Genomic DNA, 115,343 nt, shown 5'->3' with positions numbered 1-115,343 from the left:
TGTCTGCAACGCGCTCGCCGCCGCGCTTTCGGCAATAGGCCGCACGTTCGCCCGGGCAATAGGCAAGAACGCCTGAAACACGCGACGCTGATCGTATTCGACCCAGACCAGACTGCCGTATCTTGCAGAGGGACGCTCATGGACCGACACGTTATAGCGTTCGCTCATCGGCATCTGCGTCCATGCCTGAGCAAAAAAGTTATAGAAGTCTTCGCCTACCAGCGTCACCGCGTCGTTGGTAACGATCCCGCCAAACGTATCCACGAGTGGAGATCTGGCATCCGGCTTGGCGGGCAATGTGTTGCTGCCCGTGATCGTCGACTGGCGGCTGACCGTCGCACTGTCGGTGAGTGCAGGCGACGCCGCTTGCGGCCGGACCCTCGTAAGCGGACTCGGCGTCGGCGGGTTCGGCAGCGTGACGAGCGCACGTGCTTCATTACCCGAAGCGGAGCCATGAGCGCTCGACGGCGAATCGGCGTCCTGCGCGCCTTGAGCATATGCCGCGTTATCGACCATGTTGCCGAGTAGCGCGGCCGTGGTCACGAACGTCATCGACGCGACCCAGAACTGCGACATGCGCCACGCGCCCTTCGTCGAGATCCTGTTTGCATCGCCGTCGTGTCGCATACGAGCCTCTCGTCGTCATTCCTGCAAACTTCGTTTGGCCGAAGCGATGCAGTGGTATGGAACGCATTCTGGCGGATGGCGATGGCGGATGTCGATGGGTCAAATGAACACCTCTCGCTGCCATGAAACTTCCGCGACTCGTGTCGCGGGGAACACGTTACGGTGTTACGAGAACGCACGTGAGCGGGCGTTTGAGACGCTCGTTCGGTTGAGTCGATCGTCCTTAAAAGCCGCTGCGCAAACGTTAGCGACCGAAAGCGGGACGTTCGTGGCTGAAACAGTTTTGGTCCACCTGGTTCAAATTCGTGCGGATTTCAACTAGCGGTGATCGGCTTGTTGGAAACCTCTTGTCCAACACGGCTTCGCAGGATTTGGCATACAAATTGCCTCTGCCTGGTCGATGCAAAAGTGCCAACGTGATGGCTCCAATGCCGGCCTAAAAAAACACCGAAGGGGATGAAATGCTGGAATGTATCGTGGCATCGGAGATGAACGTGGCGGTTTCGATCAACGCGCAGGAAGCGATGTCGGACGCTCGGACGGTCAAGGCCGTCGCGCTCGAAAGCAGCGATGCCGCAGCGCTGGTCGATTATCTGTTCAACGAAGAGACCACGGTCGTCGCCGTCGATGCCGATCTGAACGTCATGTGCAAGATGTCGAACGCGTTGGCCCTACTTGGAGACCAGGGTGGTCTCGCTATCCGCAATGGACAGCTCATGCATCCGAACGCGAAGGCCTACGAAGGACTCAAATCTAGCGTAGCGAAGACGCTGGCTTGCGGTCAGTGCAGCACGATCGTCGTGACTGGAGCTTGGGGACATGCGTGGCATATGGTGATCACGCGCGCGGACGATCTTGTGCTTTCCTCACGGCCGCGAGCGGTATTGCGCATTGAGCGCCGTCATATTTTTCGCCGGCCGGAGGTAGCGACACTCCAAAGTGTGTTGGGCTTATCGCAGGCTGAAGCGCGGATGCTGTGCGAGTTGATCTGCGGTCACAGCGTCAATGAATGCGCAGCGATTCTTGACGTGTCGATTGCGACCGTACGCAAGCACCTTGCCGCAACGCTCAAGAAAACGTCCTGCTCGCGTCAGTCGGAATTGATGCGGCTAGCGAGCATCGTGACGTAACGTGCAACTTGGTGAACGTGACCATCGGTTGAATGGGAACGGGCCTCAACGCTTACCGAACAAGAAAAGAAAGAGCCCAAAGGCCCTTTCTGACTCGCTTTACTTCGGGTGACTTGCAATGAAACTCTTGACTGCGGTGAAGGCAGGCTTTTGCGTCTTGCCATCGCTCGTCATAAGACCGTATGCGCCTTCGCTGTCGTCGTACATTTCGAAAGCCTGAATCGACTGGATGTTGTACTTTGCCGCGTTGTTGTAAAACTGCTGCATCATCAAGCTGCCGGTGAAGTACGACGCGATTGCCGAGTACGTACCGTAGGTCGGACGCACACCGTACTCGTTGATCCAGACCGGTTTGCCAAACGAGTTCAGCACGCCGAGGATGTCATGGCAACCTGTGTTGCCGCAAGCGTGGGTCATGTCGCCCTGGTCCGAGTACCAGTGCCATGCCGTGATGTCCCAGCTGACAGTCGGGTGACCATGCGTGCCGTCCGGCTGCGAGCCGTCCGCAAGCATCTGAAAGAACGCGGTGTGCTTCCACGTGCCGTCGACGATGATCTTCGCCGAGCTATTGACCGACTTCACGCCCGCGATCATGCCGCGAATCAACCCGCGTGCGACCGTGAACGGCTGATTGCTGTAATGGTTCCAGACGTTGCCGTCGTAGTTACCAGAGAGCGTGTTTGCTTCGAGCTCATTGCCGACTTCGTAATACGTGTAGTTGTACGTCTGCGCCGTCTGCTGGCCCATCGTGTAGCCCGCGTTATAGGCGGCCTGCTCGCTGTTGTAGTTCAGGCCCAGCAGCATCACCGGATAAACCTGTACGCCGCCTGCCGCAAACTGCTTTGCGACCGTGGCGAGAACCTTCGCCGATGCCTGGCTGTACACGTCGTTACGGTAAATCTTCACACCGAGATTTTGGAGTTGCGAAAGCTGCGTTGCGTACGACGTGGTGTCATACGCGCCGCCGTTCGTGATGTGGCCGTTTGCGCCGTAGAAGATGGAACTGGTGGTTGCGGCCTTTTCGGTCGATTGCGGCGTGGCGGCGGACTTGTCGACTGCGGCATCGACTGCGCTTTCGCCGCCGCCACCGCAAGCTGCAAGCAACGTGGAAGCGACCAGAGCAGTGGCAAGCGCTGCGGCTTTAGTTTTCGACAGAACTTTCAGGAAATGGGAAGACTGATTTTCATTCATGTTAGTTTGCATAACTAATTGCCGGGCTAGCGCCCGCACATGTTTAAAAGGTTGCCGGCACTTCCGCCGACAGCTAGCACACAGTTCGCTAGTTGCGAGGTTCGCCGTAGCACCACGTCGACTTCGCGACGAGTCACGGCTTTCCGCGGCTTGCTTTGTACTCAGCACGTAAGCAAACGATTGCTTTCGATACTGCAGGAACTGCCGATCGAAGCTACCGAACGTAAGACACAAGAAACCGCGTAAGATGTAGCAACTATTACCGTATTCGGCTGTACGATTTTCCTGTTTAAAGCAAGATGTGCCGAATCGGTGAGAACGGAAGCAAGGTTATCGTCTTATGAGATGACTGTAAATGTAAAATTAAGAAAAAAATGCGTTAATTTTTCCTGGCAGTGAAACAAATACCGATTGATATGAAGTTTCCACTTCGAAAGGATGGTGGCGGTTTCAGGGGTGCAAAAGGTGGACGCAGTTGGTCTTAAAGGCGTTGTGCGACATTGCGCGATCGTTGGATCGACGCGTAGCCCGTTAGAACTGTCGAGAGCGCAAAGGGGTTAGGCGCTAGCGTTGAGTCGCGAGACGTTGCCATGTGTGATGGAATCGACGCGACAGGCCGACGAGTTTCGCTAGCGCAGCTGCTTAGAGGATCGCTAAAGACAGCGACCCTTATCGCACTTCTTAGGGGAAGAAATTCGGCCGGGCCATTTGCGATAGCCGGTAATCTCAGGCTCTCAACCGTCCGCAACGGCTAGAGCGTTACTCTAGAAGCAAAGCGCAATGTCCGCTGTCATCCCGATGCTCGAAAGCTGGGTAACAAAGTTAACTAAGCGATACTTCTTAGCGGCCTCTCGATACCATCGCGAAGCGTCGTGATGGCAAACGGCAAAGTGGAATCGCATGCGCTATGCATGCTGAATGGATGACCCGCATTAAAGGGCCGTTCGAGGCTCGACATGCAGGGAGCGCAATCCTCGGGAAACCGGTGAACATCGCTGCAAACGTGCTATCTCGTCATGCAAACGCGATGCCGGAGTCCTCTCCCGGCCGGGTGCGCCTGAATCGTTGGGGCGCCGCCTTCCTGCGACCCGATCACGAGTCGGTGAGGATGCGAGAACTCCGCCACGCTCATCAAAGCCCGAATTCACTGCCACCGCAGATACGGCTCACCAAAGCCTGCGGCCATGACCGGACCCCACGAGGTGCCGCTATCGAACAACATGCCAACGATTGGCGACAAAGGGCGTGATGAACAAAGCGTCGACCGTGATTTCATGCTGTCGTCACTCGCAAGGAGCTTAACGCCGACGCGGATTCGATCGTGTCGAGTCACAGAGCCGGCGCGACGGTTTAGCACGCTGATTTGGATTCCCAACTTTTTAATTCGCGCTTCATTGGCAGGGCTGCTTTGTGCGCTCGCTTCGGGAAATACTGAGAGGATGAGTTCCAACATAGTGCACGCCGGATCAGGATTCAACCGAAGTCGCCGTCGAGGCTCGACGCAATCAGCCTGATTCATCGCCGCCAATATCCAATAAGCCGCCTCGCGGTTTAAACTTGCGCTCGCCGCTTCGCGACGTAGGATCGCGAACCGAACATCAGCTTCTTCCACGGTGCACAAAGATGAGCCGAATGCAAAGCGTTGTCGACGTACATGTCCTGTTCAAGAACGATAATAACGAATATCTCTTCATTCAGCGCGCAAATACTGGCCATAGAGACGGTCAGTATTCGCTGGTCGCCGGTCATCTCGAACCTGGGGAATCCATCGAGGAATGCGCGATCCGCGAGTCGAAGGAAGAAGCCGGCGTGAGCATCGCGCCAGGTTCTTTCGACTTCAAGTTGGTGATGCGACGCGATTCGGAACAGAACCGAATAAGCTTCTTTTTGACATGTCGTTCTTGGGAGGGCGTCCTTGCGAACATGGAGCCGCACAAGTGTTCTGCGTTTGTTTGGGCGCCGCTGGACCATCCGCCTGAGCCGACCGTCGACTACATAGCCCATGCGCTTGAAAATATTCGCAACGGCGTGATACTGGCTGATTTCAAGCCTTAATTCAGCGTGCTAAAGTCGGCGGTGTCTCAGCCGGATTCACGAGGCGCCAAGTCAACGTGGCCGACAACAGCATGAACAATGCAGCCACGACGAACAGCGCTTGATACCCTTTGGCGAAACTAATCGCACCGAGTGCATGCAACGCGGCATCGCTCCAGCCTGGCAAGGTTGCGCTCTGAAGATGCCCTGCAGTGATATCCACTACGAGATGAAGGCGCTGCTGCGAATCGACGGAAGGCATCGAATTCGTAATGACATTTTGGACACGCGCAAACATCACCGCGCCGAGCATCGCGATTCCAATGACGAGTCCGGTAAAACGCGTCGTGCCCGACACACCCGACGCCATGCCGGATCGCTCCTTCGGGATCACGGTCATCGAAACCTTGGTCGTCTCGCCGTTGAGCATGCCCGCGCCGATGCCCGTCACGACCATGCCTACGACAAGAGGCGCATAAGCAAGCATGGTCACGACCGCCGCGAAACAGACGAGCCCGATGCACACCGTAAGCAACCCGAGCGTAAGCAACGCGCGCCCTGTCAGGCGATGCGCGAGATGACGCGACACGAGACGCGGCACGATAAAGAGTGGCCCGACCATCGGCAGCATCATGAGACCCGCGCTCGCCGATGTCGCGCCGAGACCGCTTTGAAGAAAGATCGGCACGAACGTCAGCATCGTGAGCATGCCGATGGAAAACGCAAACTGCGCGAGCGTCGCACCGAGAAACGTTCGATTGCGGAAGTACGATAGATCGAGCATCGGCCGCGTCTGACGTCGCTCGACAATGACGAACAACACGAACAGCACGCCAGCGCCCACGAATTCAGCGATGATCCAGCGATCATGCCAGCCGCGCCGATTGCCTTCGATAAGCGCAAGCGTCGTTAGAAAGAGCGCCGTTCCGAAGCATGCGACGCCTGGCAGGTCGAGTCGCATCGAGTGTGGATCGCGCGACGATTCGATCACGCGCAAGATCAACGCAAGCAATACGACGCCTATCGGCACGTTGACATAGAACGCCCATTGCCAGCCGAACGCCTGCGTGATGAGTCCACCGACCACCGGACCGCTCGCGATCCCGATGCCCACTACGGTGCCCCAAAACGCGAACGCTCGCGCCCGTGCTTCGCCGTGGAATGCGTGCGACAAGGTGGCGAGTGCGGCGCTCAATTGCATGGCCGCACCGGCGCCTTGCAACGCGCGCGCGGCTATCAACATCGGCAAGTTCCATGCGGACCCGCATAAAAGCGATGCGAAGGTGAACAACATCAGCCCTGTAACGAGCAAGCGCTTGCGTCCGAAGCGGTCGGCGAGCGCGCCTGCTGGCATCAACAGCGACGCGAAGCTCAACATGTACGCCGTGATCACCCACTCGATGCCCGCGAAATCCGCATGCAGCGAGCGCGCAATGGAGGGCAGCGACACCGACACGATGTTCGCATCGAGCTGCAGCATGAAGGACGGCGCCGAGGTGCAGATGAGCACGAGCCACTCATGCCGCTTCGTCGCGGCGGCCGGTCTGCTTGCGAGTGAGCGATCCATGCGGCGCGCTCCTCAAACCGCGTATTGCGCTATGCCGTTGCCGAACGACCAGTTCTCTTTCTTCACTTCGACCAGGTTGATGAAGACGTTCTCAGGCCGTATGCCCGGCGCTGTCGAGAGTCCCTCGGCAATTGCGCGGTAGAGCGCTTTCTTTTGATCGGTGCTACGTCCTTCGTTCCACGTGATTTGGATGATGACGAGGTCGTCGTCGCGCGCAATGCCAAAATACGTCGGATCGAACATGAAGTTGGCGTCTTCATGCTCGTTGATGACCTGGAAGCGGTCGTTCTGTGGCACACCGACACTGAGCATCGCTTCATAAACGACGAGGCCGATCTGCTGGCAATAGTCGGCATCCTTTCCCTTCTTCAAGTCGATACGAACAAACGGCATGATGGAGCTCCATTTGATGAGGACCGGTGCGGCAAATTATCAGCATATGCTTGCAATCTGTCAATTGCCTGCATATGCTGATAATGGAATAATGACTCTGCAGGAAACTTCGCAGAGGAATGAGTGATGGCAACGAAAATGGCGGCAAAGAATGTGAATCGCGGGCGACCCGGTTGCAGTTGCACCGCACTGCGCAAGGCCACGCGACGTATTTCACAACTCTATGACGCGGCAATATCGCCAAGCGGCCTGAAAATCACGCAGCGCGCGGTGCTCGCTCAGATCGGGCGATCGGAGCCGACCAACGTCGGCAAGCTCGCTGCAGCGCTGGTAATGGATTCGGGCGCGCTCGCGCATACGCTCAAGCCGCTTGAGCGTGACGGCTTCATCTCACTCGCGGTGAACCCTGACGACAGGCGGCATAAATCGATTGGTCTCACGCCCGAAGGACGCGAGAAGCTCGCTGAATCCGACGTTCTGTGGCGTAAGGCGCAAGCTATCTTCGATTCATCATTGGGCCGCGCCGAAGCCGAAGCACTGCGCGGCGTGCTGGACAAGCTCTTATCGGATGAATTTGCGGAGCGCTTCGAAAAGGACATGCAACGCTAGCGGATAAACGCTAACCAGGGAGACGCCCTATGCCGACTTACCTCGTATCTGTCACGGACGGACTGCTTTCCGATGACGCGAAAGCAAACATCGCGCGCGAAATCACCCGAGCGCATAGTCAAGCCACGGGTGCGCAAACTTTCTTCGCGCAGGTCATGTTCAGCGCGATTCCACGAGGGGCTCATTTCATGGGCGGTAAGCGGATCGATACGAATCATATCTTCGTGCATGGACACATTCGCGCAGGAAGAACGCCTGAGCAAAAGGCCAGGTTGCTTGCCGATATCGTGGAATCCCTTCATCGAATCTCGAAGTTGGAAAAGCGTTTTTTATGGGTTTATCTCTCCGAGTTGCCGCCTGCGAACATGATCGAATATGGACAAGTCTTGCCTCAACCTGGAACTGAACAACAGTGGCTTGACGGGCTCCTTGAGGCAGATCGCGCCTATTTGCTGGGGCTTGCGGGCACACCGGACTGATCGTCGACTCACGCTCTTCGATTATGTTGGCGGGTCATACGAAATTATTGTTTACGGCTTGCCTCAAGAATCACTTACGCTCGTCGATACGGACGGGGATGCTATCTAAAACTTCGATCGACCTAAACGTATGACGATAGCATTCCCCACCGCCATTACCAACGTCGAGCAGCGCGCTTAAGAATCGCTAAAAAGCAATCGAGGTCCTTAAGAAAGCGCCCCAAGGCATTCCCGCTTATTCCAAATCAATCTGCAATACGCTTAAAACTGACGTAGTAATCTTCAGTGTAATAGCAGTCGTTAGTCTGTTTGCGCTGTCCACCGCACACGATGCGTCGTTGCCCGCGATCCGTCGCGCCCGGCGTGCGCACGGTATAGGCGCGGTAGTAGCCACGCGGATGTTGCGGCAGCATTGCGGCGCTATTGCGGAACATGACACCGTCCTCGGCGAAGGGGAACGGACCACCGGCCTTGATCAGACGCAGTGTCTCAGTCGCCTCGCCTGGCAATTGCGCTTTGGTGATAGCGGTGACGGCGGCTGGCGCGCTGTGTTCCTGCGTGGCCGATGCGGCTTGCGTACCGCTCGCGACCTGTCCTGGTTGGACTGGCGCCTGACTCGCTGATGCGCCCGCATCTGGAGTCGCGCTTCGCGATCCGTCTTTGTTGCATGCGCAGAGGATTGCGCTCAAGGTAAAAATGCAGCAGAAAGCCAGAGTTCGCTTCACGAAGTTGTTGTCCCCGGATTGACCAGCATTCGATTACTGCAAGCGGTTCAAGAATAGCGCTAGTAGCAGCCTGAGGCAATGTTCGCGCGTTGTCGACGAAACCGCACCAACGATGCTTTAAGAACTCAACCAGGAAGCGCAAACGAAAACGGCCTAAAGGCGCAGGTATCGCGCCTTTAAGCCGCACTTTGAATACTCCGTCACCTCGTTCGATCGTTTCAACCCTGAACCACTGCCGAACGAAGCGAATTCGACACCCTAAAGCTTAGGGCTTCGGTGCCGACGACGGGATCGGGGCAGCCTTCGTCGTGTTCTTGTGATGCTTGCGGTGATGCTTTTTAGTCTTGGTTCCACTTGCGGGCTGCGCGGCGTCGGCCGTCGTGGCAGCCAGAGCTGCAGGGGCTACGGCAGGCGCCGAAGCCTGTGCGAATACACCAACGGAAAACAGAGCGGCGATCGATGCGGCAACGAGTTGCTTTTTCATGGCGGTCAGGCCCTTCGTGGTTGTTTAACAGTGTCGCGGCTTAAGTACCGCGAGTACTTGCTTAACGCCTCGCCACGCTATGTGTTGACACGCATCGAAAAAAAATTTCCGGTCCTTGTTGGAAGACATCCCTGACAAGCCAGCTACTTAATCTCCTTCAATGTTGTAAGGTCTACCACGCCATTCTGACTGGTAAACGCAGGGCCATGCCCTGCGCTACTTCCTTGCGACACCCCGCTAATGCGATGGTCCGCGCTGTCATAAGTCTTTAACGTGCCGTTGTCTTCGATTAAAAGTCGCTTCGCATCCGCAAAGAAGGCGTAGCGCAGACCGTTCTGTGCACCACTCGTTTGCGGCTCGCCGAGATTGTCCGGCCACCAATGTTCCATCGGCTTCATGGGCTCCATCGGTTGCATCGGCGTCATGGGTTTCATGGGCTTCATCGGTTCCATCGTGTTCCTCGTGAGTTGAGCGCTGGCTTGAAGGTCATACGACGTTCACTGTCAGCAACACGCGTACCGCCTTTCATTCTGATTCACGACGCGGGCGCTTTAGCCCCCGAGGAACTGCACCGCGTTGTTGCAGAGCCAATCCTCGCGAACCTGATCCGCCATCCCAAGCGCATCGAACTCGTGCAAAGCCTTGTCGACCGGCATCATCGGAAACGCGGACCCGAAGATCATGCGCTTCTTAAGCACTGTCTTGCCGTATTGCAAAAGCGGCTCGTAACCCGAGTGCGCGGTGGCAAGCAGCTTCGGCCGCACAGCCACGGTGCCTATCCATACATTCGGATGCCGCCACGCCACCGCAAGCAGTTCATGCACCCACGGCCATCCCGGCGGCGAAGCGCATACCCGCAACGCGGGCAACGTCATCATCACGCGATCGAGCGCGGCAGGATGGCCATGCATCATCGAGGTATGCGTCGAGAAGTTCGTGCCGCAATGAATATTCACCGGCACGTTTAATTCGACACATTTGCGATAAAGCGGAAACAGCAAGGGATCGTCGATAGCCAACTTATGCTCGAAGCCCTGCACATTCAACCCACGCAGACCGAGTTCGCGCACCGCCGTCTCGAACTCCGCGACCGCCGCATCGCCTTTATGCGGATCGACGCCTGCAAAGCCGATGTAGCGCTCGCCATGCGTGTGACAAAACGCAGCCACGTGCTCGTTCGCTATCTTCACGCCGAACGTGCTGGTGAGATCGCGCGCCTTCAACACGACATGTCGCGCCTTCAGTCGCTCGTAAGTCGCGAGATAGTCGTCGAGTGGATCGACACCATTCGCACTCGCGACTTGACGCTCCGTACCCTCGTACACGCGCCGATAATTCGCCAGATGAGTGACAGGACCGTCGAACTGCAACGACGGAGGACGGCTCGAAAAGTCCACGAACATGGGCAGCTCCGGCAAGCGTCTGGCGTTACCGCCAACGCGACTCCTGACGATCGAAGGTATCGACGAACGGATCGGTTGTCTCGGCAATCAGGCGTTTTTTCGCGATCTTGCGCGAAGGCGTACGCGGAAAATCGCCGACGATATATTGCAGATAACGCGGCACCTTGAACGACGCGAGATGCAGCGCGCAATGCTCGAACACCGCCGCGGGCGGAACGTCGCTATGCGTGAGTCCTTCGCGCAGCTTGAGGTACGCCTTCACTTCCTCGCGACGCAGCGGATCGGGCACCGGCACGACTGCGGCTTCATCGATCGCATCCATGCTGCGTAGAACGGTCTCCACTTCGGTTGCCGAGACATTCTCGCCCGAGCGCTTGATCATCTCCTTGATGCGTCCCACGATGAAATAAAAGCCCTTTGCATCGCGTCGAAACAGATCGCCCGTGCGAAACCAGTCGCCATCGAAACTCTCGGCGTTGGCCTCTGGGCGCTTGTAGTAGCCCCATAAAATGCCGCGCCCGCGAATCCAGAGTTCACCGACTTCATCCATATCGGCGATACTGCCGTCATCGCGACGAACCTGCAGTTCACGAAACGGGGCAGGCAGACCGCAAGTGCGTTCGAGCGCCTCTTCATGGGCCCACGCGGGCACGAGTGCGCCCGTTCCTACTTCGGTCATGCCGAAGCCTTCGCGGGCAATCACGTTGAAGCGCGCCTGCACTTCTTCGCGCGCGCTTCTGGTCCATCCGTAGATGCTCACATATTTCAGGCATACATCGGCGTCGCGTTCGCTCCGTGGATGCGCGCTCAAGGCAGGCTCGGGAAAGATGCAGTAGTGAATCCGGTAATCGATGAGCCACGACATGAAGCGCGTGAGACTCATGCGCTCGGCAATGTACGCGGTGCCACCGAGCTTAAGCGTCATCAGGAACTGCCACATCGGGTCCATGTAGAAGAACGGCGCCCAGATCAACACGTTCTCGATGCCCGCTTCGGGCCCGCGCCTGTTACGCGCCGCACCGTGGCAATGAATCATCCAGTAATCTTGAGTCAGCATGCAGCCCTTCGGAAAGCCCGTCGTGCCTGAGGTGTATTGCAGATTCAACAGGTCGTTGCGCGACACCGTTCCGGGCGCATTGAACATGGCGCTGCCCGCATCGAGCAAAGCCTGCCATTGCAGCGGATGCTCGCTCTCGCCGCACACGATCACACGTTCCCATGCAAGCAGTGCGGGCAGCGTGGGCGCATCGGCGAGACGCGGCAGGAATTCGGCGTCGATCACAAGATACTGCACGTCGGCATCGGTAAGGACGAACATCATTTCGTCCTGCGTGTAGGCGGTGTTCACGGGCACCATGACCGCGCCGATACGACCCAGCGCGATCCACGAGATGGGAAACTCGGGCGTGTTCTTCAACATCAGTCCAACGTGACAGCCCTTGCGAATACCGCGCCTGACGAATGAATCGGCAAGCTGTGAAGCCGCGCGATCGATTTGCGCATACGTCATCTCGATACCGCGATCGAACCACACCGCAGCGGTCTTGTCGCCATATAGCGCGGCCTGTTCGCGCACGAAATCTCCGAGCGATTCAGGCAATGCGAGTTGCTCCTGACGCTTTCGACGGACGAGTTCGTCCGCCACGGTCGGCGACTGTGTCTTCATACATGCTCTCCACGAAATTCGAAACCTCGCACGGCGAGGCGCGCCTGTCGCGCGTATTTAGTCTTGAAGAATGATCTGGCAATCCTCCGGCGCCCAGTCGACGAGCACCGGTGCGCCGCGCTCATGTTCGGCGCGCCGCCGTGTGCCCTGTTGCTGGACGACGATCTGCGTATCGTCGGCAAGACGCACGTGATGACGCACGACGCTGCCGAGCGTGATCGAGTCTTCGAGGGTGCCGGAATGACAGATGCCATCGACAGCATGATCGTCAGGCGGCCGATGCGCGGACGTCATTCGCACGCTTTCCGGTCGCACCAGTAGCTTCACGGCCGCACCGCGCGACATCGTCTGCGATGCCGTCGCGGCGCGCAGCATGCCAAGCGGAGTCGACACGACCACATGCGTCCCGATGTCGTCCTGCACGGTGCCCGAGATCAGATTGGCCGTGCCGATAAAGCTCGCCGCGAACGCCGTGCGCGGCGAACGATACAGTTCGTCGGGCGTCGCGATCTGTTCGACGCGCCCCTGATTCATGAGCACGATGCGCTCCGACATCGAAAGCGCCTCGTCCTGATCGTGCGTGACGTTGAGCATCGTGATGCCGAGTTCCGCATGCAGCCGGCGAATCTCGAGTTGCATCTGTTCGCGCAGCTTCTTGTCGAGTGCGCCGAGCGGTTCATCGAGCAAGATCAACGCCGGGTTATAGACGATGCAACGCGCAAGCGACACACGTTGCTGCTGGCCCCCCGACAGTTCCTTCGGCTTGCGCATCGCGATGTCGGGCAAGCGCACCATGTCGAGCACGTCCCTTACCTTGCGGCGAATCTCGTCCTTCGGCATCTTGCGCACGCGCAGCGGGAACGCAATGTTGTCGAAAACGGTCATGTGCGGCATCAGCGCATAGTTCTGGAACACCATGCCGAGTCCGCGGGCACTCGGCGGCGCGTTCGTGATGTCGACGCCGCGCACGAAAATCTGCCCGGACGATGGCGTGACCATTCCCGCTATCACGTTGAGCAGCGTAGTCTTGCCCGAGCCGCTAGGGCCGAGCAGCGTGACGAACTCGCCTTGCTTCACGCTGAAGTCGAGCGGCGCGAGCGCCTGCACTTCGCCGTAGCGCCGCGAGACCTGCTTCAGTTCGATCATGTTCATCGTCGGATTCCGTGAATGATGCCGCTCAGTGACGCTCGCTGCGCATCACGACTTGCGCCGCGTTGTGGCCAGGCACGCCCGTCACGCCGCCGCCCGGATGCACGGATGCCCCGCATTGATAGAGTCCCTTCACCGGTGTGCGATAGTCCGCGGCGCCCTGCACCGGCCGCCTGAAGAAGATCTGATCCGCGCTCAGTTCACCGTGATGCACATGACCGCCCGGCAGCGCGAAGATGCGCTCCAGATCGGCGGGCGAAAGCACTTGCGCATCGTCGATGCAGTCGCGAATATCGGGCGCATGCAACGCAAGCGTATCGAGCACGATATGAAAGAGACGTTCGCGCTGCGTGTCCCATGTTCCTTCGCGTAACGTATAAGGCGCATGCTGGCCGAAGATGCTCATCAGATGCTTGCCCGCAGGCGCGACGCTTGGGTCCATCACGCTTGGCGTCAACACGACGAGCGGCGGTCGCGGCGATATCTCGCCGTACTTGGATGCATCCCACGCGCGTTCGAGATACTCCACCGAAGGTCCGATACGAACTTGCGCCGGATAAGCAAAACCTGCTGCATTGGAATCGAAATCCGTGAAAGTGGGCAGGCGTCGCAACGCGAGATTCACTTTGAACGCGGTGGAACGGTCGCGTATCTGCGCGACACGCGCGAGAAATTCGGGCGGCACGTAATCCGCATCGACGAGTTGCTGAAACAGGATCTTGGTCGCCACGTTCGATATGACGCAACCCGCTTCGATCGATTCGCCCGATGCGAGCCGCACGCCCGTCGCTCGTCCGCCGCTTATCTCCACCGACGCCACCGGCGCATTGCAACGCACCTCCATGCCATGCGCCCGCCCCGATGCCGCAATGGCTTCGGAGATGGAACCCATGCCGCCGCGCACGAAGCCCGCCGGCCCCTCGTTCGTGGTGTGATCGCGAATGAAGCCGCGCAGCAACACATACGCCGAGCCGGGCGAGCAGATGCTCGTGGCCGCTCCGCCGCACGAGGCGTAGAAGCCCAGCGCCGCGATCATCTGATCGGACTCGAACCAGCGCGCCAGGTAATCGCGCGCGCTCAGCGTGAGTACGTCGTACAAGTCGTAGAACTGCTCGCCCATATCGCGGAAACGCCAGGCGAATCCAAGCAAACGCCCGCGCGCGCCGAGCGCGGCATCGGCGGGATCGGGCGGAATCTCCCAGAGCATCTCGGCGACGACCTTGCCGAGCCGAGCCATATGCACGCGATACTTACCGTATGCATCGGCATCGGCGCGGCTAAAGCGCGCGATATCCGCATGAAGCCGTTCGCCTTCCCCGCGAAACACGAGACTCTTGCCATCGCCAAAGAGATGCAGCATGGGCGGCGGCACGACGATCTCGTAGCCGTACTTCGCAAGCTCGAGTTCGCGGATGATACGCGGCTGCAACAACGCCATCGTGTAGGACGCGGTCGATACGCGATACCCCGGCCACACCGCTTCGCTGACGGCCGCGCCGCCTGCGAGTTCGCGCCGTTCAAGCAGACATACCTTGAAGCCTTTGCGCGCGAGATAAGCACCGCACACGAGGCCGTTGTGTCCCGCGCCGATGATCACCGCGTCGTACCTGTTGGCCATGTTGGTCTCTAGTTCAAGTTTAGTCGGCGGACGCGTCGCGCCGTTGCAAAGCCATGATGCCGATGCACACCAAAAGCGATATCAGCGTGAGCAGCGTCGAGACGGCGGCGAGCACCGGCGATACTTCCCAGCGGATCGCGCTGTACATCTTGACCGGCAAGGTCGTGGTCTGCGGTCCCGAGATGAAGTACGCGACCACCACCTCGTCGAATGACAGAAGGAACGCGAACAGCACGCTCACGGCCACCGACGCGCGTATCTGCGGCAACACCACTTGAAAGAAGATGCGCACGCGGCTTGCGCCCATCAGAAGCGCGACGGCTTCGAGCGATGCATCCGCGTGACGCAAGCCCGAGCCCACCGCAATGATCACGAACGGAACGACGAGCACGGCATGCGCGAGCGCAAGTCCCCATACCGTGTTGACGAGCGAGAGCATCGAGAACTGCTTATACACGCCAAGACCGAGCACGACGACGGGCACGAGCATGGGCGTGATGGCGAAGGTTTCGAGTACGCGCTTGCCCGGAAACCGGCCGCGTGCAAGCGCATAAGCGCCTGGCACACCGGCCGCTATCGAGATTACCGATGCCAGCAGCGCGACCATCACGCTCGTCACACACGCGCCCCACCATGCCGGATCGGCGAAGAACTGCCGGAATAGCGCAAGCGAGAGGGTCTTCGGCGGAAACGTCAGTTCGCTGCCGCCGCCGAACGAAATCGGCACGATCACGAGGCTTGGCAGCAGCAGGAACAAATAGCCGCACCACCCGCCGATGGAACCGAGCACGCGCATGAATACACGCGAGTCGCGGCGCTTCGGTTCGGGCTTGACGAATTCGTTGCTGACACGCGTTGCGGTATCCATCATGCGAGCGCCTCCGTGCCGCGCTGAACACGTCCGAGCACCGCGATCAGCGCCCCGGACAGCACGAGCAGCATCACCGCGATGGAAGCGGCCAGCGTCCAGTCGAGCGTCTGCCGCGTGTAGAAGTCGATGAGGTTGGCGAGCATCATGTCGCGCGGCCCGCCGAGCAACGCGGGCGTGATGTACATGCCCATGGAGAGCGTGAGGCACATGAGAACGCCTGCGAACACGCCGGGCATCGACAAAGGCAACGTGATGCGCGCGAAGATCATCGCGGGACCTGCGCCCATGAGTTCGGCGGCGAACTTGAGGTTGCGGTTCTGCGTGGTGAGGCTCGTGAGAATGGGCAGCACCATGAACGGCAGAAGATAGTTGGTCATTCCTATCACGACGCCAGTGCGGTTGAACATGAGGTCGGGATGCCATGTATCGCCACTCAGCCATCCCGCGAGTTTCGCGACGATCCCCGCGCTGCCCAGCACGACGGTGAAGGCATAACTCTTCACGAGCACGCTGGTCCAGAACGGCAACATTACCATCACGAGATACGGCGCGCGCTTCGACATGGGCATGCGGGCGAGATGCAGCGCGACGATATACCCAAGCACGAGATTCGTCGCCGTGGCGAGCGCGCTGATGATCATCGTGTTGCCGAGCACGCGATGTATGAGCGCGCTCGTCAGCACCTGTTCGTAGCCGCGCAGCGTGAACGCGTGTTCGTAGATGCTCGACCAGCCGACTACGCCGAGCGGCCACAAGAAGAACACCGCGAGCAGGCCGTAGAGCGGCAGCAGCATCACGACGACGGCCTTCAGGTTCAGCGTGTAACTCATCGCGCGCCCCTTGTTTTACGCTACTTTATGTCAGCATCCAGGTCGTGAAGCGGTTTTGCAACGCGTCGTAGTGATCGCCCCACCACGTGTCGTTGATGATCACGCTGTTCGGATCGTGCATGTCCGGCATGCGCGCCTTGGCGGCGGCGGATACGAGCGGCATGGCCTGCACCGCGTTCGGCGCGAACTCGACCATCTCGCAGAATGCGGCCTGGCGGTCGGGGCGCAGACAGAACGCCACGTATTGCATGGCAGCTTGCGTGTTCTTGCCGTACTTCGGCACCGCGAGATATTCGAGGCTGTTGAGCGTCTGCTTCATCGACATCTGCACCGACGTACCCGCTCTTTGCGCGGGCAAAACGCGGCTCAGATACGTGTACGTGAAATCGAGTTCGTTACTCGCGATAAGCGTCACCGTCTCCGGCGTCGTCTCGATCCACTTGCGCACACCCGGCTTGATGCGGTCCATCGCCGCAAAGGCGCGTTCGACATCGAGCGGGTAGAGCTTGTCGGGCGCGACGCCATCCGCGAGCAACGCCATCTCCAGGTTCTCGCTCACCCGTGGGCGCAAACCCCGACGACCCGGAAACGCTTTTACATCCCAGAACTCCGCGTAGGTCGTCGGATGCTTGCTGCCGCGCTTCGGGTCGAAGCCGATCCCGCCCGCATACGAATACGTGCCGACGAAGTCCGCGCCCGTCTCCGTGATGAGGCCATCGGTCTTGACGATAGCCGGGTCCAGTTTCTCCCACATGCCCTGACGCGAACCCGCGACGATCTGCGGTCCAATGCTGTCGAACACATCCCACGACACATTCTTCGATTCGATCTGCACCTTCATGCGCGCGAGATCCGCGCTGTTGACGAGATTCACCGCGATGCCCGTCTCTTTCGCAAAGGGTTCGGCGAACGAGGCACGCACCGCCGCTTCATAGGCGCCGCCCCAGCATGTCACGCTGATGCTCTTTGCCTGCGCACGCACAATGGCCGGTGCGCCGAGCAGCGCGGTGCCGGCGAGCGCGCCGGCTTGCAGCAGGAAGGTGCGTCGTGAAGGCGACGGACTGGTCGATACGGTATCGGCTTGAGATAGTGGCGCGTTCATGTCGGTCTCCATGCGAGGTCGGGGCACTGCTTCATCCGGCGATCCAGATCGCCTTCCAGTCCATGTATTTGTCGAAGGCGTGCATCGACTTGTCGCGGCCGAATCCCGATTGCTTGAAGCCGCCGAAGGGCGAGGACATGGTGCCGCGATCGAAGCAATTGACCCACACCACGCCCGCCTTCAATTGACGCGAGACCTGCTGCGCCCGCGCGATGTTCGAGGTCCACACCGCGGCGGCGAGGCCGTAGATCGTGTCGTTGGCGACGCGCACCGCTTCCTCCGGCGACTCGACCGTGATCGCTGACAGCACCGGCCCGAAAATCTCCTCGCGCGCGATACGCATGTCGTTGCTCACACGATCGAACACGGTCGGCTCGATGAAGTAGCCGCCCGATTCCGGCCGCGCGGTACGCCCGCCAGCGATGACACGCGCGCCATCGGCACGACCCGCATCGATATACGACATGACCGACTCGTGCTGTGCCTGGCTCACGATCGCACCCATCTTCGTGGCGGGATCGAGCGGGTCGCCGGGCACGAGATCCCGCGCGATGGTCGCGACTTTCTCCAGCAGTTCATCGCGTACCGCCGCGTGTACGATCAGCCGCGAACCCGCGTTGCACACCTGTCCGCTATTGGCGAAGATACCGGCCGCCACGGCGCGCGCGGCGGCGTCGAGATCGGGGCAGTCGTCGAGCACGATATGCGGGCTCTTGCCGCCGCATTCGAGCCCGATGCGCTTGATATTCGACTGACCCGAGTACTGCATGAACAACTTGCCGACAGCGGTCGACCCGGTGAAGCCGACGGCATCGACATCCATGTGCAGACCGAGCGCGCGCCCCGCCGTTTCACCGTAGCCCGGCACGACGTTGAGCACGCCAGGCGGCAGACCCGCTTCGGCCGCGAGCGCGGCGATGCGAATCGCGCTCAACGGCGATTGCTCCGCGGGCTTGAGGATCACCGAGTTGCCTGCGGCGAGTGCGGGGCCGAGCTTCCAGCTTGCCATCGAGAGCGGATAGTTCCACGGCACCACGGCCGCGACCACGCCGAGCGGCTCGCGCACGATCATGGTGGTCACGTCGGGTGCGGCGGGCGCGGTTTCGCCATAGAGCTTGTCGATGGCCTCGCCATACCACTGGATGCAGGTGGCCGAACTCACGATGTCGCCGTTGTAGGCATTGGTGATCGGCTTGCCGACATCGAGCGATTCGAGCAGCGCCAGCTCTTCGCGATGCGCCATGATCAAGCCCGCGAATTTGAGCATGACGGCTTTGCGTTCGGCAGGTGCGGCGCGCGACCAGACGCCGGATTCGAAGGCGCGTCGCGCGCTTCTGACCGCGACGTCCACGTCTTCCGTTCCGCATTCGGCGACTGCGGCAATGGTGCGGCCCGTGGCCGGGTCGATGGTCGCAAAGAGCTTGCCGGAGAGCGCGTTCACATAGCGCCCGTCGATGAACGCGCGGCCCTCGGGCCGGATTTCTTGCGCGCGGGCGCGCCACACCGATGCGTCGGGAATGCTCACTGCAAAGCTCCTTGAGTTGGGTCGATTGCCTGCGTGCCTTTCAACATCCAGCGTTGAAATCAAGTGTAGGGTTTCAAAAGTATGAAAACCAATACATTCTGATAACCTTGTTCCTGCCAGAAAGTTATACCTTCGACGGGTCCGCCATGCTCAAAGTGCGTCATCTGGAAATCTTCCGCGCGGTGGTCAAGGCGGGCAGCGTGTCCGCTGCGGCACGTCTGCTCTACGTGTCCCAGCCTGCCGTGACCAAGACTCTGCGCATGCTGGAAGAAGACATCGGGCTTACGCTTTTTCTGCGTGTGAAGGGGCGGCTCGTATGCACGCCCGAGGCGGAGGCAATCCTGCCGGAGATAGAGCGGTTGTTTGGCAGCGTGCAATCGATTGCGCAGACCGCACGCGAGATTCAGGAGGGCCAGCGCGGGTCGATTCGCGTATCGACGGTCTCCATGCTCGCAACCACTATCGTCGCGCGCGCGGTCGGCAAGTTCCGCGAGACGCATCCGCAAGTCGAGTTCGATATCAGGGCGTTGCCTACGCGTCACGTCGTCGAATACGTGAACAACAATCAGGCGGATTTCGGCATTCTGGATGTAGCCGCGCCTTCAGGCACGCTCGAGGTGGAGGAGTTCTGTCGCGCCGAACTATGCTGCGTGATGCGTGCGGAGCATCCGCTTGCTGCGCGCAAGACGGTCACGCCTCGCCTTCTGGATCACGAGACGCTCGCGACCTTCGGGGAAGATACGTTGACGGGATGGCGCCTGCGCGAAGCCTTCCGCGCGCAGGGACGGGTCTTTACGAGCGCGTTCGTGTCCAACAGCACGCCGGTGCTGTGCGCGCTCGTGCGGGAAGCCAACGCGGTGGCGCTGGTGGACCCTTTCTCGCTGATGAGCCGTTCGTTTCCGGACTTGATTGCACGACGATTCTCGCCGGCCGTACCGGTCGAACCGCGCTTTCTCTTTGCGCCTGGCAGACCGCGGTCGGTCATCGTCAATCAATTCGTCCTTCAATTGAAGGAGACTGCAGCGGAGTTCGTGATGGGGTGAGTCTTTAGGTGCATGCGTTAGGGACTAAGGCCGACTCGTGCTTGCAGCGAGCGCCGAAGTATCGGCTGTCATGCGATTCTCACCCGTTTCGATCTTGCCGACGGCGACAGCGCCACTCTCCGAATCACCCGACGTGCGAGTGGACCAGAGCGTAATGCCTGCCAGTGCAACGAGGCAGACCGTCGTCCATGCGGCTACGGTGCTCAAGTGATCGCGCAGACGCCTTGGCATCCGCAAAGCAGGCTTGCTGGCCTCGACGATCTCGGGTGCCGGTTTCTCCATCACGAATCCGCATCTCGGGCAGTTCGCTACTTCCGTGCGTGCTTCCGCGCCGCATTCCTTGCATATGATGGAAAACATCCGTACCTCTGTCCGCCTCGTGTGATCGCTCCTGAGGTAACGACACGGCGCGCGCGATCTTTAGCTTTCTCCCTCGAAACGTGAGGTTTTATGCGTTTTCGGTTGATCCGGTGCGGCGCCTTTCGACGGGGCAAGCCTGTGCGCAGCGCCGACGACATCGCCCGAACGCGATGCCTTCGTCACGCGTATGACGGCGGGAATCGCATGCTGTAACGCACAGCCCGCGCGTCTCGTCAAAAATGCCATGCTGCTCGACGGATTTCGGCCCGGCATTCCTGCCGGACTTTTTGCGCTATGCCTTAAACACTTTCGAGCGCGAGCGCGATGCCCTGCCCTCCGCCGATGCAAAGCGTCACGATGCCTCGCCGCACGCCATCGCGACGCATCGAGTGGATTAGACGCGTGGTGAGCACCGCGCCCGTGGCGCCGATGGCATGACCATGCGCGATAGCGCCGCCATCCACGTTCACGATGTCCTCGGGAATCCCGAGTTCAGCTATGACGGCGAGCGGCACTGCAGCGAAAGCCTCGTTGATCTCGAAGCGCTCCACGTCGCCCAGCTTCCAGCCCGCGCGCTCCAGTACCTTTGTCACGGCCGGGGCCGGTGCGATGCCAAACAGCCCCGGCTCGACCGCCGATACCGCGAAAGCAACGAGCCGCGCCGAAGCGACTACATCTAACGATTCAGCCGTGGCACGACGCGTGACAATCATCGCCGATGCGCCGCTATTCAGGCCCGGCGCATTGCCTGCGGTGATGGTGCCGTCCTTGCGAAATGCGGGCTTGAGCCGAGCAAGCGTTTCGAGGTTGGTATCGGGACGCGGTTGCTCGTCTGTATCGAATGGGGACACGCCTTTTTTGCCATGAACGTTGACGGTCACGAGCTCGTTTGCGAAGTGACCTGCATCTCGCGCATCGCTGAAGCGCCGTTGCGAACGTTCTGCCCAGCGGTCCTGCGCCTCGCGGCCGATGCCGTACTTGCTGACGAGGTCTTCCGTGTGCCAGCCGGAGTGCTGGCCCGAGAACGCGTCGTCGAGTCCATCGCGCAACATGCTGTCGATGACCTGTGCCGCGCCCATGCGTTGACCCCATCGCGCCGCAGGCAGCAGATACGGCGCGCGATCCATGTTCTCCATGCCACCGGCGATAACCACGTTCGAGATATCGAGTGCTATTTCCTGAGCCGCCGATGCAATTGCCTGCGCGCCTGACCCGCATACCCGATTCACCGTGACAGCAGGCGATGCCACCGGAATGCCGCCGTTGATCGACGCCTGGCGCGCGGGATTCATGCCGCTGCCTGCCTGGATGACGTTACCCATGATGACTGCATCGACCTTTCGCGGCGCCAGACCCGCGCGACGCACGCTCTCGCGGATAGCGGTGGCGCCCAGCTCCGTTGCCGCCACTTCTTTCAAGCTGCCGCCAAAGGCTCCGATTGGCGTGCGCACCGGCGCGCATAGAACGATTTCGTCTTTGAACATGACATTCTCTCCATGGTTAGTGCATATGCACATTTTTCCATGGATTTGAGAAGCTTGCAGAGACGATGGGTGGTTAAGCGTTCGACGGCGGGACGACTCGATCAGGGCCGGGATGACTCCAAATAGCACTCTGCGCGTTAGCAAAGTTGAGTTGTTTCGATATTCGAAGTGTGGACGGCGGTAGCCAAGGACTCGTGAGACTTGGCTGGGACTAGATTTTTTTCACGTCTCTGTCTTGCGGACCAAGAGGACCTTCCACTGTGTCTGTTCAGGACAGTCATTTTCGAAATTTATGTCGGCTCCATCAAAACACAAATGTTTCTACTGATCTTTCTCAACCTGATCGAAGCGTGCGACCAATTCAACTTTTATTATTTTAAATCAATCATTTAGACAGCCAAACCAAATTTATTTGCGTCGTTGGCATGCCTCTCGCATATGTAGCTGCGAGCGCAACAAATCAACGCTCGACCAACCAACCACTTAGGAGATTCACCATGCTGACGATCAAAGACCTCGCCGCTTCCAAAGAACTCGGCCGTGCTGAGATGGGCGCCATCACGGGCGGTAGCTCGTTCTTCTCGAACGCCGGTATCAACAGCAACGTTCAAGCAGGCGGTCTGTCCTTCGCTTCGCCCCAAGCGAACATCGCACCTGTAACGCAAGTCGATGCATCGACCACCACCAACGTCGATCTCAAGACCGTCAACAAGTCGATTACCGCCGTGGGCAGCCTGCTCGGCGGCATGGCGCTTTAATTCACACTATCCAATCACATTGTTTAGGAGATTTATCATGCTGACCATCAAGAACCTCGTTGCTTCCAAGGAACTCGACCGCGCTGAAATGAGCGCCATCACGGGCGGTAATTCGCTCTTCTCGAACGCCGGTATCAACAGCAACGTGCAAGCTGGCGGCGTGTCGTTCGCTTCGCCGCAAGCGAACATTGCACCTGTTTCGCAAGTCGATGCATCGACCACCACCAACGTCGATTTCAAGACCGTCAACAAGTCGATCACCGCTGTGGGCAGCCTGCTCGGCGGTTTGGCACTTTAATTCTCACCATCCAAACACATTTCTTAGGGGATTTATCATGCTGACTATCAAGAACCTTGCTGCTGAGAAAGAACTCGATCGCGCTGCAATGGGCTCCATCGCGGGCGGCTTCTCGATCTTCTCGAACACCGGCGTCAACTCGAACTATCAGGCAGGCGGCGTGTCTTTCGCGAGCCCGCAAATCAATGTCGCACCGGTCACGCAGGTCGATGCCTCGCAACACACGAACGTGGACGTCAAGAGCATCACCAAGTCGGTCGATGCGCTCGGCAGCATGTTCGTCGGTATGAAGGCCTAAGGGCTCGCAGGCTCAGAGAGGGAAGGACCACGTGCCTTCTTCTCTCGTTGATTCTTGCCGATAACGTCCGAGCCTCAACGAGAGGACCGTATCTCCTTGCGGCCCTCTGGGTGAAGTGTTTTAGCCCGCTTGTTAGCGGGCTTTTTTTCGTCCATTCAGAGCGGCGGTACGACACGCTCCCTCGAAAAACCACGCGCAATAAATCGTCTACCGCGTCGAAGATAATCCGCCAGCAAATTTATCCGGTTGACAACGCTTTTTGGCCAGAGAAACCTGACGTTGTGCAATGCACCAATCTGGCTGAATCGCGGCAGAAGCCAGGAATACACGTCACGCCGCTCAACGTTCATCTTCGAGGTCCGTCATGCGACTTTCCATCCTGCTGGCTGCACTCACGACCTGTCTGACCTGTACGGCACGCGCAGAAAATTCGGCTTCGCCACAAGACTCGGCCATGTACCTTTCGAGTGTCGTCGGCAATTCGCAGATGAACGCAAATCCGCAACTGGCGCAGCCAGTCAGCGCGTCGTCGGACAAACCATGCACGTCGCCCGGAAGACGGGTTCAGCGGGACATTCGTGGGTCGATCGACGGTGGCTCGCGCTGCGACAATGCAACGGCCACCGCGTTCTGACGACACGCGCGAAGCAGCGTGTTCGACGATTGCGACGCATGCATCACTTTAGGTGTAGCTGCTCGACGACAAGCGCAGGACAACGAGTTCACTCAGAGGCCGCTCAAGTGCGAGCGCGGAAACGGCCCTAGCATTGCTCGATGCATCGCGCACCTTCGCGCCGCCAAAAACCAGCACGCGCAATGCCGCGCTGAAGAGGAAGAGGGACGCGCCTCAAAAGTCGTCGGAGAAACTCAGTTCATAGTCGACGCTCGCGCCCACGCGCAACTCACGGCCCGCGCCGTCAAGAGCAATCGCGTTCTGCCCGAACGTGAGGCCGCCATCTACACGAGCATTAGCGCGCCAGCCCATCATCACGTCGAGCGGTTCGTTGGGCCATTGCGCGTCGCGCACGCCGTGCGTCTGATCGACCGTCGTGATCGGACAGCGCGCGCACGGCTTCACCATGCGCAACACGATGCCATCGACCGAGATCGTATCGATGTAGTCTTCCTCGAAGGCGTCGAGGCCGCTCAAGACGACATTGGGCCTGAAGCGATTCATTGGCACGCGCGGCGCGCCCTTTGCTTCGAGACGCGCGTTGAGATCGTCGAGCGAGGCGTGGTTGGTGACGAGCAGCGGAAAGCCATCGGCGAATTGCGTGGGTGCGTCGGCATCGCGCGTCCACGTCTTGCTCGCGAGGCGCGTGACGTCGTCCGCAAAGCGCACGAGCCGCACGGGAACGCCGAGGCGTGCGGAGAACCAGCGCGCGGCGCTCACGCCTTCGTCGAACGCCTCGAAGTGATCGCGCCAGACATTCACGGCGACGCGCGCCGGGTCTTTCTCGTGCGCAAGCGGCACTTCGAGCGGTTCGGCAGCATCGGGGGAATTCAGCACGAGCGCATCTGCCGTGAGCGTTGGAATGATGCGCGCCATCGCCGGGAATTCGCGTTGCGAGACGAAGCGCCCGTTTTCGTCGATGACCATCCAGTGGCGATCCCACGGAAATCCGTGAACGGCGAGCTGCACGCAATCGAGTGCGATTGCGCCGCATGACTTGACTGGATAGACGAATAGCGCGCTGATGGTAGGCATGATCGGGATGTTCGATGGCGCGAACCGCTGTTCTGGAAAAGCGCCATTGTCCCGTGCTCATATTGTTCCGGCAAGCGGTGCGCTCATACGCTTTACAACCGTCTCCCCGCATCCGCCGTGACGCGCTCGATCAACCGCTGCACACGAAGCGCATCATCGCCGCTGACGCTCGGCGCGCGATCATCCCGCACGGCATCGAAAAAGTCCTTCAACAACGCACGATGCGCGGCGTGCGAGAAGTCCATCGGCTTCGCACCGAAGCCCGACGACGAAGGATCGCGGAACTCGTCGATGCTTCCATCGCGGAAAAACACGCGCAAGTGCCCGCCTTCGAGCGTTGCCGTGCCTTTATCGCCGATTAACTCGATACGCTCCGGAAAGCCCGGAAACGCCGCCGTGGTTGCAAGAAGATGACCCACGGCGCCGCTCGCGAACGTGAGCGAAGCGCTTGCAAAGTCCTCGGACTCCATCGTGTGCAACGCGGTGGTCGCGGTAGCCGCCGCGACCGAGGACACATCGCCCGCCAGCCACAGAAGAATGTCGAGCGAATGAATTGCCTGCGTCAACAACACGCCACCGCCATCGCGCGCATAAGTGCCACGGCCCGGTTCGTCGTAATAGGATTGCGGCCGCCACCAGCGCAGATCGAGTCCCGCGCATGCAATCGAACCAAGCGCGCCACTCGCCTTCACTTCCGCCAGCCGCTGCACGGCGGGACGAAAGCGATTTTGAAACACCACGCCGAGTTTGCATCCCGCTGTACGGCAGATATCGACGATGCGCGTGGCGCGCGACATCGACACATCGAGCGGTTTCTCCAGCATCACGTGCTTGCGCATTGCGGCGGCCTGTTCGACCAGTTCGAGATGCGTATTCGGTGGGGTGAGGACGAGCATGGCGTCGATGGTCGCGTCGTTCAATATCGCATCGACAGACGCGCCGACAGGAAAGCCATGCGCGCTGGCGAACCGTTCTACTCGTTCAGGCGAACGGCCGACGACCGCCACGACCTCCACTTCCTCACGCAATTCATTCAATGCGAGCGCGTGAGGCGTTGCAGCCAATCCAGCGCCGACCATCGCGATTCGAATTTTGCGCATCGAGCCTTCCTTGGGCGTTGATGTGTCACACGATCGTCGTCAGCTCCGGAACGGCTTCGAAAAGATCCTGAGCCAGACCATAATCCGCGACGCTGAAAATAGGCGCTTCCGGGTCCTTGTTGATGGCGACGATGAACTTGCTGTCCTTCATGCCGGCCAGATGCTGAATGGCGCCCGAGATGCCGACCGCCACGTACAACCGCGGCGCGACGATCTTGCCCGTCTGACCCACTTGATAGTCGTTCGGCACATACCCGGCATCCACCGCCGCGCGCGACGCGCCCAGCGCAGCACCGAGTTTATCAGCGAGCGGTTCGAGCACCGTCGTGTAGTTCTCGCCATTGCCGAGGCCGCGTCCACCCGACACGATGATCGAAGCCGAAGTCAGTTCCGGCCGATCCAGCTTCGTGACTTCGCGGCTGACGAATGACGAGATGCCAGCGTCGGCTGCCGCTTCGATCTTCTCGACCGATGCACTGCCGCCTTCTGCCGCCACCGGATCGAAGCCCGTTGCACGCACCGTGATGACCTTGATCGGATCGCTCGATTGCACCGTCGCGATAGCGTTGCCCGCATAGATTGAACGCTCGAAGGTATCGGCACTGTCGACGGCGGTAATGTCGCTGATCTGCGCGACATCCAGATGCGCCGCGATACGCGGCGCGATGTTCTTGCCATAGGCCGTCGCGGGCGCGAGGATGTGCGAATAGTCCTTCGCGATATTCAGTACCGTGCCCTCGACATTCTCAGCCAGACCTTCGGCGAGTTGAGGCGCATCCGCAAGCAGCACTTTAGCTACGCCCGCGATCTTCGCTGCCGCATCGGCCGCGCCTTGCGCGTTCGCACCAGCAACCAGCACATGAATAGCGCCGCCGATTTTCGCCGCCGCCGCTACCGTGTTCAACGTCGCGGCCTTGATGGACGCGTTGTCGTGTTCCGCCATCACCAGAATCGTCATCAGATCACCTTCGCTTCGTTTTTCAACTTCTCGACCAGCGTCTTCACGTCCGGCACCACCACGCCCGCCGAACGCTTCGGCGGTTCCGCGACTTTCAGCGTCTTCAGTCGCGGCGTCACGTCAACGTCAAGATCAGCGGGCTTCAAAGTCTCCAAAGGCTTTTTCTTTGCCTTCATGATATTGGGCAGCGTGACATAGCGCGGCTCGTTCAGGCGCAAGTCGGCCGTCACCACCGCAGGCAGCTTCAACGTCAACGTTTCGGCGCCGCCGTCGATCTCGCGCGATACCGTCGCCTTGCCGTCCGTCACCACCACCTTCGATGCGAACGTCGCTTGCGGCAACGCAGCCAGCGCGGCGAGCATCTGGCCGGTCTGATTGCAATCGTCGTCGATAGCCTGCTTGCCCAGAATCACGAGCTGCGGCTGTTCCCTGTCGATGAGCGCCTTCAGTATCTTCGCCACGGCGAGCGGTTGCAGTTCATCGCCGGACTCGACGAGAATGCCGCGATCCGCGCCAATCGCCAGCGCGGTACGCAAAGTCTCCTGGCACTGCGCGACGCCGCACGATACCGCGACGACTTCCGTCGCCACACCTGCTTCGCGCAGGCGCACGGCTTCTTCCATCGCGATCTCGTCGAAGGGATTCATCGACATCTTCACGTTGGCGAGTTCGACGCCGCTGCCGTCGGACTTGACGCGCACCTTCACGTTGTAATCCACCACTCTCTTCACTGCCACGAGGATTTTCATGAGCTAACCGTCCTTCAACGAATGCAAGTCTCACTTGATGATCAACACCTTCGACCGATCGAAAGCCACGGTGACGGCAACGATCAGGATCAGACCGAACACGATCTGCTGCGCGAATACGCTGATGCCGACGAAGGTCATGCCCACGCGCGCCACCGACACCAGCAGTGCACCGACGAGCGTCCGTCCAATGCCGCCCGCGCCGCCCGTCAGCGCCGTGCCGCCGACGATCACGGCGGCGATGGCCGGCAAAAGGAATTGATCGGCAAGCGTGGGCGAACCGCTTCCAAGACGCCCTGCCATCACGACGCCCGCCAGTCCCGCGAAGAACGACGAGGTGCCGAACACGAGGCACTTCGTGACCGACACGCGCACGCCCGAGGCAATGGCGGCGGGTTCGCCCGCGCCGATGGCATCGGTGCGACGGCCGAACACCGTCGAGCGATGCAGGAACAGGCAGAACAAAAACACGGCCACGCCAAGCAGGATTTCATGCGGCACGCCGAACGAAGTACCCGTGGTCCATCCAAGCGATGCATTGCGCATCTCGTCGCTGATGCCGATGGAACGCGTACCCGACAACGTCAACGCCGCCGCCGATGCAATGCCGCCGACCGCGAGCGTCGCGATGAACGAGGGAATGCGCAGCACAGTCTGAATGACGCCGCTCAAAAGCCCGATGCCGAACGAAGCCGCAAGCGCGATCACCGCCGCCATCGCGCCGTAACGCGGCAGCAGCATCGCGACGATCACGCTCGACAACGACGCCACCGCCTGCAACGAAAGGTCGATGCTGCCGAGCAAAACCACGAATGTCGTGCCGGCCGCCATGATGAAAAGCGTCGAGCTATCGGCAAGCAAACCGAGTTGTGTCGATGGTGCGAGAAAGCTCGGCTGTGCAATCTCGATCAACACGTAGAGCACGACGAGTGCGAGAAACGGCGCGTTGTCGCGCAGCTTCGCCGCGAGGGAAGCGTTCAGTTGTGGCATATCGACCTCAGACCATGTGTTCGACGATTTCGACCTGCGAAGGCTTGCGCCCGACTTCGCACGGCAGGATTTTTTCGGCGCGGCCGTCGCGCATCACCATCACGCGGTGACTGAGGCCGAGGATCTCTTCGAGCGTGTCGCCGGTCAGCACCACCGCCACGCCGTCCGCCGTCAGTTCGCGGATCAGCTGATAAACCTCTTCCTTCGCCCCGACATCGAGACCGCGTGTCGGATGATCGAGCACGAGGATTCGGCTGCCCGCGAAGCGCCATTTCGCGAGCACCACTTTCTGCTGATTGCCGCCAGAGAGATTGCGGCACGACGCATCGGCGCCGGGCGTCTTGATGTGCAGACGTTCGATCCATTCGTTGGCAAACGCACGCTCGCGCGCCTTCTTCACGATGCCGCCACGGCTCACCGCATTGAGACGCGGCAAGGTCAGGTTTTGCGCGACGCTCATTTGCGTGACGAGACCTTCGACCTTGCGCTCGCGCGGCACGTAGCCAATGCCCAATGCAACGGCATGATTCGCATGCGGCTTCAGATGCGTGCTGCCCACCAGCACTTCGCCGCGATCGAGCTTTTCGAGTCCCGCGATGACGCGGCACAGTTCCTCGCGCCCCGAGCCGACCACGCCCGCGACTCCGAAGACTTCGCCGCAGCGGACATCGAAGGACACGTCATCGAGCACATGTCCGAGCGACGCGTGACGCACCGAAAGCGCTACATCGTCGCGGCAAGGCTTCTGCAGATTCTCGCGGTAATACTCGCCATGCAGCGTACGGCCCACCATCAGTTCATGCAGCTTCGTCACCGACGCCGTTCCCGACGCCATCTCGGACACGACCTTGCCGTCTTTCATGACATACACGCGATCGGAAAGTGACAACAGCTCGTCGAGCCTATGCGAGACGAACACGAACGAGGCGCGCGACTTCAGTTCGCGCACGAGGCCGAAGAGAATCTCGATCTCGCCTGCTTCGAGCACGGAGGTCGGCTCATCGAGCAAGATGATCGGCGTGCCGCCCGTGCGACTCGCCAGCGACAAGGCGCGCGCGAGTTCCACCATCTGCCGCTGACCGAAGGACATGTCTTCGCAGAGCGTCAATGGATCGATATTCAGACGCACGGTCGCCAGTTCCTTCTGCGCCGCGCGCTTGAGCTTCGACCAGTTGATGCGGCCGAAGGTCACGAACTGTTCTTCGCGCCCGAGAAACAGGTTCTCCGCGACCGTCAGGTTCGGCAGGATCGACTGCTCCTGATACACCATGGCGATGCCCTTGGAGGTCGCATCGCGCGGATTGCGAATCACGAGCGGCTTGCCGTTCAGCGTGATCTCGCCCGCATCCTGACGATACGCGCCGGTCAGGAGCTTCATCAACGTGGACTTGCCCGCGCCGTTCTCGCCGATCAGACCGACGATCTCGTTGGGCCGCACGTCGATGGACACATCGTCGAGCGCAAGTACGCCCGGAAAGCGCTTGGTGACATTCTTGAGTGACAGCATGTTCATCTCCTCACGCTCATTTGACGATGCGCCGGCGCGAACGATTCAGCGCGAGCGTTACCGCCGCGATGATCAGCACGCCTTGAATGCCCTGCTGCACGTAAGGCGGAACGCCGAGCAGCACCATGCCATTGCCGAGCACGATGACGATGAGCGTGCCGACGAGCGTGTTCATCGGGCTGCCGTTGCCGCCCGCGAGCGACGTGCCGCCGACCACGATTGCGGTGATCGCCACGAACAACTGACCATCGGCGATACGCGCGTGGCCCTGACCGTATTGCGCGACGGCCAGAATGCCCGCGACGCCATAGAACGCACCGGCCAGCGCGAAGACCGCAATGCGCACGCGCGATACCCGCACGCCGCTCAGACGCGCGAGGTCCTCGCCTCCGCCGATGGCAAGCGTATGCCGGCCGAGCAGCGTGTGCTTGTAGACGAACCACGCGATTCCCAGCACCAGCATCGCGATCCACACCGACAAAGGCAAGCCGAAATAACGCGTGATGGAGATGGCGCGCAGCATCGGGTCGCTCACGCGGATGGTGTTTCCCGACAGCCACGCAGTGCCGATTCCCGTCGCCACGAAGCCGACGGCAAGCGTCGTGATGAACGAAGGGATGCGCAGGAACACGTGCAGCACGCCATTGGCGAGGCCGAGCAGCGCGCCCGCCGCGATCGCCACGGCGAGCACCCACAGCCCGTAGTGGTTATCGTTGTACGAGTTCTCGACCAGCATCGACACGGCAATCGCCGCGACCGCGACGATGCCTTCCGCCGACAGGTCGATGCTGCCGAGCTGAATCACGAACGCGGCGCCCAAGGCGATGGTCAACGGAATCGCCGCGCCCACCGCGATTCGCGACAGGTTCATCGGATCGAAGAAATCGTGGTTCAGCGCGCCGATGCAAAGACCGAGCGCCACCAGCACCAGAACGGGTGCGAATCGTCGCAGCAAAGCCTGCTTCGATACCAATGGAGTCCCGGTTGTTGTTATGCGGACGGCCTGCCGGGTGGGCGCCACGGTCAACTTGTTCATCGATACACCACCGGACCCGACACGCGGGCATAGAGGTTGTTCCAGTCACCGCCAGGCGCGGCCGCCCGCTTGATGACTTCCTGCACGTTCGCCTTCGTCACGAACGTGGCCTTGCAATACGATTCTCGCCGGTCCTTCGGCAAGGCGGCCACGTCGATCTTCTTGTCCTTCGCCTGCAAGCCCATCGACAAGCCGATGCCGCCGAGCCAGTAAGGGTCCCAGTCCACCGACGCGATCAGTTCGCCCGCCTTGATCGCGGCGAGTCCGGGCGGCGTGCCGTCCATGCCCGTCACCGGCATCTGGCCCGCGAGCCCTTCGGCGCGCAACGCTTCGATGGCGCCGAGCGCCATGTCGTCGTTCGCGGCCCATACGCCCTTGATCTTCGAGTTGAAGCGCGTCATCCACGCCTGCATGATCGGAAACGCCTTTTGCGAGTTCCAGTCGGCCACCTGGAAGTCGAGCAACTGGATGTCGGGGAACTTCTTTAGCGCCGCTTCGAGACCGGCCTTGCGCTCGATTGCCGGCACATTGCTGAAGATGCCGCCGAGCGCGACGACGCCGCCCTTGCCGCCCATCGCCTTGAAAAGTTGCGTCGCCGCTTCCTCGCCGTACGCGACGCCATCGTAAGAAAGATGCGCCACGTAGTTCGGGTTGTTGTCCCACGGATGCAAGTCCTTCGGCTTGTTCCAGATCGTCGTCACGAACGCGCCCGCCTTCGAGCAGGCTTCGACGATCACGCGGGCATCGGCGGAGTCGTTGGGATCGACGTTGAGGACGAGGTTGCCGTTGGTACGTTGCAGGAGCGCGCGAATGTCGGCAATGCCTTTCTCGGAGCTGCCTTCGGTCGTCAGCGGTACATAAGGCAGGCCGGCGCTCGCGGCAAAGCCCTGCGCGCCCTTGTTGAATGCCGCGTGATAGGGATTGGTGAGCGAGCGGAACGAACAGGCGAGCGTCGTCTTGTCCGCGCCGAGCGACAGGCTCGAAAAGCCGCCGCCCGCCACCGCGAATGCGGCTCCGGCGCCCAGCCTCATGAAGTCCCGGCGCGAGAAAGCCGTGCGTTGATGTTGTTCAGACATGATGTCTCCCACGAATGTAATAAATAGACGGATAGTTATTTATGGCTCGAAGAATCCGATGCTGCCGAACCCTTCAGGCGCCTACGCCACGCTCACGGTGGCGTCGTGCAGCGAGCGGCCCGCGTGCGCCGCCAGTTGGCCCGTCGCGGGCGCCTTCGCCGCAACGAGTCCGCGAATCAGGTCCGAGGCTTTCTCCGCGATCATCAGCGTCGGCGCGTTCGTGTTCGAACTGACGATACGCGGCATCACCGATGAATCCGCCACGCGCAGCCCTTCGATGCCATGCACGCGCAACTGCGGATCGACCACGGACATTTCGTCGATACCCATCTTGCAGGTGCCGACCGGGTGATAGCCCGTGCGTCCGTATTGCTTCGCGTATGCCTCGTATTGGGCCTGCGTGCGTACCGAGCCGCCCGGAAAGTGCTCGCTCTTGATGTACTTGGCGAGCGCGTTCTGACTCATGATTTCGCGGCTTTGGCGAATGCCCTCCACGGCCACCTTGAGATCGTGGGGGTCGCGAATGTAGGCAGGATCGATGACCGGTGCATCGGCGGGATCGGCGCTGTGAAGCGTGACGTTTCCACGGCTCCTCGGACGCAGGAAATACGAGTTCAGCGTGCAGCCCGAACCGGACGGCACCGGCGGCACGCCCGCTTCCACGCCCGCGCCCGGCAGAAAATGGAACTGCAGGTCGGGCGTCGGCACGTCGCTGGCCGAATACCAGAAGGCGCCGCCTTCCGCGATATTCGATGTCACGGGTCCCTTGTTGAAGATTTTGTATTCGAGACCGGCGAGCAGCATCATGTGCTTCTTCGCATACTTGTCGAGACTGTACGGACCGTTCAGCTCATAGACGATGTCGATGTCGAAGTGATCCTGCAGATTGGCGCCGACGCCGTCGAGTGCATGCAGCGGCTCGATGCCGACGCGTTCGAGATCCGCCGCGCGGCCGATGCCCGAGAGCATCAGGATCTTGGGCGAACCGATTGCACCCGCCGTCACGATCACCTCGCGCTCGGCGCGCGCCACGATCACATTCGAGCGCGCGTTTTGATCGGCATATTCGACGCCCACCGCGCGACCGTTTTCGATCACGATGCGCGACACGAGACAGTTCGTCTTCACGGTGAGGTTGCCGCGCGAGCGCGCCTGTTGCAGATAGCCGACCGCAGCGCTGCAACGCCTGCCGCCGCGCTGCGTGACCTGATACACGCCGACGCCTTCCTGCTGCGCGCCGTTGAAGTCGCTGTTATACGGGAGGCCCGCTTCCTGACCCGCCAGCACGAAGGCCTTGGTCAGTTCGTTGACGCTGATGAGATCGGACACGCCGAGCGGCCCGCCCACGCCGTGATATTCGTTGCACAAGCGCTCGTTGTCTTCCATGCGCCGAAGGTAAGGCAGGACGCCATCGCGAAAACCCCAGCCCGTGCAGCCTTCGCGTTCCCATGCGTCGTAGTCGGCGGGTTGGCCGCGCGTGTAGACCATCGCGTTGATGGAACCGCCGCCGCCGAGCACGCGGCCTTGCGCGAACGGAATCTGCCGCCGTTGCGTTTCCGCCGCCGCGATCGTGCGATAGCCCCAGGTCAGCGGGCCGCTCGTCATCTTGAAGAAGCCGACCGGCATATGGATGTACGGGTCGGTATCGGCGGGACCGGCTTCGAGCAGCAGCACACGGCTGCTCGCGTCTTCGCTCAGACGCGCCGCGAGCGCACAACCCGCCGCGCCTCCGCCAACGATCACAAAGTCATACATTGCTGTCTCCGATTCTTTGTTCGCCACGAGTCGCGCGTGGCCGTCCGCGCGGCTCTCGAAGGCCGCTCTCGTGAACCACTCGCGCTATGCGATCCAGCGCGGCCGATTGCCAAGCTGCACATGCACGGACTTGATCTCCGTGTATTCCTCGACGCCGTAGCGTCCCGTCTCGCGGCCGATACCCGACTGCTTGAATCCGCCGATGGGCATTTCCGGTCCGCCGGTGATCGTGCAATTGACCCAGATGCGTCCGGCTTGCACATCGCGCAGACTCTTGAACGCGCCTTGCAGGTCGCGCGTCCAGATGCTCGCCGCGAGACCGTACGGCACGCCGTTCGCGAGTTGGATAGCCTCCTCGAAACCGTCGAACGGCGTCACCGAAAGAACCGGCCCGAAGATTTCGTCCTGCGCGAGCGAACTGCCCGGCTGTACGTTGCGAAACACCGTCGGCTGGATGAAGAAGCGCTCGCCATCGCTGCTGGCGTTACCGCCGCAAACGAGTTGCGCGCCGTCGTGCGTGCCTGCATCGATAAAACCGCGAATCTTGTCGAACTGCCGCGCCTCGACGATTGCACCGACATGATTCGACGCGTCGAGCGGATCGCCCATGCGCACCTTGGCAAGCACCGCGCCGATACGTTCGACGAGCTCCGCTTCGACCGAGCGATGCACCACGAGCCGGCTGCCCGACACGCAGCACTGTCCTGCGTTGAACGCGATGCCGAAGGCGATGGCGTCGGCGGCGTCGTCGAGATCGGCATCGGCGAACACGATCTGCGGATTCTTGCCGCCGAGCTCAAGCCCGACCTTCTTCATGTTGCCGCCCGCCGCCGCGAGCACCGAACGGCCCACTTGCGTCGAACCGGTGAACGAGATCATGTCGACGTCCATGTGTTCGGCAAGCGCCTGCCCGACCACCGGACCGAGACCGGTCACGACGTTGACCACGCCGTCCGGCAGACCCGCTTCGGTGAGCAACGCGGCGAGCTTGAGCGTCGTGGTCGATGTCAGTTCGGACGGCTTGACGATCACCGTGCATCCCGCAGCCAGCGCGAAGGGCAGACGCTCCGAAAGAATGAAGAACGGAAAATTCCACGGCGTGACGATGCCGACGACTCCCACCGGCTGACGCATGACCAGCCCGAACATGTCGGCCCCGAGCGTGTCGTGCGAGTCGCCATGGACCACGCGTGCAAGGCCCGCCGCATATTCCCAGATGCCCGCGGCCGCCGTGACTTCGCCGCGCGACTGGCCTACAGGCTTACCGCTTTCGAGCGTTTCGAGATACGCCAGCGTCTCGACGTTGTCGCGAATCAGGCGCGCGGCTTTCAAGAGGACCGTTGCGCGTTGCTCGCCGGATAAGCGCGACCAGCGGCCATCGTCGAAAGCGCGGCGGGCAGCGGCAACCGCTGTATCGAGATCGCCGGATGACGCACGCAGCGTCGCGGTGACGCCCACGCCGTGCCCCGGACTCTTGCGCGTCACCCATTCGGCGGATGAGCCCGCATGACTTTTTCCGTCGATGTACATCGGCGTGCGCAGCGGCTCGTCGGGAAGATGCAGCGAGGCTGCGAGTTCGCTCAAATCACTCATATCCGTCTCCATTCAACATTTCCGCGGTGCGCCCGGCATTCGCTGCAAGCGTGAGAACAAGGTCACTGCCTCACGTCAACGGAACCCATTCTGCACCATCCGGTTACTTCCGTACAAGCCGATTTTTGGTTTATAGTCGCTGACATACCGAGTGCCTTCCGGCATCCCGACCGCTCATCCTTCGACCACGCACATGACCCTCACCCCCGCTACGCCGAGAAGCGCATCCAAGTCCGCCGAAGCCGTCGCCACCCGTCAACCCAGACAGCGGGACCCCGAAGTAACGAAGGCCCGGATTCTCGATGCCGCGAAAAAAGAGTTCGCCAAGCTCGGCATGGCGGGCGCACGAGTGGAAGCCATCGCCACGCGCGCCAAGGCCAACAAGCGGATGATCTATCACTACTTCGGCAGCAAGGAGGAGTTGTTCGTCGCGGTGCTCGAAGACGTGTATGCCGACATCCGCTCCGCCGAACTCAAGCTCGACCTCGACCATCTCTCGCCCGAGGAAGCCATCGTCGCGCTCACCACGCATACCTGGAACTACTACCTGAAGAACCCCGAGTTCATGACGCTCGTGAACAGCGAGAACCTGCATCGCGCGCGGCACGTCAAGAAGTCGCAGCGCTTCAAGGAATTGCATCAGGGCTTCATTTCGATGCTGCAACGTATCCTCGATCGCGGCGTCGAGGCGGGCGTGTTTCGTAGTGGCGTCGATGCGCGGCAACTGCATATCACCATGGCTGCCATCGGCTATTACTACCTCACGAATCGCTTTACGAGCGGCGTGATCTTCGACATCGACTTCATGGACAAGGCTGCACTCAAGAGCCGTCTCGACTTCAATATCGACACCATCCTGAGGCTCGTGCGGCCCTGAAAACGGCACGGCGAGCATCTTGGGCAGCGGCGTTGCCATGTCACGCCACCTTCTCTTGCGCCGCCGACATACGCGCGAGCAACGCTGCATCGAGGAGCGGACGAAACGCCATGCGCGCCAGCACGTCGCGCTCTATATCCACGCCGTCCGCAACCTCGATCAGCCGCACGCCTTCGGCTTCCAGCCGGAACACCGCCCGCTCGGTCACGTAAAGCACTTCCTGCGCGCTGCGCAATGCCTGCTCGCCGCTGAACGTGATGTGCTGCACGCGTTCGACGAGCTTCGGCACGCTGCCCGGCGACACGATCTTCAAGCGCGTTCCCGCCTGCTCGACATCCAGCCCTTTCGCCTCGAAACTCCCGCAAAACACGATCTTGCGTGCGCCTTGCGTGATGTCGATGAAGCCACCCGGTCCGACGACCGTCGACCCGAGCTTCGACACGTTGATGTTGCCTGCGCCATCCATTTCGCCCATGCCGAGAAAGGAGACATCGACGCCGCCGCCGCTGTAGAAATCGAATTGATCGACACTCGACAGAATGGCGTGCGCATTGCGCGCGGTGCCGAACATGGGGCCGTCGAGCATCGCGCCGTTGTGAATGCCCTGCTCGACCGATCCCCAAAACGTGCCGAGACGCCCTTGCTCCGCGAGCAGCGCGGGAATGCCGCCCGGAATGCCGAAGCCGAAGTTGGCCGATTGTCCTTCGTGCAGTTCGAGCGCCGCGCGTGCCGCGATGATGCGGCGAATGCCCGTCGGCACTTCGTAGAAGCCTTCGCCGATGGTACACAGCGCTTCACCGCTCAAGGCCGCGTCGTAGTCCGACACCACGCATTGCACTTGCTCCGGTGTCTCCACGAGCGTGTCGACGAGAATGCCCGGAATGCGCACGAGCCGCGCCGGCACGTAGCCTTCCGGGGCGCGCTCCTTCACCTGCACGATCACGCGGCCGTCGCTGTTATGCGCGGCGAGCGCGGCGGCGTAGACATCGAGGTCGGCCGGTTCGCGGCGCAGCGTGACATTGCCGCTCTCATCCGCCGATGAACCGCGCACGATGGCGAAGTCCACCTTGAACGGCTTGTAGCGCAGGAATTCGCGGCCATCGAGTTCGATCAGCTCGACGAGGTCTTCGCTTGCGCGCTCGTTGATCTTCCCGCCATCGATACGCGGATCGACGAAGGTGCGCAGTCCCACATGCGTGACGAGTCCGGGCCGCCCCGCGCCAATCTCGCGCAGCAACGTGCTGATGGCGCCGGCGGGAAAGCTGTAGGCCTCGAAGGCGTTGTCGCGAGCGAGCTTCTGCATGGCGGGCGCCCAGCTCCAGTGTCCGCCGATCACGCGTTTGACCATGCCCTCATGCGCAAATCGGCCGAGGCCGCTGCCCTTTGCGTCACCGATGCCGAGCGCGTGGACGATGGTCAGATCGCGCGGATGTCCCGTCTCGAGAAAGCGCTTTTCGAGTTGGGCAAGCACGGCGTCGGCTTCGAGCAGCCCGCCGCCGGAACCCGCGAGTGCGATGGTCGCGCCATCGAAAATCTGCCCGACCGCAGCGGCAGCATCCGTCCACTTGTTCACTGAAAGCTCCTTTGGGAAGCAGCCGCAAAAGCCATTGACAGCGGCCATTCGTTGGTCTTAAATAACCCACCAGATGGTTACTTGCTGCGAATGTTGGCACACGAAACCTCTGAATTCAAGCGGTATTTCGACTGGCTGCGGGTAAACCTTCAACGCAAGTCCTGCCGCAAATATCTGATCTGACGATAGGCATGGAGACAACATGAGACTCTCGGAAACGCACGAGCAAATTCGCGACACGACGCGGCGGTTTGCGCAGGAAGTCATCCGGCCGCTGGCCGAGGAACTGGATCGCGAAGAGCGTTTTCCAGCGGAGATCTACAAGCAGATGGGCGAACTGGGACTCTTCGGCATCACCGTGCCGGAGCAGTTCGGCGGCGCGGGAATGGATGTCACGGCTTACGCGCTCGTGATGGAAGAGTTGTCGCGCGGCTATGCGTCGGTGGCGGATCAATGCGGCCTGCTCGAACTCGTCGGCACGTTGTTGAGCGCGCATGGCAGCGACGCGCAACGTGCGAAGTACCTGGAGTCTTTGCTGCGCGCCGAGTTGCGTCCGGCCTACTGCATTACCGAATCCGACGCGGGAACGGACGTTTCCGGCATCCGCACCACGGCCACGCGCACCGCCGACGGCTGGGAACTCAGCGGCGCGAAACTGTGGATTCATAACGCGCCCGTCGCCGACCTCGCCTTCGTGCTCGCGCGTACCGACCCGGCTGCGGGCAAGCGCGGCATGAGCATCTTTATCGTCGATTGCCACTTGGCGGGCGTATCGAAGGGGCCGAAGGAACACAAGATGGGACAGCGCGCATCGCAGGTGGGCGAGCTTCATTTCGACCGCGTGAAGCTTGCCGAAGACGCGCTCCTCGGACAAGAAGGACGCGGCTTTCACATGATGATGAGCGCGCTCGACAAGGGCCGCGTGGGCATCGCCGCGCTCGCGGTCGGCATTGCGCAGGCGGGTCTCGAAGCGGCGCTCGAATACGCGCAGACACGCAAGCAGTTCGGCACGCATATCGCCGAATTCCAGGGCATTCAGTGGATGCTCGCCGACATGGCGAAGGACATTCAGGCCGCGCGCCTGCTCGTGCACGATGCCGCCGCGCGCCTCGAATCCGGCGAGCGCGCGAGCATCGCCTGCTCGATGGCCAAGTGCTTCGCGGGCGACACGGCCGTCAAGCACAGCGCCAACGCCGTGCAGATATTCGGCGGCAGCGGCTACATTCGCGGCTACGAAGTGGAGCGGCTTTATCGCGACGCGAAGATCACGCAGATCTACGAAGGCACGAACCAGATTCAGCGCACGATCATTGCGCGCGATCTGATCGCGAACGGAGCATCGTTATGAGCGCGCGTCCCGTTGCGCTCGTCACGGGCAGCCGGCGCGGCATCGGCCATGCGATTTCCGTCGAACTGGGCCGCGCGGGCTTCGATATCGCGCTGACCGACGCCGTGGCTTCCGACGAACTCGATCGAGCCGTCGCCGATGTCGAAGAAACCGGCGCGCGTGCCATTGCCGTCGTATCCGATCTAGCGGATATCGCCTCGCATCACGCCACGCTGAACGATATCGAAACGCGGCTCGACGCTCCTATAGATTGCCTCGTGAACAACGCGGGCGTGTCGGTCATGTCGCGCGGCGATCTGCTCGATGTAACGCCCGAGAGCTTCGACCGGTGCATGGCCATCAACACACGCGGCACGTTCTTTCTCACGCAGGCTTTTGCGCGGCACTTTCTGTCTCGCATACGCAAGAGGATGGCGGCGCATCCGAGCGTCATCACGATCACCTCGTCGAATGCGGTCGCGGCGTCGCCCTTGCGCGGCGAATATTGCGTGTCGAAGGCGGGATCGTCTATGGCCACGACGCTGTTTTCGCTGCGCCTGGCCGAACACGGAATCGCCGTCTACGAAGTGCAGCCCGGCCTGATCGAGACCGAGATGACAGCGCCTTCCCGCGCGCGCTACGACGCGCAAATGGAGCAAGGGCTCACCGCCATAAAACGCTGGGGCACGCCGCGGGAAGTGGCGACGGCCGTGCGCTCGCTCGCGACCGGCGGCTTGCCATACAGCGTCGGACAGGCCATCCGTGTCGATGGCGGCTTACTCGTCAACAAATACTGAACCGCATATGAACTCAACGCTCAAGCTGCCGACCTCGCTCGGCACGATAGAAAGCTACCGTCTGCAAGGCACACCGCTCGATGTGCGTACGCCCGCGCGGCCGTTCAATCGCATCGCGTATTCGGCGGCGCATGTCGTGGCCGATCCGCTGCGCGCGGGTGAACTGAACGCGCCACCCGCCATCGACTGGGAACGCACGCTCGACTATCGGCGCTATCTCATCAAGCAAGGTCTCGGCATTGCCGAAGCAATGGACACCGCGCAACGCGGCATGGGTCTGACGTGGAACAGCGCCCTCGAACTCATCACGCGTACCATGGAAGGCACGCGCGATATTCCCGGCGCGTCGATCGCATCGGGCTGCGGCACCGATCACGTCTCGCCCGGTTCGATCACCAACTGCGATCAGGTCATTCGCGCCTACGCCGAGCAACTCGAAGCCGTGCAGCGCGTCGGCGGACGCGTCATCCTCATGGCAAGCCGCGCGCTCGCGCGAGTCGCGCGCTCGAGCGACGACTATCGGCGCGTCTATCGCGAAGTGCTCGCCATGTGTAACGAGCCCGTGATTCTGCACTGGCTCGGCGAGATGTTCGATCCGGAACTCGCCGGCTACTGGGGCGAATCGTCGTATGAGCGCGCGGCGCAAGTGTGCCTCGATGTGATCGGCGACAGCGTCGATCATGTCGATGGCATCAAGATTTCCCTGCTCGACGACGCCAAGGAAATTTCCTTCCGGCGTCAGTTGCCGCCCAAGGTGAAGATGTACACCGGCGACGACTTCAATTATCCAAGTCTGATTGCGGGCGATGAACGAGGCTTCTCGCATGCGCTGCTCGGCATCTTCGATGCGATTGCCCCAGCCGCTTCGCAGGCGCTCGCCGCGCTCGCCAACGACGACCTCCATACATTCCACACGCTGCTCGCGCCGACCGTGCCGCTGTCACGCCATATCTTTCGTGCGCCGACGCAGTATTACAAGACGGGCGTCGTATTCCTCGCGTATCTGAACGGCTTTCAGGACCACTTCTTCATGCTTGGCGGCCACCACGGCATGCGTCCGCCCGCCTATCTCGCCGAGGTCTTTCGTCTTGCCGATCAGGCCGGCCTGCTGCGCAATCCCGACGACGCCATCGGCCGAGTGCGGAAGGTCATGGCAGCGCTCGGTTGCGCCGAGTAATCGCGGCGGATCGTCTTCGACATCACACGAGATCAACATGAGAAACCTGCAGGGAAGACTCGATCTGTGCTCGATCAACACCGCGACGCTTGGCCATCGCGAGGCGTTGAGCGTCACGATCGACCGCATCGCCGCAGCGGGATTTGGCGGCATCGCGCCGTGGCGTCACGAGGTGGAGAACGCGAACGTCGCCGACATCGCGCAGCAGATCAGGGCGCTCGGGTTGAGCGTCACGGGCTATTGCCGTTCGACATATCTGCCGGCGGCGAATCGCGCGCAATTCAAGGCGAATATCGAAGCGAACAAGGCAGCCCTGCGCGATGCCGCGACACTCGGCGCACGCTGCTTCGTGATGGTCGTCGGTGGTTTGCCCGAGGGCAGTCGCGATCTGAATGGCGTGCGCGCACAGGTGATCGAAGGCATCGCCGAATTGCTGAATACGGCGCGCGAGTGCGGCGTGCCGCTCGCGCTCGAACCGCTTCATCCGATGTACGCGGCGGATCGCGCCGTGCTCAACACGCTCGCGCAGGCGCTCGATATCTGCGCTCAGGTCGACCCCGGACATGGCGGCTTTCTCGGCGTTGCCGTCGATGTCTATCACTGTTGGTGGGACCCGGCGCTTCAGGCATCGATCGCGCGGGCCGGACAAGACGATCGCCTGCTCGCGTTTCATGTATGCGACTGGTTGCGCGAGACACGCGATCTGTTGCTCGATCGCGGCATGATGGGCGATGGCAGCATCGACCTGGCGGCCGTGCGCAGTGACGTCGAGCAAGCCGGATATGACGGACTCGTCGAAGTCGAGATTTTCTCGAAAGAAAACTGGTGGCGGCGCGATCCGGACGAAGTGCTGCGCATCTGCGCGGATCGCCTGCAAACAGTGTGCTGACTGCGAAGGACAATCATCATGCAAGAGACAGTTCGTTGGGGCGTGCTCGGCGCCGCGAAAATCGCCGACAAGTTCGTGGTGCCCGCCATTCAGCGGTCGTCCAATGGCCGCGTGGTGTGCGTGGCGGCACGCGATCGCGAGCGCGCGGCCGCTTTCGCTGCACGACACGACATCGCACACGCATATGCAAGTTACGACGAAGTTCTCGCCAGCGATCAGGTCGATGCCATCTACATTCCGCTGCCAACGGCGAGTCACTTCGAGTGGTGCAAAAAAGCGCTTCTCGCCGGCAAGCATGTGCTGTGCGAAAAGCCCATCGCCATGACGGCTTCGCAAGTTCGGGAGTTGATCGCGCTGCGCGATTCGACGGGTCTCGTCTGTGGCGAGGCGTTCATGGTGGCGCACCATCCGCAATGGGCGTTTGTGCAGGAGTGCATCGCGCGCGGGACACTTGGCGAACTGCGGCTCGTGGAAGGCTCCTTTACGTATTTCAACGACGATCCCCATGCACTCAAAAACGATCTCGCATTGGGCGGCGGCGGTGTGCGTGATATCGGCGTCTATCCGGTCGTCACCACGCGCATGGCGACTGGTCTCGAGCCGCTTGCGATCGGCGCGGACATCACCATCGATCCGCGTTACGGCACCGACAAGCTCGCGGTCTGCGACCTCACGTTTTCTGGCTTCGATCTACACTTTTACTGCGGCACTCAACTCGCGCGCCGCCAGCATATGATCTTTCATGGATCGAAAGGCTGGCTCTCGCTCGATGCGCCGTTCAACCCCGGCGTATACGGCGACGCGAAGGTTCATATCCGTCTGGATGGAACGGGCAAAGCGGAGACTATCGAGTTCGGCGATGTCGATCAGTATCAGTCGATGGTCGAAAACTTCGGCGCGGCGGTGCTTCGGCCGGGCGAACCGCTTTCATTTACGCTCGAGAATTCGCTCGGCAACCAGCTTGTGATCGACGAGGTGCTCTCTCATGCCAACCGCTAGCACGACCATGACCAAGAAAGCGACGTCGATGATCGACGTTCAGCAACTTCGCGAAACGCGCGCGCTGGCGGCCGCGTGCGCCAATGCGGACGACGCTTCCCTGTGGCGCTGGTTTTCGGCGCTGATGGACAGCGGAAAGATTCGCTGGTGCCTTGCCTCGGAGGGCTGGCTCGTGAGTGTGAACCATCGGCACGTGGCGACGGCTGCATCGTTCGATGAAGCGATCCGCATTGCCAAGGATAGCTCCAGTTTTTCTCTCATGTGATGATGTCGCCGACATCTACTTTCGACCGGAGCCGCGACATGACGACAGACAGGACCTTTCATTGCGACAAGCTCGTGCGGTTTCAGCACTGCGATCCTGCCGGCATCGTGTTCTATCCGCAATACTTCGTCCTGTTCCATGAGGTGCTCGAGGACTGGTTCAATGACGGACTGGGCGTGGATTACGCACATTTCATCGGCACGCAAAGACTCGGCATTCCCACGGTGCATATTCAGGCGGATTTCGTCGCGCCGAGCAAGCATGGACAGACGCTTCGTTGCTCCCTGAAGGTCCGCGATCTGGGCAGAAGTTCGATCAAACTCAGTCTTGAAGCTGCTGTCGAAGATGAGTTGCGCGCGAAAATCGAGCAGACCGTCGTGCTGTTTTCGTTCGACGATCAGACTTCGGTCGCGCTGCCGGAAGACTTGAGGCAGCGCATGATGCAGTTCGCGGCGCAGGATTGACCTTGAAAATCCACGCCGCGCGCATCCGCCAAGGCTTGATGCGCCGGAGCGTTACCTGAAGACAGCGACCGCATCTCACCAGCAAAGATAACCGCCGTCCGCCACGACGATGGACCCAGTCATCAAACTCGCGGCGTCGCTGGCAAGGAACAGAATGACGGACGCGATTTCGTCCACGCGTCCGAGGCGGCCCATCGGTGTGCCGCCTACCCAATACTGTCGCAAGTTCGGGTCCATCGATACCTTCCTGACGAGATCGGTATCGATATACGTCGGCGCAACCGCGTTGACCCGCACACCGCGCGATGCCCATTCCACCGCGAGCGAGCGCGTCAGATGATGCACCGCCGCCTTCGACGCGTTGTAGTTCGCCTGCTCCTGCGGTCGCGTCGCGATGAACCCCGCCATCGAACCGACGTTCACGATTGCCCCGCTGCCGCGTTCGAGCATCGATCTACCGAACGCGCGGCAACAGCGAAACAAGCCATTCAGATTCACGTCGAGGACCTTGTTCCACACCTCATCCGACATCGTCTCCGCCGGCTCGTTTGAGATGGCGATGCCCGCGTTGTTGACGAGAATGTCGATCGCGCCGATACGCGCGGCAATGTCATCGTGAATGCGCTGCGGCGCGGCCGGATCGGTCACGTCGAAGGGCACGCCGTGAGCCGCGAAGCCCTTCGTGTTCAAAGCATCGACGGCGGCAGCGAGCGCGGCGGGATCGAGATCGGTGAGCACGACTTCGGCGCCTGCTTCGGCCAGCGCTTCGGCTGTCGCCTGGCCGATGCCGCGCGCCGCGCCCGTTACGACCGCGCGCTTGCCATCGAGTCTGAGTTTGTCGAGATACATGGAATCTGCCTTGAGAAACGAGTCAACTCAGCACGATCCCGCCGCACACGTTGAGCGATTGTCCGGTCACGAAAGCGGAGGCATCGGAGGCAAAGAAGCACACCGGCCCGGCCACGTCTTCGGGTTGTCCGAGCCGCGCGAGCGCGGTCTTGTCGACCCACTGCTTCGCGATTGCAGGGTCCTCGAGATTCGTGCGCCCCATGTCCGTCACGATAATGCCCGGACACACCGCGTTGGCCGTGATGCCGAACGGGCCGATCTCCTGCGCGAGCACGCGCGTGAAGCCCATGACCGCCGCCTTCGATGCCGAGTAATGCGCTTGCAGCGGCGCGCCATGCTTGCCGCCAATCGACGCGATATTCACGATGCGTCCGTACCCGCGCGCCTTCATGTGCGCCAACAAGGCTTGCGTCACGAGGAACGTGCCTTTCGCGTTGACGTCGAGCACCGCGTCCCATTCGTGCTCGGCGAGTTCATCCACCGACCGTGCGATCAGAATGCCCGCGTTATTGACGACGGCGTCGACCTGACCCGCCTGAGCGATGGCCGCCGCGATCATGTCCGTTACCTGCTGTTTGTCGCTGACATCGGCATAGAGCGCGAACGCGCGCCGCGACTTGCCGCGAATCTCTTTTGCCACGCCTTCGAGCGCATCGCGCTGCCGTTCGATATCGTTGACGACGACATCGAAGCCATCGTCGGCTAGTCCCAACGCGAGCGCCCGGCCAATGCCCCTGCTCGCGCCCGTCACCAGCGCCACCCGTCCATTCGATGCTTTGCTCATGATGGTGTCCGACTCCTTAATTCGTGAGGTATTCGTGCACGTGAGGCGATTAGCGGAAGAAGCGAATCTCGCCGCGTAAGACCGCCAGCCCGACAGCCGCGATCATCACGATGCCGCGCACGATGTTCTGCAAATAGAACGGCGCGCCGATCAGATTCAGGCCGTTATCCAGCATGCCGATGATGACGACGCCGACCAGCGTGCCCTGAATGGTCGCGCGTCCCGGCTTGAATGCGGTCATGCCGAGGAACACGGCGGTGAGGCTGTCCATGAGGTAAGCATCGCCCGCACCGGATTGACCCGTGCCGAGTCGCGCGGTCAGCATCACGCCGCCGAGCGCCGCGCCCGCCGCCGACAGCACGAGCGCCGTGACACGCGCGCGGTTCACCTTGATGCCCGACAGACGCGCCGCCTGAATGTTCGCGCCCGTCGCGATGACGCTGCGCCCGAGCCGCGTTCGATTGAGCAGCACGTAAAAGACGAACACGGTAACGAGCGCAATGACGATAGGCATCGGGATCACGCCGAACACCGTGCCCTTGGCAATGGCGTAGAAGCTGTCGGGCATCTGCGCATAGATCGAATCGCCGCCCGTGTACGCGTAATTGACACCGAGCGCGATGGGTCCCATCGCGAGCGTCGCGATCAGCGATGGAATGCGCAGCATGGTCACGAGCAGGCCGTTGACGAGCCCGATCACGACGCCCGATACGATTGCCACCGCAATGGCAAGCGGCACTGGCAAGTGCGCCAGCACGAGCATGCCGGCGACGAGTACGCCCGCGAGACTCGCTGCCTGACCGATAGACAAGTCGAATTCGCCGCTTGCCACTGCCACGGTCAGCCCCGACGAGATGACCATCAGCACGGAGATCTGCACGAGCACATTGCTGATGTTGTCGATCGACACGAAGCGGTCGGTGCCGAGCGCGAACGCGATGAAAATGATCACCGCCGCCGCGACCGTGCCCCAGCGGCTCGCGAGATGACTGAAGTCGAAGCTGCGTGGCGCGTGAGCGGCGGGGTCTTCGGATCTTTTGGCGGCCAAGGTCTGTCCTTTCATTTCAGTTCACCTCGAGCAAGAGTCTTGCTTCGGAAAATTCGGTGCGGTCGAGACATTCGCCCACCACGCCATCGGCGATGCAGTAAATGCGGTCGCATAGCTTGAGCATTTCCTCGAACTCGGCGCTCGCAATCAGCACGCTCGCGCCCGCCTTGACCAGTTCGTGAATCAGCGCATAGATTTCCGCCTTGCTGCCGACATCCACGCCTTCGGTCGGATTGTCGAGCAGCAGCAGCGGCTGCTTCGCCGCGTGACTTCGGCCCATGCGAATCAGCCAGCGGCCGAACGCGACCTTCTGCTGATTGCCGCCGGATAGCTGAAGCACGTCCTGCCCGATGCCGCTGCACTTGATACCCAGTTGCTTCACGGTGTCGTGCGCGAGCCCGCGCATGAGCGTGTGCTGCATGAAGCCGCCGCGGCTCGTTTGTTCGAGCGTGCCGGTCATCAGATTCTCTTCGACGGTCAATCCCGGAAAGAGCGCCTTGCGCAAGCGCTCATCGGCGACCAGATACACGCCACGGCCGATTGCATCGGCGACATCGCACGGCAATCCGCGTTTGCCATTGACGATGCATTCGCCCGTGACCTTCGCGCTTATCGATCCCGCGAGCGCTTCCAGCACGCCGGTCTGCCCGCCGCCCATCACGCCTGCAATGCCGACGATCTCGCCCGCATGCACGACGAGATCGGGCACATCGAGATTGCCGATGCGCGCGTCTTGAATGCGCGTCGTGACAGTGTCGCGAGACGCGGAAGACGACCAGTTCTGATCCTCGATCCTGCGTCCGACCATCAGATGCACCACTTCTTGCAACGTCGTTTCGGCGACGAGGCCATCGTGCACCTTTGCGCCGTCCTTGAGTACGGCCACGCGATCGCACTGCTCGAAAATCTCGTTCAGGTGATGCGAGATGAAAAGAATCGACAAGCCGTGCGACTTGAGATCGCGCAGAAAGCTGAAGAGCTTGCGGCTTTCGTTGAGCGTGAGCGAGGCGGTCGGTTCATCGAGAATCAGAATGGCGGGCTCGCTCACCAGCGCCTTCAGGATGTCGAGAATCTTGTTCTCGCCGAGCGTGAGATCGCCGCATTCCCGGTCGAGATCGATATCGATGCCAAAGCGCTGCGCGAAGCGGCTCGCTTCGACTCGCAAGGCGCGCGAGCGGATCAGGCCGCCGCTCAACGGTTCGCGTCCGAGCATGATGTTCTCGGCGGCGGTCAGCGTCGAGATGACCGCGATCTGCTGATGCGCCACCGCGATGCCCGAGGCGAGCGCGTCGCCGACGCTCTTCATCGAGACCGGCTTGCCGTCGATAGAGAGCGTGCCTGCATCGGCTTGCTGCGCGCCGCAAATGATCTTGACCAGCGTGGATTTGCCCGCGCCGTTCGCGCCGACGAGCGCGAGCATTTCGCCGCCCCACAAGTCGAGATCGACGCCGCGCAGCGCCGGATTGCCGTGGAAGCTCTTTTCCACGCCACGAGCGCTCAGGCGAGGGGTTCCCTTCGCCAGATTGTCATTCATGTGTCTGTCTCCTGACACGGCGGGCCGGCGTAAATACGCGCGGCCGGCCCGCCGCCCATCACATGCCGGCCACGGCGCGGTCGCGATAGATGTAGTACAGATCTTTCGCGTTATAGGTCGGCTCGTTCGGCCCGGGAATATTCACGCCGCGCACCAAGAGAGGCGCGGGAAATTCAACGGTTGGAACCGGCACGAGCTTCTTCGCGTCGCCACCCTTCGCCACGATCTCGTTGATGAGCCAGCCGGTGTAGGCGCCCCAGACTTCAAAGGCCTGCGCCGTCGTGCAGATCAACGGATAGTTCGGCTTGCGCATGCGGTCGAGTGCCGTCGGATGCCCGTCGTGGCCGATCACCATGATCTTGTCCTGCATGCCGCGCGACATGACGACTTCTGCCGCCGCCATGGCCGGTTCGTCCCACGGGCACCAGATCACATCGAGATCCTTGCCGTAGGTCGTGAGCCAGTCGTTGACGGTGTTCTGCGTCGCCTCGTAGAAACCGGAGTACTGGATCACGCGTTCGTTCTTGAGCGAAATCCATTCGTTTTCCGTGAGGGCCGTCTTCATCACCTTGCCGCGCTTGCGCGTACCGTGGTGAAAGTTCGCGATGATCGCGCACATGTTGGCCTTGGTCTTGCCCTGGGCCAATAACGTATCGATCATGAACTGCGAGGTCTGCGCGCTCATTGCGTAGTTGTTGCTGGTGATGTCCGCAATGGCGGGCGCCTGCCATCCCGAGTCCAGACTGAAGAACGGAATCTTCGATGCCGTGAGGTGATCGAGCGCGCTCTTCGCCGCGGTCAACGTGCCGTACAGCACGAGAATGGCATCGGACTTCGCGGTGATCGCATCCTCGATCTGGCTCACGAGCTGACCCGGATCGCCCTTTGCATCGGTCTGCTTGATCTGCCAGGTCTTGTCGAGACCCGACTTCTTGAGCCACTGCTGCAGGCCGTTCCACGAGCGCTGGTCGGATTGCGCGGACATCTGCTGCGCCACCACCGCGATCTTCAGCGGCTTGCCGCCTTGCGGCGACGATGCCGGCGTTTGCGCCTGGGCGCTCGTCGCCCCGAACAGCATCTGGGCGAACTGCGTACCGCCGACGGCGGCCGCCATGCCGAGCAGACGGCGGCGCGAGAACTCCGGTTCCTGGCTGTTGCTGTCTTCCATGTTTGTCTCCTGTTCTATTCGACTGCGTGTTATATGAAGAGCGCCGCCACCTTCTGCGGTTGATCCCAATGCGGCATGTGACCCGCCTGGGGGATGAAGTGCACGGGAATGTCCGGCCCTGCGCGGCTCGCGTGCTGCCATGGGATGATCTGATCGTCGAGCCCCCAGATCACGCGGGAAGGCGCGTCGAGCGCGGACAGTTCGGAGCGGATATCGATCTGCTGACGCCCGCTGCTGACGAGATTGCCCGCGAGCGCCGCCAGCGCGCCGCGCTTGCTGATGGCGCCCGCCATCTGATCGAGTTGTTGCGCGGACAGAAGCGGCGGATTGAGCGCGGAGCGGCGCAGCAGATGCATGAGCCCGCCGCCTTTTTGCACGTGCGCCATGCCGTCGATGAAGTCGTCGTCGATCTCCGTGCCGAATCCGGCGGGCGCGATCAAGGTCAGGCGCCGCACTTTCGACTTGAGCGCCGTTGCGACTTTCGTGGCGACCGCCGCACCCAGCGAATGCCCGGCGAGTTCGATGCCGCCGAGCCCTAGATCCTCGATCAGCGCGACGATCGCGGCAGCCATGCCATCCACGTCGGCGCTGTCGAAATCGGTGGCGCCGTGAGAAGGCAAGTCCGGTGCGATGACGTGCTTGCCACGCCGCTGCAACTGGCTTGCGAGCGCGGACCATACTTGCGCGTCGCCGGAGAAACCGTGCAGCAGCACGAGCGGGGCGCCGCTCGCGTTCGGCGCGCGCCATTCGCGATACGCCACGCGACCGCGCGGCAGATTGCGATAGAGCACGCCTTCTGCCGAGACTTCGCGCGCCTGATTTGCGTCGCCGACGCAACCCGTGCCGTTCACGCGCGCTTCGACATCGTGGCGTTCTATGCGCCCGCGTCGTCCCGTTCCGGCGATGTCGTCGAGCGCGATACCGCCTTGCCGCGCCACGCGTCGTGCGGCAGGCGTGGCGCGCAAGCCGGTCGTGACGTCCTGGCGGGTGCTCGCTGCCTGCGAACGCATTTCAGGCGCAGCGGCAACGGCAGCGGCAGGCGCGGCGGCGGCGGCTTCCTCGGGCACGGCGCTGCTCTCTTCGCCGATCACATCGTATTCGCCGAGCATGCCGCCAACATCGACGTCCTCGCCCACTTCGGCGACGATCTTGCGCAACACGCCATCGGCGAGCGCGGGCATCTCCACGACCGTCTTGTCCGTTTCGATTTCGACGAGCGTCTCGCCGCGCGTGAAAGACTCGCCCGGCTTCTTGAACCACTCGACCACGCGCCCCTGCTCCATCGTTTCGCCCAGGCGCGGCAGCAACAGGGACTTGCTCATGCCGGCACCATGTTCGAGATCATGTCGACGATGAGCTGCGCCGTCGGAATACTCGCGCTTTCGAGCGCGGGCGACACCGAGATCGGCACGTCTTCGCCCGCGAGCCTGAGCACCGGATCCTCGAGGAAGTCGAAGCACTCCTCCGAGATACGCGCCGCAATCTCGGAGGCGACGCCGCACGTCGAAGCCGACTCGGTGACGACGACCGCGCGCCCCGTGCGATTCACCGACGCCACCACGGTTTCCATATCGAGCGGATTGAGCGTGCGCAAGTCGATCACTTCGACATCGACGCCATTGCGCGCCAGCGCCTCGGCGGCTTCGAGCGCGACATACACCATGCGCGAATACGTGACGAGCGTGACGTCCTTGCCGTTGCGCCGCACCGCTGCCTTGCCCCATGGCGCGATGGGCGTGGTCAGGTCCGCGTCTTCCTTGCGTGCATAGAGCGCCTTGTGCTCGATGAACACGACGGGGTCCGGCAAGGTCAGGCTGTGACGCAGCAGATGGTAGGCATCGGAAGCCGTGGCGGGCATGGCAAGGCGCAAGCCGGGCGTGTGCATGGCGAGCGCTTCGAGACTCTGCGAATGCTGCGCGCCTGCCGACCGGCCCGTGCCGCCTTGCGTGCGCAAGACCATCGGCACACCGATCTGTCCGCCGAACATATAGCGGATTTTCGCGGCCTGATTGCCGACCTGATCCATCGTCATGCCGAGAAAGTCCACGTACATCAGTTCCGCGACCGGTCGCAGGCCGGTCATCGCCGCGCCCACGGCCGCACCGACGATGGCGGGCTCGCTGATCGGCGTATCGATCAAACGCGCGGCGCCGAATTCCTTGATGAGGTCTTTCGTGACGCCATACGCGCCGCCGTACACGCCGACTTCCTCGCCAATCACGACGACGGTGTCATCGGCCTGCATGGCGTCGCGCAACGCCTGGCGCAGCGCGTCGCGGTAAGTGATTCTGGTCAGACTGGACATATCAGCTCCTTGCCAGCACGCGTTCCAGACGCGAGCGAACGGATTCCGGTTGCGGCTCGCCGACGCCGTAGACATCCTCGAACATGGTGTCGAGCGCAGGCGCGGCGGAGTTCGCGGTGAAGTCGATCGCGTCGCTCATCTCGCGGCTGATCTCGGCATCGAGTGCGTCGATCTCGGCGGCGGTCACCGCGTGGCGCTCGATCAGCGTGCCGCGCGCACGGACGATCGGATCGCGCTTGCGTCCCACTTCTTCTTCATCGGGCGTGCGGTACGGACTCTTGTCCATGCGGCCATGACCGAAGAAGCGGAAGCACGAGATCGCCATGAAGCCGGGCTTGCCAGCGCGCGCGCCCGAGACCAGGTCTTCCGCCACGTCGAGCACGGCTTCGACATCCTCGCCATCCACCATGCCCGTGCGCAGGCCGAACGCCTCGGCGCGCTTGTCGAAGGCGGTGGAGCGTGTCGCCTTGTCGATCCGCGTGCCCATGCCATATTGATTGTTGATGCACACGAAAAGCACCGGCAGGTCCCACAGCGCCGCCATGTTCATGCTTTCGTAGAGGATGCCTTGCTGCATGGCGCCATCGCCGAAGAACGCCACCGATATCGCATCTTTCTTCAGGAGCTTGTAGCTCAGGCCCGCGCCGACCACATGCGAGATGCCGCCGCCGACGATCGCATTCGCGCCGAGGTGACCCAACGCCATGTCGGCGATATGCATCGAGCCGCCCTTTCCACGGCAGTACCCGGAAGCCTTGCCGCCGATTTCCGCCATCATCCGGTTGGGCTCGGCGCCGCGCGCGAGAAAGATGCCGTGGCCGCGATGGTGCGTCGTGAAGCTGTCCTGCGGCTGCAACGCGCCGACGACACCCGCCGCCGCGCCCTCTTCGCCGATGGACAGATGCAGCATCGACCCCGCCGACAGCTCGCGCGCATACAGCTCGGCGACATGTTCCTCGAAGGTTCTGATGCGGCGCATCGTGCGATAAAGGTCTAGCAATGGAGGCTTGGATTGCGAAAGCATGGTTTCGACTCTGATTGGAGGGTTCTCGATGAATGCGCGGACCGGTATCTCGGCGTGCGGGCTTCGACCGGCCTCGCTTACGCGGAAGGTCGCTCGCTAAAGCCGCGCAGGGCCGGATAAAGCTTCTGATACCGTTCGTAAATCTCGTCGTAGCGGGCGGCTTCCGCTGCTCTCGGTTCAATGCGGCGGCCCGGTTTCACCATGGCCGAAATACCTTCGTCGATGGAGCCGAAATGGCCGACGCCCGTCGCGGCAAGAATGGCCGCGCCGAGCGACGGCGCTTCGCTCGCCTTGGGCACGCTCACCGGCAAGCCCGCGATATCGGCATGGAGTTGCAGCCACAGGTCGGACGCGACCACGCCCCCGCCGATGGTGATTTCACTCGCGGGAAAACCCGCCTGCGCCATGCGCTCGAAGATCAGGCGCGAGCCGAAGCAGATGCCTTCGATGGTCGCGCGAAACAGATGCGGCATGCCGTGCGCGAGCGTCAGTCCGACGAAGGCGCCGCGCGAGAGCGCATCGACATGAGGTGTGCGGTTGCCCTGAAAATGATCTAGCGCGAGCAGACCGTCGCAGCCCGGCGCGATCTCGCGGGCTTCGTCGTTGAGCGCCTTGAGATCGAGATTGCCGCCCGCGAGCCGCCGCAACCAGTTGACGATGGAGCCCGTCGATGTCTGTCCGCCTTCGATGATGTGCCGGCCGGGATAGACGGCATCGGCATACGTGCCCCATAGGCCCTTGGCGGCGGCCGAGCGGTCGGAGACGCCGAACATCAGATGCGACGACCCGGTGATGAGCGCCACTTGTCCCGGCTTCGCAACACCGATTCCGATCATGCCGATGAGCGCATCCGCGCCGCCTTGCACGACCTTGACGCCCTGCGGCAACTGCAAATGTTCGGCGGCACGCGCGCTCAACGTGCCGACCACTTCGCCCGGCGCGATAACGGCGTCGGGCCACTTCTCGAGCAGCGAATCGAGCTTCAGCGCCGCGAGCAGACTCTTCGCGTAACCTCCGCGCTCGGTCGAGTAATGCCAGCGGATCGACGCGTTATCGAGGCTCGCGCAACGCCGGCCCGTGAGCCGCAAGTTCATGAAGTCCTGAAACTCGCAGATGGTCGCCGCACGCTCGTATATCTCGGGCTCGTGACGCGCGATCCACAATGCTTTCGGGATCATCCATTCCGCCGATACCGGACCTTCGCCCGCGCCGTTGACGACGAGCGCCGGATCGCCGGTGGCGAGCACGTCGGCGGCTTCGGCTTCGGCGCGTACATCCATCCAGATGATGGCCGGACGCAGCGCCGCGCCTTGCGCGTCGAGCGCGACGACGCTGCAACTCGTGGTGGCAAGCGCCATGGCATCGATGTCGGCGGGCGCGATACCCGCTTCCTTCACGGCCTGCCGAACCGCCGTGCCCATGGCATTCCACCAGTCTTCCGGATTCTGCTCGGCGCGCGCGCCCGCCGAAAACTGCGTGGCGTACGGCTGCGCGGCCGATCCAAGACAGGAGCCGGTCAAATCGAACACGCGTGCACGAATGCTTTCCGTTCCACCATCGACGCCGATTACGTGGCTCATGCTGTCTCCGTGTCTCCAGCCATCGTTTTGCACATTTGTCGTCATGCGCGACATTTGTGATGAGTTTGATTTTCGGGGTGGGCTTTGTCAAGATGGTGTGCATAAACAGAGGGGAAACACCTAAATGCTGGAGCTGAACCTTGCCCACGAGTCCGACGACGCGCTGATCGTCCGCGCTGCGTGGCTGTATTACGTCGGTGGTTTGAATCAGGAGCAGACGGCCTCGCGGCTCGGTCTGCATCGCAGCCGCGTGAATCGCCTGCTGTCCGAGGCGCGCGATCGCGGGCTCATCAACGTGACGATCAACCACGAATCCGCGCGCGATATCGAAGTCGAACAGGCCATTGTGCGTTGCTTCGGCCTCGACTTCTGCATCGCCACGCCAACCTTGGGATTCGCCGACGGGCCCGCCGATCCCAAAGCGGATCGCATTCGCGCGGCCATCAGCCGGCGCGCGGTCGGCGCGGCGGGCGCGAGCTTTCTGAAGGGCAAGCTGCTGGACGGGCCCATTACCGTGGGCGTGAGCTGGGGACGCACGATAGAACAAGTGGCGACGCAGCTTGCGGGCGTGCGCAATCCGCAGGCGCGATTCGTCTCGCTGCTCGGCTCGCTCAAGCGGAACTCGACATCGAACCCGTTCGAAGTCGTGCAGTTCTTCGCGGCGCGCACCGGCGGCGAGGTGCACTTTTTGCCCGTTCCGTTCATCGCCAATTCGGTGGCGGACCGGAAGGTCTTTTTCGAGCAGCGCATCGTGCAGGACGCAATGCATCTCGCGCAGAACGCCGATCTTTATCTCATCAGCGTGGGCGAACTCGAGGAAACATCGGTGCTGCGGACACAGGACATCATGACGGCGGACGAGCTGCGCAATATCCAGGAAAGCGGCGCCGTCTGCGATTCGCTCGGCAAGCTGTTCGATATCGACGGCCGCGAGATCAAGCATCCGCTCAGCGAACGGACGGTCGCCATCGCCACGGACGAATTACGCGGTCGCAATGTCGTGCTTTTGACGGGCGGTTTGGAAAAAGTACGCGCGACGATTGCGTTGCTGCGCAGTGGCATCGTCAAGGGGCTCGTTATCGACGGCGACACGGCGCTCGCGCTGGCGAAGTCGATGCAGTTGACTGACGGATTGGCATGACGCGTGAATTGGTCGCTCGGGGAAGGCAGAACAAATCCGTCCAAGCCGGGCGCCCAGCAAACAAAGCGGTTGCGCTCCTATAATCGCGACTTCCCAATCCGCGAATTCCTACCATGAGATTGCTTGGACGCGCATCGCTTGCTGCTGTCGTGTTTGCCATGTTTGCCGCGTCGCCGGCGTTTGCGCAGCAGGTTCCACCTCACGATGAATTCTTCTGGCTCGGCGAGATCAACAAGGCGACCGTCGTCATCAACACGAGCGAAGGCTTGCTCGACAAATCGATGGCGCCGCGCCTGGCCGCTGGCGTCGCCAAGGTGATCGCCGATGGCGACCAGCCCGGCGCGAAGCGACCGCGAACCGTCATTACCTTCGAGCCGCTTCTGATCAAGGCAGCGGGCGAAGACATCACGCTACTGCACGCCGGACGCTCCAGTCAGGACATGCACGCGACTTACCGTTCCGCGATCCTGCGCGACGACCTGCTCAATCTCGCCGATCAGCTCAACACCACGACCGCCACCATCGTGCGCCTCGCCGACAAATACAAGAGCGTGGTCGTGCCGAACTACACGAACGGCGTGGCCGCGCAGCCCAACAGCTATGGCCATTACTTGCTAGGCTTCGCCGCCGGCCTCGACCGCGATGCGCAGCGAATTCGCGAGACATACAAGCGCGTGGACCGTTCGTCGATGGGAACGACAGTGCTGAACGGTACGAGTTGGCCGCTGGATCGCGAGCGCATGGCGCAGTATCTCGGCTTCAATGCGCTCGTCGACAACGCGTACGACGCGTCGCAGATTTCTTCCGTCGATGAACCCGTGGAGGCTGGTGCGGTCGTCACGAGCGTGGCGCTGCATACCGGCGCCTTCATTCAGGACGTGATGACGCAATACGCCGAATCGCGCCCTTGGATTCTCTTGCAGGAAGGCGGCGCCAATACGTACGTATCGAGCGCCATGCCGCAAAAGCGCAACCCGGGGCTTTTGATTCGCACGCGCTCGGACGCATCGACGGCAATCTCGCAGGCGGAAGGCGTCGTGATGCAAGCGCATAACCTGCCGCCGGGCATGAGCGATCCGAAGGACGTGAAGGCCAACAACGAGATGATCGAAAGCGGCATTGCAGCGCTCAAGGGCTTCGACGAGGTGCTGAACTCGCTCGTCATCGACCCGAACCGCGCACTTGAAGAGCTCAATAGCGACTGGACGGCATCGCAGGAAGTGGCCGATGTCCTCATGCGCAAGTACAAACTGCCGTTCCGGGTCGGCCATCATTTTGCGTCGAACGTGGTGGAATATGCGCGGCAGAAGGACATCAAGCCGCTCGACTTTCCTTACGCCGATGCGCAGCGCATCTACAGGCAAACGGTCGAAGGCACGCCCTACGCCGGCGATTTTCCGATGAGCGAAGCCGAGTTCCGCTCGACGCTGGACCCGGTGGCGATCGTGAACGATCGCGCGACCGTGGGCGGCCCGCAGCCTTCGGAAATGACGCGCATGCTGAAAGATGCGAATGCGCGTATCGCCGAGCAGGACAAGTGGATCAAGAGCAATCGCGCGCATATCGCGAGTTCGCTGGCGCGGCTCGACAATGACTTCGGCAAGATGATTGGGCATTGAAGCTGCGTACATGCTCGAGCGTATCGCACTGGTGCGGCTTGTCGCTTTGCCGGTGACAATCCTTCTTTCTGGGGCGCTCTGCAACGGCTTCGCCAATCCGTACATCTGATGAATGCGGTAAATGCGCTTGTACCCGCGTTTGCCCGAAACGCGCGAAAACGATAGTCCGCCAATATTTCGTCATTACGACAGCGCGCTCGACCGCGAGCCGAATCGGCGATATCGCAACATCTTCATCATGTGTTCAAGCGGCTATTTTGCATTTGACGATTCGGTCGCTAACCTCTCGACAGAGTCCCCGTCAACTCGTCCGGAGTTCAGGCATGAAAAAATCGCGAATCGCATGGATGCTGCCATTGCTGTTGATCGGCGCTAACGCACGGGCGCAGAGCTCGGTCACGCTGTACGGCTTGATCGATGCAGGCCTGATGTACACGAATAACGTCGCCAAAGGGGGCTCGCAAGGCTCGCTTTGGCAGGCCACGAGCGGCAATATCAACGGCAGCCGCTGGGGACTGCGTGGCTCGGAAGATCTCGGCGGCGGATTGAAGGCCATCTTCGTGCTCGAGAACGGCTTCAACCTGCAGACCGGCCGCCTGGGCCAGAACGGACGCGAGTTCGGCCGTCAGGCATATGTGGGCCTTGCATCGAGCGACTATGGCGCGCTGACGCTGGGACGCCAGTACGATTCGCTCGTCGATTTCGTCGCGCCGCTGTCCGCAACCGCAGGCTCGTTCGGCGACACGGGCTTCGCGCATCCGTTCGATAACGACAACCTCAATCACTCGGTCCGCATGAGCAACGCGGTCAAGTACATGAGCAGTTCGTACGCCGGACTCAAATTCGGCGCACTGTACGCGTTCTCCAACAGCACCGACTTTTCGATGAACCGCGCCTACAGCGCGGGCGGCAGTTACAGCTACGGACCGTTCAACGTCGCGGTCGGCTATCTGCAGATCAATGGCTCGAACGGCGCGAACACGGCCGGTGCCATCGATGTCGCCGAATCGACCGCCAATGGCACCGGCGGCTTCGTGGTCGGTGCATCGCGCGAATGGGTGCTCGGCGCCGGCACGAACTATGCATACGGTCCGGCGCTCATCGGCTTCGTGTTCACGCGCAGCGTCTATCAAGGCACGACATCGTTCAACTCGGTGAACGGCGCGATGAGCTTCTATAACTACGAAGTGAACGCGAAGTATGCGCTGACGCCCGCGATCAGTCTCGGTATAGCCGATACTTATACCGACGGCCACGCCGCCAACAGCCGCACTTTCGGCGACGATCCGAAATACAACCAGGTCAATCTGCAAGCCATCTACTCGTTCTCCAAGCGCACGGACGTGTACGCCGAAGCGATGTATCAGCACGCAATCGGCGCGCAATACGTGGCCTTCATCAATACCTCGAGCGGCGCTTCGTCCACGGCAAACCAGGTGGTCGGAACGGTTGGGCTGCGGCATCGGTTCTGATTGGTTCGAGCGCTCGTCGGGATGCAGCCACGATAGCTGGCTGCATCTTCATCGAGCGCCGCTTTGCTTGGCCGTCACGGTCCGCGCGCATAACGGCACGAGACAAAGCAAAACGACGACGACCCAGAAGGCGCCGGGAAGGCCCACTTGTCCCGCTATGAAGCCGATTCCCGCAGGCCCTGACAGAATCCCGGCGTAACCCACTATCGTCACCGCGGCTACCGCAAGCGCGGGTGGCATGAGCCGCTGCGTTCCGCTTCGACGATAAAGAATCGGCACCGTGTTCGATGCTCCAAGCCCCACCAGCACGAAGCCGCCCAGCGCAACGAAGGCGATGGGAACCGTGAGCAGAAGCACGAACCCGACGATGGTCAGCACGCCGCCCCAGAACATGACCGCGCGCTCGCCGAGCCGCTTGATGACGGCATCGCCGCATAAACGCCCGCCTGTCATTGCCATCGAAAAGAGGACGTATCCGAGCCCCGCTTCGTTCTTGCCGACGAGACCCGTGTCCGAGACGAGCAGCGCGCTCCAGTCGAGCACCGCGCCTTCGGCGAGGAACGTGATGGCAGCGAGAATGGCGAGCAACAGCACGATGCCGCGCGGCACGGCAAAGATAGGCCCGCCTTCGCTCTTTGCATAAGGCAGAAGTCTGGGCGTTGCGAGGACCAACGTTCCGAGCACGAGTGCCGAGCAAAGGAGGGTGCCCGGCAGCGTGCCGACATGCATCGACAGCAGGAACGTCATGAGACTCGATCCGGCGAACCCACCTACGCTGAAAGGGCATGGAACCCCGACATGAGCGGCCGTCCCGCGTCACGTTCGACTTCGACGGCATGAACGTTCATTGCCACTTCGAGCGAGCCTAGCGATGCACCGAACAAAAAAAGCGCTATGCCTAATTCAGCCGGCGTATTGACGACCGTGAGAAACGGCAAGGTCAGGACGAGACCCACGCCTCCCGCCACGATCACCGGCTTGCTGCCGTAGCGCGCGGTGAGCATGCCCGCGAGAAGCATCGCCAGGACCGAGCCTAAGCCGATGCACAAAAGCAGCAGGCCGAGCGTGATGTCGTCGACACCGAGCCTGCTCTTCGTGAACGGCACGAGAGGCGCCCACGACGCAATGCTGAAGCCGGCCACGAGAAACGCAAGACGTGTGGCAAGACGCGTCCCGAAGCGATTGGACGATACCCCCAGATTGGCCTCGCTCATGATTTTTCCACCGCGGTCATCACCGTCGGGCCGGACTTCGACAGCGCCGCGAGCACATCACCCGGTGCATCTTCCTCGACGATAAGGAAGTCGATTTCCTTCATGTTCGCCACGCTATAAGGCGCGCGCGCATGAAGTTTCGCGGTCGTGGCGAGCACGACCTTCTGCGCGCTTGCAGCGACGACCGCGCGTTTGAACGCAGCGTCGCTTAAGCCGAATGCGCCGATGCCGCGTGACGTCGATACCGCGCACGCGCCGATGAAGCACATATCGAAGCTCATGCGCCTGACGAACTCCACCGAAGTGGGATCGACGCTGCCGCCTACGTGTTGATCGACCAAGCCGCCGGTCATGACGAGTTGCAGGTCCGTTCGTCGCAACACCGCAGCAGCGATATCGACGGAGTTCGTGACCACCGTGAGCTCGAAATCCGCAGGCAGGATGTTCGCGAGCGCGAGGTTGGTGCTGCCGCTGTCGAGGAACAGGAACTGGCCCGGCTGAATGAGGGACGCGGCCGTTTGCGCGAGGATGCGCTTGCGGTCGGCGTCCATGTCGATGCGCGCCGCCATGGGAAGCGCGGCCGGCAAAACCGGCAGCGCGCCGCCGTAGACGCGACGGCATTTGCCTTCGGACGCCAGCGCCCGAAGATCGCGGCGGATGGCGTCTTCCGATACGGCGAATTCGACGGCGAGATTTGCGGCGACAAGCGACTGGCCAGAAGACAGACGGCTGGCCAGTTCGTCGCGACGGGCGAGTGGGAGATCGGGGTTCATGCGCGCAGCATAACGTGCACGAACAAGAATGTAAACGTGCATGAACGTGCATCACCCAACTCTTTATCTTGTAGCAAGCACCTCCGCGGCGACCTCTCGATGCGGCCGCGCGCATAGTATCAGCACGCCGCCGAGCGCCCCGAAACACGCCAGGACCGAGAACGGATACTGAAAGTCACTGCCCTTCCCCGCGAGCATTCCGACGAGCGTGGGCCCGACGAAACCCCCGACGAGATTGCCGAACGCACCGATGACGGCAGTCGCGACGATCGCATCGGCGGCCGACAAAAGCTCGGTCACGTACGTGAAGATGAGCGGAAGGAACATTTCGAGGAAGAAGCCCATGGCGGTGAACAACGACATTCGCAACACGAGCGATGTCGCCGGCACGTTGGCCGCCGCGAGCAACAACACACTCGCAAGGATGATCGGCACGCCCGCATGCAGCCGCCGCTCCTGACGCGCATCCGAACTGCGCGTCGCCACCAGAATGCCGACGATGCACGCCGCCCACGGGCACGCCGAAAGCAAGCCGACTTCCACCGACCCCAGGTTCGGCGCCGCCGCGGCAATCGAACTCGGCAGCCACAGCATGAAGCCATAGACCACGAGGTTGATCATCGCGAAGCCGAATCCGAGGAACCACGTCGCCTTCAGCCCCAGGACACGACGGATGCCCGATTGCGATGAGACATCCACGAATTCGGCCTGCTCGTCGGCGAGCACGCGCGAAAGTCCGGCCTTTTGCTCGTTGGTGAGCCACTTGGCGGCCGTGATGTTCTTCGGAATGCTCGACCACCAGACCACTGCCCAAATCCACGCGGGCAAGCCTTCGATGATCATCATCGCGCGCCAGTCGTGATGCGCGAGCAGAAAGCCCGAGATCGGTCCGGCAAGCAGCGCGCCGAGCGGCGAACTGACAGTCCAGAAGCCGAAAGCCTTGCCCCGTTCGCGGCGCGTGAACCACGACGCCGTGAGACTCGAAGCGGACGCCCACACCGGCCCTTCCGCCACACCGAGCACGAGCCGCACCGCCATCAACTCGTTCATCGTTCGCACGAGCCCGGTGGCCATCGCCGCCGCGCCCCAGCAGATGAGACACACGAGCACGACCTTGCGTGCGCCGAAGCGCGACACGAGCCATCCGCCCGCCAGAAAAGTGATGACGTAGCCCCAGAAAAAGATGCCGCCGACAAGGCCGGCGTGGGTCGCATCCATGCCGAGATCGCGCCGGATCAACGGCAGCGCGAGGCCGATGTTGGTCCGGTCGAAATACGAAATGGTGTACATGAGAAAGATCACGAGCGTGATCCTGATCCAGCGAGCTGAACCCGATGACTCGGCTCTCTCGAGGGCTGCATCCTTCATCGCTTGTCTCCTTCGTCTCGTGTCTTCGAGACTTCTTCGGCTGCTTGTGATTGGGGCGGGCTTGTCTGCTGTCCTCGATGCGTTCGGGCATGACGCCTTCATCGCTTTCTTTCGTTCAAACTTTTGCTTATACCGGCGTTGCTTCCTCTCTTTCGAGCCGTGTCCACATGTCCGCGACCAGGCCCTTGAGCAACTGCGCTTCTTCCCAACGATCCGATAACTCGTAGCCATTTCTATCGGTCATCGCATACTCCTTCGGGCCGAGTTCGCAGAGAAACGTGAGCACGGCATCGCTTTCCGCACGCTTTCGCCAGCTGCGAAAACCGTATTCCCACCAGCCGAGGAATAGATCGAGCCATTCCTTGTGATGCGCAAAGCTGATCTGCACCTGTATCTGCTCGCGGCTTGCCACGCGTCCATGAAAGCCCCAGCAGTTGTCCAGAATGCGATGCATGAGCCGATGGTTGTCATCCGATACCGGCCACGCGAATTCCCGGCCCACGAGGTAATGCGAGATGTCGCCGGTCAGACGCAGGTCAGGAAAGCAATCGAGCAGACGCAGCGTGAATAGCAAATCCGTCGTCATGCGGTCGCGATGCGTTTCGATATGAACCGCGATGCCCGCATCGTGCGCAAGCCGGCGCCATCCTTCGATGAGCGGAATGCACTCCTCGATCGAGTACGGCCGCACGTCCGGCTGAAGATTGATGTGATCGGCACCGAGCGCCTGCACGTGCTCGATGATCGGCTTCAGGTCATCCACGGTTTGCGGATAACACTGCGCCTGCCACGTCATGCCGTATTCCTTCAGCGTGTGCGTGACGCGGCTCGCATACGCGTAATCGAAGAAGCGCACGCCCACGCCGTCGAAGCCGGCATCGCGGATCATGCGCAACTGCTCGTCGAGCGGCCACTCATGTCCGTCCGGGCGGCGTCGTTCCATGGCCCATAGCGACTGATACACCTTGAGTTGCTGCATGCGGTTTCCTTTCCGACGCCGCGCTACATCGCCTCAGCTGTCGTGGCGAAGAAGCGATTCTTGAGCGATGTCTGGTTCTCGTAGATCGAGCCTTGCTTCGGCGCGGGCGGCAGCGGCAGGATGACCGGAACGTTCTCCATGCGCGGCACGATAGTCGGCTCGCCCGCGATGATCCGCTCGTTGAACTCCGCGAGACTCTTGTCCTGCGTGGGACCGCCGATAAGCGGCCAGGCATCGACGGCGGCAATCTCATACAGCAACAAGCGGCGCGGCCGGTTCGACGTGTTCTCCGCGGAACCGTGGATTGCGCGCGCATGATGAATCGAGAACGATCCCGCCTTGCCCGTGCACGGCACCGCCTTGCCGAAGTCGACGTTGGATGTCGTCGGGTCCATCGCGCCGCAAAAATAGCCGTCCGTGTGATGACTATGAATCTCGCCTTGGTGGCTATCCGGAATGATCAGCAGCGGGCCGTTTTCCAGTTCGCAATCGTCGAGCATCACGCCGACAGCGAGCACGTCCTGATTCGTGTGCGGGTAAAACGCCCAGTCCTGATGCCATTCAACCGGGTCGCCGACATGCGCTTCCTTCAGGTTCAGCTTGGTGTTGCGCACGCGCAGATTCGGCCCTAGAAGACTCGTCAGCGCGGCGATCAGCTTGGGATGCTTGAGCGCTTCCATGAACACCGGATCGACCTTGATCGGGTCCTTGATGCGCCGCACGCGCGGCTTTTGCGCGGTATGCGAGGGTGCGAGATCGAATACATCGTTCGATGCCGTGAGCGCGCGGGACTGCTCGACGAGTTCATCCGTGACGCGCCGCATGCGCTCCACGAGGTCATCGCTGAAAACGTCGGTGACGACTACGTATCCTTCCTTGGCGTATTGCTCTACTTGCTCGTTCGTAAGCACTTTCATCTCCTGAAAGAACGGACCTGCCTTTTGGGAGCGCTCCCATTCGCTAGCGCCGACGTGGCGTTTTGGCAAAGTCATTGCACTGCATCATGCTCGGTTCGCAACCAGCTATGTGCGCGCTCCCATTGAAGGTAAAGTGGAACCGTCGGAGTGTCAAGCAGCGGTCTTCCCTGATCGACCCTTCGCGCACGAAACACAGATCACCAACGAAACGAAACGAAGCACCATGAAAACAAGCGCCACCGCGTCCGAACCCACCTTGCCCCGGCCCACCATGGAAGACGTCGCTCGCGAGGCGAAGGTCGGGCGCATGACCGTTTCGCGCGCGTTGAATCAGCCCGAGCTCGTATCGCCCGAATCGTTGGCGGCGGTGCAGGCCGCCATCGAAAGACTCGGTTACGTGCAGAACCTGAATGCAGGAAGCCTGGCGTCGAACCGGTCGAAGATCATCGGCGCGGTCATTCCGACTATCGAGAACGCGTTCTTTTCGGACACCATCAGCGGGCTGTCGCAAGCGCTGGCCGACAAGGGCTATCAGTTGCTGCTCGGTCAATGCCGTTACGACGCAGCCGAGGAAATGCGGCTCATCGATGCCTTCGTCGGGCGCCGCGTCGACGGCATCATGCTCATACGCACATCGACGCCGGCGGAAGTGGACAAGCGCATTCGCCGTTGCGGCGTTCCGGTGATCGAGGCATGGGACACGTCCAACGATCAGATCGACATGCGTATCGGTTTCTCGCATCGCGATGCCGGTGCTGCGGTGGCGCGCTATCTCGCAAGCAAGGGACGACGCAATCTCGGTTTTCTCGGCAGCATGGATGTCCGTTCGACCGGCCGCTTGCAAGGCTTTCGGGCGGGCGCGAAGCAGTCGGGGCTTCACAAGATCGAGGCCATCACGCTCGACCGGCCAATGGGCATCAACGACGCGCCCGAGATCTTCGACAGGCTGCTCGAACGCCGCTCGGACCTCGACGCCGTGTTCTGTTCCAGCGACATGCTCGCCGCTGGCGTGCTGTTCGAGTGTCAGCGGCGCGGCATATGCGTGCCGGAAGACGTCGCCATCATGGGCTTCGTGGACTTGCCTATCGCGGCGGCGACGCATCCGGGCATCACGACGATCCGCGTTCCATCGCTTGAAATCGGCAAACTGGCGGGCGACATGCTGCTCGATTATCTCGAAGGCAAGCGCCCCGCGAATCCGCGTATCGACCTAGGCTTTACCATTGTCGAGCGAGGCAGCGCATGAAGCGGGACATGACGGGCATGCAGCACTATCGCACTGCCTGATCGACCTCGGCTTCGAGCTTGCCGATGCGCGCCATATCCGCATCCGACTTCATCGACGGCGGACCGGCAAAGGTCTTGCGCACCCCGAAGCCGTACCAGATGACGAGCAACGCGATCACGAATCCAACGAGCACGTACAGCACTTTTTCGTTCGGCGGCTGAATGCCGACATACGCGAGCACGCACGCGCCAACCGTCGCCAGCAACGCGAGCGGCTTGGACCAGAGGCCGAGCTGGAACGGTCCCTTCTCGGTCCAGCCATGGCCTTCGGCGAACATGCCGAGCGCAATCGGCATCGCGTAGGAAATGTACAGGAAGACCGCGCTGCCGGCGCTGAGCACGGAGAAGGCATCGCCATACAGCGTGATGAGAATGGCGAGTATGGCGCAAGTCCAGATCGCCGCGCCCGGCGTGCGATGCTTCGGGCTCACGTGACGCAAAAACTTCGAGCCGGGCAGCCCGCCATCGCGCGCGAACGCGTACATCATGCGTGAGGTGGACATGATGGCCGCAAGCCCGCAGACATAGTTGATGAAGAACATCGCGAGTTCGAGACACACGCGCAACGTCGTCGGAATCGGCGCGAGAATGGCTTCGAAGAAACCGGTGCCCTGTTTCATGCCCGCCGTGAGATCCGGCATGACGAGCACGAAGGTGCAGACCATGACGTAGCCAAAGACCGCCGACCAGAACACCGAGCCGATGATCCCTTTCGGCACGTTGCGCGCGGCATCGTGCGTTTCCTCGGACGTGTGCGCGGAAGCGTCGAAGCCGGTGATGGTGTACGTCACGAGCAGCAAGCCCGCGAGAAACGCGAGCGGCGTCGATTGCTTCGGCCACGCGCCGCCATCGACGCCCGTGAAGTTGGTGAACGTGACGAGCCGATGCAGATCGAGCGGCACGGACGAGTAATAGAGCAGCGCCACGACCAGAACGATGGTGACGACGAAGATGAGATAGCCCGAGAGATCGGTGATCTTGCTGGCGATCTTGATCCCGCGTGCATTGAGCAGCGCCTGCGACAACGTGATGATCGCGAGGAACGCGGTCTGGTGCCACCACGTCAGGCTTTCGGGTGCAACGCCGAACATCGGCGCGATCAGCGTCTTGAAGAACGGATCGTAGGTGCCGAAGTTGATCGCGCTGATGACGAAGATCAGACCAATCAGGTTGAGCCATGCCGTGAGCCATCCCAACTGCTTGCCGCCGAGGATCGAGCCCCAGTGATACAGCCCGCCCGCTGTGGGAAACGCGGACGCGATCTGCGCCATCGACACTGCGACGATCAACGCGAACAACGCGCCAAGCGGCCACCCGAGCCCGACGGACGCGCCGCCCGTCGCCGAAAGCGCCAGCTGGAATGCGGTGATGCCACCCGACAAGATGCAGATGATCGAGAACGAGACCGCGAAGTTCGAGAAGCCGTTCATGCGCCGGGACAACTCTTGCGCATAACCCATCTTGTGCAACAGGCTCACGTCGCTGTCGCTGCTTGCTTCAGACTGGTGCTTTGCGTTCATATTCACTCCGTCACGAATGCCTGCCGGGAAGGAACCAGAATTCGACGTCCGTATTGCCTGTCACGCTGACGCGCGACGCGCGACGCGCAACAGGCACGGTAAGTAGCCAAATTTCGAAGCGCTACCTGATTCTTTACACGGCGGAGAAGCCGTTATCCACGAAGAGATGCGTTCCGTTGACGAAGCTCGCTTCGTCGGATGCCAGAAAGAGCGCCGCAGCAGCGACTTCGGACGGCTCGCACAGCCTGCCCTGCTGAAGCGCGATGGCGGCCTCAGTGGCATCGACACCCATTGCCTGCAGGTCGCGAAGCTCGCGCATGCCGTGCGGCGTGCGAATGAATCCAGGCGCCACGGCGTTGCAGCGAATGCCCCGATCGCGGTATTCGACGGCTATCGCGCGGGCGAACATGTGGCATGCGCCCTTGGTGGCGTCGTAGAGCACTTCGCCGGGCGTGGCGTAGACCGCCGAGATCGACGAGGTGCACACAATGCTGCCCTTGCCCTTTTCGAGCATCTGCGGCAGGACCGCCTGCGTCATGAGGAACATGCTTTTGACGTTCACGCCCATCAGCCAGTCCCATTCCGATTCCTCTATTTCGAGGAACGGTTTGACGATCAGCGTGCCGGCGTGATTGAAGAGGATGTCCGCGTTGCCATATTGCTCTTTCGCGGCTGCGACGGCTTTCCGGACATTGGCTTGACGCGAGACGTCCGCACCCAGACCTAGCGCTTCGAATCCCGCTTCGTTGAGCCGGGAGGCGAGCGCAATGGCGGCATCCACGTCCCGGTCGATGATGGCGACCTTCGCGCCCTGTTGCGCGAACAGTTCCGATGCCGCCGCGCCGCATCCACCCGCGCCGCCGCTGATGATCGCCACCTTGCCGGCGAGGCGGCCGTCGTTTCTGGAAACCATATCGTTGTCCTCGGTAACGTTGAGCTGCGTCCGACAGAGGGTCGCTCCGTGCATCGACGTTACTGCGCCAAAATGCGATCTACTACTGGATTTTCGGCGTAGCGGGCTTTGGGCGAGACCGCGCAACGAGGAACGACAACGCCGGAACCGGCCTGCGCCCGGCGCTTCATCGATGTCCCTAGGTAAGCATCGGCGTCAGGTCGGGATCGCCCTTCTTCATCGCTCGCCGATACGCCGGGCGTTCGCCGATTCGCTGCAGATAAGCCCGTATGTTGGGATACGGCGAAAGGTCCAGCGGCTGAAAAATACGCATGGTAGTCAACGAAAATACGCTCATGATGTCGGCGGCCGTAAAGTCGCTGCCCGCAAGATAGTCCGCCTGTCCCAGCCGATCTTCGATGAGCGCCAGCACTTTATCGAGCCGTCCCTGCACGGCGGTTTGCACCGGATGATCCACCGGCAAACCGGCGCGGCCGATCATCATCGAGCGTCCCATGACCGGCTGCAGGTTGCCGTTCGCGAAGTGAAACCAGTAGAGATAGGACGCGAAGTCGGGATGATCCGGCGCGTGCTGCAATCTGCCGTCGCCATGGCGCGCGAGAATGAACTCGACGATAGCCGCGGACTCGGCGAGCAACATGCCATCGACTTCGATGAGCGGCGCCGCGCCCAGCGGATGCAACGCGACGAGTTCGGGCGGTGACAGCATGGTGCGTGCATCGCGCGTGTACTTGACGAGCTCGTATGGAACATCGAGCTCCTCGCACAGCCAGACGATACGCTCGGATTGCGAGTGCCCGAGGTGATGGATTTTCAGCATGAGTGAGTTTCCTTGAGTACGAGTGAAGTCGAAGCGCGATGAACCTGGCGTGCAGCGCAAGCAGCGAGCCTGGCGCCCGCCGTCCGAAAGGCATCAAGCCTACCGATTTCGAACGACTTTCTTGAACCTTCATATTTCTGCCAAAAATTACCTTTACATTTCCGTCAGAAATTAGGCGCCTGCTTACGAACATGGAATGTCCGGCCGGAAAATTCCATCCAGTTTCTCACTCGTTCTTTTTCTGATGACGACAACCATGCCCCACCTGACTGCGCTCGGCAGACCGTCGCTGGCAAGCGCGCTGATTTGCATCGCGCTTACGCTCGCCGCTTGCGGAGGCGACGACAAGTCGGCAACGCCCGCCTCGACCAACGCGTCGTCCTGCAAGATCAGCCACTGCGCGCCGGCTCCCTGAGTCGCATTCCCACATCAAAAACTCATCAATGGCATGACATTCAGTCCATCTAAACGAAGCTTCATCAAGACGTCGCTTGGCACCGCCGCTTCCGCCGCCGTGCTTTCGACGTTCCCGCCTGCTATTCGGCGCGCGCTCGCCATCGACGCGAACAATGTCACCGGCACGATCAGGGACGTTCAGCACGTCGTGTTGCTGATGCTGGAAAACCGCTCGTTCGACAGCTATTTCGGCACTTTCAAGGGCGTGCGCGGTTATGGCGACCGCTTTGCCATTCCCTCGCCGAACGGCGCAAACGTCTTCTATCAGAACTACACGAGTTCCGGTTCGACGAGCACGCTGATTCCCTATCATCTCGACGAGTCGAAAGGCAACGCACTGCGCGCGGGCAGCACACCGCATACGTGGTCCGACTCGCAGGCCGCATGGGACAACGGCCGCATGGCCGCATGGCCGACCGCGAAGAAGCCCTTGTCGATGGGGTATTACGAAACGGTCGAAGTGCCCTTTCATCGCGCGCTCGCCGACGCCTTCACGCTGTGCGATTCGTATCACTGCGGCATGCACACCGGCACGATTGCAAACCGTCTCTTCTACTGGACCGGCACGAACGGTCCCAACGGTTTGAGTCCGTCGACCAACGCGCCGGTCAAGGTGGCCGCATTGAACAACGAGTTCAATGGCGGCAATGACATTGGCTCGTCGTCCACCGGCTGGACCTGGACGACCTATGCCGACCGTTTGCAAAACGCGGGCGTGAGCTGGAAGGTGTATCAAAGCCTCATCGACAATTTCGGCTGCAACGAGATGATGAGCTTTCGCCACTGGCGCACCGCAATCGAGCAGATGCCCGCCGCACGGCGACCGGTGTACGTGGCGAACACGGACATCACGCAACCCGTGACGGCGGCGGGCGCGTTCTACGATTCATCGATCGACGACGCCCTGAGTCCGCTCGCGAAAGGCTTCGGCAACACCATGCCACAGGGCTTTCTCGAAACGTTTCGCGACGACATCCAGAAGGGCACGCTGCCTGCCGTATCGTGGATCATCCCGCCGTCCGTGTATAGCGAGCATCCCGGTCCGTCGAGTCCCACGCAAGGCGGCTGGTACGTGCAGGAAGTGCTCGATGCGCTGACCGCGAACCCGGATGTGTGGAGCAAGACCGTGCTGCTCGTCAATTACGACGAGAACGATGGCTTCTTCGATCACCTTCCGCCGCCGAGCGCGCCGTCGCACGCAAGCGATGGCACGCTCGCGGGTGCGAGCACCTTGTCCGACACCGACATGGCGGTGGAATATCACAACTTCGCGCCGGCAACGAGCAATCAGCCGAAGACCGACGGACGACCTTACGGCCCCGGCCCGCGCGTGCCGATGTGGGTGATCTCGCCGTGGAGCCGTGGCGGCTTTGTGAATTCGCAGGTCTTCGATCACACCTCGACGCTCATGTTCCTCGAAAAGCGCTTCGGCGTGACCGAACCGCAGATCAGCAGCTATCGGCGTGCGATTTGCGGCGACCTGACCTCGTGCTTCAACTTCGTCAATCCGAACGATGCCACGCTGCCGACGCTCTCCGGGCGCACGACGAAGGACTCGGCCGATGCGCTCGCCAAGTCGCAGGCGGCGGCATCCGCGATCCAGGCGCAGTCCGTGACGGCGAGTTCGCCGTTGCCCGCGCAGGCTACCGGTACACGTCCGTCGCGCGCCTTGCCTTACGAGCTGCACACGACCGCGCATGTGAACGCCAACGCAAGCACGGTCGCGCTCGAATTCGCGAATGGCAGCACGAACAACGCGGGCGCGGTGTTTCATGTGTACGACAGAAACCATCTCGAACTCGTGCCGCGCCGCTTCGTCGTCGAGGCGGGCAAGTCGCTGACGGGAACGTGGACCGTGCCTGCCAGCGATGCAGGACGATACGATCTGTGGGTGCTTGGACCCAATGGTTACCACCGCGAGTTTGCGGGCAATCTGAAGGAAGTGAGCGCATCCGCGAATGCCGAGATTCAGGTTTGCTATCAGCCGTGCGATACGTCGCTCGTCAGCGTGAAGCTCTACAACCGCGGCAATCAGTCGTGCACGTTCACGACGGCAGCGCTGGCCTATCTCACGAATGGTCCGTGGGTCACGACGGTGGCTGCGAACTCGGTCGTCGAAGTGACCTGGCCAATTGCCGATAGCGGCAACTGGTACGACTTCATGGTCACGTGCAGCGGTCTGAACGCGTTCAAGCGACGCTTCGCGGGACGTGTGGAGAATGGCAAGGACCTCGTTTCCGATCCGGCCATGGGGATGGCTTCTTAACGTGCATGAGCGGGTCCGTGTCGGCTCGACGATGACGCGGACCGCTTACGCTCTTTATGCCGATGCCGGAAAAGCCGGCCCGCGCCGCAAGCGAATGGGCCCATGACTCATTGCATCGGGGTCCAGCGTCACGTCCCCTTGTGTGATCAGCACTTTGCCTTCACGCGCCATTTGCGCGGCTACGTCCCTGACCAAAGGCATCAGCGCGCGCCATCCATCTTCGTCGCTCACTAGATTGCGTGCCACATCCGATGGACAAATGGAAGAAGTCGCGGCACGTCCGCCAAGCAAATCCAGCGCGCAATTTTCGATGTCCCGCGTAGATACGCTCATCACGCAACCGGGCGCGCAGGCGCCGGCTTGCCCGCTTCCGCCGCGATCCGGCATAGCTCATCGAACGCGGGTCCACGCGACGGAATCTCGACATGGAACACTTCGGCCATCACGCGGGTCCAGCCGTAGATGAAGTAAGTCCACCCGTCTTCTATCTGCAATTGCTTTTGAAGCGCCTGCGCACGCGCCTGTTCGAGAAAGACCAGATCGCCGCGATAATTCAGCTCCCAAACCACGGCGCGTTCCGGGAACACGGCTGCGTCGCTGAGCGGCGAACCTGGCGCGTCCTTGCCCAGTCCCGTCGCATTGATCACCAACGCGCCCGAAGACAATCGCGCGAGCACCGCGTCATTGTCCTTTGCGTCCTGCACGAGCACGTACTCGCATGCAACGCCAGCGCCGACCTCTCGATGAATCCGCTCGATCTCCTCGAGCCGCGCCGCGGAACGGTCCGATACGATCACCTTCGACGGCCGATTCGCGCCACGGCCTGGTTGCATCAGATGCCATGTCATCGCAATGGTCGAGCCGCCCGCGCCCATCGAGAACGCTTCCGCGCCTGTCGTTGCGAGATGCTGTTCGGGCAGGAAGCCGTCGAGCGCGAAGCCGGAAGTGATCGGGTCCTTGGCGTGACAGACGAACTTGCCGTCGCGCTTGGAGAGGCAACTCGTTTCGCTCATCATGAGCGCGTGAGGATCGATCTCATCGAAGAGATCGCGGCACGCAGCGTACAAGTCGATCTTGTGCGTGGTGACGAGCGCGCCAACCGACAAGGGATCGTCGCGCAAGAACTCGACGGCTTCGCGATACGCATTCGCCGGCGAATGCGGCTCGAAGTCGATGCCCTTCATCTCGACATTACCGAGCCCGAGATGCCTTGCCCATGCGGGAAACACGCGCATGATCGAACTTTGCGCGGTCGTCACGCCGATGAAGTAAAACGTCGGCCGTTGCGCGGCTTGGTAACTCATCGCGCCGCTCCTTCGGCACGCGCGCCGCGCGCGATCAGCGCTTCCACGTCGGCTTGCGAACGCTCGCGATACGCAGGATTCGCTTCGCTGCGCCAGCCGCCCTGACCGTCATCTACGATACGCAAGCGCATGCCGCCCGCTTGTTCGATGATTGCGTAGTCCTGCCCCGAATCCGCCGGATAGCAGAACAGCATCACGAAGTCTTCCGCGCCCGTGTTGACGGAACGATGAATCCAGCGCGGCGGCACGTAGCACACGGTATGCGCGTGTATTTCGACGATGCGTGTCTCTCCGTCCGGCGACTCCATCGACATGAGCCCGTCGCCCTTGAGACCGAAATACAACTCCGGCCGGTCGATGTTCGCGTGAATATGCCCGCGCGTCATGAAGTATTCGCGGCCGACCTTCCCTGGCGACATGCGCGTGACGCCGGTGATGAGGTCGCCCGGCTGATCGCTTGGGCGATGATCGGTCACGTCGTACACGACATCCTTGCCGCGAGCGGAAGCCAGCGCGTCGAAGGCGGATGCATCGGCGTACAAGCCGGCGAGATCGTCGAGGCGCTTCTGGTAGCGCGTGCCCGTGCCTTCCATCAGCCCGGTATTCAGGTTCACATCGAATGAGCGCGGTTCAGGCCATTGCATGAGCCATCTCCAAGGAAGGTTGCAAAAACGGAAGGGTCAATGCTAACTTAAGTGGCGTCATGCGTGACCGTGACGCATGACGCCGTCACGCAATCGACTTCGGCATGCGCGGATTGCGCTGCAACGAAGGCGAGCGCTCGGTGATACGCGGCCCGGCGTGCGCCTCGGCAACATCACCGGCCGCGAATTGTCTTCGATAAGCGACGGGCGTGAGGTCCTTCATCGCCTTGAATTGCCGGTTGAAGTTGGCGACATTCGGAAACCCGGAGCGCGCCGCGACGACGGACACCGGCGCGGACGTATGCGCGAGCATGCGGCAGGCATGTCCGATTCTGACCCGCGTGATGTATCGTCCCACGCTCTCGCCCATGTGCTGCTCGAAGTAGCGCGCAAGCGAACGTTCCGACACGTTGGCCGCCTCGCAAAGCTCGGAAAGACGCAGCGGTTCGGCAAAGCGCGAGTCGATCATCGAGAGTACGCGGTTGATGCGTTCCGGTTCGTGACCCGAAGGACCGTCCGTACGCTCGTTGAACGCAGCAGGCGATGCAAGCGGTCGACCAGGCGCTTCCGCCAGCGAGCAAAGCACGTTCAGCGCGGCGCCCAGGCGTTCGCGGGGCGCGTTGCAAAGCAGCTTGTCGAGTTGCGTGCGCATCGCGTCGCCGACTTCCTCACCGAACGCCAGTCCGCACGCGGCTCGGCGCAAGAGGTCGCGCAAGGGTGTGTATTCGGGGCAGACATCCGCGAGCCGCCGCGCCCATTCGCCACTGAACCAGATCACGATGGCGACCTGAGGCACGCTCGAATCGATCGAACGGTTCGACGCCCACGTATGCGGGAGATTCGGCGGCACGAGCACCAGATCCGCGTCGGCGTAACCCTCGATCGAATCGCCGATATAACGCTTGCCGTGGCTGTTGAGCGTGAGCGTCAACTCGTATTCGGGATGATGGTGCCATTCGAAAAGAATGCGCGGCAGACGCCGGTGGTAAACCCTCACCGAACATTCATCACCGAATTCGACGTGTTCGTATGCGGGTTTCATGGCAGAAGACGCGAAGAAGTTGTCCGGATGGTATCACTTCTGCAGGCGTGATCGGCCTATTCTGCCGGTATGGCAAAACCCATACGGAGACAACCATGGCACTTGAAATTGACGATTTGCCGGCAACCATCCGGCAGGCCAAACGAGCGCTTCGCGAGCGGCTGCCGAACTATCGCGAAGTCTTCGCCGAAGTGGAAGAAGCAATCCACGCCGAGGCCAGCGAGATTGCCGAGCGACGTAATCGCGGCGAGAACGTCATCCCTGAAATCCAGTTCTCCGAGATCGCGCAGCAGCGTGTGAGCGCGGAGCAGATCGCACTCATCAAGTCGCGTGGTGCGTGCGTGATCCGCAATGTGTTCGAAGCATCGCGCGTCGAACAATGGGACCGCGATATCGCGGAGTATGTCGAGCGCAACGACCTCGATACGCGACTGCAGAACCGCGCCGAGGACAAATACTTCGGCCAGCTCGCCTCGAGCAAGCCGCAGATTTACGGCGTGTACTGGTCGAAGCCGCAGGTGCTGGCACGGCAGGCGCCTTCCTTGACTGCGGCGCGCGTGTTCCTCAACCGCTTGTGGCGCGTCGAGAGCCAAGGCCGCGTTCATTTCGATCCCGAGCGCGTGCCGGTGTATGCCGACCGCATGCGTCGACGTCCGCCCGGCTCCGAGTCGTTGGGTCTGTCCGCGCATTGCGACGGCGGCTCGGTCGAACGATGGATCGAAGCAAATTTCCGCAAGGTGTACCGGCATGTGTTCGACGGCAACTGGCGTCAATATGACCCATTCGACGCCGCGTTCCGGCCGGATGTCGAGGAGATCGCGTCCCCCGCGGTGTGCTCCATGTTCCGCACGTTTCAAGGATGGACCGCGCTCACGCCGCAAGGTCCGGGCGACGGCACGTTGCAGCTCGTGCCGATTGCGAACTCGATGGCGTATATCCTGTTGCGCGCCCTTCAGGACGATGTCGCCGACGACGACCTGTGCGGCGCCATGCCCGGCCGCGCGCTTTCCATCAAGCCCGAATTTCATGCACCGCTTTTCGAAGCGTTGTCTTCGATCCCGCACATGCGGGCGGGCGACACCGTCTTCTGGCACAGCGACGTGATCCACGCCGTGGAAGACGCGCATCGCGGCGCGGGCTACAGCAACGTGATGTATATCGCTTCGGCGCCTGCGTGCGCCAAGAACGACGAATATCTCAAGCGCCAATTGCCCGCTTTCCTCGAAGGCAGAAGCCCGCCCGACTTTCCCGCCGATCACTTCGAGGTCGACTTCGTCGGACGCGCCACGATGCAAGACCTGACGCCGCTCGGCAAAGCGCAACTCGGGTTCGATCTTTAAAGCTCATGAGTCGTCGATAAAACGGGCGCACGCCATCGCAACCAGGACCGAATAAAAGCCTTCAAATCCGCTTCCACTGCCCGTACTTCGCCACCTGCGATTCATCGAAGGAGAAGCCGAGGCCGGGCGCGTCGTGCAGCTTGACGCGCCCGTTCTCATGCGACAACTGGCGGTCCACCAGACGGCGGAAGTTGAGCACCTGATCGTCCCAGAAATATTCGACGTAGCGCGCGTTCGGCGTGGCAGCAACGAGCGGCGCGTGCAGGTCGTGGAACCAGTGCGGACACATCACGACACCATGACTTGCCGCCGTCGCCGCGATCTTGCGCCATTCGGTAATGCCGCCGCATACGGCCGCATCCGATTGCAGAATCGCGGCCGCGCCCTGGTCGAGCAATTCCTTGTGATACCAGCGGCCATAGCCGATCTCGCCCGTCGCCACCGGAATGCGCGTGGCCTTCGCAAGCCTCGCGTGATTGTCGACATCGTCTGGCGAAAAGGGCTCTTCGATGAAGTACGGATCGTATTGCTCGATGCGGCGCACATGCTGCAAGGCCTGCGTGAGATCGGTCCAGCCGTTGTTCATGTCGATCATCAGTTCGACGTCCGGCCCGACGGCTTCGCGTGCCGCCTTCACGCGCCGCTCCTCTTCCTGCGGCGACAAACGCCCGCCTTTCATCTTCACCGCCCGAAAACCCATCTCCACGTAGCCGGCCATTTCCTCGCCGAGCTTTTCAGGTGTCTTGCCGTCGAGATAGTAGCCACCGCTCGCGTAGGCCGGCACGCTTTCGAGCTCGTTCGCGCCGAGATACTTGTGCAAGGCCACGCCATGCGTGCGCGCGTTGAGATCCCACAGCGCGACATCGAGAATGGACAGCGCACGCATCACGGTGCCCGCGCGTCCTTGCAACAGCGCTTCGTTATACATCGTCTGCCAGAGTCCTTCCACAGCGTACGAGTCGCGGCCGATCAGCACCGGCGCGAGCAACTGCTCCACCGCCACGGTCAGCAATTCGCCCGCCGCGCTGCCGATATAGCAAAAGCCGATGCCTTCGACGCCATCGGTGGAGCGCACCTTGACGAGGCCGTAATGACGCGTGGACACCGTGCGCGTCGAAAAGGACGTGACGCGATCGAGCGGCACCGCGGCCGCGCATACGGCGATGGATTCGATGATAGGCATGGCTGTCTCCCTGTATTGTCGTCAAGAACCGCAAGAACGAGTCTGATGACATGCGCGCCGCAGAAGAAGTATCCTTTGGCTTCTTCAAACCCAAAATTTTTTATCGATGGACTCGCGCTATCTGCAGAGCTTCGTGTTCGTCGTCGAACTGGGTTCGATCGCGGAAGCCGCGCGCAGGCTCGATCTGACGCCCGCCGCCGTCGCGCAACGCGTCAAGATGCTGGAAGCCGAACTCGGCGCCACGCTCGTGCGTCGCTCGGGCCGCACGGTGGGCGCGACGGAAGCCGGCGAGCGCATTCTCGCGCGGGCGCGAGCGGTGCTGCACGACATTCGTGACTTGCGTTCGGACATCGAGGACACGGATCAATTAGGCGGTCAACTGCGTCTTGGCGGCATGGCGACGATGATGGGCAGCCTCATTCCCGACGCGCTCGCGGTACTGCTCGGTCATCATCCGCAGATGGACTTCTACCTGGAGCCGGGCACGTCGCTCGATCTTTATCGCAAGGTGACGGCAGGCGATCTCGATGCCGCCGTGATCGCGCAACCGCTTTTCAATCTCCCGAAAAGCTGCGACTGGCATACGTTTCGCACGGAGCCGCTCGTGCTTCTGACGCCCGCCGCGATGAACGTCAACGACGTCCACGCCACCTTGCTTTCAGAACCCTTCATTCGCTACGACCGTAACGTGGTCGGCGGCCAACTCGCGGATGCGTATTTACGGCAGCAAGGCATCAAGCCGAATCAGCGCTGCGAACTCGATGGCCTCGCGGCCATCGCCACGCTGGTCGATCGCGGGCTGGGCGTCTCGCTCGTGCCGGATTGGGCGCCGCACGAGTATCCGGGCATTTCCGTGCGCAAGTGGGCGCTGCCCAACGCGGCGCCCAAGCGTCTCGTCGGCTTGTTATGGGGACGTTCATGCGCGCGCATCCGGCTCGTGCAGGCGTTTCTCGGCGCGGCGGACTCTATCGAACGGACGCGGCACGGATCGGGCAAACCGAAGCAATAGTCACGTCCGGAAGCAAGAAGTTCTATGGTTTGAAGCAAGCGCGAACGTGTCGCGGCAACGCAAGCCAGCCGCGATAATGCGGACACACCTACAGGAGACGCCAGCAACATGAGCGACACATTCAAGAAAAAGTCCGGCGCTGAACAAGACCCGCAACCCGGCGGCCTGCGCAAATCGCTGACGAGCTACGGCGACAGCGGCTTCTCGCTCTTTCTGCGCAAGGCTTTCATCAAGGGCGCGGGCTATACGGACAGCGCGCTCGACCGGCCGGTGATCGGCATCGTCAACACGGGCAGCGCGTATAACCCGTGTCATGGCAACGCGCCGCAGCTGATCGAGGCCGTCAAGCGCGGCGTCATGCTCGCGGGCGGCCTGCCAATGGACTTCCCGACCATCTCCATTGCCGAATCGTTCTCGCAGCCCACCAGCATGTATCTGCGCAACCTCATGTCGATCGACACCGAGGAGATGATTCGCGCGCAGCCCATGGACGCCGTCGTGCTGATCGGCGGATGCGACAAGACCGTGCCCGCGCAACTGATGGGCGCGGCATCGGCGAATATCCCGGCGATCCAGCTCATCACCGGTTCCATGCTGACGGGCGCGCATCGCGGCGAGCGCGTGGGCGCATGCACCGATTGCCGGCGCTATTGGGGACGTTTTCGCGCGGAGGAGATCGACGAGACGGAAATCGCGGCGGTCAACAACCAGCTCGTCGCGAGCGTGGGCACGTGTTCGGTGATGGGCACGGCAAGCACCATGGCGTGTATTGCCGAAGCGCTCGGCATGACCGTTCCGGGCGGCGCCGCGCCGCCCGCGGTGACATCGGACCGCATGCGCGTCGCCGAAATGACCGGCACGCAAGCCGTGCAGATGGCGAAGGACGACCTCACCATCGACAAGATCCTCACCGCCGATGCCTTCGAGAACGCCATGCGCGTGCTGCTGGCTATCGGCGGTTCGACCAATGGCATCGTGCATCTGACCGCCATTGCCGGACGCATGGGCTACGACGTCGATCTGAAAGCGCTCGACCGCATGGGCCGAGAGACGCCCGTGCTGCTCGATCTGAAGCCGTCCGGCTCGCATTACATGGAGGATTTTCATAAGGCGGGCGGCATGGCCACGCTGCTGCGCGAACTCAAGCCGCTTCTCAATCTGAACGCGCTGACCGTCACGGGCCGCACGCTCGGCGAGGAGATCGAAGCGGCGGGTCCGGCCTTCGTGCAGGATGTCGTGCGCTCGTTCGACAACCCGATCTATCCGCAAGGCGGTATTGCCGTCCTAGAAGGCAATCTCGCGCCGGGCGGCGCGATCATCAAGCAATCGGCGGCGAACGCCGAACTCATGGAGCACGAGGGCCGCGCGGTGGTGTTCGAGAACGGCGCGGACTTGGCCACGCGCATCGATTCCGCCGATCTCGACGTCAACGCCGATGACATTCTGGTGCTCAAGAACATCGGTCCGAAGGGCGCGCCCGGCATGCCGGAAGCCGGGTACATTCCGATCCCGCGCAAGCTCGCGACGGCGGGCGTCAAGGACATGGTGCGCATCTCCGATGGCCGCATGAGCGGCACCGCATTCGGCACGATCGTGCTGCACGTGACGCCCGAATCGGCGATCGGCGGGCCGCTTGCGCACGTGCAGACGGGCGACCGCATTCGCCTGTCCGTGTCGAAGCGCGAGATCAGCCTGCTGATCAGCGACGAGGCACTCGCTGCGCGTGCGGCCCGACATCCCGTGACGATACCGACAGCGGAGCGTGGATACCGCAAGCTGTTTCTCGATACGGTGACGCAAGCGGATAAAGGCGTCGACTTCGATTTCTTGCGCGCGACGGAGAAGCGCGGCACGACGCCAAGAAGCTAGACGCGTCATGCTGAAGCACGCCAGGGCCGCTTTCGAGCGGCCTTTTTTGCGTTCACGGGAAACGTCCGCATAAGACACAAGAAATTTTTGTCTTTGAAGCAAGCGCACCCTTGTTCTTCCATATCCAACCCACGGCGATACTGGCGCGACCCTCGAACGACACCGGAGACGCTTGCCATGACTACATCAAAGACCTTTCAGGGCGCGCTGTCGCCCGTTCTCACGCCATTCGACGATAACGGCGCGCCATCGGCCGAGCGTCTGATTCGCCACTGCCGCGCGTTGCTCGACGACGATGTCGGGCTGGCCGTGTTCGGCACGAATTCCGAGGCCAACTCCATGTCCGTCGCGGAGAAGCGCGGACTGCTCGATGCGCTCATCGGCGCAGGCCTGCCCGCTGCACGCATGATGCCTGGCACCGGCGCGTGTGCGTTGCCGGACACCATCGAACTCACGCGTCATGCGGTAGCGAACGGCTGTGGCGGCGTGCTGATGCTGCCGCCGTTCTACTACAAGGGCGTGAGCGACGAAGGACTGTTCCGCGCATACGCCACCGTGATAGACGCTGTCGCCGATGCGCGTCTGAAGATTTATCTCTATCACATTCCGCCGGTCGCGCAGGTGCCGTTGAGCCTTGCACTCATCGAACGCTTGCTGAAGGCGTATCCGGGCACCATTGCGGGCATCAAGGACAGCTCGGGCGACTGGAACAACACGTCGGCCGTGATCGATGCTTTCGCGTCCACGGGCTTCGAAGTCTTCGCGGGCAGCGAGACGTTCCTGTTGCGCACGTTGCAAGCGGGCGGCGCGGGTTGCATCACCGCGACGGGCAACGTGAATGCGGCGGCCATCGGCAAGCTCGCGCGCGAATGGCGCGCCGTCGATGCGCCCGCACAGCAACGCCGCCTAGACGAAACGCGCGCGGTGTTCCAGCGCTTCCCAATGATCGCCGCGATGAAAGCGGCCATTGCATGGCAATCCGGCGATGAAGGCTGGGCGAATTTGCGCCCGCCGCTCGTCGAGCTCGATGGCACGCAACGCGTGCAGCTTGAAAACGCGCTGGACGCCATCGGCTTTTCCATTCCGCATGCCAATCAGCTCGGCGTTCGCGAACCCGCGCACTGAACCGCCGTACAACCATACGAATAAATACGGAGACAAATCTTGTACGACAGCCCTTCACTTCCCGCCTCGATAGCAACCGACGACGCCGATTCCATCTTTCGCCGCGTTGCGCTGCGCTTCATGCCGCTCTTGTTCGTCGGCTACGTGGTCGCTTATCTGGATCGCGTCAACGTCGGCTTCGCCAAGCTGCAGATGCTGAATTCGTTGCATCTGAGCGAAGCCGTGTACGGCCTCGGTGCGGGGTTGTTCTTCGTTGGCTACTTCTTTTTCGAGGTACCGAGCAACCTTCTGCTGCATCGCATCGGCGCGCGGCGCTGGATCGCGCGGATCATGATTACCTGGGCCGCGTTATCGATGGCCACTGCCTGGGTCTCCACGCCCATGCAGTTCTACGCCGTGCGGTTTCTGCTCGGTGTCGCGGAAGCGGGCTTCTTTCCGGGCATGGTGCTGTATCTGACCTACTGGTTCCCCTCGCATCGGCGCGGCAAGATGATTGCGCTCCTGATGGCGGGCAATCCGGTGTCGGGGCTTATCGGCGGACCGGCGTCCGGCTGGATCATGCATTCGATGAGCGGCGTGGGTGGCTTCGAAGGTTGGCAGTGGCTCTTCATCATCGAAGCGGTGCCGTCCATCGTGCTCGGCTTCGTGATCCTGAAGCATCTCGATGACCGCGTCGCCGACGCCACCTGGCTCTCCGAACCCAAAAAGCGCGTGATCCTCGATGAAATCGCCGCCGATACCGCCACGCAAACGCACGGCTCGGTGCGCGCGGTGTTCACGTCGGCGCGCGTGTACCTGATGTGCCTGATTCTCTTCGGCATTGTCATGGGTTCGTACGCAATCGGCTTCTGGCAGCCGACCATCCTGCGTTCGACGGGTATAGAAGACGCGTTCATCATCGGCCTTCTGACGATGATTCCGTATTCCGTCGCCCTCGTCGCGATGATCCTCACCGGCAAGCACGCCGACCGCACACGCGAGCGGCGCTGGCACGTCGCGCTGCCCGCGCTCATTGCCGGAGCGGGCTTCGTGCTGTGCGCGCTCTTCGGCGCGTCATCGGCGATATCGGTGGCCGGCCTCACGCTCGCGACTGCGGGCGTCATCACCGCGCTGCCGATGTTCTGGGCGCTGCCCACGGCGTTTCTCGGCGGCACGGGCGCGGCGGCGGGCATCGCGCTCATCAACTGCACGGGCAATCTTGCCGGATTCGTAAGCCCGGCCGTGATCGGCTGGCTCAAATCGATCACGCATTCGCTTTCGTCGGGACTGTTCGTGGTTGCGGCTTCGCTTGCGTTGTCCGCGTTGCTGATCTTCGTCTTCGTGCCGGCGAAGCTCGTCAACAAGTAAGGATTGACGATGACCGCCAACGACACGAATGTGCCACCCGTTTTGCGGATAGGCGAGTTTCCTGCCATTGCCGAGGCCTTGCTGAAAGAGCGCCTCGCTCTACACACGCTCGCCGAGATCGGCGCTGACGACGCGCTCCGCGCGCGCATCGGCGCTATCGTCACACGGTCCAACTACGACATCGACATCGCGCTCGTCGAACGATTACCCGCGCTGCGCATCATTGCGACGAGCGGCGTCGGCTTCGACCGCATTCCGGTCGAGTTTGCGCGCGAACGCGGCATCGTCGTGACCAACACGCCCGATCTGCTCAACGCGGCCGTCGCCGAACTGACGATAGGACTCGTGCTCGCGATGCTAAGGCAACTGCCGCGCGCCGACCGCTTCGTGCGCGATGGCGCGTGGTCGAACGGCGTACTGCCGCTCGGCTCGAACCTGGCGGGCAAGCGCGTCGGGATCGTCGGCATGGGGCGCGTCGGCAAAGAGATCGCGCGAAGACTCGCGCCGTTCCGTGTCGAGATCGCGTACTTCGGGCGCGCGCGTCAGGCGTTGCCGTTCGAATGGTTCGAGACGCCCGTTCAGCTTGCGCGCTGGTCGGACATTCTGATCGCAAGTTGTCCGGGCGGCAGCGCGACGCGTCATCTGATCGATGCTACCGTGCTCGACGCGCTTGGGTCCAAGGGCATGCTCGTGAACATTGCGCGCGGTTCCGTCGTGGATGAAGCGGCGCTGATTGCAGCGCTGGAACGCAAGGCGCTCGCGGGCGCCGCGCTCGATGTCTTCGAGCACGAACCGCTCAACGATTCGCCTTTGCGACAGTTGGACAATGCCGTGCTGAGCCCGCATATCGGCAGCGCGACGCATGAGACGCGGCTTGCAATGGCCAAACTCACCGCCGACAACGTCGTCTCGTTCTTCACGACAGGACGGGCATTGACGCCCGTCCATATCGAGTGATTAGAACTGATACAGCGTGGCGGGCGTATCGACGAGAATGCGCTTGCGCGTCGCTTCATCCGGCACGACGTTGGCGAAAAGGTCCGCGAGCAAGGCATCATCGGGAATGCGGTTCAACGGCTGCTCCGTCGGATGCGGCCAGTCGCTTCCCCACAGCACGCGCTCCGGCGCGACGTGAGCAAAGCCCGCCGCGAGCGCGACGCTATCCGCATACGAAGGCGGCCCGACCTGCGTCTCGTTGTAGAAGCCGATCAGCTTCACGTACGCCTTCCCGCTCGTCAGCAACTCGGAGACCATCTGAAAAGAAGCCTGATGCACGGCATCGGGTTCCGGCACGTGCGCAAGATGATCGAATACGACCGGACACGGCAAGTCGTACCACGTGCTTCGCGCCTGCATCAAAAACGCAGCGGGTGCGTTCACCTGCACATGCCACCCCATTGGCGCAATACGAGCCGCAAGCGGCTTCACCATATCGAGCGTGGTCGTTCCCGGTGGCGCGAGATTGAAGCGGATACCGCGCACGCCAGCGCGATCCAAGGCTTCGAGTTCCGTCTGCGTCACGCTCGTATTGACGACCGCGATGCCGCGTGCGCGTCCGTTGAAGCGCGCGATGGATTCGACGAGCAGACGGTTATCGACGCCATAACTCGACGGCTGGATGATGACATTGCGTGTCGTGCCGATGCGCTTTTGCAGTTGCCGATAATCGTCGACAGTTGCATCGCCGGGCTTGAGCGTCGCTTCGGGTGCCCACGGATAGCGATGATCGTAGATGTGATGATGGCAGTCGGTCGCATCGGGCGGCATCGCGAGCTTCGTGCGCTCGGTGCCGGTGGACCATTTCACTTGCTGCGCGTCACTCTGTACTCGCGTTTCTGCGCAACCGCTCAATGCCAAACCACCCGCTGATGCAACGAGCGCACTCAGCGCTTTCAGCGTCTCGCGACGCTTGCAATTCAACTTCGACAAGGCTGTCTCCTGTTTTATTCGAATGTGCCTGCACGTATCAATCGATGCGCTGCGTGTCTCCCTCGAACTCGCGAAGACAACCGAAGCCGCCATGAAACAGCGCCTCGGTCGCGTCTTCCGCTTCGCGCGATGAGGAGATTTCCAGCGCATGCGTCTGCGCGTCGTCCTCCGGTCGATAGCCGAGCGCACGCGCATTCGCATTGCTCCAGCGATTGCGCGCATTGTCGGACACGCCATAAACGATGACGAAGTGATAGTCCGGCGCATCGATAGCGCGACGCGTCAATTGCACCATGTCGCGATGGCTGATCCACGAATAAAGGTGGCGCGGCTCGGTCGGCTTGTCGTCGGGACGAAACGAACCGATGCGCAAACACGCCACCGACATGCCGTACTTGTCGGCATACAAACGCCCGAGCGCTTCGCCGAACGCCTTCGACACACCATAGCGGCTGTCGGGACGAACCATGACCGTGTCGTCGATCATCCTGTCGCGCCGATGAAAGCCCACCGCATGATTCGAACTCGCGAACACCACGCGTTTCACGCCCGCCTCGCGCGCCGCCTCGAAGACGTTGTAGCAGCCGTCGATGTTCATGTCGCGAATCTTCTGCCACGTGTCCTCGTCGGGAATGCCCGCGAGATGCACGACCACATCGACGCCCTGCATGATCTCGCGCAAGCGCTCGGGACGCGTGATGTCGGCAGTGACGATCTCCTCATGCTCCCCCGCGCTCGCTTGCGGCGCGATGTCCGCAAGGCGTAGCGCGTAATGGCCCGCGAATCCGGCGCGTAGCACGCGGCCGATGAGTCCGGCCGCGCCCGTGATCAAAACCCGTTTCATGCGTTGTCTCTCCGTGTTTATCGCAAGGATTGGCTTGCGATGCCGAGTTCGGATGCGCGACGGTTATGCACGAAAAGCACCATGGCGATGACGCCGGTGAAGTCGATCAGCGCGCCGAACAAGAACGCGCTGTGATAGCCGCCGAAGTATTGGATGAGAACCCCTGTCAGCGCCGGTCCGATGATGCCCGACAGGTTGCTCAAGAAGTGGATGAAGCCACCCACGCCGCCCTGCCGATGCAGCGGCAGAATCTCGTGCTGAATTGCCCAGATGGCCTGGCACGAACCGGTGAGGAACAGGAGCGCCGCCGCGATGAGCGCGACCGCCGCCACGAGCGAAGTGGCCGACGTGATGCACAGCACGGCGACACCGGACAGCGCGAGCGGAATCGTCGCGACGAGCTTGCGCGCCTTCACGGGATCGTCCATGCGACGATAAATCCAGTCGCCTACCAGCCCGCCGCCGAAGTAACCAATGGCGCCGCAAATCCACGGAATGGACGTGATGATGCTCATCTGCTTGAGGTCGAGATGCATCACGTTGGTCAGATAGCTCGGCAACCACGAGATGAACACGTACTGTGTGTAGTTCACGGCGAAGAGACCCGCGCCGAGCGCGAGCGTGCTCGGGCGGCGCAGATACGCGCCGAGCGTCATGCCGTCGTCCTCCACGTTCGCGGCTTCGGCAATGGAACGGCTCTCGTCGATCATGCGACGTTCGTCATCGCGCACGCGCGCGTTTTGCGCGGGTTTGTCGGTCACGAAGATGCGCCACACCACGAGCCACAGGAAGCCGAGCACGGCGATCACGATGAACGACGTGCGCCAGTCGAACGCATACGCGATCAGACCGACCACCGGTCCCGCAATGGCATTGCCGAGTGTCTGTCCGGAGAACGTGAAGCCGATCATTGTCGAGGTCTCGTGACGCGGAAACCAGTTCGAGATCGTGCGATTCGTGTTGGAGCTCATCGGCCCTTCGCCAATGCCGAAGAACACGCGGCATACGAGCAGCGAGACGAATCCGGTCGCGGCCGCTGTGAGTCCGCAGAACAGCGACCAGATGCCCATGGCGTAAGTGAACACGCGCACGGTGCCCCACTTGTCGGAGAAATAGCCGCCGAGAAAGGAGAAGATGGAATAGCCGATGAAGAAGCTGCTGAAGATGATGCCGAGTTGCGAGGGCGAAAGATCGAGCGTCTTGCCAACGATGGGCGCGACGATGCCGAGCGCCGCGCGATCCATGTAGTTGATCGCGCCTGCCGTGAATAGCAGGCCCGCGACCACATAGCGGTATTTGCCGGTCTTCATATGTCTCCTTGACTGCTTTAGTTATGGAGCGGCCATGAAGCCCTCGGCCGCGAAGGTCCTGCCTTGCCGATGCTGTCGCGTCTAAATCCTCACTCTCAACTCATGATGCCGATCTGCCACGGCACGAATTCGTGATCGCCGAGGCCGAGCAGTTCGCTCTTGCTGCGCTCGCCCGAAGCGGTGGCGAGCAGCGCTTCGAAGATGACCTGCCCCATGCTTTCGATGCTCGCTTCGCCGTCGAGAATGGCGCCGCAATTCAGGTCCATGTCTTCGGTGAGACGACGATACATCGGCGTGTTGGTGGCGAGCTTGATCGATGGCACGGGCTTCGCGCCAAACATGGAACCTCGCCCCGTCGTGAACGCGATGAGGTTCGCGCCACCCGCGATCTGTCCGGTCGCGGAGACCGGATCGAAGCCCGGCGTATCCATGAAAACGAGGCCGTTTTGCGTCACGTGCTCGGCGTAGCGATACACCTCCATGAGCGGCGTGGTGCCGCCTTTCATCGACGAACCGATCGATTTCTCGAAGATGTTGGCGAGGCCGCCGACCTGATTGCCCGGACTCACCTTGCCGTTGATCTGCACATCGCGACCGACCGAATATTCTTCCTTCCACCAGCGGATGCGATCCACGAGTTTCTCGCCCACCGCGCGGCTCACGGCGCGGCGCGTCAGCGTATGTTCGACGCCATAGACCTCGGGCGTTTCCGACAGGATGGCGGTGCCGCCGTGGCGCACGAGAATGTCCATTGCGGCGCCGAGCGCGGGATTCGCGCTGATCGAGGAAAAGCCGTCCGAACCGCCGCATTGCAGGCCGATCTTCAGATGGCTCGCATCGACCGTGCTGCGCGTGACGTCGTTGGCGCGCGGCAGCAACGCCTTCACAGCTTCAATGCCCGCCTCGATGGTTTTGCGCGTGCCGCCGGTTTCCTGCATCGTGAAGGTATGCAGTCGCGAACTTGCGCTCAAATGCTCCTGATCGAGCAGGCCTTGCAACTGATTGCGTTCGCAACCCAGTCCGACGATAAGTGCCGCCGCGAGATTCGCGTGGCGCGCGTAGCCGGCCATCGTGCGGCGCAGCAGTTGCATGGGCTCGCCGCTCATCTCCATGCCGCAGCCGATCGAATGGCTGAACGCCACCACGCCATCCACGTTCGGGTAATCCGCAAGACGCTCGCGCGTGAACCATTCCGCGATCTTGTGCACGACCGTGGCCGAGCAATTCACGGTGGAGAGAATGCCGATGTAATTGCGCGTCGCCACGCTGCCATCCGCGCGCACGATGCCCTGAAACGTCGCGCGCTTCCCGACAGGCAACTGCTCGACCGCGCGATAGTCCTCGCCATAGGCGTAGTCGCGATCGAAGTCGCGGAACTCGACGTTGTGTCCGTGAACCAGCGTGCCCGGTGCGATATCGGCGGCGGCGAAACCGATCACCACGTTGTATTTGCGGATCGGCTCGCCTTGCCGGATGGCGCGGGCGGCGATCTTGTAGCCTGCCGTGACCTGGCTTCGGCTCACGAAGTCTTCGGCATCCACGCGCGTGCCCATCGCTACATCCGTGCGGGCAATCACGACGTTGTCATTGGAATGAAGACGGATCACCGGGCCGACGACGCGCTTTTCGGACTGCTCGATCATGGGTTTTGTATAAGTTATGCGCCGCGAGTACGCGCCTGATGGACCGCTTCATGAAGTACTGGATGGACCACTCGCTGCGCCAATCATACGGATCGGGGATTTGCTATGGTTTGCTTGAGAAGCAAGAAATTTTTTAGTCCGGCGCGCTAATCTGCGGGCTGAGACACCGCGAGCGCCGGGACCGCCGCCGCGCCGACGCTGATAACAAGGAGACATCTCATGTGGCAACAGACCGAACGCTATCCCGACCCGCGCGTGATTTCGCTCGATCCATCCTTCGATCGCTATCGTGTGGCGTTCTCCGCGGTCGAGCGGCTTGCAACGGGCTTTCGGTTCACGGAAGGTCCGGTCTGGTTCGGCGATGGCCGCTTCCTCTTGTTCAGCGATATCCCGAGTAACCGCATGCTGCGCTGGGAGGAGGAAACGGGTGCGGTGAGCGTGTATCGCGCTGCATCGAACCATGCGAATGGCAACACGCGTGACCGGCAAGGACGGCTCATCACGTGTGAACACGGGCGCCGCATCACGCGCACGGAATACGACGGCCGCATAACGGTGCTGATGGATTCGTTCGATGGCAAGCCGCTCAATTCGCCTAACGATGTCGTCGTCAAGTCCGACGGTTCGATCTGGTTCACCGATCCGCCCATGGGCATCTGGGGCCACTATGAAGGCAACAAGGCCGAGCCGGAACTGCCGCATTCGATCTATCGCATCGACGCAAAGACGCTCGAAGCGAGCCTTGTCACGGCGGATCTGAAAGGACCGAACGGTCTGTGTTTTTCGGCCGACGAGAAACTGCTTTACGTGACCGAATCGCGCGGCGTGCCGAACAAGCTCATCCACGTGTACGACGTGTCGGAGGACGGGCGCGGTATCGGCCGGGGACGCGTGTTTTACGACGCGGGCGTGGGAACGGTGGACGGCATACGCGTCGATGTCGACGGCAACTTGTGGTGCGGCTGGGGCATGGGCAGCGACGAACTCGACGGCGTGATGATTCTTTCGCCTGCGGGCAAGCCGATCGGACGCATCGCCCTGCCCGAGCGATGCGCCAATCTATGCTTCGGCGGACCGAAGCGCAACCGTCTCTTCATGGCGGCGTCGCAGTCGATCTATTCGGTGTACGTGAACACGCAGGGCGTCGCGAACGTTTAGCGCGAGCGCCCTGTTTCATCGCTTAGAACGTGGCCCAGTCGCCGTCGCCGGCTGCGACCGCGGGTTCTGCGCGCTTCTTCGGCGCGGCAGGCTTGACGGCCTTCACGATCGACGCGGGCGCAGGACGGCGCACCGGCGCTGCGTTCGCACGGCTCGCGGCAACGACAGCCTGGCCCGTGCGAAACACGGCGACGGTCGTGCGCAATTGCTCGGCCTGATCTTCCAGCGACCCAGCGGCTGCCGCCGCTTCTTCGACGAGTGCCGCGTTCTGCTGCGTGACCTCGTCCATCTGCGAGATGGCCTGGTTCACTTGCTCGATACCGCGCGTCTGTTCATGCGATGCCGACGCGATCTCGCCCATGATGTCCGTCACGCGTTGTATCGCCGTGCCGACCTTTTGCATGGTTCCACCCGCGCGGGCAACGAGTTCCGTGCCCGCCTGCACGCGGCCGCCCGACGTTTCGATCAACTCCTTGATCTCCTTCGCGGCACTCGACGAACGCTGCGCGAGGCTGCGCACTTCACTTGCGACGACGGCAAAGCCGCGACCCTGCTCGCCAGCGCGAGCGGCTTCGACCGCGGCGTTCAACGCAAGGATGTTGGTCTGGAACGCAATGCCTTCGATCATGCCGATGATCTCCGCGATCTTGGCTGAACTCTGTTCGATGCCCGCCATGGTCTCGACGACCTGACCGACGATAGCGCTGCCTTCGTTGGCGACGGCGTTCGCGTTGTCGGCGAGGCCGCTTGCCTGCATCGCGTTCTCGGAGTTCTGCTTGACCGTCGCGGTGAGTTCTTCCATGCTCGCGGCCGTTTCCTGCAGCGAAGCGGCCTGCTGTTCGGTACGCGATGAAAGATCGGTGTTGCCCGCTGCAATCTGCTTGCTGGCGCTCGCAATGGCCTCGCTGCTCGTGCGGACGGAGCCGACGGTTGCCGCGAGCTTCTCCTTCATGGCGGCGACGCCGGAGAGCAACTGGCCCATCTCATCGTGGGTCTTGATCGTGACCGTGCGTGTCAGATCGCCTGCCGCGATGTGCTCGAAATGCTCGAGTGCATCGGCGAGCGGCGACATGATCGCGCGACGCAGGAAGTACCAACCGAAAGCCGCGCCCGCAATACCCACGACGAGCGAGATGAAGCCAACGGTACGCACGGTTGCGTAGCTGCTGTCGTTTTCCTCGTCCTGGCGGGCTGCGTCGATGAGTTGGAATTCCTTCAGCTTCTTGAAGGCATCGCTCGTGCGATTGTAGGCATCGGGCACGTCTTTCTGTGCATAGCGAATGATCTCGGCCTGATCGCGTTTCTCGATGGCGGCGCCAAAAGCTTCGACTGCCTTGCGCATTTGAGCGCGGCCTTCGACCACGTCCTTCGCGAGGACGTCTTCGTCCGCGCCACGCGGGATGACATCGTACTTCTTGTACCACTCGTCCGAATCGGCCAACGCTTTCTCGGCGCGAGCGCGCAAGTCTTCCCCTCCGGTGCCTTCGCGGTCGAGCGCAAAGCGGTCGAGCAGCACGCGTGCGCGGTTCAGGTACACATCCGAGACACCCAGCGCGTTGACGGAGGGTAACGTGCTCAGACTCACGTCTCTTGCGGACGCCTTGATGGTCGCCATGCCGTATAGACCGATTCCCACGGACAAGCTGAGCAGCACGCCAAGAAAAATCATGGTGAGCGCGAGCCGCGCCCGGATTGTCAGGCTCTTCATTCGTTTTGCTTCCAGAGTGGTCGTAGGTGGAGACGAGGCGCGATGCTTATCGACGCCTGTTGCAAGCTTGTCCACCTTCTTATCGGCGTGAAGCAGGGAAACTGTAATGAGGATGTAGGTATGACGGCCGCCGTTACGTCACGGCGCCCGCTGCAACGACACAGCTCGGCTCGGGCGCGAGCGTCGAAAGTCCCACGACGAGTTCCGGCGCGACCGGCCGGCTCAGCAAGTAACCTTGCACGAAGTCGCACTGCGCTTGCCGCAGCATGTCCAGTTGCGTTGCGCGCTCGACACCTTCCGCCGTGACGCTCACGCCGAGCGCATGCGACATCTGGATGATGCCGCACACGATGCCGTGCGTCGCGGCATCGCTTTCCAGGCGAGCGACAAACGAACGGTCGATCTTGAGCGTATCCGGCGCGAAATCCGCGAGGTAACGCAGACTCGAATAGCCCGTGCCGAAGTCATCGATGGCGATGCGCACGCCGAGTTCCTTCAACGCACAGAGCGTGCGTTGCGCGAGCTCTGCATTCTCCATCAACGCACTCTCGGTCAGTTCCACTTGCAGGCTCGACGGCGGCAGTCCGTGCCGGCGCAAAGCGTTATCCACGACATCGACGATAGCCGTATCGCGCAACTGCCGCGCCGACACGTTCACGGAGACGCTGAGCGCGCTCGCACCGTTTCTGCGCCAGTGCGCAAGCTGCCGAAGCGCGTCTTCCATGACCCACGCGCCGACCTCGATGATGAAGCCGCTCTCTTCCAGAATCGGAATGAACACGCCCGGCGAGACGACACCGCGCGTTGGATGACTCCAACGGATGAGCGCCTCGACACTGCGGACCGCGAGCGAATGCGGCTCGTGAATCGCCTGATAGTGCAGCACGAACTGGTCGTTGGCGAGCGCGGCGGGCAGGTCGCGCTCCAGGTTGAAGTCGACGATACGCTTGCTTGCGTCCTTGTCGGCGAAGCGAAAGCCGTTGCGCCCGGCCTTCTTCGCGGCATACATCGCAATGTCCGCACTCGTGAGCAAGGTCTCGTGATCGGCGCCGTTCTCGGGGAACACTGAAATGCCGATCGACGCGGTGACGAACGCGCCGGCGCGAGGCGCATCGCCTGTTTGTGCGAGCACGCCGAGAATGATTCGCGCGATGCTCGCAAGCCGTTCCTTGTCGCGTGCCTCGTCGATCAGCACGGCAAACTCGTCGCCGCCGAGTCGCGCAAGAAAGGCATCGGCCGGGAGCGCCGCCTGAATCACTTCGCTCAGCGACTTGAGCAGACGGTCGGCTGCCGTATGGCCGAGCGTGTCGTTGAGCACCTTGAAGCGGTCCAGATCGATGAACATCAGCGCGAACACGTTGTCCTCGCGGCAGCGTTCCTCGATGGCCCGCAAAAGCGCAACGCGATTCGCGAGCCCTGTCAGCGAATCCGAGAAAGCCAGCCGGTCCAGTTCCGCGACACGCTCCTGCTCCGCAGTGATGTCCTCGCTGATGCCGATGATGCGCGCCACGCCGCCCGCCGCATCGCGCACGGGATAACCCGTGCTTTGCACCCAACGCACGCCGCCGCCGGGCCGCTCGATGCGGTATTGCACGCGCCCGCCAATCGCGGTGTCGACGATGCGGCGCATCGCGGCTTCGACTTGCGGACGGTCTTCGGGCAGCACGACATCCATCCACGCTTGCGGACGTTCCAGCAGCGTCGGCGCGTCCACGCCGAACAGGGACGCGCAGCCTTCGCTCAACCGATGGAAGTGGCTGAAATCCGCGCTATACGAGTAGAAGCAGAGACCGGCGTGCGCTTCCATCTCGGTCATCAGCGCGTCTTTCGCGCGCAGATCGGCGGCGAGGTCGGCTTCCTGAGTGACATCGAGCGACGCGCACAAAATGCCGTAGACGCCACCCCTACCGTTTTCGATAGGGATCAATCGCGACTGCCATACCTTCGGCTCGCCTGTCGTCGTCGGGCACGCGCCAGTGAAAGACGTGCGCGCGCCTTGCAGCGCGGCGGCGAATGCGCTGCGAGCGGCGATGGCGTCATCGTTCGACCAGAAGCTCAGCCAGTCGGCGCCGGCAAGCTGTTCCGGGCCGCTCGCCTGCATCAACTGCGCGCCATGCTCGGAGATGCGCAACATGCGCCCTTCTTCGTCCAGCAGCTTCAGGCATTCGCGATTCGCGTCCAACAGCGCCCGTGCAAGCGCGCGGGTGGCATTCTCGCGCCCGGCGGCGCGGCATGCACGACCAAGACCGATCGTCAGCACGACGCCGCCGGCAAAGACGCCGACGCACGACGCCGCAACGTTCGACACGGACGCGAGTGGCCAATAAACGAGCGCGAACGCGCCCACCGCACCGAGCATGTGCTGCACGACGCAGGCAGAGGAAAAAGTTGCGCTACGTGCCTGAGTTTTCAGGAAGAACGACAGGAAGCCCTGGTTCTGCGCGGATCGAGTCTCCGACCGTGCGCGGTCGACTGAACCCTGGGTGGAATGATGGGACATGGGCATTGCAAAACCAGGCTTCGGTGGACGTGGTGGACGAGTCGACCAAGCCTCGTGCTTGATGGAGCCGATCAGGCGATTCCTGGTTTACGACGCACAAGTGCAAATGCTTTAGCCCTGTGCGGACGAAGAAATACAAGGTGCGGGCGATGGAGCCTTCAGGGAAGGTGCGAGAACAAGGCTCCAAGCGTGCCTTACCGATACGTGAAGCGCCGGTGCGTCCTCTTCGTCCGAGGGACGCCCGTGCATGTGCTTCGAAACGAGCGTGCGGCCATTCGTCGAGCCGCTTCTGCGCGCTCGAATCGTTCACCCATGACACGCTCCAGCAAACATGCTTGTATATTAACGGGACGCATCGGCGTCTCGAGTACGCGTCGCGTCGGCGAACCGGGACCAATGATCGACCATCCGGGCTAACCATGAAATACAAAGACTACTACGCGGTCATGGGCGTTCCGCGCACGGCGAGCGAAGCGGAAATCAAGACCGCTCACAGAAAACTCGCGCGCAAGTTTCATCCCGACCTCAACAAGGACGCGGACGCCGAAGCGCGCTTCAAGGAAGTGGGCGAGGCATATCAGGTACTCAAGGACCCGGAGAAGCGCGCCGCGTTCGATGCCCTCGGCACCGGGCTCAAAGATGGCGACGAGATCCGTCCGCGTCCCGATGTCGGCGATGGCTTCGAGTATCGCGGTGGCGAAAGTCAGCAAGACGCCGACGACTTCTTCAGCGACCTGTTCGGCGCACGCAGCGGCATGCACGGCGGCGCACGCGCGCGGCATGGGACACGTTCGCGCATGCCCGAGTGGCCTGGCGAGGATCATCATGCAAGCGTCGCGGTCAGCCTGGAAGATACCTACACCGGCGCGCAGCGCACCTTCAGGCTACAAATGCCCGTCATCGACGATGAAGGACGCGTGACGTATCAAACGCGCACGCTCGATGTGACGATACCGAAGGGCATTCTCGACGGCCAGCGCCTGCGCCTCGCGGGTCAGGGAGGCGCCGGTTCGGGCAATGCGCCGCCAGGCGACCTCTATCTGGAAGTGACGGTCGACAAGCACAAGCGTTATACCGTCGACGGCCGCGACGTCACCGTCGAATTGCCGCTTGCGCCATGGGAAGCCGCGCTTGGCGCAGAGGTGGTCGTGCCGACGCCATCCGGCGATGTGACCGTGACCGTTCCGGCCGGGTCTGCCGCCGGACGACGTTTGAGGTTGCGCGGTCGAGGCATTCCCGGCAATCCGCCCGGCGATGTCTACGTCATGCTCGGCATCGTGCTGCCTCCCGCCGATACCGACGCCAGGAAGGCTGCCTATCACGCCATGCGCGATGCGTTCGACTTCGATCCGCGCGCGCACTTTTATGGGTGAACCATCATGAATGAAAACGAGCCGGTTTATCTGCAGGGCGATATCGTCGAGGAGCACGTCGAGTTCACGATGATCGAACTATGTCGCATCACGGGCGCTTCGGAAGATCAGCTCGCGCTTTGGGTGCAAGAAGGCGCATTCGAGCCGCGAGGTGCGCGAATCGAGGAATGGCGCTTCAGCGGCACGTCGTTGCGCCGCGCCATGACCGCGCAACGACTGACCAGCGATCTCGAACTGAACGCGCAAGGCGTGGCGCTGACACTCGATCTGCTCGATCAGATCGATGCCTTGCGCTCGCGTCTCGCACGCTACGGCGACCGCGGTTGATACGCATGAGCCTTCGTGCGACCTTTCCCCGAAACGTCGCACGAGCGCTTCGATGGTGCGCCGATCATCCGGATTTGGTGCACACGCGTGGCTGAACCCATGAAACATGCGCTCATTTGCGATGGCACGCTTATCGCTTATAGCTACAGCAAGGAGCCGGCGCTTCATCCGGTTTAGCACCAACAATTTGCAATAGATAACTAGGGTTCCGATCCGCGTAGCGTCCATGAGGGACGATCCATACGCGCGATGCTGGTCCGAGAGTTGTCGACCTCAAGGTTCTGCGCGAGGTTACACGGCGGGATAAAAGCCCGGGAGAGAACGCGATCGAGAGTCGCGCCGCTCCCCGCCGTCGATAACCCCTTCGAGGTCAACCTCATGCGCAAGCTATCCCGTTTCATCGGCATCGCCGCCCTCTCTCTCGCCGCGTTTGCTTCCACCGCTTCTCCCTCGTTCGCCGCCGGTCGTCAGGACTTCAAGGTCTGCTGGACCATCTATGCGGGCTGGATGCCGTGGGGCGAAGCGAAAACTCAAGGCATCGTTTCCAAGTGGGCCAAGAAGTACGGCATCAATGTCGATGTCGTGCAGCTCAACGACTACGTCGAGTCGATCAATCAGTACACGGCCGGCAAGTTCGACGGCTGCGCCATGACCAACATGGACGCACTGACGATTCCCGCCGCGGGCGGCGTGGACTCGACCGCGCTTATCGTCAGCGACTATTCCAACGGCAACGACGGCGTGCTCGTAAAGGGCACTGGCAAGAAGATCGCCGACATCAAGGGTCAGCAGATCAACCTCGTGCAGTTTTCCGTATCGCACTATCTGCTTGCCCGCGCGCTCGAATCCGCCGGCATGAGCGAGCGCGATCTCAAGGTGGTGAACACATCGGATGCCGATATCTCGGCCGCGTTTGCGACACCCGCCGTGAAGCAGGCCGTCACTTGGAATCCCATGCTCGCCGACCTGAAGGCCAAGCCCGATGTGACCGAAGTCTTCGATTCGAGCAAGATTCCCGGCGAGATCATGGACATGATGGTCGTCAACACGAAGACGCTGCAAGAGAACCCCGCACTCGGCAAGGCACTGACGGGCGCATGGTTCGAGATGATGTCGCTGATGCGCGCCAACAGCGCCGACAGCACCGCCGCCCTCAACGCGATGGCGAAGGCATCCGGCACCGATCTGCCGGGCTTCAAGGGCCAGCTCTCGACCACCGCGCTCTTCTACACGCCTAAGTCCGCGCTCGACTTCGCGACGAGTCCCGAACTGCCGCGCACCATGACGCGCGTCGCGAAGTTCTCGTTCGATCACGGTCTGCTCGGTCAAGGCGCGCCGAGCGCGGACGCAATCGGCATGGCGTTCGACAAGGGCGTCGTGGTCGGCAGCAAGAGCAACGTCAAGCTGCGCTTCGATCCGACCTACGTGCGCATGGCCGCCGACGGCAAGCTTTAACGCCTGCGAACCGGAGGCTGCGCGATGCGACTCATCAACCGACACCCGAGCAAGAGCGGCGCCATGCTGCTGCTCTTGATGCCGTTCATCATGCTGTTGGCGGTGTACTTCACCAGTTCGTCGCTGCGGCTCAAGGACAATCCCGGCGACAAGGTGCTGCCAAGCGCGAGCCAGATGAGCGAGGCGATCACGCAGTTCGCCTTCACCGAAGACAAGCGCACGGGCCAATATCTGCTTTGGACCGATACGCTCGCAAGCCTTAAGCGCCTTGGCATCGGGCTTGTGGTGAGTGCGGTGATCGCGCTCGTCGCGGGCATCGTGACGGGCAGCATTCCGCTCGTGACCGCAACGCTCTCGCCCTTCATCACTGTCGTCTCGATGATCCCGCCGCTCGCGGTGCTGCCCATTCTCTTCATCGTGTTCGGCCTCGACGAGTTGTCGAAGGTCGTGCTGATCGTGATCGGCATTACGCCCATGATGATCCGCGATCTTCAGCAGCGCGCACGCGAGATTCCCGACGAGTTGTGGGTCAAGGCGCAGACGCTCGGCGCCACGAGCTGGACGCTGATGCTGCGCATGATCCTGCCGCAACTCATGCCGCGTCTGCTTGTCGCGCTGCGTCTCGCGCTCTGTTCGGCGTGGCTCTTTCTCATCGCGGCGGAAGCGATCGCATCCGTCGACGGCCTCGGCTACCGCATCTTTCTCGTGCGCCGCTATCTCGCGATGGACGTGATCCTGCCTTACGTCGCGTGGATCACGCTGCTCGCGTGGCTTATCGACGAGAGCCTGCGCCGTATCACGCTGTGGGCGTTTCCCTGGTACGGCGGAGGCGCAAGATGATCGAAGTCCGCAACGTGTGGAAAGAGTACGGCAACCAGGTCGTGCTCGAACGCCTGAATCTCAAGATTGGAAAAGGCGAATTCTGTTCGATGGTCGGTGCGTCGGGCTGCGGCAAGTCCACGTTTCTGCGCCTTCTGCTCGGTCAGGAACGCGCGACACGCGGCGACATCCTGCTCGATGGCGAACCGCTGCCAGGTGAACCGGACGCGCATCGCGGTGTGGTGTTTCAGCGCTATTCGGTGTTCGAGCATTTGAGCGTGGTGCGCAACGTGATGCTCGGTCACGAGTTGCGCGAGTCGAGGCTCATGGGCCGTCTTTTCGGCGCGCGTCGACAGGCTGCACGCGACGAAGCCGTGGCGATGCTCGAACGCGTCGGTCTTGCCGCCGCGCTCGACAAGTATCCGCATCAGCTTTCAGGCGGCATGCAGCAGCGTCTTGCCATTGCGCAGGCGCTCATGATGAAGCCGCGCATCTTGCTGCTCGACGAACCCTTCGGCGCGCTCGATCCGGGCATCCGCCGCGACATGCACGAACTGCTGCTCAAGCTCTGGCGCGAGTCGGGCCTGACCATCTTCATGGTCACGCACGACCTGAAAGAAGGCTTCACGCTCGGCAGCCGCGTGCTCGTCTTCGACAAGGTACGTGTCGATCCGCAAGCGCCCGGCGCGTATGGCGCGCGTGTCACCTACAACATTCCGCTCGACCATAGCCGCGACTCGGCTTCGTCGATCCACGTTGCACGGGCGGCCGTCGAAGGCGCCGCGCGTGCGGAAGCGATACCTGCTTAAAGGAACCCAGGAAGATGGACTTGCTACTCGAAGAAACCGTTCCCGGCGGCGGACATGCGTCGCTGATCGTTAAGCGGGGACAGTCGTTGCGCCTGACCGATATCGATGGCGGCGCGAACGTCAGCATCATGATGTTCAACGCCGCCGAAAAAAGCGAACGCTTGAATTTGCCCGATACGCTCAAGTGCCAGCACACGGCCAAACTAAGCGCGGGCCATTGCCTCTACTCCGACATGGGCCGCGTGCTTGCCGCCATCGTCGCGGATACATGCGGGTGGCACGACAGCATCGGCGGGGTATCGAATACCGGGGAAGTGCATGAGAAGTATGGCGCGGGACGCTATCAGGAACTGCGTAACGGCTTTTATCGCAATGGCATGGACAACCTGCTCGTCGAGATGGGCAAATGGAATCTCGGCCTCTCCGATCTCTTGATGACGCTGAATCTCTTCAGCCGCGTCGACGTGACGGACCAGGGGGCGCTTACCTTCGTCAGCGGCAATTCGAAGCCCGGCGATTACGTCGAGCTCTATGCGCCGATGAACACGCTCGTCGTGCTCACCGCAATTCAGCATCCGCTCGATCCGAACGCGAACTATGCGCCGCAACCCGTGAAGCTCTCGTTGGCAAATGCGGATCGAGAAGTGGCTGAACTCTGCCGCACATCGTGCGAGGAAAACGTGCGTGGCTTCATCAACACCGAGCGCTTTTATCTTTGAGCGGAGACCGACAAACATGACGACCTACCTCACCGCCAGCGACCGCCGTGCAGAAGATGCGATCCACCGCGAAACGCTCGGCGCCGGCGAGCCGTGGCTCAAGGAACTGAAGGCCGGACAGACGCTGCGCATTCGCGATATGGAAGGCAATCAGGCAGTCGATACGCTCTTCTACAGCCTCGACAATCCGCGCGAACGTTTCGATCCGCAACGCACCCTGCGCCGCCAGAAGAGCCTCTATCTGACGACGGGAACCGTGCTGTATTCGAACCTCGGCAACCCGATGCTGACCATCGTTGCCGATACATGCGGCCGTCACGACACGCTCGGCGGCGCATGCGCCCAGGAGAGCAATACCGTTCGCTATGCGCTCGAAAAGCGCTACATGCATAGCTGCCGCGACAACTTCCTACGCGCCTGCGCGCACGACGGACGGCTTTCCAAACGCGACCTGAGTCCGAACATCAACTTCTTCATGAACGTGCCGGTGACAGCCGATGGCGGACTCACGTTCGAAGACGGCATCTCCGCGCCCGGCAAATACGTCGAACTGCGCGCGGAGATGAACGTCATCGTGCTCATCTCCAATTGCCCGCAGTTGAACAACCCCTGCAACGCCTACAACCCGACACCCGCGGAGTTACTGATATGGGAATGATGCGAATGAACCGCCTGCGTGAATGGTTCTATCTCGTGATGATGATTCGCGCGGGACGACTCGGCGCCTGTTCGCGCGACTCGCTGAAGTCTCATCAAACGAAGGTCTGAGGACGCTGCCGGGGACGACCCCGGCGTGCATCTTTCAATCGACGGGACGACCCGCCGACGCATCCGCCCCTGTCATGTTCGACAAAGTCCTGATTGCCAATCGCGGTGCCATTGCGTGCCGCATCCTTCGTACCTTGCGTTCGCTCGATATAGCAGGCGTCGCGGTCTATAGCGAAGCCGATCTCGCGAGCCGCCACGTCAGCGAAGCGCCCATCGCGCATTCGCTCGGTCAGGGCGCGGCTTCATCGACGTATCTGGATGTCGCGAAGATCCTCGAGATCGCGCGCCGCGAAAACGTGCAGGCCATCCATCCCGGCTACGGCTTTCTCTCGGAAAACGCGCTATTCGGGGAGGCGTGCGAAGCAGCCGGTATCGCGTTCATAGGACCGACGCCCGCGCAATTGCGCGCCTTCGGGCTCAAGCATACGGCTCGCGCCATTGCGGCCGAGCAAGGCGTGCCGATGCTCGAAGGCACCGGCCTTCTCGAAGACGCCGAAGCCGCGTTGCAGGCGGCTGGGCGCATTGGCTATCCGGTGATGTTGAAAAGCACGGCGGGCGGCGGCGGTATCGGCATGCGTGTGTGCTGGACTGCCGATGAACTCGCCGCGCAGTTCGACGTGGTGAAGCGCCTCGGGCAAAACAACTTCAGCGATGCGGGCGTGTTCATCGAGAAGTACATCGAACGCGCGCGGCATCTCGAAGTGCAGCTTTTCGGCGATGGCCGCGGCAACGCGCTTGCACTCGGTGTACGCGATTGCTCGGTGCAGCGGCGTAACCAGAAAGTGCTCGAAGAAACGCCCGCACCTTCGTTGCCCGATGGCATGGCAGAGGCATTGTGCGAAGCGGCGTTGAGGCTTGCCAGAGCGGTGGCTTATCGTTCGGCGGGGACGGTCGAGTTCGTATACGACAGCGGTGCCGCGCAGTTTTATTTTCTCGAAGTGAACACGCGGCTGCAGGTCGAACACGGCGTGACCGAGCAAGTCTGGGGCGTCGATCTCGTTCAGTGGATGATCGAACTCGCGGCAGGCACGCTTGCGCCGCTCGACGAACTCGGCGCCGCGTTGAAGCCCGTTGGTCACGCTATACAGGCGCGGCTCTATGCAGAAGATCCTGGCCGCGATTTCAAGCCGAGTCCTGGCTTGCTGACCGAGGTCGCGTTTCCCGAAGCGGATGGTAGCGCGCTGCGCATCGACACATGGATCGAAGCCGGCTGCGAAGTGCCGCCCTATTTCGATCCGATGCTCGCGAAGCTGATCGCGTGGAAACCGACACGCGAAGCCGCGCGCCACGCGCTCGCCGAAGCACTCGACGCCACGCGCATCTACGGCGTGGAGACCAATCGCGTGTATCTGCGGCAGATCATCGACGACACGCCGTTCGCTTCGGGCGAGCCGTGGACGCGTTGTCTCGAAGGGCTCAAGTATCGCGCGAGCACCGTCGAGATCGTGAGCGGCGGCACGCAGACCACGGTTCAGGACTTTCCCGGCAGACTCGGATTTTGGGCGGTTGGCATTCCGCCCTCGGGCCCAATGGATGATCGAGCGTTACGCCTTGGGAACCGGCTTCTCGACAATTCGCCGGATGCGTCCGCGCTCGAAATCACGATGAGCGGTCCCACGTTGCGCTTCAATACGGACGCGGTGGTCGCTATCACGGGCGCGGCGTTGAGCGTGACCGTCGATGGCATCGAGCAGCCGATGCACACGACGCTCTTCATTCCGTCAGGCGCGACACTTGCACTTGGTGCCATTCGTGGAGCGGGCGCACGCGCCTATTTGTGCGTGCGTGGCGGCTTCGATGTCGCGCAGTACCTCGGCAGCCGCAGCACGTTCACGCTGGGTCAGTTCGGCGGCCACGGCGGACGTGCGTTGCGCGCGGGCGATGTACTGCATCTGCATCCCTCGATGGATCGCGCACATGGCGTGCGCCTTTCGTTCACGCCCGCGCTCGACCCGGTTCGCACACTGCGCGTGATCTATGGTCCGCATGGCGCGCCGGAGTACTTCAGTCCGCAATACATCGAGACCTTTCTTGACACCGAATGGGAAATTCACTTCAATTCGAGCCGTACCGGCGTGCGCCTGATCGGACCGAAACCCGAATGGACGCGCGAGGACGGGGGCGAAGCGGGACTGCATCCGTCGAACATTCACGACAATCCGTATGCGGTCGGCGCGATCGACTTCACTGGCGACATGCCTGTGATTCTGGGTCCCGATGGCCCGAGCCTCGGCGGCTTCGTGTGTCCCGTGACGATCATCGAAGCGGACCTGTGGCAGATCGGGCAGTTGAAGGCGGGCGACAAGGTGCGTTTCGTGCCTGTGCAGATCGATGAGGCGCGCGCGGCGGCACGGGCGCGTCTCGTCGAATTGAAGACGCTTGAGCCGCTTGAAACACTGCCTGCAAGCGCTGAAAGACGCGCGTTGACATCGCCCATCGTGCTGGACATCGGCGCGAATCACGACCGGCTGGTTGCGCGTGTGTCGGGCGATACGCACCTGCTGCTCGAACTCGGCCCCGCGGAACTGGACCTCGTCCTGCGCTTTCGTGGCCATGCGCTGATGCAATCGCTCGAAGCGCTCGAGTTGCCCGGCGTGATCGATCTAACGCCCGGCATTCGCTCGCTGCAGGTTCACTATCAGCCTGAGCGCCTGCCGCTTGCAACGTTGCTCGATACGGTCGCGCAGACGTGGCAACGCGTGTTGTTGCAAAAGGACTTGCGCGCGCCTTCGCGCATCGTGCATTTGCCTTTGTCATGGGACGATCCCGCTTGCCGCCTGGCCATCGACAAGTACATGACCACCGTGCGGCCGGATGCGCCATGGTGCCCGAGCAATCTCGAGTTCATCCGGCGTATCAACGACCTCGAATCGATCGATGACGTCAAGCGCATCGTCTTCGACGCAAGCTATCTCGTGATGGGCTTGGGCGATGTCTATCTCGGCGCGCCAGTTGCAACGCCGCTCGATCCGCGCCATCGGCTGGTGACGACCAAGTACAACCCGGCGCGTACATGGACCGCGGAGAACTCCGTTGGCATCGGCGGCGCGTATCTTTGCGTCTATGGCATGGAAGGTCCGGGCGGCTATCAGTTCGTCGGGCGCACGTTGCAGATGTGGAACCGTTATCGCGCGATTGCCGATTTCGCGGGCCGTCCGTATCTCTTGCGCTTCTTCGATCAGATCCGCTTCTACGAAGTCCCGGCCGATGAACTGCTGCATATTCGCGAGCATTTTCCGCTTGGACGTTATCCGCTCAAGATCGAGGAGACAGAGCTGTCTCTCTCCGACTACGAGGCGTTTCTGACACGCGAGGCGGCTGGTATCGATGCATTCCGCACCCGTCAGCAAGCCGCGTTTCAAGCGGAACGCGAGCGTTGGCGTGAAGCGGGACAAGCACAGGAGAGCTTCGAGCCTCCGGTTGTAACCGAATGCGAGACCGTGCCGCTCGAAGACGGTCAGACCGCGGTGGACAGCGAGATCGCGGGCAATCTCTGGCAGGTGCGCGTGAAGGCGGGCGAGCGCATTGCGGCAGGCGACGTGATGTTCGTGATCGAATCGATGAAGATGGAGATCGCCGTGTGCGCGCCCTGCGCGGGCATCGTCGCCGATGTTCATGTGGCGCCTGGCACGCCCGTGAAGGCGGGACAGCGCGTGGCGATCATCGGGAACGTCTGAGTGTCGTAGCCAAGGAAGCCGCAAGTCCCCGTTGAATTTCATTCAACATGTCATTTTTTTTTTGAACTGGCAGCCCTCCCCCTGCGAATCTAATCTGAACGCGGATTGAGAACACGCGGCTACCCACGCCGCGACCGCATTCACTTCGCAGAGGGTTCAAATGAACGGACTGAAAAGACTAGGTGCTTTCTTCGCGCTGAGCGCCGCATTCACGCTGCAAACTCCTGCGTTTGCCGTCGATTGGGATTTCGCCACCGCGAATGCGCCGGGCAATTACCAGACGAAACTGGACGAGAAGTTCGCGGCTGAAGTGGCCGCCGCCACCAACAACGAAGTGAAGATCAACATTCACGCGGGCGGACAACTCGGTTTCAAGGGCCCGGAAATGTTGAGCGTGATTCGCGATGGACTCGTGCCCATCGGGTCGTTTCAGTTCGCGCAGCAAGTCGGCATATCGCCGATTCTCGGGGCATCGTCGGTACCGTATCTCGTATCCGGTTTTGATGAGATGAAGACCTTCCGTTCCGTCTCGAAGCCCTACTACGACGCCGAATTCAAGAAGTTCAATCAGAAGCTGCTGCTCACCATTCCCTGGCCCGGCCAGAACGTCTTTTCCAAAGTCGAACTGTCGAACTCGGACACCTTCAGGACCATGAAGATCCGCACGACCGACCGCAACGGCAGCGACTTCTTCCGCAGCCTTGGCGCATCGCCGGCGCAGATTCCCTGGGGTGAAGTCGTGCCCGCGCTGTCGACGGGCGTCATCAATAGCGTGTCGACATCGACATCGTCTGCCGTGGATGGCCAGTTCTGGGACTTCCAGAAGGCGTGCAACGTCGTCAACTGGCAATCGAACTTCGAAGGCGTGTCGGTCAATCTCGACGCCTGGAACAAGCTCAGTGCGAAGAACCAGAAGGCTATCGAAGACGTCGTCGCACGACTCGAACCCGTGTTCTGGGACGCGGCAAAAGCGGAAGACAGCAGGAACTTCGAGACCCTCAAGGCGAAGGGCATGGAGATCTACACGCCGCCCGCGGCCGTGCGCGACGCCATGGCCGCCAAGGGCAAGCCGAGTTGGACCGCCTTCGAGGACGCGGTGCCCGCCGCCAAGCCACTCCTCAAAAGCTATCTGACCGCGGTCGGCAAGCAGTGAGCCGCATCCGCTCTTCGAAAACCACGGTCACAGCGGAGTCAATGCCCATGGAAAACATCGACACAAGCGCGCATGTCGAGAGTTCGAAGGGACGTGCGTTCGTGCAGAAGGCGTTGTTCTCCATCGATATGCTCGCCCGTCTGGATGGCTGGCTCGGCGCCCTCTGCCTCTGCCTGCTATGCCTCTTGATGATTGCCGGCATCGTCGTGCGGACGCTGTCGACCGTGGTGAGCTGGTTGCCCAAGGACATACCCATCGCATGGGAATACAGCTCGTATCTGATGGCCGTGACCTTCACGTTCGGCGCCGCGCTCACGCTTCGCGCAGGCGGCCATATCCGCGTCAGGGTGCTGTTGTCGAACGCATCGCCTCGCGTCGTCAAGGGCCTCGAATGCGTATCGGCGGCGGCGGGCTTTGCGTTCGCGGCGTTCTTCTCGGTCGCCATGACGCACTTCTCGTATCAGGCGTTTCTCACCGACGAACGCTCGCTTGCCAGCAGCACGCCCTTGTGGATACCCAAGGCATTCGTCGCGTTCGGCGCGATGCTGCTTGCGCTGCAGTTACTCGCCCGCCTCGGCCAGTTGTTTCTGGACGAGCCTGTCGAAGACAAGAACCTGATTCATTGAAGGCTGAGACACATGGGAACGATACTCACGACAATGGCCGTGTTGCTGTTCGGCGGCCTGTCCATCGGCATATGGGTTGGATTGACGCTTGCCATTACCGGGTCGCTAGCGCTCTTCGTTTTCAGGTCCATTCCGGTCGACCGGCTGATCGCTCAGTACGCATGGAACGTGATGACGACGCAGGAGCTGCTGGCCTTGCCGCTTTTCATCGTCATGGGCGAGATTCTGTTTCGAACGCGCATCTCGACGTCGCTCTTCAAGGGACTTGCGCCGTGGGCGAGCTTGCTGCCTGGAAAGCTCTTGCATTCGAATGTCATCGGATGCTCGATCTTCGCCGCCATCTCTGGCTCGTCGGCGGCGACGACGCAGATCGTGGGCCGCGTCACGCTTGCGGAGCTCAATCGCCGCAACTACGACAAGCGGATATCCATGGGCAGTCTGGCAGGCGCTGGTACGTTGGGCTTTCTCGTGCCGCCATCGAACATCATGATCGTGTATGGCGTGCTGGCGCAGGTTTCCGTGCTCAAGCTCTTCGCCGCAGGACTGATACCGGCCATTCTTCTCGCGTCGTGCTTCATGGCGTGGATCATGATTCACACCACCTGGAACAAGAGCCTGATTCCCGAGGAAGAAAGTTTCGCGACCATGCCCTGGCGCGAGCGCTTTGCTTCGCTCAAACATCTTGCGCCGGTCGCGTTATTGATCGGCGCGGTTCTCGGCAGCATGTACGGCGGGCTCGTCACGCCATCGGAAGCGGCTGCGGCCGGTGTGGTCGGCGCGCTTGCCATCGCGGGCTTTCAAAAGGACCTCAGCGTTGAAAAGCTGAAGGAAGTCGGACTTGGCGCGGTAAAGACCTGTTCCATGATCGCGCTGATCATTCTCGGCGCATCCATTCTCGGCAGTGCGTCCGCGTTTCTCGGCGTGGGACAGGCGGCCGCCACGTTCGTGCAGGAACTGCACCTGTCGCCGGTTGCGCTGCTGTTCGTGCTGTTCATCGGCTATATCCTGCTCGGCTCGTTTCTCGAAGGCTTTTCGATCATCGTCATTACGTTGCCTATTGTTCTGCCGATGGTTCTCGCAGCCGGATTCAACGCCATCTGGTTCGGCATCTTTCTGGTGATCGCGGTGGAGATCGTTCAGGTTCACCCGCCTATAGGCTTCAATCTCTTCGTGATTCAAGGCATCACGGGAGAGAAGCTCTCCGTCATCACCAAGGCCACGCTGCCCTATCTCGTGCTGCTCATTCTGTTCGGCATTGCATTGATCGTGTTTCCGCAGATCGCGCTTTGGTTGCCGGAACAACTCGGCTTGAAGTGAGCATGCGCTGTTGTATCTCGCTGATAAATGGAAAATATGATGACGTCTAGGTTTGCCATCTCAGTCGATATCGGTGGCACGTTCACCGACTTCGTATTGCTGGACAGCAAGAAGAAAAGTGTCACGACCGCGAAGGTCCTGAGCACGCCCGAACGCTCGGAAGAAGCGATATTTTCCGGCTTCGAGCACTTACGCCGCGATGCGGAACTGGACCTCGCGGATTGCGATGTCTTCCTGCATGCGACGACGGTCATCACCAACGCCGTCATCGAACGCAAGGGGCACGACTTCATTTTGCTGCATACCGAAGGCTTCGGCACGACGCTTGAAACCGGCCGTGAGCATCGTTACAACGTATCGAACTTGAGGCTGGCTTTTCCGAAACCGTTGACCAAACACCGGTTGAAGGTATCGGTACGTGAACGCATTGCCTACACCGGTGATCTCGTGCGGCAACCCGACCAAGCTGAACTCATCGCGGACGTGCGCCGTCTCGTCGAGGAAACGGGCGTGACGAACTTCGCCATCTGTTTTCTGCATGCCTTTCAAAACCCCGCAAACGAGCAGTTGGTGGAAAGCTGGCTTGCAGAAGCCTTCCCCAATGCCGTCATTTCCACATCCAGCGCCGTGGCCCCGCGTTCGGGCGAGTACGAGCGCTGGATGACATGCGCCGTGAATGCGTTCACCAAGCCGTTGCTGAGTCAGTACGTGAAGCGCCTGGAGACGAGAGCCGCCGACGCGGGCTTCAATGGCCGGCTTCTGATGATGACGTCATCCGGGCTGCCGCTGCCCATCGGTCACTGCGTCAGAGCGCCCGTCCGTTTGATCGAGTCCGGTCCCGCGGCAGGCGTTCTCGCTGCGCGAGAGATTGCTGCACGTAATGCGCCGGCGCCGCAAGACAGCGGTGCCGTGGACGATACCGTGCTCGCCTACGACATGGGCGGCACGACCGCCAAGGGCGCGTTCCTCATCGCCGGCAAGGTCGATGTGCAAGCGGGCCTCGAAGTGGCACGCGAAGGCGCATTCGAAGCCGGCAGCGGCTTTCCGCTCATCATTCCCGCGCTCGACTTGATCGAGATTGGCGCGGGCGGTGGCAGCATCGCCGAGATCGACGAACGCGGCGCCATCTCCGTCGGACCGAAGAGTGCGGGCGCCGTTCCCGGCCCGGCATGCTATGCGCGCGGCGGACAAGCCGCGACCGTCACCGATGCAAATCTCTTCCTCGGCTTTCTCGGTGAGGCGAACTTTCGCAATAGCGGCATCGACGCCACCCGGGTTGAAGCCAAGCGTGCGATTCAGCAGAACATCGCGGAACCGCTGGACATCTCGGTGGAGCGCGCGGCTATCGGCATTCATCGCACCATCAACGAAAACGTGGCACGCGCGTTTCGCGTGCATGCAGCGGAACTCGGTGTCGACTACCGGCGCGCCACGCTGGTCTGCACCGGCGGTTCGTCGCCCGTGCATGCGTTGCCTATTGCGCAGCTGCTGTCCATCCGGCGCGTCATCTTTCCGTTCGCCGCGGGCGTGGCTTCCGCCATGGGCCAGTTCGCGAGCAGCGAAGGGATCATCCTGCAGCAAACGAGAAAGATGAGTCTCGCCGATGTCACCGATGACGTCATCGCGCAAGAAGTCGCTCGACTCGTGCAGGCCGAGCCATACGCAAGCCAGCTCGTCGATGGCGGCGCGCGGACCATCGTGAAACTCGGCATGCGCTACGAAGGACAAGACTCGGAAGTGACTGTCGAGATATCCGATGAAGGGCGTTATCTGAATGCGGCAAACATTCGCGCCAGATTCCTCGATGCCTACAAGGACATCTTCGGCCTGAACTTTCCGGACTACGGTATCGAGATCAGCACGTGGGTGGTCGAAGTCTCCTTGCCCGAGCATCTCAAGTCCGTGCGCGACTTCAGCTACGACGCGCTCACGCCTTCAGCAAGGATGGAGAAGGAACCCAGGTCCTGTTACATCAGCGACGGCGCAACGGAAGTCTGGACCGAAGTTCCCGTCTTCAACCGATACGCCTTGCCGGTTGGCTGGAAACGCTCAGGCCCCGCACTGATCGAAGAGAACGACACCACCATCTACGTTCCAGCGTTTGCCGAAGCACGGATTGCATCGACGCTGGATCTCATCGCGGAGCTTAAGTCGTGAATGCTACAGTCAAGATGGACCCGGTCGATGCCGGCATCATCTGGTCCCGTTTCGTCTCGGTTGCGGACGAAATGGTTTCGGCCATGGAACGCACCGCTTTCTCGACAATGGTGCGCGCGAGCGGCGACTTCTCGTGCATGATCTTCGACGCACGCGGCAAGCTGATTGCGCAAGGCGCGACGAGTGTGCCGTCGTTCACGGGAACCGGCCCCAGCACGCTTGCTCATATCCTCGATGTGTTCGACGCGGCCGCTCTGCGCGACGGCGACATCATCGTGACCAACGATCCCTGGATCGGCACGGGTCATACGTTCGATATCAACGTCGTGAAACCGGTGTTCTTCGAAGGACGCATTGCCGGATACTGCCTGACCGTTTCGCATCTTGCCGATGTCGGCGGCGTGGGAATGGGTTCGGTCGCGAAGGACGTCTACGAGGAAGGCTTCTCGCTTCCGCCCGTGAAACTCTTCGAAGCGGGCGTGGAGAATCGCTTCGTGTTCGACTTCATCAGAAACAACGTTCGCACCGTCGATTACGTGTTGGGCGACATCTATTGCAATGTCGCGGCATGCAACGTCGGCGCGCAAGGGCTCGTCAAGATTCTCGTGGAGCACAAGCTTTCCACCACCATCGACGCCGCCGATGCGATCTTCGCGCTCACGCGCAAGTCGATCAACGCGAAGCTCGAACGCATGCCCAAGGGAAGTTATGCGGCGACCATACCCGTCGAAGGCGGAAAGGACTTCCCCGACATCTCGCTCTCCGTCACCGTCACGTTGAGCGACTCCGGCTTCGCGTACGACTTCGCCGGAACGGACCCGGTGGTGAATCGCGGCGTCAACGTGCCGATCTGCTATACACGCGCGTTCTGCTACTTCTGCACGAAAGTGCTCATCGCGCCCAGCATTCCCAACAATCAGGCCATACTCGATTTCGTCACCATAGCGGCGCCCGACAACTGCATTCTCAATGCGCTCAGGCCGAACCCGACTGGTGCGCGGCATGTCTTCGGCCATTTCGTCGGACCGCTCATTTTCAATGCGCTGGCCGAGGCCTTCCCCGACGACGTTCAAGCCGACTCGGGGATGGTGTTCCAGATGAATCTTCGCGGCCAGACGCGCGCGGGAAAGCACTATTCGTCGATCTATTTTTCGGCGGGCGGATACGGCGCGCTAGCAGGTTACGATGGCCGCCCTGCCTTGCCCGCACCGGCCAACATCATCGGCGGCTCGGTTGAATTCTGGGAGCAGCAGATTTGCTGCACCTTCCTCAAGAAAGAGATACTCAGAGACTCGGGCGGGCCCGGCGAGTTTCAAGGCGGCAACGGTCAGATCTTCGCGATCAGGAACGACACGGGTCATCCCATCGAGGCATCGTTCATGGCGTCGCGGACCAAGATAGCCGCGAAAGGATTTGCAGGCGCGGGCGCCGGCGCGCATCGGCTCATCTTCGTGGACGATGTCGAGACCGATCCAAAGGCGCGCGTGCTCATTCCAGACGGCGGTATCGTGGAGATTCGCGACGCGGGCGGCGGCGGATACGGCAACCCGGATCGCAGATCGCTCGATGACATCGCAGCCGACCTCGAAGCCGGGCTGATCAGCGCGCAGTTCGTCGACGACAACTATCCCCGGCAGGCGCGTCAGCTCGCGCGCTCCGTGGGTGCATCGTGAAGCCGGCTTTTTGGCCCGATACAATGCACAACACGCACCTTCACTCAGAAAGAGAACCGACATGTCAGGCGTGATAGACCTTGGCGGCAAGTCCTTCACCAGGCGCTTCGTGCGAAGCGGAGACATCCGCTTTCATATGGTGGATGGTGGCGTCGGCCCGACGGTCGTGCTCGTGGCGGGCTTCCCGCAGACCGCTTATGCGTGGCGTCGCGTGCAACCGCTTCTGGCCGATTCCTACCGTACCATCGCCATCGATTTGCCCGGCCAAGGTTACTCGGACAAGCCCACCACCGGCTACGACACCGATACCGCCGCCGCGCGCATCAATGGTCTCTTGCGGTCGCTGGATGTCGAGCGTCACTTCTACGTGGGCCATGACATCGGATCGTGGATTGCTTATCCGTACGCGCATCGCTATGAGGCCGAGCTCGACGGCATCGTGTTCATCGATGGCAACATCCCCGGCATCACGCTCAAGCCCGAAGTATCGGTCACCGCGCCTTCGAACTGGAAGAGCTGGCACTTCCTGTTCAACGCGGTGGACGACTTGCCTGAAGCGCTCATTGCAGGCAAGGAGCGCGTGCTGATCGAATGGTTCTTCAACAAGAAGACCGCCAACGCAATGGCCACGTTCGAGCCTGCCGACATCGACGAATACGTCAAGGCGTATGCGTCGCTCGGCGGCCTGCGCGGCATGCTCGGCTATTATCGGGCCGTCGAAGAGGACATGAAGCAGAACCAGAAGCTCTTTGCCAGCAAGATCAAAAAGCCCGTGCTCGCGCTTGGAGGCGATGTGGGCAGCGCGCCCACCATCCATGAACTGATGAAGCCGCTCTGCGAAGACCTGAGCGGCGGTGTGATCCAAGACTGCGGGCATTACATTCCCGAAGAGCAGCCGGAAGCGCTGGCAGCGGAACTCAAACGCTTCTTCGAGACATGTCTCGGTTGATCGATGTCGATGCTGCGAATGTCTTTCGCTCTGCAATGCATTATCCTTGCCGTCATCGGGGCACGGGGGCATAGATGACGGCCGGTTCGAGAAAGAAGGAAAGCGATGAAGCCGAAGCCGTTCCGGACACGCGCCGTGTGCGCTTTCCGCCGCTCAAGTCGCTGATCGCGTTCGAAGCGGCCGCTCGGCACGGCAGCTTCACGCAAGGCGCGGAAGAGATCGGCATTACCACGTCGGCGGTGAGTCATCACATTCAGCAACTCGAAGACTTTCTCGGCGTTCCGCTCTTTCAGCGACATGCCGGGCGCGCGGTGCTGACCGTCGCGGGCCGAACCTATGCGCGCGAACTGGAAAAAGCATTCGGCATGATCGCCACTGCGACGAGTCTTATCGCGCCGCAATCGTGGGGCGGTCATCTGTCGATTGCCGTGCCCAATAGCTTCTCGGTGAAGTGGCTGCAACCGCGTTTGCAGAACTTCCTGAAAGCGAACCCGCTGTTTCGCGTTCGACTGGCGACGCTTCACACACATGAACTCGATGCCAACCGCTACGACATAGCAATTGCGCATGGGCCTCAAACGCCGGGATTGAAGCTTGCCGAACCGCTGCTCATCGAACGGCTCAGGCCGCTTTGCAGTCCGCAACTGGCGGAGGAACTCGGCCTGAAAAGCCCGAAGGATCTAGCTAAGGCCACGCTCATCCACTCCAATAATCCGCTGAACTGGGTCGATTATTTTCGGCGCATAGGCAACCTCGTCGTCAAGCCCGCGCACGACTTGTGGCTCGACCGCTCCGCCATGGCAATCGAAGCTGCGGTAAAGGGCTTGGGCGTGGTGCTGGAAAGCGAGATCCTCGCGGAAGAAGAGTTACGCGATGGCCGGTTGATCGAGCCATTCTCCGACCCGAAGTTCCACGTCGAAAATATCTCTTACTATCTGCTGCGCTCGTCGAGTCTGCGCAATTCGGCCGAAGCGGCCGTGTTTGAAAAATGGCTTCGAGCTGAATTCGAGTTGGCCAATCTAAGAACGATGTTCTGAGTGCTTGCTCAAGCCTGCGGCTTGCGTAAGGGCTTGACGCCAATCGAGTCCGGCGGCAGTCGTTCCACGCGGACGGTACTCGCATCCTATCCAGCCTGAATAGCCGCTATCGGCTATCGCTCGTGCAATCGCGGGCCATGACATGTCGCCCGTGCCCGGTTCGTTTCGTCCTGGTACGTCGGCGACCTGAATGTGCGCCACGTCACGACGATGCATGGCGAACGCATCCAGTACGTCCATGCCGCTCATTGCCGCGTGATAAAAATCGAAGAGGAGTTTGACGTTGCCTTGCGGGATGTCGCGGACGTAGGCGCTCGCCTGAGCGAGACTCTTGAGGAAGTAACCCGGCACGTCTTGCTGGTTCAGACATTCGAGCACAAAGGTTACGTTCTGCCCTTCCGCGCGCTTTGCGGCCCACGCGAGATTCGAACGAAAGACGGCTTCGGCCTCGGCTGGCGAGCAGCCGTCTGGCACTCGGCCCGCCATCAAGTGAATCAGGCTGCACTCCAGCGCGTTAGCGTAGTTCAACGCGAGATCGACACCTTCGCGAAAAACATCGACATAGCCTGGAATACAGCCAAAGCCGTTGGAGCCTACGGCCCCTCTTTCGCCCGCCGGCGTGTTGATCAACACTTGTTTCAAGTTCCACTGGCTCAACACGTTGCGAAGCTCGGTGGCATCGTAGCCATATGGCGATGCGTATTCGACTGCCGCGAAGCCATGCAACGCAGCGGCTTCGAATCGCTCAAGAAATGGCAACTCGGTAAAGAGCCATTTGAGATTAGCCGCGAAGCGTACGCGCGAAGACCGTGCAGTCATTTCAACCCCACGATCATTTCGACTTCCACTGCCGCGCCATGCGGAAGCTGCTGCACGCCGATCGCGCTTCGTGCATGCTTGCCGCGTTCTCCGAGCGTTTCGATCAATAGGCGGGACGCGCCATCGATCACCGCGCCCTGTCCGGTGAAATCCACCGCCGATGCGACGAATCCCGTGATCTTCACGATCTGCGCAATGCGCTCATGTCCGCAGAGCGCGTGCGCGAGTGCATCGAGGCATGCTTTTGCACATAACGCTGCCGCTTCTCGTGCGTCTTCAGCCGATAAGTCCGCGCCGACCTTGCCGCTGTATTTGATCGCTCCGTGTTCGCGCGGAAGCTGGCCGCTCACGAATGCGAGATTGCCGAACACCGTAACGGGCGTGATGAGTTGACTGGGCGTTTGCTTGTCGTCTGCGCGCTGCATGAATATCGTCTCCTCAAAGAATCGTTAGGCCAAGCCGCTCATACGCGTGGCGCTCTGTATCGGAGAAAAGGGATTGCAGCAAGGCACATGCACCTTCCGATTGTGCGCGACCAGAAAACATCCCGACATAAAAGTCGGTATGGAACTGAATCTCTTCCGGAAGCGGGCCGATGATCTCGATGCCCGCCACCATGGCCAGTTCGCTCATCTGTTGAATGGCGACGTCCGCCTCGCCACGCACGATGCATTCGCCCGTAAAGCCCTTCTCGATGATGGTCGCGCGCTGATTGACCTGCTCCGCGATGCCCATCTCTTCGATCAAGGTGGCGAAATAAACGCCGCTTGCGCCGGTCTTCGAATATGCCACCGATCGCGCGTTCAACAGAACCTCGCGCAAGTCTTCAACGCTTCTTATCGACCGAGGCACGTCCCGCATAGATGCCGCTACACCCACGCCGGTTCTGACCAACCCGCGCATCGTCGGTACATCCAGTACGTTTTCATCGGCGAGACGCTTCACATAGGCGCGAGTCGCAATCAGCACGTCCGCTCTTTCACCGGCAGACACGCGCTCCTGCAGCACGTTGGTTGGATCGAACATAGCTTGCACGCGGATGCCGCTACTTCGTTCGAACGCTGGAATGACGACATCGACGAGCGCGCTCTTGACCGCGAGCGTGCTCATCATCGAAACGGCTGGCGCGAGCGATGGAGTTGGCATCGTTGAATCCATGACGGTAAAAGACTTCAGCGCGACAAATGCAGGCGCTTCTTGAGATCGGCAACCGCGCTGCGCGGTGCGGAAAATACCGGACAACTCGCGACTGAAGTCACGGCATCGAGTGCTTGAGCGGTTGAGAAATGGGCCAGCATGATCGCGTCGTAGCCATGCAGGCTCGCGGCCTTTTCTGCGACGAGACGGTTGTGTGTGTCGCGGTCGCCCGCACGCAGCTTGTCGATTGCATCGTCGACCACGAAGGTGGCCAGCGTAGCGTGCGGGTTCATGTTCGATGCTTCCTCGAAGAACTCCGCCACCATGGTCGGCAGGGCCGGCGCGAACGTTGCGATCATCGCGATGTTTCTGCCTTCTGCAAGCGCATCGGCGAACATGGCGGTGTTGGGCTTGCAGACAGGTATGGGAAGCGCCGCGTCCGCGGCATCGATGGCGGGACCGAAGGCCGAACACGTGGCGAGGACCGCATCCGCGCCGCTTTCGTACCCGTGTCGCGCAAGATTCACGAAGCGTGTCTGCAATGAGTCGGGCAGCTCTTTGCTGTCGCCTCTGGCCGAGGTCAGACCGTCGTCGAGAAGATTGGTGAGCCTGGCTTCTGGCCAGTCGCGCAGGAATGCGTCGTATATCGGCGCGATGGCAACGGGCGTGGCGTGCAACAGCACGATGGAAAGGTCATGTCTCATGGATGTCGATTCGCCGCTGGTCGGCTGCCGGGTCATGCGCCCGGCATCGATTCAAGCGTAGCGAATGACGCGTTGGCATTCCAACGCAAAGAAATCAACACCCGTTGAGTCAGAGTCACGACAGCAGGCTTCATGCGTTAATACAAGCGCGCGACTCACGCCGCCTTGCCGCCCATCACCTGTTCCTGTTCGATCCAGATCTGACTGTCGGGAAACCAGAACGCGTCAGGCTTTGGCGGTACGGCCAAGGTAGTCGGCAAATCGGGATTGAATATCTTCGACCATGCCGACAAGTAAGAAGGCATCTTTACGAGGTATCCGCACTTCGAAAGCAGCAGGCTCGATACC

General features: G+C 61.5%; 104 protein-coding genes, 1 pseudogene and 1 riboswitch (2 of these 106 only partly in view). Of the genes and pseudogenes, 44 read left to right on the top strand and 61 right to left on the bottom strand.

What is annotated here, in order from left to right:
* Window positions 1-627 carry the 5' portion of a CsgE family curli-type amyloid fiber assembly protein gene (locus tag P9250_RS07760; RefSeq protein WP_310392170.1) on the bottom strand. It extends 66 nt beyond the left edge of the window, so the window shows 627 of its 693 coding nt (coding positions 1-627); the start codon lies at window positions 625-627; its stop codon lies off the left edge, out of view.
* 461 nt (window positions 628-1,088) lie between these two features.
* Here P9250_RS07760 and P9250_RS07755 point away from each other — a divergent pair, with 461 nt between their 5' ends.
* Complete coding sequence (locus P9250_RS07755) at window positions 1,089-1,757, top strand: LuxR C-terminal-related transcriptional regulator (RefSeq protein WP_309847085.1); 669 nt, start codon at window positions 1,089-1,091, stop codon at window positions 1,755-1,757.
* A 99-nt stretch (window positions 1,758-1,856) separates the two neighbouring features.
* On the opposite strand, the gene P9250_RS07750 is transcribed toward P9250_RS07755, so the two are convergent.
* Window positions 1,857-2,948 (bottom strand): lipopolysaccharide biosynthesis protein, encoded by a 1,092-nt coding sequence (locus P9250_RS07750; RefSeq protein ID WP_244832454.1) that lies wholly within the window; start codon window positions 2,946-2,948, stop codon window positions 1,857-1,859.
* Window positions 2,949-4,571: 1,623 nt separating this feature from the next.
* On the opposite strand from P9250_RS07750, the gene P9250_RS07745 reads away from it, so the two are divergent.
* The gene (locus P9250_RS07745) at window positions 4,572-5,003 is read left to right on the top strand and encodes an NUDIX domain-containing protein (RefSeq protein ID WP_310392167.1); all 432 of its coding nucleotides are present in this window, start codon (window positions 4,572-4,574) and stop codon (window positions 5,001-5,003) included.
* 1 nt (window position 5,004) lies between these two features.
* Here P9250_RS07745 and P9250_RS07740 read toward each other — a convergent pair whose 3' ends face one another.
* Complete coding sequence (locus P9250_RS07740; protein ID WP_310392165.1) at window positions 5,005-6,549, bottom strand: MFS transporter; 1,545 nt, start codon at window positions 6,547-6,549, stop codon at window positions 5,005-5,007.
* Window positions 6,550-6,561: 12 nt separating this feature from the next.
* Complete coding sequence (locus P9250_RS07735) at window positions 6,562-6,942, bottom strand: tautomerase family protein (RefSeq protein WP_310392164.1); 381 nt, start codon at window positions 6,940-6,942, stop codon at window positions 6,562-6,564.
* A gap of 126 nt (window positions 6,943-7,068) precedes the next feature.
* Here P9250_RS07735 and P9250_RS07730 point away from each other — a divergent pair, with 126 nt between their 5' ends.
* A complete protein-coding gene (locus P9250_RS07730) occupies window positions 7,069-7,551 on the top strand; it encodes a MarR family winged helix-turn-helix transcriptional regulator (protein ID WP_310392162.1) in 483 nt (160 codons plus the stop codon).
* A 29-nt stretch (window positions 7,552-7,580) separates the two neighbouring features.
* Window positions 7,581-8,030 (top strand): tautomerase family protein, encoded by a 450-nt coding sequence (locus P9250_RS07725; protein WP_310392160.1) that lies wholly within the window; start codon window positions 7,581-7,583, stop codon window positions 8,028-8,030.
* Window positions 8,031-8,275: 245 nt separating this feature from the next.
* On the opposite strand, the gene P9250_RS07720 is transcribed toward P9250_RS07725, so the two are convergent.
* From P9250_RS07720 to P9250_RS07670, 11 genes are all read right to left on the bottom strand, one after another.
* Complete coding sequence (locus P9250_RS07720) at window positions 8,276-8,755, bottom strand: ribonuclease (protein WP_250468338.1); 480 nt, start codon at window positions 8,753-8,755, stop codon at window positions 8,276-8,278.
* A gap of 265 nt (window positions 8,756-9,020) precedes the next feature.
* Complete coding sequence (locus P9250_RS07715; protein ID WP_310392158.1) at window positions 9,021-9,239, bottom strand: hypothetical protein; 219 nt, start codon at window positions 9,237-9,239, stop codon at window positions 9,021-9,023.
* 143 nt (window positions 9,240-9,382) lie between these two features.
* A complete protein-coding gene (locus P9250_RS07710) occupies window positions 9,383-9,691 on the bottom strand; it encodes a hypothetical protein (protein WP_250468340.1) in 309 nt (102 codons plus the stop codon).
* Window positions 9,692-9,790: 99 nt separating this feature from the next.
* Window positions 9,791-10,642, bottom strand: coding sequence for an amidohydrolase family protein (locus tag P9250_RS07705; RefSeq protein ID WP_250495253.1), 852 nt, complete (start codon window positions 10,640-10,642; stop codon window positions 9,791-9,793).
* Window positions 10,643-10,667: 25 nt separating this feature from the next.
* Window positions 10,668-12,308 (bottom strand): class I adenylate-forming enzyme family protein, encoded by a 1,641-nt coding sequence (locus P9250_RS07700; RefSeq protein WP_310392156.1) that lies wholly within the window; start codon window positions 12,306-12,308, stop codon window positions 10,668-10,670.
* Window positions 12,309-12,365: 57 nt separating this feature from the next.
* The gene (locus P9250_RS07695; RefSeq protein WP_310392154.1) at window positions 12,366-13,460 is read right to left on the bottom strand and encodes an ABC transporter ATP-binding protein; all 1,095 of its coding nucleotides are present in this window, start codon (window positions 13,458-13,460) and stop codon (window positions 12,366-12,368) included.
* Between the two features lie 25 nt (window positions 13,461-13,485).
* The gene (locus P9250_RS07690; protein WP_310392152.1) at window positions 13,486-15,075 is read right to left on the bottom strand and encodes an NAD(P)/FAD-dependent oxidoreductase; all 1,590 of its coding nucleotides are present in this window, start codon (window positions 15,073-15,075) and stop codon (window positions 13,486-13,488) included.
* A gap of 19 nt (window positions 15,076-15,094) precedes the next feature.
* Window positions 15,095-15,946, bottom strand: coding sequence for an ABC transporter permease (locus P9250_RS07685; protein WP_250468345.1), 852 nt, complete (start codon window positions 15,944-15,946; stop codon window positions 15,095-15,097).
* Complete coding sequence (locus tag P9250_RS07680) at window positions 15,943-16,776, bottom strand: ABC transporter permease (RefSeq protein ID WP_310392150.1); 834 nt, start codon at window positions 16,774-16,776, stop codon at window positions 15,943-15,945. Before P9250_RS07680 ends, P9250_RS07685 begins: the two co-directional genes overlap by 4 nt.
* Before the next feature lie 25 nt (window positions 16,777-16,801).
* On the bottom strand, window positions 16,802-17,878 hold the full coding sequence (locus P9250_RS07675; RefSeq protein ID WP_310392148.1) for an ABC transporter substrate-binding protein: 1,077 nt from the start codon (window positions 17,876-17,878) through the stop codon (window positions 16,802-16,804).
* 31 nt (window positions 17,879-17,909) lie between these two features.
* Window positions 17,910-19,403: an aldehyde dehydrogenase gene (locus P9250_RS07670; RefSeq protein WP_250511642.1), complete on the bottom strand. Its 1,494-nt coding sequence runs from the start codon at window positions 19,401-19,403 to the stop codon at window positions 17,910-17,912.
* Between the two features lie 146 nt (window positions 19,404-19,549).
* Here P9250_RS07670 and P9250_RS07665 point away from each other — a divergent pair, with 146 nt between their 5' ends.
* The gene (locus P9250_RS07665) at window positions 19,550-20,446 is read left to right on the top strand and encodes a LysR family transcriptional regulator (protein WP_244832438.1); all 897 of its coding nucleotides are present in this window, start codon (window positions 19,550-19,552) and stop codon (window positions 20,444-20,446) included.
* 24 nt (window positions 20,447-20,470) lie between these two features.
* Here the strand turns inward: P9250_RS07665 and P9250_RS07660 are convergent, their stop codons facing one another.
* Both P9250_RS07660 and P9250_RS07655 read right to left on the bottom strand, forming a co-directional pair.
* Window positions 20,471-20,728 carry a hypothetical protein gene (locus tag P9250_RS07660; protein WP_310392146.1) on the bottom strand — a complete coding sequence of 86 codons (258 nt, stop codon included), beginning with the start codon at window positions 20,726-20,728 and terminating at the stop codon, window positions 20,471-20,473.
* A 377-nt stretch (window positions 20,729-21,105) separates the two neighbouring features.
* Window positions 21,106-22,290, bottom strand: a complete 1,185-nt coding sequence (locus tag P9250_RS07655; protein WP_309847040.1) for an acetyl-CoA C-acyltransferase — start codon at window positions 22,288-22,290, stop codon at window positions 21,106-21,108.
* Between the two features lie 497 nt (window positions 22,291-22,787).
* On the opposite strand from P9250_RS07655, the gene P9250_RS07650 reads away from it, so the two are divergent.
* The 3 genes from P9250_RS07650 to P9250_RS07640 are packed head-to-tail and all read left to right on the top strand — an operon-like array spanning window position 22,788 to window position 23,644.
* Window positions 22,788-23,048: a hypothetical protein gene (locus tag P9250_RS07650; protein WP_244832436.1), complete on the top strand. Its 261-nt coding sequence runs from the start codon at window positions 22,788-22,790 to the stop codon at window positions 23,046-23,048.
* A gap of 37 nt (window positions 23,049-23,085) precedes the next feature.
* On the top strand, window positions 23,086-23,346 hold the full coding sequence (locus tag P9250_RS07645; RefSeq protein ID WP_310392144.1) for a hypothetical protein: 261 nt from the start codon (window positions 23,086-23,088) through the stop codon (window positions 23,344-23,346).
* Between the two features lie 37 nt (window positions 23,347-23,383).
* Window positions 23,384-23,644, top strand: a complete 261-nt coding sequence (locus P9250_RS07640) for a hypothetical protein (RefSeq protein WP_244830528.1) — start codon at window positions 23,384-23,386, stop codon at window positions 23,642-23,644.
* Between the two features lie 847 nt (window positions 23,645-24,491).
* Here the strand turns inward: P9250_RS07640 and P9250_RS07635 are convergent.
* The 10 genes from P9250_RS07635 to P9250_RS07590 form a co-directional block, all read right to left on the bottom strand.
* A complete protein-coding gene (locus tag P9250_RS07635; protein ID WP_310392142.1) occupies window positions 24,492-25,352 on the bottom strand; it encodes an MOSC N-terminal beta barrel domain-containing protein in 861 nt (286 codons plus the stop codon).
* 92 nt (window positions 25,353-25,444) lie between these two features.
* Entirely contained in the window at window positions 25,445-26,452 is a 1,008-nt protein-coding gene (locus tag P9250_RS07630; protein ID WP_310392140.1) for a Gfo/Idh/MocA family oxidoreductase, read from the bottom strand.
* Between the two features lie 25 nt (window positions 26,453-26,477).
* Window positions 26,478-27,410 carry an FAD-binding protein gene (locus P9250_RS07625; protein ID WP_310392138.1) on the bottom strand — a complete coding sequence of 311 codons (933 nt, stop codon included), beginning with the start codon at window positions 27,408-27,410 and terminating at the stop codon, window positions 26,478-26,480.
* Window positions 27,410-28,159: an electron transfer flavoprotein subunit beta/FixA family protein gene (locus tag P9250_RS07620; RefSeq protein WP_250469723.1), complete on the bottom strand. Its 750-nt coding sequence runs from the start codon at window positions 28,157-28,159 to the stop codon at window positions 27,410-27,412. The genes P9250_RS07625 and P9250_RS07620 overlap by 1 nt, the downstream gene beginning before the upstream one ends.
* 30 nt (window positions 28,160-28,189) lie before the next feature.
* Window positions 28,190-29,149, bottom strand: coding sequence for an ABC transporter permease (locus tag P9250_RS07615; protein ID WP_310392136.1), 960 nt, complete (start codon window positions 29,147-29,149; stop codon window positions 28,190-28,192).
* A 7-nt stretch (window positions 29,150-29,156) separates the two neighbouring features.
* The gene (locus tag P9250_RS07610) at window positions 29,157-30,656 is read right to left on the bottom strand and encodes a sugar ABC transporter ATP-binding protein (RefSeq protein ID WP_244830541.1); all 1,500 of its coding nucleotides are present in this window, start codon (window positions 30,654-30,656) and stop codon (window positions 29,157-29,159) included.
* A gap of 16 nt (window positions 30,657-30,672) precedes the next feature.
* Entirely contained in the window at window positions 30,673-31,611 is a 939-nt protein-coding gene (locus tag P9250_RS07605; RefSeq protein ID WP_310392134.1) for an ABC transporter permease, read from the bottom strand.
* Window positions 31,612-31,688: 77 nt separating this feature from the next.
* Window positions 31,689-32,768, bottom strand: coding sequence for a sugar ABC transporter substrate-binding protein (locus P9250_RS07600; protein ID WP_250511633.1), 1,080 nt, complete (start codon window positions 32,766-32,768; stop codon window positions 31,689-31,691).
* An 81-nt stretch (window positions 32,769-32,849) separates the two neighbouring features.
* The gene (locus P9250_RS07595; RefSeq protein ID WP_310392131.1) at window positions 32,850-34,523 is read right to left on the bottom strand and encodes a GMC family oxidoreductase N-terminal domain-containing protein; all 1,674 of its coding nucleotides are present in this window, start codon (window positions 34,521-34,523) and stop codon (window positions 32,850-32,852) included.
* An 84-nt stretch (window positions 34,524-34,607) separates the two neighbouring features.
* Window positions 34,608-36,116 carry an aldehyde dehydrogenase family protein gene (locus tag P9250_RS07590; RefSeq protein ID WP_310392129.1) on the bottom strand — a complete coding sequence of 503 codons (1,509 nt, stop codon included), beginning with the start codon at window positions 36,114-36,116 and terminating at the stop codon, window positions 34,608-34,610.
* Window positions 36,117-36,309: 193 nt separating this feature from the next.
* Between P9250_RS07590 and P9250_RS07585 the strand changes: the two genes are divergently transcribed.
* On the top strand, window positions 36,310-36,993 hold the full coding sequence (locus tag P9250_RS07585) for a TetR/AcrR family transcriptional regulator (RefSeq protein WP_250494666.1): 684 nt from the start codon (window positions 36,310-36,312) through the stop codon (window positions 36,991-36,993).
* Between the two features lie 40 nt (window positions 36,994-37,033).
* Here P9250_RS07585 and P9250_RS07580 read toward each other — a convergent pair whose 3' ends face one another.
* On the bottom strand, window positions 37,034-38,566 hold the full coding sequence (locus P9250_RS07580; protein ID WP_409014824.1) for an acyl CoA:acetate/3-ketoacid CoA transferase: 1,533 nt from the start codon (window positions 38,564-38,566) through the stop codon (window positions 37,034-37,036).
* A 202-nt stretch (window positions 38,567-38,768) separates the two neighbouring features.
* Here P9250_RS07580 and P9250_RS07575 point away from each other — a divergent pair, with 202 nt between their 5' ends.
* The 7 genes from P9250_RS07575 to P9250_RS07545 are packed head-to-tail and all read left to right on the top strand — an operon-like array spanning window position 38,769 to window position 44,484.
* Entirely contained in the window at window positions 38,769-39,914 is a 1,146-nt protein-coding gene (locus P9250_RS07575) for an acyl-CoA dehydrogenase family protein (RefSeq protein ID WP_244830549.1), read from the top strand.
* The gene (locus P9250_RS07570; RefSeq protein WP_310392124.1) at window positions 39,911-40,690 is read left to right on the top strand and encodes a 3-ketoacyl-ACP reductase; all 780 of its coding nucleotides are present in this window, start codon (window positions 39,911-39,913) and stop codon (window positions 40,688-40,690) included. Before P9250_RS07575 ends, P9250_RS07570 begins: the two co-directional genes overlap by 4 nt.
* Window positions 40,691-40,697: 7 nt before the next feature.
* Entirely contained in the window at window positions 40,698-41,867 is a 1,170-nt protein-coding gene (locus P9250_RS07565; RefSeq protein WP_310392122.1) for a dihydrodipicolinate synthase family protein, read from the top strand.
* A gap of 37 nt (window positions 41,868-41,904) precedes the next feature.
* Entirely contained in the window at window positions 41,905-42,756 is an 852-nt protein-coding gene (locus P9250_RS07560) for a sugar phosphate isomerase/epimerase family protein (protein WP_310392120.1), read from the top strand.
* A gap of 18 nt (window positions 42,757-42,774) precedes the next feature.
* Entirely contained in the window at window positions 42,775-43,755 is a 981-nt protein-coding gene (locus P9250_RS07555; RefSeq protein WP_310392118.1) for a Gfo/Idh/MocA family oxidoreductase, read from the top strand.
* On the top strand, window positions 43,742-44,020 hold the full coding sequence (locus tag P9250_RS07550) for a hypothetical protein (protein WP_250469713.1): 279 nt from the start codon (window positions 43,742-43,744) through the stop codon (window positions 44,018-44,020). The genes P9250_RS07555 and P9250_RS07550 overlap by 14 nt, the downstream gene beginning before the upstream one ends.
* A 38-nt stretch (window positions 44,021-44,058) precedes the next feature.
* The gene (locus P9250_RS07545) at window positions 44,059-44,484 is read left to right on the top strand and encodes a thioesterase family protein (protein WP_310392115.1); all 426 of its coding nucleotides are present in this window, start codon (window positions 44,059-44,061) and stop codon (window positions 44,482-44,484) included.
* A gap of 75 nt (window positions 44,485-44,559) precedes the next feature.
* Here the strand turns inward: P9250_RS07545 and P9250_RS07540 are convergent, their stop codons facing one another.
* The 9 genes from P9250_RS07540 to P9250_RS07500 all read right to left on the bottom strand — a co-directional run bounded on the left by P9250_RS07540 (window position 44,560) and on the right by P9250_RS07500 (window position 54,776).
* Entirely contained in the window at window positions 44,560-45,333 is a 774-nt protein-coding gene (locus P9250_RS07540; protein ID WP_250469711.1) for an SDR family NAD(P)-dependent oxidoreductase, read from the bottom strand.
* A 22-nt stretch (window positions 45,334-45,355) separates the two neighbouring features.
* The gene (locus tag P9250_RS07535) at window positions 45,356-46,117 is read right to left on the bottom strand and encodes an SDR family NAD(P)-dependent oxidoreductase (protein ID WP_310392113.1); all 762 of its coding nucleotides are present in this window, start codon (window positions 46,115-46,117) and stop codon (window positions 45,356-45,358) included.
* Window positions 46,118-46,166: 49 nt separating this feature from the next.
* Window positions 46,167-47,165 (bottom strand): ABC transporter permease, encoded by a 999-nt coding sequence (locus P9250_RS07530; protein ID WP_244830564.1) that lies wholly within the window; start codon window positions 47,163-47,165, stop codon window positions 46,167-46,169.
* Between the two features lie 16 nt (window positions 47,166-47,181).
* Window positions 47,182-48,699, bottom strand: a complete 1,518-nt coding sequence (locus tag P9250_RS07525) for a sugar ABC transporter ATP-binding protein (protein WP_310392111.1) — start codon at window positions 48,697-48,699, stop codon at window positions 47,182-47,184.
* Window positions 48,700-48,757: 58 nt separating this feature from the next.
* Entirely contained in the window at window positions 48,758-49,867 is a 1,110-nt protein-coding gene (locus P9250_RS07520; protein WP_250469709.1) for a sugar ABC transporter substrate-binding protein, read from the bottom strand.
* A 29-nt stretch (window positions 49,868-49,896) separates the two neighbouring features.
* Window positions 49,897-51,189 (bottom strand): acetoin dehydrogenase dihydrolipoyllysine-residue acetyltransferase subunit, encoded by a 1,293-nt coding sequence (locus tag P9250_RS07515; RefSeq protein ID WP_310392108.1) that lies wholly within the window; start codon window positions 51,187-51,189, stop codon window positions 49,897-49,899.
* Entirely contained in the window at window positions 51,186-52,172 is a 987-nt protein-coding gene (locus tag P9250_RS07510; RefSeq protein WP_250494654.1) for an alpha-ketoacid dehydrogenase subunit beta, read from the bottom strand. The genes P9250_RS07515 and P9250_RS07510 overlap by 4 nt, the downstream gene beginning before the upstream one ends.
* A 1-nt stretch (window position 52,173) precedes the next feature.
* A complete protein-coding gene (locus P9250_RS07505) occupies window positions 52,174-53,196 on the bottom strand; it encodes a thiamine pyrophosphate-dependent dehydrogenase E1 component subunit alpha (protein WP_244830572.1) in 1,023 nt (340 codons plus the stop codon).
* A gap of 77 nt (window positions 53,197-53,273) precedes the next feature.
* Entirely contained in the window at window positions 53,274-54,776 is a 1,503-nt protein-coding gene (locus P9250_RS07500; RefSeq protein ID WP_310392104.1) for an FGGY-family carbohydrate kinase, read from the bottom strand.
* Between the two features lie 124 nt (window positions 54,777-54,900).
* On the opposite strand from P9250_RS07500, the gene P9250_RS07495 reads away from it, so the two are divergent.
* The 3 genes from P9250_RS07495 (at window position 54,901) to P9250_RS07485 (ending at window position 59,008) form a co-directional block, all read left to right on the top strand.
* Window positions 54,901-55,917, top strand: coding sequence for a sugar-binding domain-containing protein (locus tag P9250_RS07495; RefSeq protein ID WP_310392102.1), 1,017 nt, complete (start codon window positions 54,901-54,903; stop codon window positions 55,915-55,917).
* A gap of 113 nt (window positions 55,918-56,030) precedes the next feature.
* Window positions 56,031-57,536: an argininosuccinate lyase gene (locus P9250_RS07490; protein WP_409014823.1), complete on the top strand. Its 1,506-nt coding sequence runs from the start codon at window positions 56,031-56,033 to the stop codon at window positions 57,534-57,536.
* Window positions 57,537-57,859: 323 nt separating this feature from the next.
* Window positions 57,860-59,008, top strand: coding sequence for a porin (locus tag P9250_RS07485; protein WP_310392100.1), 1,149 nt, complete (start codon window positions 57,860-57,862; stop codon window positions 59,006-59,008).
* A 48-nt stretch (window positions 59,009-59,056) separates the two neighbouring features.
* Here the strand turns inward: P9250_RS07485 and P9250_RS07480 are convergent.
* From P9250_RS07480 to P9250_RS07460, 5 genes and pseudogenes are all read right to left on the bottom strand, one after another.
* Window positions 59,057-60,222: pseudogene (locus P9250_RS07480) on the bottom strand (MFS transporter).
* Entirely contained in the window at window positions 60,219-61,037 is an 819-nt protein-coding gene (locus tag P9250_RS07475) for a DeoR/GlpR family DNA-binding transcription regulator (protein ID WP_250527731.1), read from the bottom strand. The pseudogene P9250_RS07480 and the gene P9250_RS07475 overlap by 4 nt, the downstream one beginning before the upstream one ends.
* A gap of 21 nt (window positions 61,038-61,058) precedes the next feature.
* Window positions 61,059-62,465: an MFS transporter gene (locus tag P9250_RS07470; RefSeq protein WP_310392098.1), complete on the bottom strand. Its 1,407-nt coding sequence runs from the start codon at window positions 62,463-62,465 to the stop codon at window positions 61,059-61,061.
* 25 nt (window positions 62,466-62,490) lie between these two features.
* On the bottom strand, window positions 62,491-63,342 hold the full coding sequence (locus P9250_RS07465) for a sugar phosphate isomerase/epimerase (protein ID WP_244830586.1): 852 nt from the start codon (window positions 63,340-63,342) through the stop codon (window positions 62,491-62,493).
* A gap of 23 nt (window positions 63,343-63,365) precedes the next feature.
* Window positions 63,366-64,334, bottom strand: coding sequence for a phytanoyl-CoA dioxygenase family protein (locus P9250_RS07460; protein WP_310392095.1), 969 nt, complete (start codon window positions 64,332-64,334; stop codon window positions 63,366-63,368).
* A gap of 148 nt (window positions 64,335-64,482) precedes the next feature.
* Here P9250_RS07460 and P9250_RS07455 point away from each other — a divergent pair, with 148 nt between their 5' ends.
* On the top strand, window positions 64,483-65,505 hold the full coding sequence (locus P9250_RS07455; RefSeq protein WP_310392093.1) for a LacI family DNA-binding transcriptional regulator: 1,023 nt from the start codon (window positions 64,483-64,485) through the stop codon (window positions 65,503-65,505).
* A 25-nt stretch (window positions 65,506-65,530) separates the two neighbouring features.
* Here P9250_RS07455 and P9250_RS07450 read toward each other — a convergent pair whose 3' ends face one another.
* The 3 genes from P9250_RS07450 to P9250_RS07440 form a co-directional block, all read right to left on the bottom strand.
* On the bottom strand, window positions 65,531-67,066 hold the full coding sequence (locus tag P9250_RS07450) for an amino acid permease (protein WP_250511613.1): 1,536 nt from the start codon (window positions 67,064-67,066) through the stop codon (window positions 65,531-65,533).
* A gap of 133 nt (window positions 67,067-67,199) precedes the next feature.
* Complete coding sequence (locus P9250_RS07445; RefSeq protein ID WP_250511612.1) at window positions 67,200-67,979, bottom strand: SDR family NAD(P)-dependent oxidoreductase; 780 nt, start codon at window positions 67,977-67,979, stop codon at window positions 67,200-67,202.
* A 178-nt stretch (window positions 67,980-68,157) separates the two neighbouring features.
* Window positions 68,158-68,799 (bottom strand): glutathione S-transferase family protein, encoded by a 642-nt coding sequence (locus P9250_RS07440; RefSeq protein WP_250469697.1) that lies wholly within the window; start codon window positions 68,797-68,799, stop codon window positions 68,158-68,160.
* A 256-nt stretch (window positions 68,800-69,055) separates the two neighbouring features.
* On the opposite strand from P9250_RS07440, the gene P9250_RS07435 reads away from it, so the two are divergent.
* Both P9250_RS07435 and P9250_RS07430 read left to right on the top strand, forming a co-directional pair.
* Window positions 69,056-69,214: a hypothetical protein gene (locus P9250_RS07435; RefSeq protein WP_244830596.1), complete on the top strand. Its 159-nt coding sequence runs from the start codon at window positions 69,056-69,058 to the stop codon at window positions 69,212-69,214.
* Between the two features lie 33 nt (window positions 69,215-69,247).
* Window positions 69,248-71,521, top strand: coding sequence for a phosphocholine-specific phospholipase C (locus P9250_RS07430; RefSeq protein ID WP_310392089.1), 2,274 nt, complete (start codon window positions 69,248-69,250; stop codon window positions 71,519-71,521).
* 54 nt (window positions 71,522-71,575) lie between these two features.
* Here P9250_RS07430 and P9250_RS07425 read toward each other — a convergent pair whose 3' ends face one another.
* The 4 genes from P9250_RS07425 to P9250_RS07410 all read right to left on the bottom strand — a co-directional run bounded on the left by P9250_RS07425 (window position 71,576) and on the right by P9250_RS07410 (window position 74,511).
* A complete protein-coding gene (locus tag P9250_RS07425) occupies window positions 71,576-71,854 on the bottom strand; it encodes a DUF3253 domain-containing protein (protein ID WP_250511611.1) in 279 nt (92 codons plus the stop codon).
* Window positions 71,854-72,825 carry a shikimate dehydrogenase gene (locus tag P9250_RS07420; protein WP_310392087.1) on the bottom strand — a complete coding sequence of 324 codons (972 nt, stop codon included), beginning with the start codon at window positions 72,823-72,825 and terminating at the stop codon, window positions 71,854-71,856. The genes P9250_RS07425 and P9250_RS07420 overlap by 1 nt, the downstream gene beginning before the upstream one ends.
* The gene (locus tag P9250_RS07415) at window positions 72,822-73,469 is read right to left on the bottom strand and encodes a glucose-6-phosphate isomerase (protein WP_310392086.1); all 648 of its coding nucleotides are present in this window, start codon (window positions 73,467-73,469) and stop codon (window positions 72,822-72,824) included. The genes P9250_RS07420 and P9250_RS07415 overlap by 4 nt, the downstream gene beginning before the upstream one ends.
* Before the next feature lie 85 nt (window positions 73,470-73,554).
* Window positions 73,555-74,511, bottom strand: a complete 957-nt coding sequence (locus tag P9250_RS07410) for an AraC family transcriptional regulator (RefSeq protein ID WP_310392084.1) — start codon at window positions 74,509-74,511, stop codon at window positions 73,555-73,557.
* 95 nt (window positions 74,512-74,606) lie between these two features.
* Here P9250_RS07410 and P9250_RS07405 point away from each other — a divergent pair, with 95 nt between their 5' ends.
* Entirely contained in the window at window positions 74,607-75,851 is a 1,245-nt protein-coding gene (locus tag P9250_RS07405) for a DUF1479 domain-containing protein (RefSeq protein ID WP_310392081.1), read from the top strand.
* Window positions 75,852-75,912: 61 nt separating this feature from the next.
* On the opposite strand, the gene P9250_RS07400 is transcribed toward P9250_RS07405, so the two are convergent.
* The gene (locus P9250_RS07400; protein ID WP_244830614.1) at window positions 75,913-77,034 is read right to left on the bottom strand and encodes a mandelate racemase/muconate lactonizing enzyme family protein; all 1,122 of its coding nucleotides are present in this window, start codon (window positions 77,032-77,034) and stop codon (window positions 75,913-75,915) included.
* 106 nt (window positions 77,035-77,140) lie between these two features.
* Between P9250_RS07400 and P9250_RS07395 the strand changes: the two genes are divergently transcribed.
* From P9250_RS07395 to P9250_RS07375, 5 genes are all read left to right on the top strand, one after another.
* The gene (locus tag P9250_RS07395) at window positions 77,141-78,043 is read left to right on the top strand and encodes a LysR substrate-binding domain-containing protein (protein WP_244830616.1); all 903 of its coding nucleotides are present in this window, start codon (window positions 77,141-77,143) and stop codon (window positions 78,041-78,043) included.
* 108 nt (window positions 78,044-78,151) lie between these two features.
* Window positions 78,152-79,912, top strand: a complete 1,761-nt coding sequence (locus P9250_RS07390; protein ID WP_310392079.1) for an IlvD/Edd family dehydratase — start codon at window positions 78,152-78,154, stop codon at window positions 79,910-79,912.
* A gap of 177 nt (window positions 79,913-80,089) precedes the next feature.
* Window positions 80,090-81,037, top strand: coding sequence for a dihydrodipicolinate synthase family protein (locus P9250_RS07385; protein ID WP_310392077.1), 948 nt, complete (start codon window positions 80,090-80,092; stop codon window positions 81,035-81,037).
* Window positions 81,038-81,076: 39 nt separating this feature from the next.
* On the top strand, window positions 81,077-82,384 hold the full coding sequence (locus P9250_RS07380; RefSeq protein WP_310392075.1) for an MFS transporter: 1,308 nt from the start codon (window positions 81,077-81,079) through the stop codon (window positions 82,382-82,384).
* 9 nt (window positions 82,385-82,393) lie between these two features.
* Window positions 82,394-83,341: a 2-hydroxyacid dehydrogenase gene (locus P9250_RS07375; protein ID WP_310392073.1), complete on the top strand. Its 948-nt coding sequence runs from the start codon at window positions 82,394-82,396 to the stop codon at window positions 83,339-83,341.
* On the opposite strand, the gene P9250_RS07370 is transcribed toward P9250_RS07375, so the two are convergent.
* The 4 genes from P9250_RS07370 to P9250_RS07355 all read right to left on the bottom strand — a co-directional run bounded on the left by P9250_RS07370 (window position 83,342) and on the right by P9250_RS07355 (window position 88,110).
* Window positions 83,342-84,313, bottom strand: a complete 972-nt coding sequence (locus P9250_RS07370; protein ID WP_310392071.1) for an amidohydrolase family protein — start codon at window positions 84,311-84,313, stop codon at window positions 83,342-83,344.
* Between the two features lie 37 nt (window positions 84,314-84,350).
* Window positions 84,351-85,157 carry an NAD(P)-dependent oxidoreductase gene (locus P9250_RS07365; RefSeq protein WP_310392069.1) on the bottom strand — a complete coding sequence of 269 codons (807 nt, stop codon included), beginning with the start codon at window positions 85,155-85,157 and terminating at the stop codon, window positions 84,351-84,353.
* 17 nt (window positions 85,158-85,174) lie between these two features.
* The gene (locus P9250_RS07360; RefSeq protein ID WP_244830629.1) at window positions 85,175-86,467 is read right to left on the bottom strand and encodes an MFS transporter; all 1,293 of its coding nucleotides are present in this window, start codon (window positions 86,465-86,467) and stop codon (window positions 85,175-85,177) included.
* A 95-nt stretch (window positions 86,468-86,562) separates the two neighbouring features.
* Window positions 86,563-88,110, bottom strand: a complete 1,548-nt coding sequence (locus P9250_RS07355) for an altronate dehydratase family protein (protein WP_310392067.1) — start codon at window positions 88,108-88,110, stop codon at window positions 86,563-86,565.
* 219 nt (window positions 88,111-88,329) lie between these two features.
* Between P9250_RS07355 and P9250_RS07350 the strand changes: the two genes are divergently transcribed.
* Window positions 88,330-89,268 carry an SMP-30/gluconolactonase/LRE family protein gene (locus P9250_RS07350; protein WP_250494628.1) on the top strand — a complete coding sequence of 313 codons (939 nt, stop codon included), beginning with the start codon at window positions 88,330-88,332 and terminating at the stop codon, window positions 89,266-89,268.
* Window positions 89,269-89,290: 22 nt separating this feature from the next.
* Here P9250_RS07350 and P9250_RS07345 read toward each other — a convergent pair whose 3' ends face one another.
* Window positions 89,291-90,976, bottom strand: a complete 1,686-nt coding sequence (locus P9250_RS07345) for a methyl-accepting chemotaxis protein (protein ID WP_310392065.1) — start codon at window positions 90,974-90,976, stop codon at window positions 89,291-89,293.
* Window positions 90,977-91,109: 133 nt separating this feature from the next.
* Window positions 91,110-93,476, bottom strand: coding sequence for an EAL domain-containing protein (locus P9250_RS07340; RefSeq protein ID WP_310392061.1), 2,367 nt, complete (start codon window positions 93,474-93,476; stop codon window positions 91,110-91,112).
* Between the two features lie 419 nt (window positions 93,477-93,895).
* Between P9250_RS07340 and P9250_RS07335 the strand changes: the two genes are divergently transcribed.
* The 15 genes from P9250_RS07335 (at window position 93,896) to P9250_RS07265 (ending at window position 112,335) form a co-directional block, all read left to right on the top strand.
* Entirely contained in the window at window positions 93,896-94,849 is a 954-nt protein-coding gene (locus P9250_RS07335) for a DnaJ C-terminal domain-containing protein (protein WP_250494626.1), read from the top strand.
* A 6-nt stretch (window positions 94,850-94,855) separates the two neighbouring features.
* A complete protein-coding gene (locus tag P9250_RS07330; RefSeq protein ID WP_310392059.1) occupies window positions 94,856-95,176 on the top strand; it encodes a chaperone modulator CbpM in 321 nt (106 codons plus the stop codon).
* A 189-nt stretch (window positions 95,177-95,365) separates the two neighbouring features.
* Window positions 95,366-95,496: riboswitch (guanidine-I (ykkC/yxkD leader) on the top strand.
* Window positions 95,497-95,554: 58 nt separating this feature from the next.
* Window positions 95,555-96,631 (top strand): putative urea ABC transporter substrate-binding protein, encoded by a 1,077-nt coding sequence (locus P9250_RS07325; protein WP_250494624.1) that lies wholly within the window; start codon window positions 95,555-95,557, stop codon window positions 96,629-96,631.
* Window positions 96,632-96,655: 24 nt separating this feature from the next.
* A complete protein-coding gene (locus P9250_RS07320) occupies window positions 96,656-97,471 on the top strand; it encodes an ABC transporter permease subunit (protein WP_310392057.1) in 816 nt (271 codons plus the stop codon).
* Window positions 97,468-98,259 (top strand): ABC transporter ATP-binding protein, encoded by a 792-nt coding sequence (locus P9250_RS07315; RefSeq protein WP_310392055.1) that lies wholly within the window; start codon window positions 97,468-97,470, stop codon window positions 98,257-98,259. The genes P9250_RS07320 and P9250_RS07315 overlap by 4 nt, the downstream gene beginning before the upstream one ends.
* Before the next feature lie 14 nt (window positions 98,260-98,273).
* A complete protein-coding gene (locus P9250_RS07310) occupies window positions 98,274-98,978 on the top strand; it encodes an urea amidolyase associated protein UAAP1 (protein ID WP_310392053.1) in 705 nt (234 codons plus the stop codon).
* 16 nt (window positions 98,979-98,994) lie between these two features.
* A complete protein-coding gene (locus P9250_RS07305) occupies window positions 98,995-99,636 on the top strand; it encodes an urea amidolyase associated protein UAAP2 (RefSeq protein ID WP_244830645.1) in 642 nt (213 codons plus the stop codon).
* Between the two features lie 184 nt (window positions 99,637-99,820).
* Window positions 99,821-103,423 carry an urea carboxylase gene (gene uca / locus P9250_RS07300; RefSeq protein WP_310392050.1) on the top strand — a complete coding sequence of 1,201 codons (3,603 nt, stop codon included), beginning with the start codon at window positions 99,821-99,823 and terminating at the stop codon, window positions 103,421-103,423.
* Between the two features lie 160 nt (window positions 103,424-103,583).
* A complete protein-coding gene (locus tag P9250_RS07295) occupies window positions 103,584-104,576 on the top strand; it encodes a TRAP transporter substrate-binding protein (protein WP_310392049.1) in 993 nt (330 codons plus the stop codon).
* A 47-nt stretch (window positions 104,577-104,623) separates the two neighbouring features.
* The gene (locus P9250_RS07290; RefSeq protein ID WP_250469441.1) at window positions 104,624-105,202 is read left to right on the top strand and encodes a TRAP transporter small permease subunit; all 579 of its coding nucleotides are present in this window, start codon (window positions 104,624-104,626) and stop codon (window positions 105,200-105,202) included.
* A 12-nt stretch (window positions 105,203-105,214) separates the two neighbouring features.
* Window positions 105,215-106,519 (top strand): TRAP transporter large permease subunit, encoded by a 1,305-nt coding sequence (locus tag P9250_RS07285; protein ID WP_310392046.1) that lies wholly within the window; start codon window positions 105,215-105,217, stop codon window positions 106,517-106,519.
* Window positions 106,520-106,555: 36 nt separating this feature from the next.
* Window positions 106,556-108,676 carry a hydantoinase/oxoprolinase family protein gene (locus tag P9250_RS07280; RefSeq protein WP_310392044.1) on the top strand — a complete coding sequence of 707 codons (2,121 nt, stop codon included), beginning with the start codon at window positions 106,556-106,558 and terminating at the stop codon, window positions 108,674-108,676.
* Window positions 108,673-110,349, top strand: coding sequence for a hydantoinase B/oxoprolinase family protein (locus tag P9250_RS07275; RefSeq protein WP_250494617.1), 1,677 nt, complete (start codon window positions 108,673-108,675; stop codon window positions 110,347-110,349). The genes P9250_RS07280 and P9250_RS07275 overlap by 4 nt, the downstream gene beginning before the upstream one ends.
* A gap of 61 nt (window positions 110,350-110,410) precedes the next feature.
* Entirely contained in the window at window positions 110,411-111,298 is an 888-nt protein-coding gene (locus tag P9250_RS07270) for an alpha/beta hydrolase (protein WP_310392042.1), read from the top strand.
* Between the two features lie 74 nt (window positions 111,299-111,372).
* Window positions 111,373-112,335, top strand: a complete 963-nt coding sequence (locus tag P9250_RS07265) for a LysR substrate-binding domain-containing protein (RefSeq protein WP_309845644.1) — start codon at window positions 111,373-111,375, stop codon at window positions 112,333-112,335.
* On the opposite strand, the gene P9250_RS07260 is transcribed toward P9250_RS07265, so the two are convergent.
* The 5 genes from P9250_RS07260 to P9250_RS07240 all read right to left on the bottom strand — a co-directional run.
* Window positions 112,318-113,154: a TIM barrel protein gene (locus tag P9250_RS07260; protein ID WP_309958628.1), complete on the bottom strand. Its 837-nt coding sequence runs from the start codon at window positions 113,152-113,154 to the stop codon at window positions 112,318-112,320. The genes P9250_RS07265 and P9250_RS07260 overlap by 18 nt on opposite strands.
* Window positions 113,151-113,579, bottom strand: a complete 429-nt coding sequence (locus P9250_RS07255; protein ID WP_310392039.1) for a RidA family protein — start codon at window positions 113,577-113,579, stop codon at window positions 113,151-113,153. The genes P9250_RS07260 and P9250_RS07255 overlap by 4 nt, the downstream gene beginning before the upstream one ends.
* A gap of 13 nt (window positions 113,580-113,592) precedes the next feature.
* Window positions 113,593-114,300 carry a substrate-binding domain-containing protein gene (locus tag P9250_RS07250; RefSeq protein ID WP_310392037.1) on the bottom strand — a complete coding sequence of 236 codons (708 nt, stop codon included), beginning with the start codon at window positions 114,298-114,300 and terminating at the stop codon, window positions 113,593-113,595.
* 26 nt (window positions 114,301-114,326) lie between these two features.
* A complete protein-coding gene (locus P9250_RS07245; protein WP_310392035.1) occupies window positions 114,327-114,995 on the bottom strand; it encodes an arylsulfatase in 669 nt (222 codons plus the stop codon).
* A 155-nt stretch (window positions 114,996-115,150) separates the two neighbouring features.
* Window positions 115,151-115,343, bottom strand: the end of a protein-coding gene (locus P9250_RS07240; RefSeq protein WP_310392032.1) for a hypothetical protein. The gene runs 773 nt beyond the window's last position; only the last 193 of its 966 coding nucleotides appear in the window; its start codon lies off the right edge, out of view — the gene reads right to left on this strand; the stop codon is at window positions 115,151-115,153.

Source organism: Caballeronia sp. LP006 (assembly GCF_031450995.1).
Lineage (GTDB): Bacteria > Pseudomonadota > Gammaproteobacteria > Burkholderiales > Burkholderiaceae > Caballeronia.
The sequence above is the reverse complement of the archived record's forward strand: the minus strand, read 5'-3'. Positions and strand labels throughout refer to the sequence as shown.

Excerpts from the sequence above, each read along its gene's own strand:
- P9250_RS07755 (WP_309847085.1), top strand. The coding sequence starts at position 1,089 with ATGCTGGAATGTATCGTGGCATCGGAGATGAACGTGGCGGTTTCGATC.
- P9250_RS07750 (WP_244832454.1), bottom strand. The coding sequence starts at position 2,948 with ATGAATGAAAATCAGTCTTCCCATTTCCTGAAAGTTCTGTCGAAAACT.
- P9250_RS07745 (WP_310392167.1), top strand. The coding sequence starts at position 4,572 with ATGAGCCGAATGCAAAGCGTTGTCGACGTACATGTCCTGTTCAAGAAC.
- P9250_RS07740 (WP_310392165.1), bottom strand. The coding sequence starts at position 6,549 with ATGGATCGCTCACTCGCAAGCAGACCGGCCGCCGCGACGAAGCGGCAT.
- P9250_RS07735 (WP_310392164.1), bottom strand. The coding sequence starts at position 6,942 with ATGCCGTTTGTTCGTATCGACTTGAAGAAGGGAAAGGATGCCGACTAT.
- P9250_RS07730 (WP_310392162.1), top strand. The coding sequence starts at position 7,069 with ATGGCAACGAAAATGGCGGCAAAGAATGTGAATCGCGGGCGACCCGGT.
- P9250_RS07725 (WP_310392160.1), top strand. The coding sequence starts at position 7,581 with ATGCCGACTTACCTCGTATCTGTCACGGACGGACTGCTTTCCGATGAC.
- P9250_RS07715 (WP_310392158.1), bottom strand. The coding sequence starts at position 9,239 with ATGAAAAAGCAACTCGTTGCCGCATCGATCGCCGCTCTGTTTTCCGTT.
- P9250_RS07710 (WP_250468340.1), bottom strand. The coding sequence starts at position 9,691 with ATGGAACCGATGAAGCCCATGAAACCCATGACGCCGATGCAACCGATG.
- P9250_RS07705 (WP_250495253.1), bottom strand. The coding sequence starts at position 10,642 with ATGTTCGTGGACTTTTCGAGCCGTCCTCCGTCGTTGCAGTTCGACGGT.
- P9250_RS07700 (WP_310392156.1), bottom strand. The coding sequence starts at position 12,308 with ATGAAGACACAGTCGCCGACCGTGGCGGACGAACTCGTCCGTCGAAAG.
- P9250_RS07695 (WP_310392154.1), bottom strand. The coding sequence starts at position 13,460 with ATGAACATGATCGAACTGAAGCAGGTCTCGCGGCGCTACGGCGAAGTG.
- P9250_RS07690 (WP_310392152.1), bottom strand. The coding sequence starts at position 15,075 with ATGGCCAACAGGTACGACGCGGTGATCATCGGCGCGGGACACAACGGC.
- P9250_RS07685 (WP_250468345.1), bottom strand. The coding sequence starts at position 15,946 with ATGATGGATACCGCAACGCGTGTCAGCAACGAATTCGTCAAGCCCGAA.
- P9250_RS07680 (WP_310392150.1), bottom strand. The coding sequence starts at position 16,776 with ATGAGTTACACGCTGAACCTGAAGGCCGTCGTCGTGATGCTGCTGCCG.
- P9250_RS07675 (WP_310392148.1), bottom strand. The coding sequence starts at position 17,878 with ATGAACGCGCCACTATCTCAAGCCGATACCGTATCGACCAGTCCGTCG.
- P9250_RS07665 (WP_244832438.1), top strand. The coding sequence starts at position 19,550 with ATGCTCAAAGTGCGTCATCTGGAAATCTTCCGCGCGGTGGTCAAGGCG.
- P9250_RS07660 (WP_310392146.1), bottom strand. The coding sequence starts at position 20,728 with ATGGAGAAACCGGCACCCGAGATCGTCGAGGCCAGCAAGCCTGCTTTG.
- P9250_RS07655 (WP_309847040.1), bottom strand. The coding sequence starts at position 22,290 with ATGTTCAAAGACGAAATCGTTCTATGCGCGCCGGTGCGCACGCCAATC.
- P9250_RS07650 (WP_244832436.1), top strand. The coding sequence starts at position 22,788 with ATGCTGACGATCAAAGACCTCGCCGCTTCCAAAGAACTCGGCCGTGCT.
- P9250_RS07645 (WP_310392144.1), top strand. The coding sequence starts at position 23,086 with ATGCTGACCATCAAGAACCTCGTTGCTTCCAAGGAACTCGACCGCGCT.
- P9250_RS07640 (WP_244830528.1), top strand. The coding sequence starts at position 23,384 with ATGCTGACTATCAAGAACCTTGCTGCTGAGAAAGAACTCGATCGCGCT.
- P9250_RS07635 (WP_310392142.1), bottom strand. The coding sequence starts at position 25,352 with ATGCCTACCATCAGCGCGCTATTCGTCTATCCAGTCAAGTCATGCGGC.
- P9250_RS07630 (WP_310392140.1), bottom strand. The coding sequence starts at position 26,452 with ATGCGCAAAATTCGAATCGCGATGGTCGGCGCTGGATTGGCTGCAACG.
- P9250_RS07625 (WP_310392138.1), bottom strand. The coding sequence starts at position 27,410 with ATGACGATTCTGGTGATGGCGGAACACGACAACGCGTCCATCAAGGCC.
- P9250_RS07620 (WP_250469723.1), bottom strand. The coding sequence starts at position 28,159 with ATGAAAATCCTCGTGGCAGTGAAGAGAGTGGTGGATTACAACGTGAAG.
- P9250_RS07615 (WP_310392136.1), bottom strand. The coding sequence starts at position 29,149 with ATGCCACAACTGAACGCTTCCCTCGCGGCGAAGCTGCGCGACAACGCG.
- P9250_RS07610 (WP_244830541.1), bottom strand. The coding sequence starts at position 30,656 with ATGCTGTCACTCAAGAATGTCACCAAGCGCTTTCCGGGCGTACTTGCG.
- P9250_RS07600 (WP_250511633.1), bottom strand. The coding sequence starts at position 32,768 with ATGTCTGAACAACATCAACGCACGGCTTTCTCGCGCCGGGACTTCATG.
- P9250_RS07595 (WP_310392131.1), bottom strand. The coding sequence starts at position 34,523 with ATGTATGACTTTGTGATCGTTGGCGGAGGCGCGGCGGGTTGTGCGCTC.
- P9250_RS07590 (WP_310392129.1), bottom strand. The coding sequence starts at position 36,116 with ATGAGTGATTTGAGCGAACTCGCAGCCTCGCTGCATCTTCCCGACGAG.
- P9250_RS07585 (WP_250494666.1), top strand. The coding sequence starts at position 36,310 with ATGACCCTCACCCCCGCTACGCCGAGAAGCGCATCCAAGTCCGCCGAA.
- P9250_RS07575 (WP_244830549.1), top strand. The coding sequence starts at position 38,769 with ATGAGACTCTCGGAAACGCACGAGCAAATTCGCGACACGACGCGGCGG.
- P9250_RS07570 (WP_310392124.1), top strand. The coding sequence starts at position 39,911 with ATGAGCGCGCGTCCCGTTGCGCTCGTCACGGGCAGCCGGCGCGGCATC.
- P9250_RS07565 (WP_310392122.1), top strand. The coding sequence starts at position 40,698 with ATGAACTCAACGCTCAAGCTGCCGACCTCGCTCGGCACGATAGAAAGC.
- P9250_RS07560 (WP_310392120.1), top strand. The coding sequence starts at position 41,905 with ATGAGAAACCTGCAGGGAAGACTCGATCTGTGCTCGATCAACACCGCG.
- P9250_RS07555 (WP_310392118.1), top strand. The coding sequence starts at position 42,775 with ATGCAAGAGACAGTTCGTTGGGGCGTGCTCGGCGCCGCGAAAATCGCC.
- P9250_RS07550 (WP_250469713.1), top strand. The coding sequence starts at position 43,742 with ATGCCAACCGCTAGCACGACCATGACCAAGAAAGCGACGTCGATGATC.
- P9250_RS07545 (WP_310392115.1), top strand. The coding sequence starts at position 44,059 with ATGACGACAGACAGGACCTTTCATTGCGACAAGCTCGTGCGGTTTCAG.
- P9250_RS07540 (WP_250469711.1), bottom strand. The coding sequence starts at position 45,333 with ATGTATCTCGACAAACTCAGACTCGATGGCAAGCGCGCGGTCGTAACG.
- P9250_RS07535 (WP_310392113.1), bottom strand. The coding sequence starts at position 46,117 with ATGAGCAAAGCATCGAATGGACGGGTGGCGCTGGTGACGGGCGCGAGC.
- P9250_RS07525 (WP_310392111.1), bottom strand. The coding sequence starts at position 48,699 with ATGAATGACAATCTGGCGAAGGGAACCCCTCGCCTGAGCGCTCGTGGC.
- P9250_RS07520 (WP_250469709.1), bottom strand. The coding sequence starts at position 49,867 with ATGGAAGACAGCAACAGCCAGGAACCGGAGTTCTCGCGCCGCCGTCTG.
- P9250_RS07515 (WP_310392108.1), bottom strand. The coding sequence starts at position 51,189 with ATGAGCAAGTCCCTGTTGCTGCCGCGCCTGGGCGAAACGATGGAGCAG.
- P9250_RS07510 (WP_250494654.1), bottom strand. The coding sequence starts at position 52,172 with ATGTCCAGTCTGACCAGAATCACTTACCGCGACGCGCTGCGCCAGGCG.
- P9250_RS07505 (WP_244830572.1), bottom strand. The coding sequence starts at position 53,196 with ATGCTTTCGCAATCCAAGCCTCCATTGCTAGACCTTTATCGCACGATG.
- P9250_RS07500 (WP_310392104.1), bottom strand. The coding sequence starts at position 54,776 with ATGAGCCACGTAATCGGCGTCGATGGTGGAACGGAAAGCATTCGTGCA.
- P9250_RS07495 (WP_310392102.1), top strand. The coding sequence starts at position 54,901 with ATGCTGGAGCTGAACCTTGCCCACGAGTCCGACGACGCGCTGATCGTC.
- P9250_RS07490 (WP_409014823.1), top strand. The coding sequence starts at position 56,031 with ATGAGATTGCTTGGACGCGCATCGCTTGCTGCTGTCGTGTTTGCCATG.
- P9250_RS07485 (WP_310392100.1), top strand. The coding sequence starts at position 57,860 with ATGAAAAAATCGCGAATCGCATGGATGCTGCCATTGCTGTTGATCGGC.
- P9250_RS07475 (WP_250527731.1), bottom strand. The coding sequence starts at position 61,037 with ATGCACGTTTACATTCTTGTTCGTGCACGTTATGCTGCGCGCATGAAC.
- P9250_RS07470 (WP_310392098.1), bottom strand. The coding sequence starts at position 62,465 with ATGAAGGCGTCATGCCCGAACGCATCGAGGACAGCAGACAAGCCCGCC.
- P9250_RS07465 (WP_244830586.1), bottom strand. The coding sequence starts at position 63,342 with ATGCAGCAACTCAAGGTGTATCAGTCGCTATGGGCCATGGAACGACGC.
- P9250_RS07460 (WP_310392095.1), bottom strand. The coding sequence starts at position 64,334 with ATGACTTTGCCAAAACGCCACGTCGGCGCTAGCGAATGGGAGCGCTCC.
- P9250_RS07455 (WP_310392093.1), top strand. The coding sequence starts at position 64,483 with ATGAAAACAAGCGCCACCGCGTCCGAACCCACCTTGCCCCGGCCCACC.
- P9250_RS07450 (WP_250511613.1), bottom strand. The coding sequence starts at position 67,066 with ATGAACGCAAAGCACCAGTCTGAAGCAAGCAGCGACAGCGACGTGAGC.
- P9250_RS07445 (WP_250511612.1), bottom strand. The coding sequence starts at position 67,979 with ATGGTTTCCAGAAACGACGGCCGCCTCGCCGGCAAGGTGGCGATCATC.
- P9250_RS07440 (WP_250469697.1), bottom strand. The coding sequence starts at position 68,799 with ATGCTGAAAATCCATCACCTCGGGCACTCGCAATCCGAGCGTATCGTC.
- P9250_RS07435 (WP_244830596.1), top strand. The coding sequence starts at position 69,056 with ATGCCCCACCTGACTGCGCTCGGCAGACCGTCGCTGGCAAGCGCGCTG.
- P9250_RS07430 (WP_310392089.1), top strand. The coding sequence starts at position 69,248 with ATGACATTCAGTCCATCTAAACGAAGCTTCATCAAGACGTCGCTTGGC.
- P9250_RS07425 (WP_250511611.1), bottom strand. The coding sequence starts at position 71,854 with ATGAGCGTATCTACGCGGGACATCGAAAATTGCGCGCTGGATTTGCTT.
- P9250_RS07420 (WP_310392087.1), bottom strand. The coding sequence starts at position 72,825 with ATGAGTTACCAAGCCGCGCAACGGCCGACGTTTTACTTCATCGGCGTG.
- P9250_RS07415 (WP_310392086.1), bottom strand. The coding sequence starts at position 73,469 with ATGCAATGGCCTGAACCGCGCTCATTCGATGTGAACCTGAATACCGGG.
- P9250_RS07410 (WP_310392084.1), bottom strand. The coding sequence starts at position 74,511 with ATGAAACCCGCATACGAACACGTCGAATTCGGTGATGAATGTTCGGTG.
- P9250_RS07405 (WP_310392081.1), top strand. The coding sequence starts at position 74,607 with ATGGCACTTGAAATTGACGATTTGCCGGCAACCATCCGGCAGGCCAAA.
- P9250_RS07400 (WP_244830614.1), bottom strand. The coding sequence starts at position 77,034 with ATGCCTATCATCGAATCCATCGCCGTATGCGCGGCCGCGGTGCCGCTC.
- P9250_RS07395 (WP_244830616.1), top strand. The coding sequence starts at position 77,141 with ATGGACTCGCGCTATCTGCAGAGCTTCGTGTTCGTCGTCGAACTGGGT.
- P9250_RS07390 (WP_310392079.1), top strand. The coding sequence starts at position 78,152 with ATGAGCGACACATTCAAGAAAAAGTCCGGCGCTGAACAAGACCCGCAA.
- P9250_RS07385 (WP_310392077.1), top strand. The coding sequence starts at position 80,090 with ATGACTACATCAAAGACCTTTCAGGGCGCGCTGTCGCCCGTTCTCACG.
- P9250_RS07375 (WP_310392073.1), top strand. The coding sequence starts at position 82,394 with ATGACCGCCAACGACACGAATGTGCCACCCGTTTTGCGGATAGGCGAG.
- P9250_RS07365 (WP_310392069.1), bottom strand. The coding sequence starts at position 85,157 with ATGAAACGGGTTTTGATCACGGGCGCGGCCGGACTCATCGGCCGCGTG.
- P9250_RS07360 (WP_244830629.1), bottom strand. The coding sequence starts at position 86,467 with ATGAAGACCGGCAAATACCGCTATGTGGTCGCGGGCCTGCTATTCACG.
- P9250_RS07355 (WP_310392067.1), bottom strand. The coding sequence starts at position 88,110 with ATGATCGAGCAGTCCGAAAAGCGCGTCGTCGGCCCGGTGATCCGTCTT.
- P9250_RS07350 (WP_250494628.1), top strand. The coding sequence starts at position 88,330 with ATGTGGCAACAGACCGAACGCTATCCCGACCCGCGCGTGATTTCGCTC.
- P9250_RS07345 (WP_310392065.1), bottom strand. The coding sequence starts at position 90,976 with ATGAAGAGCCTGACAATCCGGGCGCGGCTCGCGCTCACCATGATTTTT.
- P9250_RS07340 (WP_310392061.1), bottom strand. The coding sequence starts at position 93,476 with ATGTCCCATCATTCCACCCAGGGTTCAGTCGACCGCGCACGGTCGGAG.
- P9250_RS07335 (WP_250494626.1), top strand. The coding sequence starts at position 93,896 with ATGAAATACAAAGACTACTACGCGGTCATGGGCGTTCCGCGCACGGCG.
- P9250_RS07330 (WP_310392059.1), top strand. The coding sequence starts at position 94,856 with ATGAATGAAAACGAGCCGGTTTATCTGCAGGGCGATATCGTCGAGGAG.
- P9250_RS07325 (WP_250494624.1), top strand. The coding sequence starts at position 95,555 with ATGCGCAAGCTATCCCGTTTCATCGGCATCGCCGCCCTCTCTCTCGCC.
- P9250_RS07320 (WP_310392057.1), top strand. The coding sequence starts at position 96,656 with ATGCGACTCATCAACCGACACCCGAGCAAGAGCGGCGCCATGCTGCTG.
- P9250_RS07315 (WP_310392055.1), top strand. The coding sequence starts at position 97,468 with ATGATCGAAGTCCGCAACGTGTGGAAAGAGTACGGCAACCAGGTCGTG.
- P9250_RS07310 (WP_310392053.1), top strand. The coding sequence starts at position 98,274 with ATGGACTTGCTACTCGAAGAAACCGTTCCCGGCGGCGGACATGCGTCG.
- P9250_RS07305 (WP_244830645.1), top strand. The coding sequence starts at position 98,995 with ATGACGACCTACCTCACCGCCAGCGACCGCCGTGCAGAAGATGCGATC.
- uca (WP_310392050.1), top strand. The coding sequence starts at position 99,821 with ATGTTCGACAAAGTCCTGATTGCCAATCGCGGTGCCATTGCGTGCCGC.
- P9250_RS07295 (WP_310392049.1), top strand. The coding sequence starts at position 103,584 with ATGAACGGACTGAAAAGACTAGGTGCTTTCTTCGCGCTGAGCGCCGCA.
- P9250_RS07290 (WP_250469441.1), top strand. The coding sequence starts at position 104,624 with ATGGAAAACATCGACACAAGCGCGCATGTCGAGAGTTCGAAGGGACGT.
- P9250_RS07285 (WP_310392046.1), top strand. The coding sequence starts at position 105,215 with ATGGGAACGATACTCACGACAATGGCCGTGTTGCTGTTCGGCGGCCTG.
- P9250_RS07280 (WP_310392044.1), top strand. The coding sequence starts at position 106,556 with ATGATGACGTCTAGGTTTGCCATCTCAGTCGATATCGGTGGCACGTTC.
- P9250_RS07270 (WP_310392042.1), top strand. The coding sequence starts at position 110,411 with ATGTCAGGCGTGATAGACCTTGGCGGCAAGTCCTTCACCAGGCGCTTC.
- P9250_RS07265 (WP_309845644.1), top strand. The coding sequence starts at position 111,373 with ATGACGGCCGGTTCGAGAAAGAAGGAAAGCGATGAAGCCGAAGCCGTT.
- P9250_RS07260 (WP_309958628.1), bottom strand. The coding sequence starts at position 113,154 with ATGACTGCACGGTCTTCGCGCGTACGCTTCGCGGCTAATCTCAAATGG.
- P9250_RS07255 (WP_310392039.1), bottom strand. The coding sequence starts at position 113,579 with ATGCAGCGCGCAGACGACAAGCAAACGCCCAGTCAACTCATCACGCCC.
- P9250_RS07250 (WP_310392037.1), bottom strand. The coding sequence starts at position 114,300 with ATGCCAACTCCATCGCTCGCGCCAGCCGTTTCGATGATGAGCACGCTC.
- P9250_RS07245 (WP_310392035.1), bottom strand. The coding sequence starts at position 114,995 with ATGAGACATGACCTTTCCATCGTGCTGTTGCACGCCACGCCCGTTGCC.